Raw genomic sequence first — 113953 nt, 5'->3', positions numbered from 1 at the left:
CGGTGGCTGACCTCGCCGGACCCACTGTTTGGCTGGCGTCGCAGGCCTCCAACTTCGTCAACGGCCAGACGATCTTCGTCGACGGCGGAATGACGGTGGTGGTCTGATGGGCATCACGCTTCCAGCATCCGGACCCGCTGTGGTGGCCCACGGCAAGGGCGACCTGCGTATCGAAGACCTTCCGCTGACCCGCCCCGCACCCGACGAAGCGATTGTTGAGATCGCCTACGGGGGAATCTGCGGATCGGACCTGCACTACTGGCTTCATGGCGCAGCCGGTGAGTCCATCCTCAAGGAACCAATGGTCCTTGGCCACGAAATCGTCGGGGTCGTCCTCCAACAGGCGGCGGACGGCAGTGGTCCGGAAGCCGGCACGCCGGTGGCTGTCCACCCTGCCACTCCCGCCCCGGGTGACGTCCGGTATCCGGAGGACAGGCCGAACCTTTCTCCTGGCTGCACCTACCTGGGCAGTGCTGCGCGGTACCCGCACACTGACGGCGCCTTCAGCCGCTACTCGAACCTTCCGTCCAGGATGCTGCGGGCCTTGCCGGAAAACCTGGATCTCCGGACGGCCGCTCTCGTGGAACCGGTGAGCGTCGCCTGGCACGCCGTAGCGCGCGCCGGGGATGTTGCCGGGAAGGCTGCCCTGGTGATCGGCAGCGGGCCGATCGGCGCCTTGGCTGTTGCGGTGCTGAAGCGCAACGGCGCGTCGCGGATCGTCGCCGTCGACATGCATGACAAGCCTCTGGAGATAGCACGCGCGGTAGGCGCGGATGCGGTTCTGAAGGGCGACGACGCCGAGGCCATTGCCGCCGTCGACGCCGACATCGTCATCGAGTCCTCGGGCAGCCACTTCGGGCTGGCGTCGGCCATCAAGGGGGCCACCAGGGGAGGCAAGGTGGTGATGGTGGGCTTGCTGCCCTCAGGTCCCCAGCCGGTCTTCATTTCGTTGGCCATTACCCGGGAACTGGAACTGCTCGGTTCCTTCCGCTTCAACGACGAGATCGACGAGGTCATTACGGCGTTGGCCGACGGCTCGCTGGCCGTGGACCCCGTGGTTACGCACGAATTCGACCTCAACCACGGCCTCGAAGCGTTTGAGGTGGCAAAGAACTCGGAAGAGTCCGGGAAGGTACTGCTGAACTTCCGGGATTAGGTCCTGGCTACGGGAACGAACACGCGGGGCTGGCTTTCCCAGATGGGGGCCAGCTCCGCAATGGTGTGCCGCATGATCTGATCCGAGGCCTCCCGGGCCCGGGGGCCGTCTCCTGCATGGATCGCCTCGGCAACATCGATGTGCCATTGCAGGGCCTGTTGCTGCGGGTGCTCAGGCATCAGGCCGTGAACGGTGCGGCCGGTCAACGTTTCAGTAACCTGGCCGATCAAGTTGGCGAACATCTCGTTGCCTGAGCCGGACAGCACCAAGGCGTGGAACCGGATGTCCAGTTCCAGGAAGCGGGCGGTGTCCCCGGCGTCGCCCGCTTCCCGCATGGCAAGGGAGATGTCCATGAGCTCTTGCCGCAGGGCGTCCGGTGCGTTGCCGGCGGCCAGTTCGGCAGCTACGGGCTCGACGGCGGAGCGCAGCTCAGCCAGCGACCGCAACTGGGCGCCGCGGGCTTCGCCGGCCAGCCGCCAGCGGATCACCAGTGGATCGAAGGGGTTCCAGCGGTGGGCAGGCAGGACCCTGATGCCCACCCGCTTGATGGTTTCCACCAGTCCCAGCGATTGGAGTACCCGGACTGCTTCGCGCACGACGGAACGGGAGACATTCAGCTCTTCTTCCAAGTGCTCGGCCAGCATGACGTGGCCTGTGGGGAGGGTGCCACCCACGATCCGGGTTCCCAGATGCTCGACGGCGCGGTGGTGGAGGCTGGTTGACATAGTGGTAAGCATAGTGGCGCACACTCCGCCCGGAAGGCAGGCCGCCTGCTTCGGCCCTTTTCGGCACGTACGGCACGTTCGTGCCGCCCGCACCGGAAAGCCGCGTCATCTTAGACTGTTTTATGACGCGGCGCTGTCCCACAACGTGAGCCAGGCTACCGGCCCGCGAATTTAATACGTATGGTTTATTACAGCCCCTGTTAACGAAATCGCTTCCTGCTGCCTGCAGGACTATGCACGATCGAATTGGAGTTTTGATGTCAGCACACATCGGTGTCACCGGCCTCGCGGTGATGGGCGCCAACCTTGCCCGCAACCTTGCCCGCAACGGCTTCACCGTGGCACTCCACAACCGTTCCGTGGAGAAGACCGACGCGCTCCTTGAAAAGCACGGGTCAGAGGGCGATTTCATCCGCACGGAAACGCTGCAGGAGCTTGTCGACTCGCTGGAGAAGCCGCGCCGTGTCCTGATCATGGTCAAGGCCGGTGCCCCCGTGGACAACGTCATCGAACAGCTTGAGCCGCTGCTCGAAGCCGGCGACATCATCATCGACGCCGGTAACTCGCACTACGAGGACACCCGCCGCCGGGAAGCCGCGCTGGCCAAGAAGGACCTCCACTTTGTGGGCGTCGGTGTCTCCGGCGGCGAAGAAGGCGCGCTCAACGGCCCGTCCATCATGCCCGGCGGTTCCCGCGAGTCCTACGACGCGCTCGGCCCGCTGCTGGAAAAGATCTCCGCCAAGGTCGACGGCGAACCGTGCTGCGCCTGGATCGGCACCGACGGTGCAGGCCACTTCGTCAAGATGGTCCACAACGGCATCGAATACGCCGACATGCAGGTCATCGGCGAAGCCTTCGATCTCCTGCGCTCTGGTGCAGGCATCGAACCGGCCGAACAGGCCAAGATCTTCGCTGAATGGAACAAGGGCGATTTGTCCTCCTTCCTGATTGAAATCTCCGCCGAGGTCCTTGGCCACGTGGACGCCAAGACCGGCAAGCCTTTCGTGGATGTTGTGGTTGACGCCGCAGGCCAGAAGGGCACCGGCCGCTGGACTGTTATCTCCGCACTCGAGCTGGGCTCGCCGGTGTCCGGCATCGCCGAGTCCGTCTTCGCCCGCGCACTGTCCTCGCAGGCTGAACAGCGCAAGCTGGGCCAGGAGCTGCTGGAAGGGGCGGAAGCCGCCGTCGAAATCCCCGAGACGTTCGTCGAGGATGTCCGCCAGGCGCTGTACGCTTCCAAGCTGGTTTCCTACGCCCAGGGCCTGGACATGCTGACCTCTGCCGCCAAGGAATACGGTTGGGACCTGAAGCTGGACGAGATCGCCTCGTTGTGGCGCGCAGGCTGCATCATCCGCGCTGAACTGCTCAAGGACATCACCAACGCCTACGCCGCCGAGGAAAAGCCCGCCAACCTGCTCTTCGCGCCGGCTTTCACCAAGGCCATCGCTGAGGCACTGCCGGCATGGCGCCGCGTTGTGGCCACCGCCGTTCAGCTGGGTATCCCGGTACCGGTCTTCTCCTCCTCCCTGGCCTACTACGACGGCCTGCGCCGCAAGCGCGTCGCCGCTGCCCTGATCCAGGGCCAGCGCGACCTCTTCGGTGCCCACACCTACGGCCGCGTCGACGCCGAGGGCACGTTCCACACGCTGTGGGGCGAGGACAAGTCCGAAATCTCGGCAGTGGACACCCACTAACCACGTTCAACGCAAAGGCCGGTTCCTCCCGCACACACCGGGAGGAACCGGCCTTTGCCGTCCCAGGGCGCATCGATCTCCCGGGCCGTGAAGGCACAAACGCCCCGGGATCCCTGCCGTGGGGCGAGGGATCCCGGGGCGCCGGGATTCTTCCGGACCGTGCTTGCTAGATCCGGTATTCGATGTAGTACTCGGCGGGGTCCACCGCCGGCTTGGTCTCCGACCTTGCATCCCTGTGCCGCCACGTGGCGGGGATGCCGGTGATGATGGACTCCGGGGGAGCGTTCTTCACCACCACGGCGTTGGCGCCGATGGCGCTGTCCGCACCGATCGTGATGGGACCCAGCACCTTTGCCCCCGCGCCGATGGTGACCCGGTCACCGATGGTCGGGTGCCGCTTGACCTTGGCCAGTGAACGGCCGCCCAACGTTACCCCATGGTAGATCATGACGTCGTCACCGATCTCAGAGGTCTCTCCGATCACCACCCCCATGCCGTGGTCAATGAAGAAACGGCGCCCGATCGTGGCACCGGGATGGATCTCGATACCGGTCATGAACCGGGCCAGCTGTGATATCAGCCGGGCAGGAAAACGGAGGGCCGGATTCTGCCACAGCTTGTGCGTCAGCCGGTGGGCCCAAATGGCGTGCAGGCCGGAGTAGGCGAAAAAGTTCTCAAAAGAACCTCGAGCCGCCGGGTCGTGGGACCGGGCGGCGTCGAGGTCTTCCTTAAGCCTTGCGAAGAAACTCACAAAGACCTTTCTACAGGAACGGGGTGGGTGCGGGCGAAGGATCAGCCGCGGATATCGTCAAACAGCACGGTGGAGATGTAACGTTCGCCGAAGTCGCAGACCACAGCCACAATCAGCTTGCCGGCGTTTTCGGGGCGCTTGGCCAGTTCCAGTGCGCCCCACACGATCGCGCCGGAGGAGATGCCGCCCAGGATGCCTTCGCGGGCACCGAGTTCGCGGGCAACACGGACGGAATCTTCGAGCGTGGCGTCGAGCACCTCGTCGTAGACGTTGGTGTCCAGGATTTCGGGAACGAAGTTCGCTCCAAGGCCCTGGATCTTGTGCGGGCCCGGGGCGCCGCCGTTCAGGATGGGGGAGTCCTTGGGTTCGACGGCCACGATCTGGACGCCGGGCTTGCGTTCCTTCAGGACCTGTCCGACGCCGGTGATGGTGCCGCCGGTGCCGACGCCCGCAACGAAGATGTCCACTTCGCCGTCGGTATCTGCCCAGACTTCCTCGGCCGTGGTGTCACGGTGCACCTGGGGGTTGGCCTCGTTGGCGAACTGGCGTGCCCAAATGGAGTTCTCGGTGTTGGCTACGATTTCCTGGGCCTTCTCCACCGCACCGCGCATGCCTTCGGAACCCGGGGTGAGGACGATTTCGGCGCCGTAGGCGCGGAGCATGACGCGACGTTCCGTGGACATGGTCTCCGGCATGGTGAGGATGACCTTGTAGCCGCGGGCTGCGCCCACCAAAGCAAGGGCGATGCCCGTGTTTCCGGAGGTTCCTTCGACGATGGTGCCGCCGGGCTTCAGGGCACCGGACTTCTCGGCGGCGTCGATGATGGCCACGCCGATGCGGTCCTTGACGCTGTTGGCCGGGTTGTAGAACTCCAGCTTGACCGCAACAGTGGCGTCAAGTCCTTCGGTAAGGCGGTTCAACCGGACAAGCGGGGTGCGTCCGACCAACTGGGTGACGTCGTCGTAGATCCTTGCCATGAAAATGTATGCCTATCTCTGAAGAGGGATTGCTGAGGTCAGCCTAACCAGCGGGGCGGAAACCCCGCTAAGCAATTAGCCATGCGGAGTAATATTTCCTGGCCTTGGCCAGCTTCGGGTTAATAATCACCTGGCAGTAGCCCTGGTTCGGGAATTTTGCGTAGTAGTTCTGGTGGATATCTTCTGCATCGTAGAAATGACCCAGCCTGGTCACTTCCGTAACAATCGGATTCGACCACAATGCCTGGGCGCGCTCAATGGCTTCCTCGAAAAGGATCTTCTCCTCTGTGGTGGTGTAGAACATCGAGGAGCGGTACTGCGTGCCCACGTCGTAGCCCTGGCGGTTCAACGTGGTGGGGTCGTGCAGGGCGAAGAACATGTCGAGGATGACCTCTTCCGGAACCGAGGCTTCGTCAAAGGTCACCGCCACCACCTCGGCATGCCCGGTGGTTCCGGAGCACACCTCGTAGTAGTCGGGATCGGGCAGATGGCCGCCTGTATAGCCGGAGACAACCGAGCTGACACCGCGGGTCTTTTGGTAAACGGCATCAAGGCACCAGAAGCAGCCGCCGCCAAGTACGAAAGTTTTCATGATCTCTTCAATGGCTCGCAGGGCGTGATGATTCCCGCAACACCTTACGGGACGGTGACGGAATCGAGCAGCCTTCCTGAACTTTGGCCCGTGGCCGGACCCTGACCGATCCGGCTGCGTAGGTAAGAATAAGAGCATGGAAGCAGTAGACACCGCCCTTTCCAACGGGGACACCGGCGATGAAGCCGGCACGATCGACGCGAACGGGGAACCGACCCTGGGCCAGGTCCTGCTGGCAGTGGAGGAACTCTGGCCCGAATCCCTCGCGGAGGACTGGGACGAGGTGGGGCTGGTTGTTGGCCGCCCCGATGTTCCGGTCACCAAAGTCCTCTTCGCTGTTGACCCCACCCTGGATGTCATTGATGAAGCGATCGAATGGGGCGCCGAACTCCTCATAACCCATCACCCGCTGTTGCTCAAAGGGGTGAACTCCGTGGCTGCCACCTCGGCCAAGGGCCTGGCCGTGCACCGCCTCATTGAAGCCGGAACGGGACTGCTCACCGTGCACACCAACGGGGACTCGGCGGTAGGGGGAGTCTCCGACGTCCTTGCCGATGCCATGGGGCTGGACAACGTTACGCCATTGGCCACCGCGGCCAACGGCTTGCCGGAGGAAGGGATCGGCCGGGTAGGCGACCTCCCCGAGCTCATGACACTCGGCGACTTCGCCGCCAGGGTTTTCGGGATGCTGCCGGCGGTGGCCGGCGGTGTGCGCGTGGCAGGGGACAAAGACGGCTTGGTGCGCAGGGTTGCCGTCTGCGGCGGGGCAGGTGACAGCCTGTTCGACGCCGTCCGCGCCAACCACGCCGACGTCTACGTGACCGCGGACATGCGCCACCACCCTGCCTCTGAAGCCCGCGAAGGTGCGGTGAACGGCAGGCCTTACCTCATTGACGTGTCGCACTTCGCCAGCGAATGGCTGTGGCTTCCCGTCGCGGCCGAAGCGCTTGGCAACGTGCTCATGGACCAGGGCTTCGACGTCGAGATCCGCGTCAGCAGCACCAACAGCGATCCCTGGGACTTCATCCTGACTCCCGGCGGGGACTAGAGTCTAGGAACATACGGGCAAACCGTAGGGAAAGCACAGACCAGCGGAGGTAAGCGTGGCGAAAGCAGCACCGGCAGAACAACTGAAATTGCTTGATCTGCAGGGACTAGACGCCAAGCTGAAGTCGTTGGCCGGGCGCCGGAAGGTCCTGGAGACGGATTCCCGGATCGTGGACCTGACTGATGCCCTCACCGTGGCCAACGGCGAACTCGGTGCGGCCAAGCTGGCCGTGCACGACGCCGAAGCGGAGCTGCGCCGCGCGGAAGCTGACGTGGAGCAGGTGGTTTCACGGATTGACAGGGACGAGGCCCGGCTCAACAGCGGAACAGGACTTTCCAAGGACTTGGTTGCGCTGCAGAACGATATCGCCTCCCTCAACAAGCGCCGCTCGGACCTGGAAGACATCGAGCTGGAGATCCTTGAACGCCTGGACGGACTGCGGGAACGGCAGGCAGCGCAACAGGCGATCGTGGACGACATCCAAGGATCTTTTGGTGCCATCAGGGCCGAGCTTGATGAGGCCATCGCGGAGGTTGCCGCGGAAGAGGCGGTTGTCCGCGGACAACGGGCAGCTTTTGCGGAGACCCTGGACCCCGCCATGCTCGCGATCTACGAAAAGACCATTGCCAAGCGCGGCGTAGGTGCGGCCCGGCTCTTCCACGGCAAGTCCGAGGGGTCCGGCATGACACTCAGCCCCGGCGACCTCGCAGAAGTGAAAGCAGCCGCCGAGGACGAGATCGTCTTCTGCCCGGATTCGGGATGCATCCTGGTCCGGTCCGCCGAGTGGAACTAGTCGACTAGCCCCTCAGAATGATGTTGAGCGCGTGCGGTTTGCGTGCAGTGCCCTCAACAAGTTCGGCGGTCCACGCCTCCTGGGTGGCTTTGAGGAGCTGAACAGGTGTGGCCGGTGTTTTTCCGCGACGTGTCAGCAGGTGCCTGGCCAGTTCGCCGCGCGTGTGCTTGGCGAAGTGGCTTACCACGGTCCTCTTGCCGTTGGCCTCCGTGAACACGTTGACAGAGACGGTCTGCGCCGGCGGGGGAGCCCAGGCTGCCGCGTAGGTGCTGGAGCGGCAGTCCACCAGCAGTTCCCCCTCGGTGCGGCCGGCGAGGGCGGCCGTCAGTTGGGGTTTCCAGTAGGAGGCGAGGCGTCCGACGTCGGGCAGTGCGGTTCCCATGGACAGCCGGTAGGCGGGCACATGGTCGCCAAAGCCAATGGCGCCCCACAGGGCGGAGACCACCAGGATGGACTCCGTTGCCTTCCGTCGCTGGGTCGGTGTCATGGTGCCAAAGCCCAATGCGTCATACAGCACGCCCGAATAGACCTGGTGGGCAGGCGCCGCCGGTTCGGCGTGCAGCCGGGTATTGCGTTCGACGTCGTCCCGCAAGGAGGCGCCGACGCCCAGCAAGGCGAGGGCGTCCTCGTGGGCGCTGACCGTTCCCAATGCGTCCAGCACCTTGGCCCGGTAAGGGTTCAGTTCCGGGAAGCTCAACGCCTCCCAATCAATGGCAGGGCCTTTGGCAGCGGGGGTCTTGCCTTCGGAAGGCGGCAGGAGAATCAGCACCCGTCGATATTACCGGTGACTGGGCGGGCGCCTGACGCCGGTAGACTGAAGGGCGGATGGGTTGGCCAGGCGGTCGCGCGCCACGCAAGTGGCTCGAGGAACGTCCGGGCTCCGCAGAGCAGGGTGGTGGGTAACGCCCACTCGGGGTAACCCGCAGGCCAGTGCCACAGAGAACAGACCGCCCGCGTTCTGGTGCCCGCACCAAGCGCAGGTAAGGGTGAAACGGTGGTGTAAGAGACCACCAGCTCCCCGGGTGACCGGGGAGGCTAGGTAAACCCCACCCGGAGCAAGGCCAGACAGGACACGTTCGAGGGCTGCTCGCCCGAGTGTCCGGGTAGGCTGCTGGAGGGCGTCGGCAACGGCGTTCGTAGATGGATGGCCGCCACTCCTCTGCCGGCAACGGCAGGGGATGACAGAACCCGGCGTATCGGCCAACCCATCCACTCTCTCCCTGCACTTCCTGCAGCGGTGGCTGCACCTTTTCGGTTGTGCCTGCCCTGCTTTCCGATTGTGACGCCGCTGTGAGTGATTTCACGCCCCTCGGCGAGGAAGTGGCGCCTGTGGCGCCCTAGAATGGTTAGCGAACGTAGAGGTTCTGCCGCTGGTCTGCGTTCGCAGCCGGCGGATTTTCTTTGCTCTCGTTCAAGGCGCTGCGGGTGGACCGAAGCCTGCGGCGCATGTGCCGCAGGACTACTCCGGGCGGCCGACGCCATCTGCATACGAGGACGTATGTGGTTGACCCAAGGAAGGTAGTTCTGTGAGCCAGACGTCAGATTCTTGTCTTGATAAGTGGATGGGCCGGGAGGCCCTCGCCGAAGCCATGATTCCGGTGATCGGCCGGCTGTACCGGGAAAACAACGTGGTCACCAGCATCCACGGCCGTAGCCTGATCAACAAGTCCACCATGAACATCCTGAAGGCCCACCGCTTCGCGCGTCGGATGAGCAACACTGAGCTGCAGTTGGAAGAGACTGCACCGCTGCTGAATGCACTGGCTGAGCTGGAGCTCGGCGCGGCAGCAATCGACATCGCACGCCTCACCGAGAAATACCGTGCCGAAGGTGAAGGTGCGTCCCTGGACGCTTTCCTCCGTACCGAACTGGCGGACATCGTCGGCAAGCGCGGCGCTGACAACCGCACCAGCACGGACGTCGTACTCTACGGTTTCGGGCGCATCGGCCGCCTCCTGGCACGCATCCTGATCGAGAAGGCCGGGGGTGGCCACGGCTTGCGCCTGCGCGCCATCGTGGTCCGCAAGGGCGCGGACAACGACCTCGTCAAGCGTGCCAGCCTGTTGCGCCGCGACTCGGTCCACGGTTCCTTCGAGGGCACGATCCGCGTGGACGAGGAAGCCAACACGATCACCGCCAACGGTGTCCAGATCCAGGTCATCTACTCGGACAACCCCGCCACGGTGGACTACACGGCCTACGGCATCAAGGATGCCCTGGTAGTGGACAACACCGGCCGCTGGCGCGACGCCGAGGGACTGTCCCAGCACCTGCAGAGCAAGGGTGTGGCCCGCGTGCTCCTGACTGCTCCGGGCAAGGGCAACCTGAAGAACATCGTGCACGGCATCAACCAGGGCGACATCACTGACGAAGACAAGATCGTCACCGCCGCTTCCTGCACCACCAACGCCATCACTCCGGTCCTGAAGGCCATCAACGACAAATTCGGCATCGTCCACGGCCACGTTGAGACGGTGCACTCCTTCACCAACGACCAGAACCTGATCGACAACTTCCACAAGGGCGACCGCCGCGGACGTTCCGCCGCGCTCAACATGGTCATCACGGAAACGGGTGCTGCCAAGGCCGTCGCCAAGGCCCTCCCGGAGCTGCAGGGCAAGCTGACGGGCAACGCCATCCGCGTTCCTACCCCGGACGTGTCCATGGCTATCCTGAACCTCAACCTCTCCACGAGCACCACGCGCGACGAGGTCAACGACTACCTCCGCGAGATGTCGCTGCACTCCCAGCTGCGGAAGCAGATCGACTACATCGACTCCCCGGACGTCGTTTCCACGGACTTCGTTGGTTCCCGCCGTGCGGGCATCGTTGACGGGCTTGCCACCATCTCCACCGACAAGAACCTCGTTCTTTACGTCTGGTACGACAACGAATTCGGGTACTCCTGCCAGGTGGTACGCGTGATGGAAGAGATTGCAGGGGTCAACCCGCCGTCGTTCCCTGCGCGTGACGTGGTCGCTCCCATTGCGGTGCTTGAGGCAGCCAACGCCTAAGCATCGGTACTTAGACAGGGGTTTCCCGGCCGGATCACTGGAATCGGCCGGGAAACCTGCCCACAATGGGTGCATGGAAAACGAATCGACGCTGGAACACGAAACCACGCTGGAACACGCGCTGGATGTCGCGAAGGCAAACCACAAGCAGGCACAGAAACTTCTGGACCAGGCAGTCAAGGCCAACGCCGCCGGGGACGTCTCCGATGAACGCGTTGCACAATTGCGGACTCTCCTGGAAGTTGCCGCCGAAGACCTGCGGCGCGTCATGCGCGAACAGTAGCCACGGCGACAACCACCCCATGGCTTGCTCCACCGTGTGACTTCTCCTGCACACTGTGGATACAGGCTCCGATGTCGGTGCTTTGTCCTAGTCTCAAAGGGCAATACGTCACCAACCGGATGGAGCCTCCTTGAGCCGCACTTGGCCTGCCTACACGCGGGCTCGCCGCCGGAACCGCCTGGCCTGGGCCATTCTCGCAGCGGCGTCCGCGGCTCTCGCGGCAGGCCTCGGCTGGTTCTTCACAGCAGGGCAGTTCGAAGCCGCGGGCCCCTGGAACACCGGACCCAGTGCCGCCCCGGTCTTCAATCCGGACTGGATGAAACCCCTCCCCGGAGCGGCACGCGTACCGGCCCGTAGCGCGGTTGCAGCGCTTGAACAGCTGGAGGTCAAAGGCCGCGGGACAGCCAACGACTACGATCGGGCAGCCTTTGGGCAGGCATGGCTGGACGTTGACCGGAACGGGTGCGATACCCGCAACGACGTCCTCCGCAGGGATTTGAGCGCCGTGGAGTTCAGCGCTGGATCACCATGCAAGGTGACGGCAGGGCGCCTTCAAGAGCCCTACACCGGGGTAGAGATGGCGTTTCGGCGCGGACCTAAAACCAGTGCCGCCCTGCAGATCGACCATGTGGTGGCATTGGCTGACGCGTGGCAGAAAGGCGCCAAGCAGCTCTCCGCAGGACAACGGCAACTGCTGGCCAACGATCCCCTGAACCTCATCGCCGCCGACGGCCCGCAAAACGTCAAGAAGGGGGCCGGCGACGCCGCAACCTGGCTTCCGCCCAACAAGAACTTCCGGTGCCACTACGTAGCGCGCCAGATCTCGGTCAAAGCAGCTTATCGGCTGTGGGTCACCCAGGCGGAGAAAGACGCCATGAAGCGGGTGCTCGGTTCCTGTCCGGATCAGCAAACTGTGAGTCAGCCCAGATGACGGCTTCGCTGCCGGCCGTCCGGGCGGCCTAAAGGGCCAGCCGACCGTGGCCGAGCTGCCAATTTCCGCCGTCGTCGATTCTTTCCAGGACCACACGCTGCAGGGAAGTCTTCCGCGGCAGGGCCTCCAGGCCCTCAAGGCCACGTTGCCGGAACGTGAAATACACGGCGTCGGCGGGGGCATCGGTGCAGTGGCTCACCGTGAAACGCCGGGCAAACGAGGCAATGTTGCCCGCGGAAAGGTGCTCCGCGAGATAGGGGTCCAGCATCCATGAATCGCAGGTGGCCTCAGTCACCGGTTTGTCCGGGAAGTGCTGGGCGAAGAAGGTACGGGCTTCAGCAAAGGCCTGATCGACTACCCCGGGGGAGAGGCTCCCGTCTTCGGGAATGTGCACGCCCAGTTCCCAGCCGGAAGCCGCAGTGGATGGCGATGGGGATTCGCTGCCATTGCTGCGGACAAGGTGGAACTGCAACCGTCCCAGGCGGAACATATTGCCTGCCATATGCAGCGTCATCCAGCCCCAGGTGTCCAGCCCGAACCGGCCGTGGACGCGCCGGTTGACGCGCAGTTGCAAACCGAGGTCCGCCAAGGACGCCCAGGACGTCGCTGCGTTGATGCCCAGGCCGAGGTGGTATTCGTGAACGGTCGGTGCGAAGCGGAGGAAAGCCTCGATCCACTCTGCTTCGGTCTGGCCCGCGGTTGGAATGCCCTCCGAAGGGAATGTCCCAAGCCTATGTTCCATGGCGGTGATGGCGTCGCTGACTCCCGGTGAAGGTTTTGACGCGAGCAACCCGGCACACTCAAGCGCATCCTCACCCCTGATGTCCAGGTGTTCGAGGAGTCCTGTGAGGTGTGCGGCGTCCACGGTCAGTGTCCGAACGGATCCGGATCCACGCCGGGCATCCAGGTCAGGCCCGGGACACCCCAGCCGTTCTTCTTGGCCTGCTTCATGGCTTTCCTGGCATAGCGGTCCACCAGCCTGTTGACGTACAGTTTGCCATCCAAGTGATCGTACTCATGCTGAATTACCCGGGCGAACCAGCCCGTCGCCACGAAATCAAGCGGCTTGCCGTGGCCGTCGAAGCCTTGGACCCGTGCCCAGTCGGCCCGCTGCAAGGGATAGTGCTCGCCGGGAAACGACAGGCAGCCTTCCACATGTTCGTCGGGATCGGGGAGGGCGCCGGACACTTTTGAAAGTGTCAGGACCGGGTTGACCACCACGCCTTCATCCGGGGCGTCGTCATCGTTGGCGTACTTGAAGACAAAGATCCGCTTCCCGACGCCCACCTGCGGCGCTGCCAGGCCAACCCCATTGGCGGCCTCGTTGGTCTCGAACATGTCGGCGATCAAGGTGCGGAGCTCGTCGTCGAAGGTTTCCACTTCGCTGGCCCGGCGATGCAGGACAGGTTCGCCCCAGATGGTGATCGGCAGGACCGTCATGTCAGTTCTTCCTTGTCAGTCGCTGGACGCCTTCGACCGGACCGCTGGAGCCGGCCGGTCCCAAACAAAATGAAGGCCGCACCGGATAACCGGTGCGGCCTTCATGGAAACCGGCTTTCCAGCCAATCTCGGTGGGGTGAGCGACGGGGGTTGAACCCGCGACCTCCTGGACCACAACCAGGCGCTCTGCCAACTGAGCTACGCCCACCATGTGCCTCGTGGATTTGACCGTTTGACCGGCTTTCCGTGAAGGCAACGACAAATAGCTTACCTGCTGTTTTCGGGTTCAAAGTCCACTTTTGCCGGTTTCGCCGAAAAAACCTTTAAAAATGGCGCAGATCACACTCCGATGGAGCCGGTGAGGGTCTCGGCGGAAGCGGTTGTCTCCTTGGAAATGCGTTGCGCGGTGGCCGTGTCCGGGCCCGGTGCCGGAACGAAGACAGCCTGGCGGTAGTACCGGAGTTCATCAATGGAGTCCTTGATGTCTCCCAGGGCCCGGTGTCCGCCGTGCTTGGCAGGTGCTTGGAAGTAGGCGCGGGGGAACCAGCGGCGGGAGAGTTCCTTGATGGTGCTGACGTCGATCACGCGGTAGTGCAGGTGCTCAATGACGTTGGGCATGTCCCGTGCGAGGAACATGCGGTCCGTGCCGACGGAGTTTCCGCCCAGCGGCGCCTTGCGGGGATCCGGAACCCATTTTTCGATGTACTCAAGCACCAGGGCTTCGGCTTCGGCCATCGTCTTGCCGTGCGGCAGTTCGTCCAGGAGCTTGGAACGGGTGTGCATGTCGCGGACGAAGTCGTTCATCTGCTCCAAAGCAGCGTCGTCGGGTTTGATGACCACGTCCACGCCGTCACCGAGGATGTTGAGCTCGGAATCCGTGACGAGGGCGGCGACCTCGATGAGGGCGTCGTTCACGAGGTCCAGGCCGGTCATTTCGCAGTCGATCCAGACGATGCGTTCATTAGTAATAGGCACGCGCCTAGCCTATCGTTCAGGCTGATCCAAGTGCTCCGATGGTACGATTTTTTGGACATGGCGGTGACTTTTTCCCGCTGTAACCTGCCCTTGAGACTCGAAACTTCGTCCCGAAACATGCCGGGCAAACGATTGGATGCAAACCACATGACGGTGCCCGTACCCGCCGCCTCGAAGGCAGGGAAAATTGCGCCGACGCAAGATGCGGCCACCGGGGAAGTGGACAACGCCAAGTCCCCGCTGATCGCCGGTTTCATCGGTTCCATGTTCCTGGTTGTTGGTTCGCTCGGGGTTGGCTGGCTTGCTCCGGTTTCCGAACTCCGCCGCCTGCCCCTTTTCATTTGGATGCGGACCGAGGGCGTCGGCGTCGGACTGTCGATCGTGCTCCTCGCCGTGGGCGGCATGCTTCTGGTGAGGGCATGGCTCCGGTTGGGCCAGAGGGTCCGTGTGTGGGGCTTGGAAGCCCGGAAAGCCACCCTTCAGGCCGTGGTTGCCTGGGGACTGCCAATGATGTTCACTGTCCCGTTGTTCAGCAGGGACGTGTACGCCTACATCGGCCAAGGCCGGCTGATGGTCGAGGGGATGAACCCCTACGAGAACGGGATCTCCGCCCTTCCCAACTACTTCCAGTTGGGCGCAGACAAGATGTGGACCGAGGCACCCGTTCCATACGGTCAGCTCTTCCTGTGGATCGAACAGTTCGTGGTGTGGGTGACCAACGTCCAGCCGGAAGCGTGCATCATGCTGTTCCGCCTGGTGGCAGTGGTTGGAGTAATCCTCTGCATTATCTACGTACCAAAGCTGGCGGAACTTCACGGCGTCAACCCCCACCGTGCGCTGTGGTTGACGGCCGCCAACCCGCTGTTCCTCACCAACTTCATTGCCAGCGTCCACAACGATTCGCTGATGATCGGTCTGGCCCTGGCCGGCCTTTACTACTGCGCCACGCACCGGGTAGTGCTCGGCATCGTGCTGGTGGCGCTTTCCATCTCGGTCAAGCCCATCACTGTGGTATTTCTTCCCTTCATTGGCCTCCTGTGGGCCGGTAAGGGCGCTTCCTGGCCGCGGAAGTTCCTTTTCTGGTTCCTGACTGCTGCGCTGACGTTCGGGCTGCTCTATGCCATGAGCTTGGTCAATGGCTTCGGCTTCGGGTGGATCAAGGGCCTCTCGGCACCCGGCAGTGTGTGGATTTGGTATGCACCCGTTGGCCTCATCGGACTGGTGGTTGCTTCCATTTCGAACGTGTTCGGGCTCGACGGCTGGGGCATGGCCAAGTGGGTGTACGACGCCGGCAAGGTACTCATGCTGGCCGCGGTGGCATGGCTCGTCTTCCGGGGTGAGCACGACCGCCTCATGCGCCGGTTGACCCTTGCTTTCGCAGCGATCGTCCTGTTGGCCCCCATGATCCAGTCCTGGTACGTGGTGTGGCTGATACCGCTTTTCGCGGTGACCGGAATCCGCAACGACTGGCAGGTCAAGGCGCTCTACTTTGTGGTCTCCTTCTTCATGGTCTATGCCATCTCCGATCAACTCGACGTCTTCCCGTACCTGCAGAGTGAAGATCTTGGGCTTGCCCTCACCTTGGCCAGGAACGCCGCGGCCATCATCGCTTTGCTCTTCGCCGTGTACCTGATTTTCGTAGACCCCAAGACGAAGACCCTCTTCCGGAAACGCGACGAGCCCGGGACCCGCCCCATTATCTAAGACGAGCCAGGGACCCGCCCCATCATTTAGGGGGCGACCGCGTCTCCCGGGGTCATGGCGTGGACAGCAAGCGCAAAGCCTCCCGCGCGGACAGGGGACTGAGCCGGGATGCATTCTCCTCGGCGAAAGCTTTGACCCAGCCCGGATCGGTCTTGCTGTATTCGCGCAGCGCCCAGCCGATGGCTTTGCGGATGAAGAACTCCTTGTCGTCCATGTTGGGACGGATAACCGCGGCCAGCAGGGAGGTGTCCGTGGCTGCCTTGGATCCCAGCTGGGCGGTGATGGAGGCCCTTCGGATCCACATGTCGCTGTCTTTGGACCACTGGAGAAGGAGCGGCGTCATGGTCTCCGGATGCTTGCGGAGCAAGGTCCCGAGGCGGTGGGCCACACCATCGACCAAGTCCCACCAGGCTCCTGTCCGGATGATTTCTTCGTAGACAGGCAGCATGCCGGGATCGTCCCTGACTATGCGGATGCCGGTCAGATCGATGGCCGCATAACGTTCCTCGCGCACTTCCGCATTCCGCCACAAGTCCAGGACGGCCTCGCGAAGGTCCTCCGCCGAACGCGGCGGGAACTGCTTGATGGCTTCCTTGACGATTCGGCGGACCTCGGGGACGCGGACTCCCAAGGACGGCATGTCGGACTTCATATAGGCCTGTGCACCGCGCCCGCGTTCGGCGTCGGCCGAAGAACGAAGGGTGGAACGAATAGCCTTGGGGAGGTCGCTGTTGTCCATGCCTCAACTCTAGGGCGGGGACGGTCACCGTTCCGGGGAGGGCGGCCGCCATTGCGGTGCATCGCCCGTGCCCCGGAACTCGCAGCTCTCAGGCGGTGGCATCCACGAGCTCTCCTGTCCGCGGGTTCACTGACATGCCCTCGCCGGTCTCAACGTTCACCACAACGTCGTCATCTTCCGGCGGAGCCGCGGACTCGGGAGTTGATTCCCACTCCGCCTCGGAGGCCGGAGGTGCAGGAGCCTCAGCCGCGTCCTGAGGCTGGAGCGCAACTGACTCCGCCGGCGCTGAGGTGCCGTTCATGCGTGTGAAGTTGGCTGAGCCCCACATGAGATCGTGCCCCACCGCCTCGGCATCCACCTCGGCAACGTGGTACACCTTGCCCTCATGCTCCCACTGCCTGAGCCGCAGCCTTCCGAGCACGATCACCCGCTGGCCCTTCTTCACGCTGCAGCCCACATGCGCGGCCAGGTAGCGGAATGATTGCACGGTGTACCAGTTGGTATTGCCGTCCACCCATGTGTTGCTGGCCCTGTCGTACCGCCGCTCCGTTGTTCCCAGCCGGAAGGAAGCTGTGGAGGTTCCCCGGGCCGTGGTGGAGGTTCTGACCTCAGAGGCTACGAAGCCGCGGAGGGTGAGGATGTCGTTCATGGTGATCCTTTTGACGTAGGAAACTGCCTGTCCGGCTTTTTCAGCTTCAACCAGCCACGTGGAAGGGTCGATGCCCTTTTGGCGCTATGTGCATAACCGGAGCGGGGGCAGCATGTTGAGGAGCAGTGGACCGTTGGTGGCGGGTGTCTTGGCAGGGGCCGGGAGGAATGCACTGTAAACTCTTTGTGGCGCCAGCAGCTTCACCTGCGTGGCAGCCGGTATGCCCCAGTAGCTCAGGGGATAGAGCAGCGGCCTTCTAATCCGCCGGTCGGGGGTTCGATTCCCTCCTGGGGCGCCAGTTACCCCCGGAACTCCACAGGGGTTCCGGGGGATTGCTGTCAGTGCGCAATGAGTGGGGGAATTGATGACACGGAGCGGGACAACGCCGGGCAGGAATACTCTTGGGCCTCTGAAGACCCATAGACGCCGCAGCGTCATGGTGTTGGCGTGCGTCGCAGCGGCCATGGCACTTGCCTCCTGCACGCCGCCTGCACAGACCACTCAGACCGCATCGGAGCCCACCGGGTCCGAGCCGGCGGCCATAACCGGGACAGCATCCCCCGGGCCTACGCTCGCGCCGGAAGTTTCTGCGGCAACAAAGACTGTCGAAGCCACGCTCAAGAAAATAGTCGCCACGACGTCCAAACCGGAACGGGAAGCGGTTCGGAGCGCCCTGGTTGCTGCCGGCATACCGGCAAGCAACGTGGAGGTATCAGTGAGCCGGACGCCCACCGGGCTCGATGTCGACGCAATGGAAGCTGCCGCCTTGGCCGGAGGCAGCTGCGTCGTGGGGCAAATCCGCGACGGCGGGGTGGTGATGACGGTGCTTCCCGTCCTCGCCAGCGGGAAATGCTTTGTTGGTGACGTCCGGTAGGCGCCAGACCACCGCCGGAATGTGAGTTCCACGTCCAAATGTGAGTTCTGCCCGCCTAGCCACTAGATTTAACGGCATGGCGGAATTCATTTACACGATGACCAAGGCCCGAAAGGCCGTTGGCGACAAACTTATTCTGGACGATGTCAGCATGTCGTTCTTCCCCGGTGCCAAGATTGGCGTCGTGGGCCCTAACGGTGCTGGCAAGTCCACCATCCTGAAGATCATGGCCGGACTGGACACCCCCTCCAACGGCGAGGCCCGCCTGAGCCCCGGCTACACCGTGGGCATCCTCCTGCAGGAACCGCCGCTGAACGAGGAAAAGACGGTCCTTGGGAACGTCCAGGAAGGCGTTGGCGAGATCTACGGCAAGATCCAGCGCTTCAACCAGATCTCTGAAGAGATGGCCAACCCTGACGCTGATTACGACACCCTCCTTGAGGAAATGGGCAAGCTGCAGGAAGCCATTGACGCCGCTGACGCGTGGGACATCGATTCCCAGCTGGAGCAGGCAATGGACGCGCTCCGGTGCCCGCCGGCGGACGCGGATGTGACCGTGCTTTCCGGTGGTGAGCGTCGCCGCGTGGCGTTGTGCAAGCTCCTGCTGCAGAAGCCTGACCTCCTGCTCCTTGACGAGCCCACCAACCACCTCGACGCCGAAAGTGTCCTGTGGCTTGAGCAGCACCTGTCCTCGTACCCGGGCGCAGTCCTGGCAGTCACCCACGACCGCTACTTCCTGGACCACGTAGCCGAGTGGATCGCTGAAGTCGACCGCGGCCACTTGTACCCGTACGAAGGCAACTACTCCACCTACCTGGAGAAGAAGAAAGCCCGTTTGGAAGTCCAGGGCAAGAAGGACGCCAAGCTGGCCAAGCGCCTCACGGAAGAGCTTGAGTGGGTCCGGTCCAACGCCAAGGGCCGCCAGACCAAGTCCAAGGCCCGTCTGGCCCGCTATGAGGAAATGGCTGCGGAAGCCGAGCGCACCCGGAAGCTGGACTTCGAGGAAATCCAGATCCCGCCGGGACCCCGCCTGGGCAATTTGGTGATTGAGGCCAAGAACCTCAAGAAGGGCTTCGACGATCGCGTCCTCATCGAGGATCTGTCCTTCTCGCTGCCCCGCAACGGCATCGTGGGCGTCATCGGCCCGAATGGCGTGGGTAAGTCCACCCTGTTCAAGACCATCGTCGGAATGGAGTCCCTCGACGGCGGCGAGCTGAAGATCGGCGATTCGGTCAAGATCTCCTACGTGGACCAGTCCCGTGGCGGCATTGACCCCAACAAGACCCTGTGGGAGGTCGTTTCCGACGGCCTGGACCACATCCAGGTCGGCCAGGTCGAGATGCCTTCGCGTGCCTACGTTTCCGCTTTCGGATTCAAGGGCCCGGACCAGCAGAAGAAGGCCGGCGTCCTCTCCGGTGGTGAGCGCAACCGCCTTAACCTGGCACTGACGCTGAAGCAGGGCGGAAACCTCCTGCTCCTCGACGAGCCCACCAACGACCTCGACGTCGAAACCCTGAGCAGCCTTGAGAACGCACTTCTGGACTTCCCTGGCTGTGCTGTTGTGGTCTCGCACGACCGCTGGTTCCTGGACCGGGTGGCAACCCACATCCTGGCCTACGAAGGCGATGACGAGAACCCCTCCAAGTGGTACTGGTTCGAGGGTAACTTCGAGTCCTACGAGGAAAACAAGGTGGAACGGCTCGGTCCTGACGCGGCAAAACCGCACCGAGTCACGCACCGCCGCCTGACCCGCGATTAATCGCAATCGCGACTAACCGCAAAATCGACTAAGCGTAATATCGACGAATGGCCGCCCCGAAAGGGACGGCCATTCGTCGTTGGTCACGGAATCCGGACCATGCCCTCCTGCGCGACTGTGGCGACGTGCAGTCCTTCCCGGTTGAAGATCCGCCCCGTGGCCAAGCCCCGGGCCCCTTGTGCACTGGGTGATTCCTGCACATAGAGCATCCATTCATCCACCCGCACCGGTCGGTGCCACCACATCGCGTGATCCAGGCTGGCCACGCTCATGCCCGGAGTCATCCACGCGAGGCCGTGCTTGCGCAGGATGGGTTCCAGCAAGGTGTAGTCGCTGGCGTACGCCAGGGCAGCACGGTGCAGGTTGGGATCGTCAGGGAGGGGGCCTATTGTTTTCATCCACACGGCATTAGGCCGTGTTGATCAAGTGGTTTCGGTGGTCGATGGGCGAGTCTTGAGGGATGACGCGTCGCGAGGTCTCTGACGAGGTGTGGACCGTTCTGGAGCCGTTGATGCCGACGGTGACGGGGAGGTCGCGGCCGTGGACGGATCATCGTCTCGCGGTTGAGGGGATGGCGTGGAAGTACCGGACGGGTGCGCCGTGGCGTGATCTGCCGGAGCGGTTCGGGAAGTGGAACTCGGTCTATAAGCGGTTCACCCGGTGGGCGCACGACGGCACCTGGGACAGGCTGCTCGCCGAGGTGCAGCGGCAGTCCGACGCGGCGGGCCGGCTCGATTGGGTGGTGTCGATCGACTCCACGATCACCCGCGTGCATCAGCACGGTGCGACCCTCGCCCGGGACACAGGGGGCTCCACCGAATCACAAGAATCCGTGGTTCGAGCCGCCTGACCACGCGATTGGCCGGTCCCGTGGCGGGTTGACCTGCAAGATTCACCTGGTCGCCGATGGCAAGGGGCGGCCGCTGGGATGGGTGCTCACCGGCGGCAACATCAACGACACCACGATGCTGGCGACCACCCTCGAACACATCCGTGTCCCCCGCCCAGGCGTCGGAAGACCACGAACGCGACCAGATCGAGTCCTCGCCGACAAGGGCTACCCGTCGAAGACGAACCGTGCCTGGCTGCGTCAGCGAGGGATCGCCGCGACCATCCCGGAGCGTGACGACCAGATCGCTCACCGCCGCAAGAAGCCGGGACGCCCGATCGACTTCGGCGACGAGCAGAAGCTCCGCTACCGCGGCCGCAACGTCGTCGAACGCTCCTTCAACAAGCTCAAACAGTGGCGCGGCATCGCCATGCGATCAGACAAGACCGCCCGCAGCTACCGAGCCGCCATCAGCCTCGCCACCACCCTGATCTGGATCAAAAGCGACTTGATCAACACGGCCTAGTTGCCACGTGCCGGGTTGGCGCGGTGACGTAGAGTGCAGGGTCGACGTGCCGGACGTCGAACGGCCGCTCCGAGGACATGTGCCGTGCCAACGGGTGGTCGAAGGAGGACAGCAAATCCGCCGTGCTGGGCAATGACTCGGGATCCGGGATGCCTTCCGGCATGGCAGTCTGGTGATCCAACCCTTCGTCCGCAACTTGGAACGAGGCAATCATGGACAGGATCGGCACACCGTCCTGGTAAGCATGGACCCGCCGCGCGGAGAAGGAACGCCCGTCGCGCAACCGCTCGACTCCAAAGGTGATGGGCTTGTTGGCGTCCCCGGGACGGAGGAAGTAGCCGTGCATCGAATGGGCAACGCGGTCCGCGTCAACCGTGCGCATGCCGGCCATCATGGACTGTGCCAGGACCTGTCCGCCGAAGACGCGGTGCCTGGGCTGCCTTTGGGACGGGCCCAGGAAGATGTCCTCGTTGGTCCGTGCTCCGTCGAAGTCGCCCAGGTCCAGCAGGCCGATCAGCACTTCCATGGGGTCTTCTGCGGGTGCCTCCGCGTCCGGGTTGGCCTTCGTGTCAGTCATGGTTCGACTCTAGACGGCGCCCCAACCCCTCTCAACCGAAGACATGCCGGTAGAGTCGATGCTGTGACAGACGTCTTGACCCAGTCCTTCCGTTTCGCCGACCCCCACGATCTCAGCGACCTGCGGACCTACGTGACACGCGCCAAAACCATCGATGACGGCGCCATCCGCCTGCAGGCTGCCGGCAAGGTTCTGGCCGCCTATGTGTGCGTCCTCAGGCCGCGGATCCTGGGTGAATCCACCCCCACCATCCTCGGGTTGCGGACAATGGCCCTCGCCGAGGAAGCCCAGGCGGACGCCACCGTGACGCTTGCCTCCGTCCTGGATCGGCTGGCCCGCTCGCGTGCCGGGGACGTTGAGCTTCCCATCCCGCCGTCCACAGTGTCGGAGTCGTGGGCCGGCGTCGGGGCTCCGCGCTCCGGTTGGGAAGCCTTGGGCGCGATGGCCGACGTCGAACTTAAGGCCGCAGCCGAAGCCGGTATCGCCGAGGTGGCAGAGGCCGTACCCGCAGTGGCAGGCGCTGCCGTGGTCAACAGTGCCCGCGCCGCCGTCTGGAGCCGGCCCCTGCCGGGGCTTGAAGAGCTCCCGGCAGGGGTGGCCTTTGCCGCTTTTGCTTTGGGCTTCCTTGCTGGCGGAGAGCAGCAGGTATTCCGCAACGGCCGCTGGTTCCGGCTGAGCGGATCGCGCGGACACGTTCTGGTGAGGACGGCCGCCGGCCTCGGCTTCCGGAACTAGCAGCGACGAACCCAAGAACCGAAGAACGGAAGAACCGAAGAACTACTGTGCGGACGGACTGTTGACCATGGTCAACGCTGCTCGCTCCATGTAGTCCCACAGGGTTCCCTCGTGCAGGGGTGACAGGCCCAGCGAGTCCACGGCCGTACGCATGTGGAACAGCCAGCGGTCTTTCGCTTCCGGCGTTACACGGAAGGGCATGTGCCGCATCCTCAGCCTTGGATGGCCGCGTTCCTCGCTATAGGTGGTGGGGCCGCCCCAGTACTGCTCAAGGAACATGAGGAAGCGCCGCTTGGCGGGCCCGAGGTCCTCTTCGGGGTACATCGGCCGCAGCAGGGGATCCCCGGCCACACCGTCATAGAAGACGTCGATCAGCTTCACGAAGGTGTCGTGCCCGCCGACTGCCGCGTAGAAGCTGTCCGTGTAGGCAGGCTGGCTGAAGGGGTCGTTTTGCATCAGCTGGCGTCGCGGCCCGGCCTGCGGTGCGCCCGGTTGCCCGGAATTGGCATCATTCACTTGACTTCTCCTCAGGCTTTGCGGCCGTGCCTGCGGGGGCTCCGGCGCTCACTTTGGTTTCTCCGTCGTTGTCCGGCGAAGGCGTGTCGATGGGTACGTAGTCTCCTTGGGAGCGGTTGCCTACCCGGAGGATCTCGCCGTTGCGGAGGTACCAGATGGCTCCGTCCTCCGCCCGGACGCGGGTGATCCGCAGGCCGACGGATTCCACCGTGCCAATGACTTCGCTGGTGACGATCACGTCGCCAATGCCGTATTGGTCTTCGATGGTGATGAAGATGCCGGCGAGGAAGTCCCGGATGAGCTGTTGGGCACCAAAGCCGATGGCCACACCCAGGATGCCCACACTGGTCAGCAGGGGTGCGACGTCGACGTTCATGTACTTCAGGACGTAGATGATGACGATCACCACCACGATCACGCTCACCAGGCTGGTCAGCAGCGAGCCGATGGTTTGGGCCCGCTGCGAGCGGCGCTCATGGTCCAGTGCCCGGATGGCAGGTTGCACCCATTTGAAGTGCGGTTTCTTGAAGAGCGAACTGCCGGAGGCGACCCTTCGGGTGATGCGAAGGATGATGAAGCGTGCCACGGTCCATACCAGCAGGCCCACGCCTACGGTGATGAGGATTGAGACAACGTCGATTTTTTCCGGTTCGATCGTGAGGGTTTCCATCCAAGAGATGAAGGTCAAGGTGTATTGGCTCCTTGTCGTCGGCCCGTGTTCTCCTTGGGGTGAACACTCTGTCCACCATTAACCCTAGCGCCGTTGCGTGATCGCGCCGTAGCGTGGCCGCATGCGAATCCTCGTCCTGGGTGGTACGGCTTTCCTGTCCGCTGAAATCACGCGGCAAGCCCTCGCCGCCGGACATGAGGTCACCTGCGTGGCGCGCGGTACTTCCGCGGCAGTGCCCGACGGCGCCACCTGGGTCCGTGCGGATCGCGCCACTGGCGTGGCGGCCTTCACGGACCTCGACGGTCACTGGGATGAGGTCGTGGAGGTGGCCCGGGATCCCGTCTTCGCGAAGGCAGCCCTTGACGCCCTGGCCGGCCGGGCGGGGCATTGGACGTTCGTTTCGAGCTGCTCCGTCTATGCCGATCCGTCCGTTCCCGGCGCAGCAGAGGACGCCGGGTTGCTCCAACCCTTGCCGGAAGGAGAACACGGAACGCCGGAGACGTACGGCGAGTCAAAGTCAGCCATCGAGGAGATGACGCGCCGGGCAGCAGGGGAGAAGGCCCACATTCTCAGGCCCGGCCTGATCGGAGGTCCAGGGGATGCTTCGGACAGGTACGGTTATTGGCCCGCCCGGTTTGCCGCGAAGGCGGACCCCGTCCTGGTCCCGGACATACCGGACTCACCGACCCAGATCGTCGACGTCAGGGACGTTGCAGCCTGGGTTCTTTACGGTGCGGCCCGGGGACTGTCGGGAACCTTCAACGTTGTGGGGGAAGTGGTTCCCTTTGCGGGGTATATTGCTGCGTCACGGAGTGCGTCCGGGGCTACGGAAGAAGTTGTCCCCGTCAGCGAAGACTGGCTGGTGCAGCAGGGGATCGACTACTGGGCCGGCCCGGACTCGCTTCCCTTGTGGTTGCCGCCAGGGCACGAAGGGTTCCAAGCCCGGAGCAACGCAGCCGCCGTCGCGGCAGGCTTTGCGCTGCGGCCTTGGCAGGAAACGCTCAAGGACACCCTTGAGGACGAACGCAGCAGGGGCCTGGAGCGTGAACGCAGGGCGGGCCTGAGCCGCCTGACGGAACGAAGGCTGCTCTCCCGCTGGAAGGGCGGCCGTCCTGCCGGTGCGCGAAGCGGCGGGCCACCCGGCTAGGCAGCCGTCGTCGTCGTGGTTGGTTCGTGAAGCACGGGGAAATTGACGCTGCGCGCGATGAAGCAGACTTGGTTGGCTTCGTGGTGAAGCTGCGACATGAGGCTTTCATCAACGGCATCGGCGATGGTGACGCGGGGCTTGAGGGTTACCGACTCGAATTGCCCGCTGCCGTCCCGGTTGAGCTTCATGAGCCCCTCGGCATTGTCCTCGTATCCGGTGACCACCACACCGTGCTTGACCGCGACGTGCAGGAAGGACAACATGTGGCACTGGGCCAAGGCGGCCAGCAGCAGTTGCTCAGGGTTGTAGCGTGTCCGGTCACCGTGGAACGTGGGATCGGCTGAACCTTTCAATGTCGGTAGTCCGGGAATAACGACGTCGTGGTCCCGGGAGTAAGCCCGGTAGCCCGCCGTGCCGTCACCGCGGTTTCCGGTCCAGCGGACGGTCAACGCGTAATGGTGTTCATTCAGGCCCATGCGGACAGTCTAGCCAGCGCAGACTGTCCGCATGGGAGGAGGCGAACGGCTAGTCGACGTCGGCGGCCCGCGCGCGCAGGGCGCGTGCCACGGCGTCGCGGTTCTCCAGCATCATGCGCCTGAGTGCCGCGCTGTCTTCCGGCAATGCCGCCAGGAACTCGTCCGTCCGGTCGATGGTGGCCTGGGTGGTCAGCTGGGCGGGGTAGAGGCCCACCACGATTTGCTGGGCCAGCGCATGGGTCCGTTCCTTCACTATTCCAGGTACTGCCTGGAAGTACTTCTCCGCGAACGGTTCCAGCAACGCGGTGTCCGGAACACGGGTGAAGCCGGCAACGGCTGAGGACTGGAGTGCATTGGAGAGCTCGCCCTTGACCACGATCGACTCCCATGCAGCGTCCTTGGCCTCTGCCGTAGGGATCGCAGCCTTGGCGAGGGCTGCTGCGTTCTGGCCGTTGGAGGTGTTGTCCCGTTCGAGTTCTTCCTCGATCCGGTCCTGCCCGTGGCGGCCGCCGACTACCAGTGCTGTCAGCAGTTCCCACCGCATGTCCTGGTCCACAGTCAGGCCTTCCAGGGTTGACGTGCCGTCGAGGAGCGCCTGGATCCGGTCCAGTTGGGAGTCGCTGCGTGAGATCTGGGCGTAGGACTTCACGAACTGCAACTGGGCATCGGATCCGGCTTCCACGCTGGAAGCGAGCTCCCACAATCGGTCGGCGGCCCTGACTGCCGTTTCCTCCTTGTGCTCTGCGGCCACGTAGTACGTGAGGGTCGTGGCCAATTGGCGGAGCTGGACGAGGATCACCGACGAGTCCGTCTCGTGGGCGATGTTGGCCAGGATAAGGTCCACGTAGCCGCGGGCGGGAGTCTCGCCGTCGCGGGCCGCATCCCACGCCGAACCCCACACCAAGGTGCGGGGAAGGCTTGAGGTGAAGTCCTTCAGGTGGGCCTTCGCGGTGGCGAGCGACGCCGGGTCAAGCCTTACCTTGGCGTAGGCGAGATCGTCATCGTTGAGGAGGACAAGGTCGGGCCGCGTCTTGCCCACCAGGGCGGGGACGTCCGTGCGGGGGCCGTCGACGTCGAGCTCTTCGCGGTGGACGCGCTCAAGCTTGCCGTCGACGACGTCGTAGAAGCCCACCGCCAGGCGGTGCGGGCGGATGGTGGGCTGTTCGGCGATGGCGGTCTGAAAAATGGCAAATCCGGTGATGACGCCGATTTCGTCAACGGTGACCTCGGGGGCGAGCGTGTTCACGCCCGCAGTCTCAAGCCACAACCCGCCCCACTGGTCCAGGTCACGGCCGCTGGCGGCTTCGAGCTCCTGCATGAGGTCCGAAAGCTCCGTGTTGCCCCAGGCATGCTTGGCAAAGTAGGTCCGGACCCCGGCCATGAACTGTTCCGGGCCCACCCAGGCCACCAGTTGGCGCAGCACTGAAGCGCCTTTGGCGTAGGTGATGCCGTCGAAGTTGACCTCCACGTCCTGGAGGCTGTTGATGTCCGCGAAGATGGGGTGCGTTGTGGGCAGTTGGTCCTGGCGGTAAGCCCAGGACTTCTCCACGGAGGCGAACGTGGTCCACGCGTGGTCGAACTCAGTGTTCTCCACCGCCGCGAGGTGGGACATGTATTCGGCAAAGGACTCGTTCAGCCAGAGGTCGTTCCACCAGCGCATGGTGACGAGGTCCCCGAACCACATGTGGGCCAGTTCGTGCAGGACGGTGATAGCACGGCGTTCCACTTGGGCGCCGGTAACCTTGCCGCGGAAAACGTAGCCTTCGAGGATGGTGACGGCACCGGCGTTTTCCATGGCACCGGCGTTGAACTCCGGCACGAAGAGCTGATCGTACTTTTCGAACGGGTACGGGCAGCCGAACTGCGCCTCGAAGAATTCGAAGCCCTGCCGGGTCAGCTCGAAGATGTTGTCGGCGTCGAGGTACTGCATGAGGGACTTCCGGGCGAATACTCCCAGCGGGACCACCCGGCCGTCCGAACTTGTCACTTCCGAGCGTACGGATTGGTACGGGCCGGCGATCAGTGCGGTGACGTACGACGAGAGCCGGGGGGTGGGGGCGAACTTCCACACTGAGCGTGCGCCGCCGTCGTCCCCGGCCTCAATGGGTTCCGGGGCAGGCGTGGGGGAGTTGGAGACCACGTCCCAGTGTGACGGAGCCGTCACGGTGAAAGTGAAGCTTGCCTTCAGGTCGGGCTGTTCAAAGACGGCGAACATGCGCCGGGAGTCGGGTACTTCAAACTGCGTATAGAGGTATACCTCGCCGTCCACGGGGTCCACGAAGCGGTGCAGGCCCTCGCCGGTGTTCATGTAGGGAGCATCGGCAACAATGACGAGTTCGTTGTCTTCGGCGAGGTCGGGGAGCTGGATCCGGACGCCGTCGGAGACGACCGCCGGGTCAAGTTCCGTGCCGTTCAGGGTGACGCTGTGGACGGTGTCGGTAATGGCATCGATGAAGGTCGAGGCTCCGGCGCGGGCCGAGAAACGGACTGTGGTGGTGGAGCCGAAGACGGTCGGCCCCTTGGTCAGGTCCAAGGTGACGTTGTACGACTCGACGTTGAGGAGTTCAGCGCGGCTCGCGGCTTCCCCGCGCGTGAGATTAAGGCCTGGCAAATGTGCCTCCGGAAGTTGGACTGGGCGGCCGGTCGGTTCTCCCGCCGCTGGTGTGAAGTCATTCTTTCACTCTCTGCCGCGATCGCAAGGGATGCCCATGCGGTGTCGTGGAGTGCACTCCCTGCATGTCGTTGCTCCGGAGTAGTTTGGAACCATGGGAACGTTCCGCGACTCTCTTGACACCCGCGCCTTGCGGTTTGCGCTGTTTTTTCCGCTACTGCTGGCCATCGGCTTCGTTGTTTGCGCCCAGATGTTGAGGAACAGCCTCCCGGACCCGGTGGCTGTCATGTGGAATGCCGACGGCGGAAGCGCTTTTGCGCCCTTCGGCGCCTATGTTGCCGGCGGCGCAGCCATGATCACCTTGTTTGGCTGGCTCGCCTTCATGCAGGCGGTTCCGCTCTCCCGGCCCGTTGTCATGCGCCGGGTCATGATGGGGCTGGGCCTCATGGTCAGTCTCTTCGTCACCACGGTCCTCGCTGCCGGGCTGGTCGGCCAGTCGGGGATCGGGGAGGCCCGGCTGTCGCATGTGGACCCGATCGTCCTGGCTATGGGAAGCGGCGCGGCCCTGGCCCTGGGTGTCGTCATGATGTTCGCCTTCAAGCCCGATGCCCGCTGGACCCCTGAGGACGACCAGGCCCTGGAAACCGAACGGATGCTGCTTGCCGATCCGGACCTGACCCGGGACACCCTCCGGATCTGGGTCCACGCCCGCAGTTCAGTGTTCATCATGATCATCGTTTCTGCCCTGTTCCCGGCAGCCCTGATTGCCGTGGCGCTGCCTTGGCTCGGAGCCCTGGTGGCCGCCGTGGCGCTACTGGGTGCGGGCTTCCTTTTCGCCCGTGTCCGTGCGGACAGGGGAGGACTTCGGGTGCTGGCCGGCGGACTCGTCCCGGTGCTGAGGGTTCCCGCCGTCGATATTGCCGCAGCGGCACCCGCCGACGTCAAAGCTGCCGACTACGGCGGCTGGGGCCTTCGGCACCACGACGACGCGACCGCGATGCTGGTGAGCAGCGGGCCCGCCGTCGTCGTCAGGAAACTCAACGGAGGCCGGGTGGCCCTGAGCGCCGGAACGGCGGCAACAGCTGATACGTTGGCCGGAATCCTCAACCGGGCCGCTGCCCGGGCCCATGACGACGGGCAGCCCCAATGAAGCCGGTCACGGTAATCTAGGTAAGCATCCCTCCCCGCCGCGCCTGGCCCGGGCTGTGCACCTGCCCAGCGGCTTACCGGCGCTCCACAAAGAACGGACTACAGTGACTACTCCCCGCGTCCATATCGCTACGGACCACGCAGGCATGGAACTCAGCGCACACCTGGTCAGCTACCTCACGGCCAAGGGCTATGAGGTTGTGGACCACGGGCCCAAGGAATATGACGCCCTGGACGACTACCCGTCGTTCTGCATCAATGCCGGGGAAGCCGTCGTTGCCGACCAGGCAGCCGGAGTCCATGCGCTGGGCATCGTGCTGGGCGGATCGGGCAACGGCGAACAGATTGCCGCCAACAAGGTCAAGGGAGTCCGCGCGGCCTTGGCATGGAACCTCGCCACCGCCAAGCTTGCTCGTGAGCACAACGACGCGAACGTCGTGGCTGTCGGCGGCCGGCAGCACAGCGTCGACGAAGCCACCGAAATCATCGAAGCGTTCCTGCAGGAACCGTTCAGCAATGACGAGCGCCATGTCCGCCGCATTGGGAAGATCGCCGTGTACGAGACCACGGGCGAGATCGTCGAGTAGTGCCTGAAGGTCATTCCATCCACCGGCTGGCCCGCCAGTTCCAGGATGTCTTCGTCGGCCGGCGCCTTCATGTCAGCAGTCCGCAGGGACGCTTCACCGAAGGCGCCGCGCTGTTGGACGGACACGTGCCGGTGGAGGCGCTCGCCCACGGAAAGCAGCTGTTCCTGGCCTTCGACCACGGGCTCTACCTCCACGTCCACCTGGGCTTATACGGTGCGTGGAGCTTCGGCGGAGACAGTTCCTTTACGGGCGCTTCGAGCATCGGAGCACCGCGCAGGATCGGTGAGCGTGAATCCGGGCCTGCCGGTGAGGACGCGGAATACTCCGGGCCGCCGGAACCGGTAGGGGCCGTGCGCGTCCGCCTCGTGTCTGACCATGGCTGGGCCGATCTCCGAGGGGCGACCACCTGCGCGGTCGTGACGTCCGATGAGGCGGCCAAGGTACTTGACCGCCTGGGGCCGGATCCCCTCCGTAACCTGCCGGGGGACCGCGATGAGTTCATCCGCCGGCTGCGCAAGCGGAAGACCGCCGTCGCGCTCCTGATGATGGACCAGTCCGTCCTCGCGGGAGTCGGAAACATCTACCGGGCGGAAGTCCTCTTCCGGCAGGCCGTGGATCCCTGGACGCCCGGAGCGGCCGTGGATGCCGAAACTGCCGGCCGCCTCTGGGACGATGCTGTGACCACCATGTCCGACGGCGTCCGCGACGGCAGGATTGTGACGACGCCCCCGGACCTATGGACCGAAGGGGCACCCCTGGTGCCCGACGCCGACGCCCACTTTGTCTATAAGCGGCACGGATTGCCCTGCCGGGCGTGCGGGACAATCGTGGGCATGGCGGAAATAGGAGCCCGCAAACTCTATTGGTGCCCGGGCTGCCAGGTCTGAGCTTCGCCGCCGGGCCTGAGCCTCCGGGAACGATGGTCCGGCACAACGCAAGAAGGCCTCCGATCCTGGGATCGGAGGCCTTCTTCCATGGAGGGGACGACGGGAATCGAACCCGCGTAATCAGTTTGGAAGACTGAGGCTTTACCATTAAGCTACGTCCCCAGAAGGATTCCCTGTTCAGGGCTTCTTTCCGGTTGGCTGTTCAAGCCGGATATAACTAAACCTAATTCGGGCGGCGCTGTCAAATGTGCATTCGCGGCGCTCTTGCCCGTAGACTGTCCTGTGCATTCGGGGTGTAGCTCAGCTTGGCTAGAGCGCCTGCTTTGGGAGCAGGAAGTCGCAGGTTCAAATCCTGTCACCCCGACTCTGTGTTTCGCATTCGTTTCCTCGAGTGCGGCAGAACCCCATACCCACCAATTCAGGAGTACTTAGACTGTGAAGAGCGCTGTCGAGAACCTCACCGCAACGCGGGTCAAGCTCAATGTTGAGGTTCCCTTTGAGGAACTGAAGCCGAGCATCGATGCCGCGTACAAGACCGTTGCTTCGCAGATCCAGGTGCCCGGATTCCGCAAGGGCAAGGTTCCTTCCAAGCTCATCGACCAGCGCGTCGGCCGCGGCTACGTTCTGGAGACGGCTATCAACGACGGCCTCAATGGCTGGTACCAGGCCGCTGTCCAGGAAACCGGAGTGCGCCCGCTGAGCCGTCCCGAGGTCGAAATCACCGAGGTTCCGGATCCGTCCGCTACCGACGGCGAACTCAAGTTCCAGGTCGAGGTTGACGTCCGTCCCGAGATCGAACTGCCCGACTACGCCGGCATCAAGGTAGAGGTTGCTGCAGCCGAGTCCTCCGACGCTGACGTTGACAAGGCCCTGGATGAACTCCGTGGCCGCTTCGGCACCCTCAAGTCCGTTGAGCGCCCGGCGCAGAACGATGACTTCCTCACCATCGACATCACCGCCTCGATTGACGGCGAAGAGATCGATTCCGCTTCGGGCCTGTCCTACCAGGTTGGTTCCGCCACCATGCTCGAAGGCCTGGACGAGGCTGTTTCCGGTCTCTCCGCCGACGAGGAAGCGATCTTCGACACCACCCTCGTTGGTGGCGAGCACGCCGGCGAAGCCGCCCAGGTCAAGGTAGTAGTCAAGGCCGTCAAGGAGCGCGAGCTTCCCGAGGCAAACGATGACTTCGCACAGCTGGCATCCGAATTCGACACCCTGGCTGAACTCCGCGAGGACCTCGCCAAGCAGGCCGCTGAGTCCAAGGTTGTTGGCCAGGGCGTAGAAGCCCGCGACAAGGTCCTGGACAAGCTCGTCGAGCTGGTTGAGGTTCCCGTCCCGGCATCCGTCGTCGAAGAGCAGGTCGAGGCCCACTTCACCCAGGAAAACTCCCACGGCGAAGGCGACCACGACACCGAGGAGCACCGCGCTGAGGTGAAGGCAAACACTGAGCGCGCCTTCCAGAACGAGGTCATCCTCGACGCCATTGCGGACAAGGAAGAAGTCAACGTCAGCCAGAACGAGCTGATCGACTACATCGTCACCACCGCCAGCCAGTACGGCATGGACCCCAACCAGTTCGCCCAGATCATCGATCAGAGCGGCCAGGTCCCCATGATGGTTTCCGAGGTTCGCCGCCGCAAGGCACTGGCAGTAGTGCTGGGCCAGGCCGAGGTTGTGGACTCCGAAGGCAACAAGGTTGACCTGACCGACTTCGTGCGCCCTGCCGGTGAAGTTGCCGCTGAAGAAACTGCAGAGGCCGAGGCTGAAGCAGAGACCGTCTCCAGCGACGACCCCGCAGCAGTGAAGTTCTGATACGGCTTCAACCGGCCCCGGATCCTTGGATCCGGGGCCGGTTCGCTTTAAGGGCAGAACACAAGGCCGGGCCCTCCCGTGCGCCGTCAGCGAACAGTGCGATTCCGGCGAACAAAACGCCGGCCAAAGCGGTTAGTGTCCAATGTAGTGAAGTTCAGTGAGGTCACTGGCACCAGCGAGAGGTAAGTACTTATGTCACAGCAATCAGAGGCTCCCCGGATGGCAACTGTCGATCCCGCGGCCCAGGACAACTACATCTACAACCGTCTGCTGAAAGAGCGCATCATCTGGCTCGGCTCCGAGGTCCGCGATGAGAACGCCAACGCCATCTGCTCACAGCTTCTCCTCCTCTCGGCAGAAGACCCGGAGAAGGACATCTACCTTTACATCAACTCCCCGGGTGGCTCGGTGACCGCCGGCATGGCCATCTACGACACCATGCAGTTCATCCCGAACGACGTCGTCACGGTCGCAACCGGCCTTGCCGCGTCCATGGGCCAGTTCCTGCTTTCCTCGGGCACCAAGGGCAAGCGCTACGCCACCCCCAACGCCCGCATCCTCATGCACCAGCCTTCCGGCGGAATCGGAGGCACGGCGTCGGACATCAAGATCCAGGCTGAGCTGATCCTCCACATGAAGAAGGTCATGGCCGAACTGACGGCTGAGCAGACGGGACAGACTGTCGAAACCATCCTCAAGGACAACGACCGCGACAAGTGGTTCACGGCCACCGAGGCGCTGGAATACGGCTTCTTCGACAAGATCTCGGCGCACGCCGGTTCCGTGGCCGGAGGCGGCGGAACGGCAAACCAGTCGGATTCCAACAACAACTAGCCGGCATTAGAACCACTGAAACCAGGAGCAATTGACATGAACTACAACTTCGGATGGTCTGCCGGCAATCTTCCTACCAGCCGCTACGTCCTGCCCCAGTTCGAAGAGCGCACGCCCTACGGCTTCAAGCGCCAAGACCCGTACACTAAGCTCTTCGAGGACCGGATCATCTTCCTCGGCGTGCAGGTTGATGACGCATCGGCCGATGACATCATGGCCCAGTTGCTGGTCCTTGAGTCCACCGACCCGGACCGCGACATCACGCTGTACATCAACTCGCCCGGCGGTTCGTTCACGGCCATGACGGCTATCTACGACACCATGCAGTACATCCGGCCGGAGATCCAGACGGTCTGCCTTGGCCAGGCTGCCAGTGCCGCAGCTGTGTTGCTGGCGGCCGGCACGCCGGGCAAGAGGCTGGCCCTTCCGAACGCCCGCGTGCTGATCCACCAGCCGGCGCTCTCCGGTGGCCAAGGCGGCCAGGCATCCGACCTGGAAATCCAGGCAGCGGAGGTCATGCGTATGCGTACCTGGTTGGAAGACACCCTGGCCCAGCACTCCGGTCGGACCTCCGAGCAGGTCAACAACGACATCGAGCGGGACAAGATCCTTACCGCCGAGGAAGCCCGGGCCTACGGCCTGATTGACCAGGTCCTGGATTCCCGGAAGATCAAGCCCCAGGCTATCGCCCGGTAGCACACGGAAATCGACGCCGGTGCGGTTCGCGAAATATGGACCGCACCGGCGTTCTGTTTCCACGCAAGCGGCACATTGTGACCTAGAGTGGAAGAAGTCACGGTGGTGCCAACCGCGGCAAGGCCGCACACTTGAGTACGGCGCGGAGCCGCATCACCCGTATGCAACGAAGGGATTCCCACATGGCTCGGATTGGCGAGAGCACGGATCTGCTGAAGTGTTCTTTCTGCGGAAAGAGCCAAAAGCAGGTTCGGAAGCTGATTGCCGGGCCCGGCGTGTACATCTGCGACGAGTGCATCGAGCTCTGCAACGAGATCATCGAAGAAGAGCTGGCTGAAGTTTCGGACTTGGGCAGCTTTGAACTCCCCAAGCCCCGGGAGATCTTCGATTTCCTCCAGGAGTACGTCATTGGCCAGGAACCGGCCAAGCGTTCCCTTGCCGTGGCTGTCTACAACCATTACAAGCGGATCCAGGCAGGCCACGCCCCCAAGAGTGGCAGCCTTGGCGACGGCGCCCACCACGAGGACGTGGAGATCGCCAAGTCCAACATCCTGCTCATCGGCCCCACGGGCTGCGGCAAGACGTACCTGGCCCAGACCCTGGCCCGCCGCCTTAATGTCCCCTTTGCCGTTGCCGACGCCACGGCCCTGACCGAGGCCGGGTATGTTGGCGAGGACGTTGAGAACATCCTGCTCAAGCTCATCCAGGCTGCGGATTACGACGTCAAAAAGGCTGAGCAGGGAATCATCTACATCGACGAGATCGATAAAATCTCCCGCAAGAGCGAGAACCCTTCGATTACCCGCGATGTGTCCGGCGAGGGCGTGCAGCAGGCACTGCTGAAGATCCTTGAAGGCACCGTGGCCTCGGTTCCGCCCCAGGGCGGTCGCAAACATCCGCACCAGGAATTCATCCAGATCGACACCACGAACGTCCTTTTCATCGTGGCCGGTGCTTTTGCCGGGCTGGAGGACATCATCGGTTCGCGGTCCGGACGCAAGGGCATAGGCTTCGGAGCCCAGCTCAACGAGGTCCGGGACAACGTGGACTCCTACGGGGAGGTCATGCCTGAGGACCTGCTGAAGTTCGGCCTCATCCCTGAGTTCATTGGTCGCCTTCCCGTCATCACCACGGTGTCCAACCTGGACAGGCCGGCATTGATCCAGATCCTGTCCACGCCCAAGAACGCCCTGGTCAAGCAGTACCAAAAGATGTTCCAGCTCGACGGTGTGGAGCTGCAGTTCGACGACGACGCCTTGGATGCGATTGCGGACCAGGCGTTGGAGCGCGGGACGGGAGCCCGCGGACTGCGGGCCATCATGGAAGAAGTCCTGCTTCCCGTCATGTTCGATCTCCCCAGCCGCGACGACATCGCCACGGTGGTCATCACCGCCGATGTCGTGGCCAAGAAGGCGCAGCCGACCATGATCGCCCACGACGTCGTGGCCAAGCGCCGGAATAAGTCGGCGTAAGCGCCGGTTGCAGCCCACAGGAGGTTGATCCTCCGCATCTCACGTTTCCGCGTGCCGTTTTCACCCTTCCGAGGAGTTTCCTGTGCCTGAAAAGACATCGACAGATCAAGCAGTCAACAAAGCCGACTTCTGGTTCGACCCCGCATGCCCTTTCGCTTGGATCACCTCCCGCTGGATCGGCGAGGTTGAACAGGTCCGCGGCATCGAGACCGAATGGCACGTCATGAGCCTCTCCGTGCTGAACGAAGGCCGCGATCTGCCGGAAGACTACCGGGCGCTGATGGATCAGAGCTGGGGTCCTGTGCGGGTGATCATCGCTGCGCAGGAACTCCATGGCAGTGAATACGTCAAGCCCCTCTACGACGCCATGGGCGAAGAAATCCACCATGAGGGCAACAAGGACCGCCCGTCCGTGATCCGTAAAGCCCTGGCAGAAGTGGGCCTACCGGCGGAACTGGCCCGCTTTGCCGATTCCGACGAATACGATGCCCAACTGCGGGCCAGCCACGAGGCCGGGATATCACTGGTGGGCCAGGACGTGGGAACGCCTGTGGTTGCCTTCAATGGGACGGCATTCTTCGGCCCGGTACTGACCCGGATTCCCCGCGGCGAAGATGCGGGCAAGCTCTGGGACGCCACGGTGGCCTTGGCTGGTTTCCCACATTTCTTCGAGCTCAAGCGGAGCCGCACTGAAAGTCCTGAATTCAACTAGCTCACGGTTGACCAGCCACCCCCGGCTACTTCAGGAACCGTGAGGTCCTCCTGTCGGCAAGGATCTTGCCGTTGGTCTGGCAGGTAGCGCAATACTGCAGGGAGGTGTCCGCGAAGGACACCTCCCTTACTGCGTCCCCGCACACGGGGCAGGGCTGGCCGGTCCTGGCATGAACCCGGAAGTTGCTTCGCTTGGTGTCCTTCAATTCGCTCGACGGCTTGCCGGAGGCAGCGGTCACCGCACTCACCAGGACCTCCTGCATGGCGTCGTAGAGCCTGGAAATGTGCTCCTCGTCCAAGGACTTGGCGATGGCGAAAGGTGAGATCTTCGCGGCGTGCAGGATCTCGTCGCTGTAAGCATTGCCTATTCCCGCAATGACACTTTGGCTGCGCAGCAGGCCCTTGATTTGCTGGGAACTGGACCGGACGATCGCCGCCAGGGCGTCGACGTCGAAATCCGGGCTGAGCGGTTCCGGCCCCAGGCTGGCGATGCCTGGAACGTCCTGCGGATCACGGACCACGTATATTGCGAGGCTCTTCTTGGTTCCGGCCTCCGTCAGGTCCAACCCGATGTGGGTGTCATCTGCTGGCCGGTGGAACAGCAAGCGCGCAGCGATGTTGCTCTTGCCCATGCGCAGGGCTGCAGATGACGGGTGCTCGGTGTAGCGGACCCATCCGGCCTTGGCCAAATGAAACACGAAGAACATGCCGCCGGCGTCGAGGCACACGAATTTGCCGAACCGTTGGACGCCTTCGATCGTGCGGCCCTCAAGGGCGTAATACGGAGGATCCGCAGTCTTGAGCGCGGCAATGGAGTTGATGCGCACGCCCGTCAGTTCGGCTCCGCGAAGTTGGGTGTCCAGGTAGGTGCACAGGCCGTGCACTTCGGGCAGTTCCGGCATGGCATAACTCTGCCACAAACACTGTGGAAATGATCCCGGCAGCGAGTCTGGAACGATCCCGGAAACTACAATCCTGTAGTTCCCGCGAAGGCCTTGCGCAAGCCCAAACGCGGGACAACAATAGTTCTTACCAACTTCGAAAGAAGCTGGACACGGAAACCGAAGATTCAGTGATTGCGACCAACGCAGCCTTTGGCAAAGTTGGAAACAAGCTACCAGTGACGTGGTAGGACGACCTGAAATTCCAAGGATTCCGCCAGACTGTCAAGCCGTCACCGGACAGCCGAAAAGTCGAAGCCCCACCAACGGCAAAACGCTGATGGGGCTTCCCCTTTGCCCGAAAACTGCTGGGCTGCAACCGGCTACGACGCCGCTGCCTGTTTACGTGGCCGGCGCTTCTTCCGGCTGGGCCAGGACAACGTCGCTGACAGCCAGGTCGCCTTCACCCGACTGGAGGCTGATCTCCTGGGCGTTGGCGGCGGCCTTCAAGTCGCCCAAACCGGCCTTCAGCTGTGCAATAAGCATCTCGTTGGCCGTGATCGAGGCTGAAAGCACCTCGGTGCGCTGCTTGACCTTGGCCTCGGACTTGGCCTTGCGGATGCCGCTGAGCGCCAAGCCGACCGTGCCCAGCATGGTGGTGTCGCCGTCGGCGATTTCCAAGGCTGCCGGCCAGGCTGCGCGGTGAACCGAACCGGTCCGCCACCAGCTCCACACCTCTTCGGTGGCGAAGGGCAGGAAGGGGGCGAAGAGGCGCAGGAGGGAATCGAGCGTGGTTGCCAGGGCCGCCAAAACGGAGGCCTGCTCTGCGTCGCCGGCCGCTCCGTACGCGCGGTCCTTGATGAGCTCGACGTAGTCGTCCGTGAACTGCCAGAAGAACGATTCGGTGATCTGGAGGGCGCGGGCGTAGTCGTAGTTGTCGAACGCCTTGGTGGACTGGGCCACCACGTCGGCGAGCTGCGCCAGGAGCGCCCGGTCCAAGGGGTTGGTCAGGACCGAGAGATCGGAGGAGACCACGGAGTTCTCGGTCGCTCCCAAATTGAGGACGAATTTGGAGGCGTTGAGCAGCTTGATGGCCAGGCGGCGCCCGATCTTCATCTGGGCGATCTCGTAGGCGGTGTCCGCGCCGAGCTTTGCGGAAGCGGCCCAGTAGCGCACGGCATCGGAGCCGTATTCGTTGAGCACATCGGTGGGTACCACCACGTTGCCCTTGGACTTGGACATCTTCTTCCGGTCCGGGTCGAGGATCCATCCGGAAATGGCGGCGTGCTTCCACGGTGCGCTCTTCTGCAGGGCATCGGCCCGGACAGCGGAGGAGAAGAGCCAGGTGCGGATGATGTCGTGGCCCTGGGGGCGGAGGTCGAACGGGTAGACCTTGGAGAAAAGGTCCTCGTCCCGGCTCCAGCCGCCAACGATCTGCGGGGTGAGCGAAGAAGTGGCCCAAGTATCCAGGACGTCCGCGTCACCGGTGAAGCCGCCCGGCTGGTCGCGCTGCGACTCGTCGTAACCCGGGGCGGCGTCGGCGGCAGGATCCACGGGAAGGATGTCGTCGGAGGGCAGGACCGGGTTGTCATAGTCCGGGTTGCCCTGGGCATCCAGCGGGTACCACACAGGGATGGGCACGCCGAAGAACCGCTGGCGCGAGACCAGCCAGTCGCCGTTCAAGCCGGCAATCCAGTTCTCGTACCGGGAACGCATGAAGGACGGGTGGAAGTTGATTTCCTGGCCGCGGGCGATCAGGCGTTCACGGCGGTCCTCGTCGCGGCCGCCGTTGCGGATGTACCACTGGCGTGAGGTGACGACCTCAAGGGGTTTGTCGCCCTTTTCGAAGAAGTTCACGGGGTGGGTGATCTTCTTGGGCTCGCCGTCCAGGAGGTCCGCGGCCTTCAGGAGTTCCACGACGGCTTCCTTCGCGGAGAACGCCGTCTTGCCGGCAATGGCGGCGTAGGCTTCCTTGCCTGCCTCGGTGGTGATCCACTCGGGGGTTTCGGCAATGATGCGGCCATCGCGGCCCATGATGGCCCGGGTGGGCAGCTGCAGCTCGCGCCACCACGTGACATCGGTGAGGTCGCCGAAGGTGCAGACCATGGCGATGCCCGAGCCCTTGTCAGCCTTGGCGAGGGGGTGGGCCTTGACTTCGAGCTCGACGTCGAACAGCGGAGACGTGACCGTCTTGCCGAAGTAGGGCTGGTAGCGCTCGTCGTCGGGGTTCGCCACCAACGCGGCGCAGGCGGCCAGGAGTTCGGGACGGGTGGTCTCGATGAAGATCTTTTCCCCGTCCTCGGTGAAGAAGGGGTAACGGTAATAGGCGCCCGGGACTTCCCGGTCCTCGAGCTCGGCCTGGGCCACAGCCGTGCGGAAGGTGACATCCCACAGCGTAGGGGCTTCTGCCATGTAGGCGTCACCGGCGGCGAGGTTCGCGAGGAAGGCACGCTGGGATACGGCGCGGGAGGTGTCGTCGATGGTCCGGTAGGTCAGGTTCCAGTCAACGGACAGGCCAAGGGTCTGGAAAAGGTTCTCGAAGACTTTCTCGTCCTCGACGGCGAGTTCCTCGCACAGTTCGATGAAGTTCTGGCGGGAAACGACGTCGAAATCGCGCTGGTTCTTGGCCGGCTGGGCAGGTGGCCGGTAATCGGCGTTGTAGGGGATGGCGGGATCGCAACGCACACCGTAGTAGTTCTGGACGCGGCGCTCCGTAGGCAGGCCGTTGTCATCCCAGCCCATGGGGTAGAAGACGTTCTTGCCCGTCATGCGCATGTAGCGGGCCTGGACGTCCGTCTGGGTGAAGGAGAACATGTGTCCCACGTGCAGCGAGCCGGATGCGGTGGGCGGGGGAGTGTCGATCGAGTAGACCTGCTCCCGGGTGGTGTCCGGGTTGAACTTGTAGGTTCCTTCCGCGAGCCAGCGCTGCGTCAAGGCAGCCTCCAGGCCTTCAAGGGCCGGCTTGTCGGGAACGTTGATCGGGGCGGTGGCGGGCGTGTCTGTACCCTGCGTTGATTCAGCCATGGCTCAATTGTTTCATGGTCCGCCGTTACAGTTTGCCTTCGGCTGCGGCGGGATCGCTCTGTAGGGTGGTCCCATGACTTCGGCAGCACAGACGCAGAACAAAACCGCAGTAGTAACGGGCGCCAGCACGGGCATCGGGGAGGCCACGGTGCGGACCCTCGCCGCCGATGGCTGGAAGGTCTTCGCCGTGGCCCGCCGCGCCGAACGCCTCGAGGCGCTGGCCGCCGAAACAGGGGCAGTGCCGTTCGCTGCCGATGTCACCAGTGACGACGACGTCGCGGCCCTCCTTGCCGCCGTGGCTGACACCGGGGGAGCAGGCACGCTCATCAACATCGCCGGGGGCGCCCGCGGGGCCGACACCATTGCCAACGCCAGCACAGAGGACTGGGAATGGATGTACCAGGTCAACGTGCTGGGAACCATGAAGATCACCAGGGCCTTCCTGCCCATGCTTCGGGCGACGGGCGAGGGCACTGTCCTCAACCTGACGTCCACCGCGGGGCTTTCGGCCTACGAAGGCGGCGCAGGCTACAACGCAGCCAAGTTCGCCCAACACGCCATGACCAATGCTTTGCGGCTTGAAGAAGTGGCGAACAACGTCCGGGTCATCGAGGTAGCGCCCGGCCTGGTCCAGACCGAGGAATTCGCCTTGAACCGCCTGGGGGACAAGGACGCGGCGGCCAAGGTCTACGCCGGAGTGGAGAAGCCGTTGACGGCGGCGGACGTAGCGGACGTCGTGAAGTACGCGGTATCCCTGCCCCACCACATCAACCTTGACCACATCACCGTCCGTCCGGTGGCCCAGGCCGCCAACCACAAGCTCATCCGCAAAGAAAACTAGCTGAGCCGGGCAGTGCTACCCGGCAGGGACCTGCAGCGTAGCCACAAGGGCAGCGTGATCCGTCCCCGCAACCCTGTGCACTGCGTAGCCGGTGCTGCTGATCTGTGGAGTAGTGACCACGTGGTCCAGGACAATGCCGGGCAGGGCCGGACCTTCCATGGGCCACGTGGGGGAAAGACGACCCCACGACGCCACACCCGCATCCACCAAGGTTGACCCGTCACGTCCGGAAGCCAGGAAGTCGCGGAATTCCCGGTGATCGTACGTGGCGTTGAAGTCACCCATGAAAACCTGCCGGCCCGCAGCTCCGGCTTGCCGGGCGGCCGCCTCGAGGTTGCTTCGCCACTGTGCCAGCCGCTCGTCCACAGGCGGCAGGGTATGGACACTCGTGAGGGTGAAAGCTGCCCTGAGTCCGCCCAGGCGCGCGTCTACCCTCACCACTGGCATGTGGAAGGGTGAGTCCGGCAAGCGGCCGGCGTACTCAAGGGGAAACACCGAGTACACGGCGTTCCCAGCGGCGTCGTCGGTTGGATCGCTGACCAAGTGCGGCAAAGTCCTGGGCAGCCCGGCCTGCTCAAGCCGGTCCTGCAAGGCTTGCGAGAACTCCTGCACTGCCAGCACCTGGACGGATTTCTCCCGGACCAGGCGAACCACCTCATCCGCATCAGCCTGGCCGAACTCCGAGTTGAGCGTCATGACCGTCACCGGAACCGCCTGCCGTCCCTCCGGAAGGGCTTCCGGACGGCCGTAGTCCAACGGAAACAGCCAGAACAATTGAACCGCCAGCACAACCGCCGTCGTGAGCACCGCCCAAGCCCGCCGGCCGGCCACAGCAAGCATCAGCGCCAGCCCCGCCGGCACCACAAGCCACGGCGTGAACGCCACCAACTGAACAACCAGTAACGGCCACTCTGCCGGGACAGCACGGAAAACCGACAGAACCACCACTGGCAACACCACCAGCAGCGCCAATACCGTCCAAACACGCGGCGCCCCCGGCCGCCGGGAACGGACAACCGGCAGGGCAGCAGCTTCAGTCATGCGGTCGAGTCTATGCAGCGGCTCCGGCAAACACGGTCCTCCCAAGGGATGAACCTTCAAGTGGAGCATGGGGCTTCGCTGCCGCTAGACTGATGGAAGCAGCTTTGACCCGGCCATCACCGGTGAGCTTCCGGAAGAACGGCACTGCAAGCCCACAGCCAACAGTGCCCAGTAGAACCGGACGGGTAAGCCCGTCACAGCAGTAATGAGCGGCCGGGAATTCATTTCCGGTAAGTGAGGTGGTACCGCGGTACCTGCGCTGTCGAAAAAGCAGCATGGGAGCCGTCCTCGCATCCTGACAGTCAACCAGCTATCACCAGGATATGAGATGACCCACTACCCCAAGGCCTCAGCATCGCCTTCCGGCACGCACGGCGTGTCCGCCTCCGTGAAATTTCCGGAAATCGAAGAGCGCATCCTCAAATACTGGGACCAGGACGGCACCTTCCAGGCAAGCATCGACCAACGCGAAGCCGACCTTCCCGGGGGGACAGCCGGCAGCAACGAGTTCGTCTTCTACGACGGCCCGCCCTTCGCCAACGGCCTGCCCCACTACGGCCACCTCCTCACCGGCTACGCCAAGGACCTCGTAGGCCGCTACCAGACCCAGCGCGGAAAGCGCGTCGAACGCCGCTTCGGCTGGGACACCCACGGACTCCCCGCCGAGCTCGAAGCCATGAAGCAACTGGGCATGACGGACAAGACCCAGATCGAAGCCATGGGCATCGACAAATTCAACGACGCCTGCCGGGCATCCGTGATGAAGTACGCCAACGAATGGAAGGCCTACGTCACCCGCCAGGCCCGCTGGGTGGACTTCGACAACGATTACAAGACGCTGAACGTCGAATACATGGAGTCCGTGCTCTGGGCCTTCAAGCAACTCCACGAAAAAGGCCTGACCTACAACGGCTATCGCGTCCTCCCGTACTGCTGGAAAGACGAAACCCCGCTCTCCAACCATGAGCTGCGCATGGACGACGACGTCTACAAGAACCGCCAGGACCAGACCGTCACGGTCACGTTCCCCATCAAGGCGGGGGAGTCCGAGATCTCGCAGGCGCTCGCAGGTGTGCAGGCGCTCGCCTGGACGACCACGCCCTGGACGCTTCCCACCAACCTGGCGCTCGCCGTCGGACCCGACATCTCCTACGCAGTCCTGCCTGCCGGCCCGAACGGCATCAAGGCCGCTGCTGCCGAAGCGCCGGTCACGGGTAGCTTCCTGCTGGCAGCTGACCTTGTGGCGTCCTACGCCAAGGATTTGGGGTACGACGACGCTGCTGCCGCCGCTGCCGCCGTCACCGCTACGTACACAGGCTCCCAGTTGGCGGGCCTCGAGTACGAGCCGTTGTGGAACGACTTCGCCGACGCCGAAAAGTACGGTACGCAGAATGCCTGGCGCATCCTGGTGGCTGAGTACGTCACCACGACGGACGGTACAGGCATCGTCCACCAGGCTCCGGCCTACGGCGAGGATGACCAGAAGGTGTGTGAAGAGGCCGGCATCCCGGTTGTCCTCTCCGTTGACGAGGGCGCCAAGTTCCTGCCTTTGTTCGCCCACGGTGAGCTCGCGGGCATCGTTGGCCTGCAGGTCTTCGATGCCAACAAGCCCATCACCCAGGTCCTGCGCGCCGATGGCCGCCTGGTCCGCCAAGCCAGTTACGAGCACAGCTACCCGCACTGCTGGCGCTGCCGGAACCCGCTGATCTACCGCGCCGTATCTTCCTGGTACGTGGAAGTCACCAAGTTCAAGGACCGCATGTCCGAACTGAACCAGGACATCAACTGGATCCCGGGCAACGTCAAGGACGGCCAGTTCGGCAAGTGGCTTGAGAACGCCCGCGACTGGTCCATCAGCCGCAACCGTTACTGGGGTTCGCCCATCCCCGTGTGGCAGTCGGACGACCCCGAGTACCCCCGCACGGACGTGTACGGCTCGCTGGCTGAACTGGAGGCCGACTTCGGGCGCCTTCCCGTCAACAACGAAGGCCAGGTGGACCTGCACCGGCCGTTCATCGATGAACTGACCCGCCCCAACCCGGACGATCCCACAGGCAAGTCCACCATGCGCCGTGTGGAAGACGTGCTGGACGTGTGGTTCGATTCCGGCTCCATGCCCTACGGCCAGGTGCACTACCCGTTCCAGAACGAGGAGTGGTTCAACACCCACAACCCCGCGGACTTCATCGTGGAGTACATCGGCCAGACCCGTGGCTGGTTCTACATGCTCCACATCCTGTCCACGGCGTTGTTCGACCGCCCGGCCTTCCGCAACGTCATCAGCCACGGCATCGTGTTGGGCTCGGACGGGCAGAAGATGTCCAAGAGCCTGCGCAACTACCCTGACGTTTCCGAGGTCCTGGACCGCGACGGCTCCGATGCCATGCGTTGGTTCCTCATGTCCAGCCCCATCCTTCGCGGCGGAAACCTGATCGTCACCGAGCAGGGCATCCGCGACGGCGTCCGCCAGGTCATCCTGCCGCTGTGGAATGTGTACAGCTTCTTCACGCTGTACACGAACGCTGCCAATGGCGGTTCGGGCTACGATGCCAAGCTGCGTTACGACGGATACTCCGACACCCTTGACCAGTACCTCCTGGCCAACACCGGCGACCTCGTCCGCAACGTCACCGAAAGCCTGGACACCTACGACATCTCCGGTGCTTGCGATGAGCTGCGCAGCTACCTGGACATGCTCACCAACTGGTACGTCCGGCGCAGCCGCCAGCGTTTCTTCGACGAGAACGTTGACGCGTTCGATGCCCTCTACACGGCCCTGGAAGCGGTGTGCCGGGTGGCAGCCTCGCTGCTCCCGCTCGTCACTGAGGAGATCTGGCGCGGCCTGACCGGCGGCCGTTCCGTGCACCTGGCCGACTGGCCTGATGCTGCACTGTTCCCGGCAAACCCGGAGCTCGTGGAGGCCATGGACCGCGTGCAGCAAATCTGCTCCACCGGGTCCAGCCTGCGCAAGGCAGCGAACCTGCGCGTCCGCTTGCCGCTGCAGGAACTGACGGTCGTGGCACCCGGTGCTGACGCGCTGGAAGGCTTCGCCGCCGTCGTCGCCGATGAACTCAACCTTCGCTCCGTGCGCTTGCTGGACACCGCTGCGGCTTCGCCCGAAGAGTTCGGCATCCAGCAGAAGCTGGTGGTCAACGCCCGTGCGGCCGGTCCGCGCCTGGGCAAGAACGTCCAGCAGGCCATCAAGGGCTCCAAGTCGGGCGATTGGTCGGTCAACGACGCCGGCGTGGTGGTGGCAGGTGGACTCGAGCTGGAGCCCCAGGAGTACACGCTCGAAACCGTCGTGGCTGAAACGCCCGACGGCGGAGCTGCCGCGGCTGCCGTTCTACCGAGCGGCGGTTTCGTGGTGCTCAACACCGAGGTCACACCCGAGCTTGCCGCCGAAGGCCTGGCACGTGACATGGTCCGTGCAATCCAGCAGGCGCGCAAGGACGCCGGATTGAACGTGAGCGACCGCATCAAGACCACGGTGGAGGCGCAGCAGGATGTGGTTGAGGCGCTGCAGGCCAATGCCGGGCTCGTCAAGACTGAGACCCTGACCCTGGAGCTTGAGGTGCTGGTGTCCGGCGCCGACGAGCCGCGGGTCACAGTAACCAAGGCAGGGGCCTGATCCATGACTGACGAATTCTCGGTCGAAAGCGTCTATGCGGAACTGCTCGGCCGCGCACCGGAGAACAAGATGGAACCCCGCCTTGCTCCGCTGTTCCGTGCCATGGAGGTCCTGGGCGAGCCGAACAAGGCCTTTCCGATCATCCACATCACGGGAACCAACGGCAAGACCTCTACTGCCCGGATGATCGAGGCGGGACTGCGCGCGCACGGGCTCAGCACCGGCCGGTACACCAGCCCCCACCTTTCCAAGGTGACCGAACGCATCAGCATCAATGGCGAACCCGTCTCCGACGAGACCTTCGTCAGGATTTGGGACGAGATCCGGCCCTACCTGGAGATCGTGGACAACGAACTCGTCGCCGAGGGCCAGCCTCGCCTGACCTATTTCGAGTGTGTCACCATCCTTGGCTTCGCGATCTTTGCCGATGAGCCGGTGGATGTTGCGGTCTTCGAAGTGGGCCTTGGCGGCATCACCGATGCCACCAACGTCGGCGACGGCCAAGTATCCGTGATCACGCCCATATCCCTGGACCACACGGACCTCCTCGGCGATACCACGGAGGACATCGCCTACGAGAAAGCCGGAATCATCAAGCCCGGCGGCTTCCTGGTCAGTGCCGCGCAACCCGTGGATGCCGCCCAAGTGCTCCTGGACAAGGCCCGTGAAGTGGACGTTCCGTTCCGTTTCGAGGGCGTCGAATTCGGCGTGGAATCCCGCAGCGTTGCAGTTGGCGGGCAGGTGCTGACAATCCAGGGGCTGGCTGGACGGTATGAGGAGCTGCTGCTTCCCCTGCACGGTGCCCACCAAGCGGAGAATGCCGCGGTTGCAGTTGCCGCGCTGGAGGCCTTCTTCGGCGGGGGAGAGAAGGAGCTCAACGCCGATGTCCTCCGCGAAGCGTTCGGCAACGTCACCTCCCCGGGCCGCCTGGAGGTAGTGCGGACCGCGCCGACGATCGTGGTGGACGCTGCCCATAACCCCGATGGCATCAAGGTCTCTGCCGAGGCCATCCATGAGGCCTTCAGTTTCAGCAAGCTCGTGGTGGTGGTCGGCATCCTCCAGGAGAAGGACGCCGAGGAAATCCTCAAGACGCTCCAGGAACAATTGGGCGGCCTGGCCGAGGAGTTCTGCTTTACGCAGTCCAACTCTCCCCGGGCGATTCCCGCGGCGGAACTGGCGGAAATCGCCGTCGACCTCGGTTTTGGCGAGGAGAACGTCCACATTGCCGAGAAGCTCGACGACGCCCTCGAATGGGCGGTGGAGCGTTCGGAATCCAATGACGACTTAGCCGGGGGAGTCCTCGTGACAGGCTCCATCACCTTGGTAGCCGAGGCCCGTATCCTCCTCGGAAAGGCCGGTGCCTGACCATGGCCAAGCTGACCAAGGCACAACGCGAGTGGCGTCCCGGCATGCCCAAGAAGCGTCGTTCCACCAAAGTGATGTTCGGTTCAACCGTGCTGTTGCTGGAGGCCTTCGTCGCCTTCTTCGGCACGCTGGTGGTCTTCGGGCTGAAGCGGGGAGAGGTTCCTCCCGCGATCATCCTCAGCGTTGGCATTGCCCTGAGCGTCGTGTTGGTCCTCACCTGCGCCGTGCTCTCCAAGCCGTGGGGCATCGGGCTGGGCTGGGGACTGCAGATAGTCCTCATCCTCACGGGCTTGGCCGAACCGACGATGTTCATTGTGGGCATCCTGTTCGCCATCTGCTGGTGGTACGGCATCCGGACGGGTATCCGGATTGACCGGGAGGTTGCCCAGCGCGACCGTGTACAGGCCGAGTGGGATGCTGCGCACCGTGACGAGCCCGGCGCCCCAACCCCGTAAACTGGCAGGGAAACCCCACCAAGAAACCACATTGGAGCAACTGTGAGCATTGAACGGACCCTCGTCCTGGTCAAGCCCGACGGCGTCGCCCGCAACCTGAGCGGAACCATCCTCGCCCGGATCGAAGCCAAGGGATACACCTTGGCGGAGCTGAAGAAGGTCAACGCGACCCGGGAGCTCCTGGAGCAGCACTACGAGGAGCACGTCGGCAAGCCGTTCTACGAGCCGCTGGTTGAGTTCATGCTGAGCGGGCCGGTTGTGGCAGCTGTCTTTGAAGGCCACCGCGTCATTGAAGGCTTCCGTTCGCTGGCGGGAACCACGGACCCGACGACGGCGGCGCCCGGAACCATCCGCGGCGACTTCGGCCGTGACTGGGGACTGGCTGTCCAGCAGAACCTGGTCCACGGCTCCGACTCGGTGGAGTCTGCCGAGCGCGAGATCAAGATCTGGTTCGAGTAAGACCTGGCGCACCTACAGCGAAATGACAGTTAAGGCCAATGTTCATCACGAACATTGGCCTTAACTGTCATCCCGCGGTGTTTGAGAAAGTGCTTAGTAGCCGGACGTTCCGGCGAAAACATGGAGGAACGCGAAGAAGATCGTCGCGATGACTGCCACGTAAAGCAGTGCCACGATGATCCACCCCGAATCGCCCAGCACCTTGGTCAGCCTGGCAGGCGCCTTAATGACCCCGTGGCTGATGTTGCGGATAGTGACCCACACAAACATGGGAATCATGGCTGCCCAGACCACCATGCAGAACGGGCACAGGACGTTGATCGCGTACAAAGCCTGCGACCACAACCAGACCACGAACGCGAAACCGAGCGTCACTCCAGCCTGCAGGCCCAGCCAGTACCCCCGGGAAAACCTGGCACCGGCAAGGATTCCCATGGCCGTGGTGATGATCACGGCGAAGGCGACGATGCCAATGAACATGTTCGGGAATCCGAAAAGGGAACTTTGCCACGTCTTCATCACTGTTCCGCAGGAGACCCATGGATTTACGTCGCATGCAGTGACGTGGTTTGGGTCCTGGAGCACCTGGAGCTTTTCCAGCACCAATGCCCCCGAGGCCAGCCAACCGACAACGCCTGTCACCAGGAGCAGCCAGGCAAACGGCTTGTCCCGTACGGCTGCGGGCAGCGTATCCCTGTGCGGTGCGGGTCCGGCAGCAGGGGGCGGGGCGTGGTGGTCCAGGTTTCCCCTGGCAGTGCTTGGCATCGCGGATGCATCCTCTTCGAACGGGTGGCCCCGGTCTGGCCGGGATGGGTTCTTTGGAGGATTCTAACGCCGCATGCTGAACCCTGCGCCCAGCTTTCCCTTCCACAACCGGTAGGCGACACGGTTCCTACCCCGTGAATGTGCGGGGGTGTGAGAGAATGGACATGGCCGGAAGCCGATCCACATTCGTCATCCGGTCCGGTGACTTGTTCCCAAGACCGCCAGCATGAGCAGGGCCTGCACGGATCGACTGATCCGCTACAGGCCCGCCATGACAATGGACGGCACCTGGTTGTGGCAGCTGAACAACGGGTTTTAGAACCAAGGCACTGGCCTTCCAGGGCTGCCGCACCCCAAGGATGGTGCGAACCGGAAGGCATACTACTGACTTCTGTCAACGCCTGCGGGTTTTGACAATATTTGCCCCATTGGGTGCCGGATGTGGCGGCGCTTCCGGGGCAGGAGTGTTGCCACATATGGATAATGACCAGGTTGTAGCCGTAAATGATGGGGCGGAACCCGCGGAAGCAGCGGAGGCGCCCAAGAAAACCACCCGCGCCAGGACCGCCCGCGCGCCCCGCAAGACTGCCGCCAAGGCAGCTGCCGACAGTGCGGCAGAGCCGGTGACCGCCGAAGAAGCTGCCGATGCCGCTGCGGCTGTCCAGGCCCCCGATGCCGCTGCCGGCGCACCGGCTACTGAAGAACCAGCTGCGCAGGCTCCGGCACGTCGAAGCCGTGCCCGCAAGAAGGTTGAGCCTGCTGAGCCCCTTCCCGGCTTCGATGGGACCCCTGCGCCGGACGCGCAGGCAGAGACCACAGAACCGGCAGTGGCCACAGAACCGGCAGTGGCCACAGAACCGGCAGGATCTTCCGCTGAGGCCGCAGACGCAGCAGCAACCGCCGCTGAGCCCGCAGAAGCGCAAGCCGAGGCTGCACCGGAAAAGCCGGTCCGCCGTCGTCGTACTGCAAAAGCAAAGGTTGAAGCTCAGCAGGCCGAAAGCGCCGAAGCCGCTGCCGAAGCCACAGCCGGTGCCACGGATGCAGAGCCCGTCGCAGAAACCAGCCAGGAAGCTCCGGCCGCAACAGCGGAGGAGCATGCTGAAACGGACGCTGCCGGTTCGTCCTCCTTGTTCCTTGAGCCGGTCTCCATCACCTCGATGATCTTCCAGGCGCCCGACCTCAGTGCTGTTGTCCGCCCGGCCGAAGAGAAAGACGCCGAGGCCGACGATGAAACCGAGGCCAGCGGTGAAGCTGAGTCGGAAGATGCCGGCAGCCGCCGCCGTCGCCGCAGCCGGGGACGCCGCGGACGCCGCGGCAACGAACGCGATGACAACGATGCCGAGGGCAGCAGCGAAACCGAAGACGACGAAGCTCCCGCTGCGGAGGCGTTGGAAGAGGGCGTCACTTCGCGTCGTCGCCGTCGGCGCCGTCGGGGGGACCAGGACCTTGAACTGACCGGCGGATCGGATGACGATCCGCCCAACACGGTCACCCGGGTCCGGGCGCCCCGCCCCATCACCGAGACCGCTGCCTCCAACCGGGTGGCGAGCGTCAAGGGTTCAACCAGGCTCGAAGCCAAGAAGCAGCGACGCCGCGAATCGCGCGAAACCGGTCGCCGCCGCCAGGTCATCACCGAGGCCGAGTTCCTGGCGCGTCGTGAGTCCGTCGACCGCCAGATGATCGTCCGCCAGCGCGATGACAGAATCCAGATCGGCGTCCTGGAAGACGGCGTGCTGGCTGAACACTTTGTTTCCAAGACCCAGCAGGACTCCCTCATCGGAAACGTCTACCTGGGCAAAGTACAGAACGTCCTGCCGTCCATGGAGGCAGCGTTCGTCGACATTGGACGCGGCCGCAATGCGGTGCTCTATGCCGGCGAGGTGAACTGGGACGCGGTGAACCTTGAGGGCCAACCGCGCCGGATCGAGAACGCGCTCAAGTCCGGAGACTCCGTCCTGGTGCAGGTCACCAAGGACCCCGTGGGTCACAAGGGTGCGCGTCTGACCAGCCAGATCTCCCTGCCGGGCCGCTACCTCGTCTATGTCCCGGGCGGTTCCATGACCGGAATCTCCCGGAAACTGCCCGACGTCGAACGGAACCGCCTCAAGCGGATCCTGAAGGACCGTTTGCCGGAGAACGCCGGCGTGATTGTCCGCACGGCCGCCGAAGGCGCGTCGGAAGAGGAACTGACCCACGACATCAACCGCCTCCGGGCGCAGTGGGAAGGCATCGAGAGCCAAGCATCCTCAACCAAGGTCCTTGCCCCGGAACTGCTGTACGGCGAACCGGACCTCACCATCAAGGTGGTTCGGGACGTCTTCAACGAGGACTTCTCCAAGCTGATTGTTTCCGGCGACGAAGCCTGGGACACCATTGAGGCCTACGTTACGTACGTTGCGCCTGACCTGGTGGGTCGCTTGGAAAAGTGGACCAAGGACCAGGACATCTTTGCTGCCTGGCGCATTGACGAACAAATCCACAAGGCTCTGGAACGCAAGGTCTTCCTGCCGTCCGGCGGCTCTTTGGTGATCGACCGTACCGAGGCCATGACTGTCGTGGACGTCAACACCGGCAAGTTCACCGGCAGCGGCGGCAACTTGGAAGAGACCGTCACCAAGAACAATCTGGAAGCGGCCGAAGAGGTAGTTCGCCAGCTCCGCCTCCGTGACATCGGCGGCATCATCGTCATCGACTTCATCGATATGGTCCTGGAGTCCAACAGGGACTTGGTGCTGCGCCGGCTGGTGGAGTGCCTTGGCCGCGACCGCACCAAGCACCAGGTGGCGGAGGTGACGTCCCTGGGCCTCGTCCAGATGACGCGCAAGCGCATGGGCACAGGCTTGCTGGAGGTCTTCGGTGAGCAATGCGAGCACTGTGCCGGCCGCGGCGTGGTGACGCACGACGAGCCCGTGGAGCACCGCCGCGCGAATGTGGTGGCTGCCGAGCAGCACCGGTCCCACACCGAAGCACAGCAGCCGTCCCAGCGCAGTGAGCGTAAGCGTCGCCGCGGCAAGGGGGGCAACCAGGCACCGGAAGCTACGACGCCGGTCCAGCCGGCCGCTGCCCCGACGGCACCCGCTCCGGCTGAGTCCGTGGATCCCGCCCAGAAAGCCAAGGCAGAGGCTACCCGGGCCGCATTGGCGACGATCGCCGCTGCTGCGCACGCTGCACACCTGCACGATGACGAGGTGCACCGCGCCGAGGAAGCAGCCCGCGCCGCCGGTAAGGCGGAAGCAGGCCAGTCGGGTCCCGCCCAGGCGGATCCTGCCCGGAAGGCTCCTGCGCAGTCGGCTCCTGCCCAAGGGGATGCCGCCCAGGCCCCTGCGCAGGGCGGGCAGACGCAGGGCTCCACCCCGGCAGAAACTGCGGCCAGGGAGGGCCGTCCGGCTCCGGTACTGCGCTTCGGCGGAGAGGAAGTGGCTCTGCCTTTCGTGGAGCATCACGACGAACCTGCCAAGAAGCCTGCCATGAGCCTGGATCTGCTGGCTGAGGCCTTCTCGCACTTGGGCGGCACACCTGAGGTTGTCCCCGGGTCTGAGGTTGCCGGGTCTGAGAAGGACGCGCCCGGGAACGTTGAATCTGCTGACGCACCCGTGAGCGCCGACGCCTTGCCAGCCACGTCCGCTGGTACTGAACCCGTGGAGTCCCGGTCCGGCGCCCGGGGCCGGCGCGGCAGGCGGAACCGCAGTGCCAGCAGGGCCCAGGGTGCTGCCAACGAGACCAACGTTGAGCACCACGACGTTCGGGCCGCCACAGGTGGCGGGACCTCGCACGAAGCGAAGGCGCCGGCTGAGCCGGCAAAGAAGCCAACTCCAGCCTCGGAGCCGATCATCCTTGGGGTGGGTGTTCCGGCGTCGGAGCTGTAAACAGGTACTGAAGACACAGTTGGAACGAAGGCCGCGCAGCGCATGCTGTGCGGCCTTCGTCGTGCAACGGGTCATCATCGCCCGGGTCATATCCAGGCCGTTAGCCGCCGGGGTTCCCGGCGTGAGGGGCTTCCGGGCTAGGCTAGGACACTGACACGGGGTGCCGGGCATAGGGCCGGGCTGAGATCCAGACCCGTTGAACCTGTCCGGTTAGCACCGGCGAAGGGATGTCTCCATGACTTCAATGTCGTCTTCTGCTGTTTATCCGTTGCCAGCGGTCATCCGTACACATCCGAGGGTGTTGAGCATTGCTGGTTCGGACCCCTCCGGCGGGGCGGGGATCCAAGCGGACCTTAAAAGCATTGCTGCGCACGGCGGCTACGGTATGGCCGCCATCACCGCGCTGACGGCCCAGAACACGCGGGGCGTCAGCGGTGTGCATGTGCCGCCGGTGGAATTCCTCCGCCAGCAGTTGGAAACCGTCAGCAGCGACGTCGCTATCGACGCCGTGAAGATCGGGATGCTCGGTGATGCCGCCGTCATCAACGAGGTCCGGACCTGGCTTGTCAAGGTACGTCCCGCCGTCGTGGTCCTGGACCCGGTGATGGTGGCCACCAGCGGTGACCGGCTGCTGCGGGAATCAGCCGAGGCAGCGTTGCGTGACCTTCTGCCGATGGCGGACCTCATTACACCCAACCTTCCGGAACTGGCCATGCTGCTGGGGGAACCCGAAGCGGAGGACTGGCCTGCGGCGCTGGACCAGGGCAAACGGTTGGCCGGGGAGTGCGGCAATACGGTGCTGGTCAAGGGAGGCCACTTGCCGGGGGCGCAGTGTCCGGATGCGCTTATCAATACCAGCGGTTTGCTGCGTCAGGACGTGATCGAAGTCGGGGGACCGCGTGTTCAGACACGGAACAGCCACGGCACTGGCTGCTCGTTGTCCTCGGCCCTGGCCGCTGTCCAGGCAAGAACAGGAGATTGGGAGGCGTCCCTGCGGGAAGTCAAGCCCTGGTTGCGCGAGGCTCTGATGAGGGCTGACGATCTTGAAGTGGGCCAGGGGAGCGGTCCGATCCACCATTTCCACCATCTCCGGGAATCATCCCGGCCCGGGGCCTTCGCTGCCCTCCTGTGGAAGGAAGCCGCCGTGGAGCTGGAAGCCATCCACGGGCTTGCCTTCATACGGGACTTGGGGTCCGGGGAGTTGCCGGAGTCCGAGTTCAGCTACTACCTGGCCCAGGACGCCCTTTACCTCAACGGGTATTCCAGGGTGCTTGCCCGGGCAGGTGCCCTCGCCCCGACCGAAGAAGAGCAGCTGTTCTGGGCCCGGGGTTCCCAACAGTGCCTTGACGTGGAATCCGTATTGCACCGGAACTGGCTGAGCGGCCGTGAAGCGACGACGCAGAGCGGCCCGGTCACCAAGGCCTACGTGGACCATCTGATGGCGTCATCTGCTTCGGGAAGCTACGGCGTCCTGCTTGCTGCGGTCCTGCCCTGCTACTGGCTGTATGCGGAAGTGGGGCAGCAACTGCACGCCGACTTCGTCCAGGCCGGTTCCCCGGAGAACCATCCCTACGCGGATTGGCTGAGGACCTATGCGGACGAGGATTTTGCGGAGGCGACGCGGAAGGCGATTGCTCTCACGGATGCCGCAGCAGCTGCGGCATCCGGCCGTGAGCGGGCTGCCATGAAGGAAGCCTTCGTCCAGTCCTGCCGCTACGAGACCGCGTTCTTTGATGCCCCAAGACTGCATTCGTAACACGGACGCCGCGCGTCGGACGGGAAATCAACGGCAAGGCCACGTAGAGGCTGTAAGCTGTATGGGCACGGTGCCGGGAACGTCCGTTCCTACTGGTGACAAGCGTCACGTGGTGGCTTCCGGACCCGGCCTCATTTGCAGCTGAAGGTCAAACTAGCGTAATCTTGATCTTCGGTGCTTACGCCAACACTTGGGTTATGCCCCTTGGAATTGTTCATGGGATGACTCGCGGGCTTCGATCTGAAGTCCACGGCGTTGAGGCACAGCGTGAACCAGGCCTGATTCCGGTTCGGGGTTCCGCACGCAAATTTAGTAAGAAACGTCGAGAGAAGTGAGTACCCAAGTGGTGTACGCGATTGTCCGCGCAGGCGGCCGCCAAGAAAAGGTTTCCGTTGGAGACTACGTAACTCTGAACCGCGTCCCCGGTGGAGCCGGCAGCACGCTTGAGCTGCCCGCCTTGCTCCTGGTTGACGGCGACAAGGTCACCTCCGCTGCTGCGGACCTGGCCAAGGTGAAGGTCACGGCTGAGATCCTGGAAGACCTCCGCGGTCCCAAGATTGTCATCCAGAAGTTCAAGAACAAGACCGGCTACAAGAAGCGCCAGGGTCACCGTCAGGAACTGACCAAGATCAAGATCACGAGCATCGCGTAACGTCCGTTACGTAGTTCAGATTTCAGTTTCCCCAGAAATTTAGAGGCAGGCATTTCACATGGCACACAAAAAAGGCGCGAGCTCCACTCGCAACGGTCGTGACTCCAACGCACAGCGCCTCGGCGTCAAGCGTTTCGGTGGCCAGGTAGTTTCCGCAGGCGAAATCATCGTTCGCCAGCGTGGCACCCACTTCCACCCCGGTGCAGGCGTCGGTCGCGGTGGCGACGACACCCTGTTCGCCCTCGAAGCCGGTGCGGTTGAGTTCGGTACTCGCCGTGGCCGTCGCGTGGTGAACATCGTTGCTGCTGCTGCCGCAGAGTAACAACACTTTCTGAACCGGTGGAGCGGGCCAACAGGTCCGCTCCACTGTTCTTTTAACCGCATTACAATCGTTCAGGGCGCCAGGCGCACTGGGCAAGGCGTTCGCGCTGTTGACAGCAATAGAGGAGATTCACGTGGCGAGCTTTGTAGACCGGGTAGTCCTGCACGTATCAGGCGGTACCGGCGGCCATGGCTGTGTCTCCGTCAAGCGCGAGAAGTTCAAGCCGCTGGGCGGGCCCGACGGCGGCAACGGCGGCAACGGCGGCGACGTCATCCTCCGTGTCTCGAGCCAGACCACCACGCTCCTTGATTACCACCATGCCCCGCACCGCCACGCCACCAACGGCGGCCCTGGCATGGGTGATTGGCGTGACGGCAAGAACGGGGAAACACTGGTTCTTCCCGTTCCTGACGGCACGGTAGTCAAGACCAAGGACGGAAAGGTCCTGGCAGACCTGGTCGGAGAAGGAACTGAGTTCGTTGCAGCGGCCGGCGGCATCGGGGGACTGGGCAACGCAGCACTCTCCTCGCAAAAGCGCCGCGCTCCGGGGTTCGCCCTCCTGGGAATCGAGGGAGAATCCAGCGACATCGTCCTGGAGCTGAAGTCCATCGCCGACATCGCCCTGGTCGGTTTCCCTTCTGCCGGAAAATCAAGCCTGATTGCCGCGATGTCGGCAGCCCGGCCCAAGATTGCCGACTACCCCTTCACCACGTTGGTGCCTAACCTGGGCGTGGTCCAGGCCGGCGACGTGCGTTTCACCATCGCGGACGTGCCCGGGCTCATCGAAGGCGCCAGCGAGGGCCGCGGCCTTGGCCACAACTTCCTCCGCCACGTCGAACGTTGCGCGGCGCTGGTGCACGTGCTGGACTGCGGAACGCTCGAATCGGACCGGGACCCGCTGTCCGACCTCGCCATCATTGAAGCGGAACTTGAGAAGTACGCCGTTGACATGAGCTACGCGGGAGTGGACGGGGAAGTGGTTCCCCTGAACGAACGCCCCAAGCTGGTGGTGCTCAACAAGGTGGACCTGCCGGACGGCAAGGACATGGCCGAATTCGTCAGGCCGGACCTCGAAGCCCGCGGCTACCGCGTCTTCGAAGTATCGGCCACCAGCCGCGAAGGCCTGCGCCCGCTCAGCTTCGCCATGGCCGAGATCGTCAAGGCTGCCCGTGACGCCGTCAAGGCTGCACCGCCCAAGGTTGCCCCGCAGGTCCTGCGGCCGCGCGCCGTCAACGAGGCCGGTTTCCGGATCCGCCGCGAGGAGAAGAACCTCGAGCCGCTCTTCCGCGTTTTGGGTGAAAAGCCCGTGCGCTGGGTCAAGCAGACCGATTTCACCAACGAGGAAGCTATCGGCTACCTCGCCGACCGCCTTGCCAAGCTGGGCGTGGAAACCGAACTTTTCAAGGTCGGGGCCAAGCCCGGAGACACCGTGGTGATCGGCGAAGACGACGGCGTCGTCTTCGACTGGGAACCCACCATGATGGCCGGTGCCGAACTCCTTGCCACTCCGCGTGGCACGGACATCCGCATCGCAGACATCGGCGATCGTCCCACCCGTGCCCAGAAGCGTGAGGAGCAGCTTGAGCGCCGCGAGGCCAAGGCTGCCGCGCGCGCCGAACTGGAAGCCGAGCGCAAGGCGGGCATCTGGACGGAATCCGCCAGCCGCCGTCGTGCCCAAACCGTCAAGGAAAGCAACCTGGACAACGGTGATGACGACTAGCACTTTCGAAGCACCGGAAGCAGGCCTATACCAGCGCCGCGAGCTTGCCGAAGCCAAGCGCATCGTCGTCAAGGTGGGTTCCTCGTCCCTGACCAGCATCAAGGGCGGTATTTCCGAGAAGTCGCTGACGGCTTTGGTGAATGCCCTGGCAGGGAAGCGCAATGCCGGCGCGGAGATCATCCTGGTTTCCTCCGGTGCCATCGCGGCGGGGCTGGCGCCCCTGGGCCTGGCCAAGCGTCCCAAGGACCTGGCCACCCAGCAGGCTGCCGCCAGTGTTGGGCAGGGGCTGTTGATGGCGCGGTACACGCAGGCGTTCAACGCCCACGGAGTCACCGTCAGCCAAGTCCTGCTCACCGCAGACGACCTGATGCGCCGGACCCAGCACACCAATGCTTTCCGTGCCCTGAACAGGCTGCTGAACCTCGGAGTCGTTCCGGTGGTCAATGAGAACGACACCGTCGCAACGCACGAAATCCGCTTTGGCGACAACGACCGCCTTGCGGCCTTGGTGGCCCACTTGGTGCGCGCCGATGCCTTGGTGCTCCTGTCCGACGTCGACGCCGTCTATGACGGGCCGCCCGCCCACGGTGCGAAGCGCATTTCCCTGGTGCGCGGAGCGCAGGACCTGGAAGGCATCACCATCGGCAAGGCCGGCAAAGCCGGAGTGGGTACCGGCGGGATGATGACCAAGGTTGAGGCTGCCTCCATCGCCGCAAGCTCCGGAATCCACGCCTTGGTGACGTCCACCGCCAACGCCGCAGCCGCCCTCGCGGGCGAGGACGTTGGAACCTGGTTCGCGGTGAACGGCAACCGCAAGCCGGTCCGGCTTTTGTGGCTGGCCCACCTTGCCACTGTCCGGGGACGCCTGGTGCTCGACGACGGCGCAGTGAAGGCCGTGCGCGACAGGCACAGGTCACTCCTGCCCGCGGGCATTTCGAACATCACAGGCGAATTCGAAGCCGGCGACCCCGTGGAGATGGTGGGCCTGGACGGAACAGTCGTCGCCCGTGGCCTGGTCAACTATTCCTCCGAGGAGCTTCCCCGCATGCTCGGGCGCACCACGCAGGAACTGGGTCAAGCCTTGGGCCGCGGCTATGACCGTGAAGTTGTTCATGTTGATGACTTGGTGCTCGTGCGCGCGCCCCGCTCATCTAAACTTGGAGCATGACTGAAGCGCTGACCCCTGATGCCCTTGTGACTTCCGACGTTTCCGGTGCTTCCGGCCAGACGCCGGCAAGCCCCGTGGCAGGCGCTGTCCCGGTTACGCCCGAAGATGTCCAAAGCGCGGTCTACGCGATCGCCGACCGGTCCCGCAAGGCTGCCCGCCGCATGAGCCAAGCCAACCGGGCCTGGAAGGACCGCGCGCTCCGTGCCATCGGAGCAGCCTTGCTGGAGCAGCAGAAGCAGGTCCTGGAGGCCAACGCCAAAGACGTCGCCGCAGGCAAGGCCAACGGCACCTCCGCTGCCCTCCTTGACCGGCTTACCCTGACGCCTGCACGCATTGAGGGACTCGTTGCGGCTTTGGAGAACCTCGCAGGCCTCCCTGATCCCGTGGGCAACGTGGTCCGCGGCCAGACCCTGCCCAACGGTTTGCGCCTGCGCCAGGTGAACGTACCCATGGGGGTTGTGGCCGCAATCTACGAGGCCCGCCCGAACGTCACCGTGGACATTGCCGGATTGGCCCTCAAGAGCGGCAACGCCGTGATCCTCCGCGGTGGCTCGGCCGCTGCCCATACCAACGAGGCGCTTGTGCGCATCTTGCGTGAAGCCCTGGATTCCGTAGGGCTTCCGGCGGATGCTGTCCAAACCGTGGACCAGTTCGGCCGCGAAGGCGCCAACGTCCTGATGCGTGCCCGTGGCAAGGTGGATGTACTCATCCCGCGTGGTGGGCGTGACCTCATCCAGACCGTGGTGACCAACTCTTCCGTGCCTGTCATTGAGACGGGTGAAGGGAACGTCCACATTTTCATCGATGAATCCGCCTCGGAAAAGATGGCGGTGGAGATCCTGCTGAACGCCAAGACCCAGCGGCCCAGCGTCTGCAACACGGTGGAAACGCTGTTGGTTCACTCGGGCGCCAGTGTGCTCCCTGCCGTGGCGAAGGCGCTGCGGTCAGCCGGCGTCAGGCTTCATGTTGACGAACGCATTGCTGCTGCCTTGGGCCCCGACGTCGAAACGGTGCCCGCGGACGACGAGGACTGGGCTACCGAATACATGGATCTGGACCTGGCCGTTGCCATGGTGGACTCCCTGGACGAAGCGGTCAAGCACATCCGTACCTGGACCACGGGGCACACGGAGGCCATCCTCACCAATAACCTCGCCAATGCCGAGAAGTTCATTGCGGAAGTGGATTCTGCTGCAGTGATCGTCAACGCGTCCACGCGGTTCACCGACGGCGGGGAACTCGGCCTTGGTGCCGAGGTAGGCATTTCCACCCAGAAGCTGCATGCCCGCGGACCCATGGGCCTGACGGAACTGACCACCACCAAGTGGATCGTCCAAGGCGAGGGCCAGGTCCGCAGCTAGCAACGCTGTAACATAGAACAGAAGTCCGGAACGGCGGGAACGCCCGCCGTCGTCATTTCTTGAGAACCAACTAGGGGAGAAGATGCTGTTTCAGCAGATCGCCACGTCCATTGCCGCCCAAACTGAAGGCGGCCACGAGCCCGCTCCGCTCTGGGCCGAGCCGTGGGTCTTCGGGATCGTGATGTTCGCCATCCTGCTTGTCCTCATGTTTGTGACTCTTTCCTACACCAACCTCGGTAACCGCCACGAGGCCGTCGAGGAGCACGCGGACCCGCACCGCCAGCACCCCAACAAGCACACCCACCACGCAGGCCACTAACATCATCGCTGCAACACCGCGCGGGGATTCGGAGCGCAGGCTCCGCTTGGGCGTGATGGGTGGAACGTTTGATCCCATCCATCACGGTCACCTTGTGGCTGCCAGTGAGGTTGCGGCCAAGTTCGCTTTGGACGAAGTCGTGTTCGTGCCTACGGGACAACCGTGGCAGAAGTCGAACAAAGAGGTCAGCAAGCCTGAGCACAGGTACTTGATGACGGTGATCGCCACGGCATCCAATCCCCGCTTCACGGTGAGCCGGGTGGACGTTGACCGGCCCGGTCCGACGTACACCATTGACACCCTCCGTGACCTCCGCGAGCAGCGCCCCGATGCCGACCTGTTCTTCATCACCGGCGCGGACGCACTGGCGCAAATCCTGTCCTGGAAAGATGTGGACGAACTGTGGTCCCTGGCGCACTTCGTGGGCGTCACCAGGCCGGGGCACGAGTTGCACAACCTTGGACGGGATGAGGATGTCAGCCTCCTTGAGGTACCTGCCATGGCCATCTCGTCCACCGATTGCCGAAACCGCGTGAACGAGGGCAACCCGGTCTGGTACCTGGTACCTGACGGGGTTGTACAGTACATCGCCAAGTACGGGTTGTACGCACCGCACCCGGACGCAGCAGAGTTGGCACCAGCACTGACCGGATCAGACGACCAAGCACGTACTGAATGAGTTTTTAATGAGCAGCCAGGAACAGCGACCCATCCGCAGCAGGCGCGAACTTCGACGTGCCCGGGAAGAGCAGGCGCAAGCTTCGGTGCCTGCTGAAGCCCAGCCTGCCCAAGCTAAGCTTGCTCAAGCCCAACCCGCTCAAGCCCAGCCCGCTAAAGCCCAGCCTGCCGTGGCCAGTCCTGCCCGGGCCCAGACGGCTGAAGCGAAGCCCGCCCAGCAGCAACAGGCCAACCGCCCAGCAGGTGTTGCACGGAATCGTCGGGCCGCCGATGCCCCGGTTGATGCCGTCTCGTCGGCCGCGGCCGAACGTTCCTCGCAGATCCGCGCCCGCGACCGTGCAGCGTTGCGCGCCATCAAGGAACTGGCTGACAAGGAAGAGCAGCTTTCCGGCGGTGGTCCGCCCACGCGTAGGCAGCTTCGCCTGCAACAGTTGCAGGCCGAGATGGCGACGTCGGCCAACCCCATTGTTCCGCCAGCGGGTTCTACGTCCGCAGGCGTAGCCAAGGAAGACGTGAAGGGCATATCGGCCCCTGGCGCCCCGGCCAAGCCGGGCGCTGCGACGTCGGGAACTGCGACGCCGGCCCAGGAAAAGCCAGGGGTTGGAAAACCAGCGCCTGAAACGCCCGGATCCGCGCCGGCCGAGGCGGATATGTCGGTCGAACAGGCCCTCGCCGTCCGCGAGTTGATTGCCGCGCAGGTGCAGAACCAGACGTCCAAACTGGAGCACATCGCCGAGCAGGACCCCCTTGCCGTGGATCCTGAGGTTCTGGCGCAGCAGATCGCTCTGGCGGAGCGGGCTGCCGTCCTCAATAAGCGTGCCGCCGCCAAGCAGAAGCTGGCTGAACAGGCACGGCAGGAGAAATCCGGGGACCAGGGCAAACCTGCCACAGCTAAGCAATCTGCGGCAAAGTCTCCCACCCTCGATTCCGGGCCGTCGACGGCGAACAACCTGGCCATGGTCACCCCTTTGGAATTCGTGAAGGTTCCGGGAGTGGAACGTCCGGTGATGAAGCGGCCGAGCACCACTTTCGTGCCGCTCGTTACCTCTCCCAACCCGACGACCGAAACCAAGCAGGGGCCCGCCCGGAATCCCCGGGGCCGTGCAGGTGTACTGGCCCGCGCGGAGGCTGTGGCGCGGAACGCCCGCAAGCGCACTTCCGTCGTCGAATCCGGGCAGGACGCCGAGCGGGCGCCGGTGTCCGCGAGCACAGCCTATGGGCTCGACCCCCTCGATGCCGGCACCGCAGGTTTGGCCCGTGCGCAGCGCAACAGGTTGTTGCAGTACGGCGTCCTGGCGGCTGGGCTTATCGCCCTGATCGTCGGCATCATCATGATCACCAGCGGCTAGACCCGCTGACAACGGCGTTTGCCACAAATAGCGGCCGTTCGGCCACAACAAGGAGTACCTTTGTCTGCACACGAACAATCCATTACCCTCGCCCGCCACGCTGCGCGCGCCGCGGCCGAGAAGCTGGCCGAGGACATCGTTGCCCTGGACGTCAGTGAGCGCCTGGCGCTGACCGATATCTTCCTGATCGCTTCCGCGCCCACGGAACGCCAGGTCAATGCAATCGTTGACGGGATCGAAGAGGAACTGCTGAAGCAGGATCTCCGCCCGGTGCGCCGCGAGGGCCGTTCCGAAGGCCGTTGGGTGCTGCTCGACTACGCGGACATCGTCATCCACGTCCAGCATGCCGAAGACCGCGTGTTCTATGCTTTGGAGCGTCTCTGGAAGGACTGCCCTGTGGTTGACCTTGAACTCGGCGACGACGCATCGGCTAAGGCTGCATCGGGTGACGAGTCCGAGCTCAGCTAACGCTTTCACCTCGGAATATGCCCGATTTGGAATTACCGAAAACGCTGTTCTAAGATATTTGAGTTGCTTCGGCCGGAAGAGCTGAAAGGCCTGAAAGCGAACAACGCGAATATGGGGCTGTGGCGCAGCTGGTAGCGCACCTGCATGGCATGCAGGGGGTCAGGGGTTCGAGTCCCCTCAGCTCCACAAACAAATCCTCCCTACCGCGGACTGAGTCCGGGGCAGGGAGGATTTTTCTGTATCAGGATCAATCTGCCTGTGTGATCCACATCAACTTCCCTGATTTCGCATCTGGGAAACTTGTATGTAGTATTGACGAGTTGCTTCGGCAGGAAGGGAACTTCCAAGAGGCAATCAGTCCGGGGCTGTGGCGCAGCTGGTAGCGCACCTGCATGGCATGCAGGGGGTCAGGGGTTCGAGTCCCCTCAGCTCCACTTCGGACAAAGGCTCCGCTCATTTGAGCGGAGCCTTTTTCGTTCGTGCCGGATACACAGGACGGTTCGTCACTCCGAGGGGCGGGCGAAGTCGGCTGCGCTGAGGAACTCGATGCCTTGGAACGGCTGGTCGCCTACCACCCGGGCGTTGTGGCCTGGGGGAATGGTGTAGGAATCACCGGCGGAGATACTGATTTTCCCGCCGTCGGTAGTTTCGACGTCCAGCGCCCCGGAGACGCAATACCCAACGTGGCTCATTTGGCAGGTGTCCGTCCCCACCACGGGTTTGATGCATTCGGCCCAGGTCCACCCCGGCTCGAACGTGTATCTTCCGACTGTGTAGTCGCCAACAGTAACGACGTCCACCGTAGTCTTGTCAGGCCGGCGTGATTCGTCGGGCGAGTTGTGGGATTTCACTTGGAGTTGCGTGACAACATTGACACTCATGGCTTGCTCGCAGGGGAGGGGAGCCGTTTTGGTGATGGACCCGGTGCCGGGCTCTCGGGCTGGCCGGGACCAGTGCCCAAGGATGGGCGATAGTCGGTTGCAGAACCAACCATCCTCCCGCCCGGCGTCGAAGTCGAGGGGCATGGCACAGGAATTTCCTGTTCAACAACTGCAGGACCAATCATGAAGGAAAGTGGGTAAGGACGTGGCCGTGGCCGACCTCGAGGCACTGTTCAGCAGCCTTGGCAGGTTTCCGGATGTGGAAGCGCCCAACCTCTTGGCGTATGACGCTACTGACAGGCTGTTGTTGGATCACGCTGCTGAGTTCGTGGGCGAGGGGATTGACGTTGCCGTCATTGGCGACCGCTACGGGGCCCTGGCCCTGGGTGCAGTGGAGACTCTTGATGCAGTGGCGACTCTCGGCACAGTGGCGGGACCCGGCGTCGGGCACGTCAGTGTCCATCAGGATCTGTACACGGGCAGGGTGGCCCTGGAACGCAACGCCGCTGCGGCCGGCCTGGAAGGCCGCTACGAGACCTTCGAGCTCGTTCCCGAACTGTTCGCCGGGGTCGGCCTGGTACTTCTGCAGTTGCCGAAGTCGCTGGCTGAGCTGGAGGAAATCGTCGACGCCGTTGCGCGCCATGCAGCCAAAGATGCGGTCTTGCTTGCAGGCGGAAGGGTCAAACACATGTCCCTGTCGATGAACGCTGTGCTGGAGAAGTACTTCTCCAGTGTCCAGCCCCAATTGGCGCGCCGGAAGTCGCGGGTGCTCTTGGCTACGGACCCCAAACCCCCGGCAGGACCTGCGCCGTATCCCGTGACGCAGCACCTCCCCGAACTTGGCATAGACGTTTGCGCCCATGGTGCTGCGTTCTCCGGAGCGCGGCTGGACATCGGAACGCGGTACCTCCTGACGTTCCTGGACAAAATGCCGGAAGCGGCGAGAGTGGTGGACCTGGGCTGCGGAACCGGGATCCTTGCCACGATGTACGCCCGGAAGCACCCGGTGGCCCGCGTGCGGGCTACGGACCAGTCGGCCGCAGCAGTGGCCTCGGCGCGGGGAACCGTTGAGGCGAACGCCGTCGGCGGCCAGGTTACGGTCATCCATGACGATGCCATGTCCACCTTCGAACCGGCCAGTGCCGACCTCATCCTCCTTAATCCGCCTTTCCACCTTGGAACGAGCGTCCACGCCGGTGCAGCGTTGAAGATGTTCGAGGCCGCCGCACGGGTTCTCGCCCGCGGTGGAGAGCTCTGGACCGTCTATAACTCCCATCTGCAGTACCGCGCTGCCTTGGAGCGGTTGATCGGGGACACGGTGGTGGTGGGCCGCAATCCCAAGTTCACGGTGACCCGCAGCGTGAGGGGGTAGTACGCCGCGCCCGGCGGTGTCATGAAACACAGGAGTGCGGGGGACGTCACATAGAATTCAATGTCGTCGTACCCGTTTTCCATTCAGTTAAAGGCGTGCATATCCCTCTGAAGGGGGCTGACGTACGATTCTGACAAACGTCAACATCAATGAGTTGTTTCTCTAGACAAGGGGAATCCGTGACTGAGACCCGGACGCCGGCACCGAGGCGCGGAACGAACCTACCCCGCATGGGTGACTTCAACCTGACGGTCATCCTTGAAGCAATCCGACGCTCCCCGGGCGGGCTTAGCCGTGTGGAACTGGCCAAGGTCGTGGGCCTTTCCCCGCAGACGATCTCCAACATTTCGCGGCGCCTGCTGGACCAGGAACTCATTGTCGAAGCCGGCAAGGAAGGCTCCGGTCCGGGCAAGCCCAGGACCATCCTGCGGCTGAATCCTTCCGGCATGTATGCCGTGGGAGTCCACTTGGATCCCGCAGTCATCACGTTCGTTGTGCTGGATCTCTTGGGTGATGTTGTCCGGCATTCCCGGATGGCCACCCCCGGCGGCGACCCGGCCCTGGTGATCACCGGGATCGCGGAGCAGATCAGGGGCCTCATCGACGAGTCCGGGGTGGATGAGTCCAAGATCGCCGGCCTGGGCGTAGCCGTTCCTGGCCCGATCGATCTCAATGAAGGCTCGGTGGTGGAGCCGCCGTTGTTGACCCGTTGGAACAGGGTAAGCATCCGCGAAGCCCTCGCTGAAGCCACAGGCCTGGAAACCCTCGTGGACAAGGATGTCACCAGTGCCGCGGTGGCGGAGACCTGGGCGGGCGGGGTCAGTGGCGCCGGCAGTTTCGTGTTCATGTACATGGGAACCGGCATCGGTTGCGGGCTGGTGCTCAACGACGAAGTTGTCCGCGGCACGTCCGGAAACGCCGGCGAAATAGGCCACATCATCGTGGATCCCGATGGTCCTGAGTGTGACTGCGGACTCCGTGGCTGCGTGAAGTCCTCCTGCATCCCGCAGGTGCTGGTGGCGGAGGCTGAAGCGCAGGGTGTGCTGGATGGGCACGCTGAGGGCGCGGACGCTCCGGCCGTGCAGGAACGCTATGCAATGTTGTGCGACAAAGCCGATGCCGGCGATGAGCGGGCTGTGGCCATCCTGGAGAAGTCGGCGGTGCTGGTGGCCAGGGCCGTTTCCGTGGTGACCAATACCCTCGATGTCGAGCGCGTGGTTTTCGGCGGACCTTTCTGGGGGAGGATGTCCAAGTACTTTCTGGACCGTGTCCCTGCCCTTATTACCGAGAACAGCGCTGCCCGGATGATCCATGGCATTGACGTGGTGGGCTCGGGCGTGGGTGAGGACGTGGGCGCCATTGGAGCGGCGTGCCTGGTCCTCGAGCACACGCTGGCCCCGAGGGCGCAGAGGCTGTTGCTGGAAGGCTGATGCCCACCGCAGCGTCAGGAAACTAGTCGATGTCCTCGACGATTTCGCCGTAGGGGATGGACTCGTCCAGATGGGCTTGGTGCCCGGTTGGGCCGTGATTGTACGTGATGCGGACCCCATGCCTTTGGTCGGCGGCTGACTGCAGCAACACGGGACGCACGGCATCAATGACGTGCTGGTTCTGGCTGTCGAGGTACCTCTGGTAAGCGGCTGGTAGCTGATGCATGGCAAAAGGATAGACCTCCGGCGTCCGCATGGGGAGGGGTCCCCATTGCAAGCATTCAAGGCGGCGGCTTGGATAGAGTGGCCAAATATCGGGACCCGTGGCGTTACGCCGGGACCCGGTACGGACATTGAATGCCAATGAGGGGACCACACGTGCTTCAGAACACAGCCACGGCCGGAATCGAAGCACCGGAAATGGCCCGGGCACAGCAACTCGCGGGCAGCATAAGCCGCAGCTTCGACGCCAAGGTGGTGGGCCAGGAACGGCTCCGTGAGACCCTCCTGATCGGACTCATGACGGGCGGCCATGTACTCCTGGAAAGTGTCCCGGGGCTGGCCAAGACCACCGCAGCGCAGGCCTTGGCGGACGCCGTCAGCGCCGATTTCCGAAGGATCCAGTGCACCCCCGACCTCCTGCCGAGCGACATCGCCGGGACCCAGATCTTTGATGCCGCCAAGGGAACCTTCATCACGCAGCTCGGTCCGGTGCACGCCAATATTGTGTTGCTCGACGAGATCAACCGCTCAAGCGCCAAAACCCAGAGTGCCATGTTGGAGGCCATGCAGGAACGGCAGACATCCATCGGCGGCCAGTCCTACCCCCTTCCGCAGCCCTTCCTGGTAGTGGCCACCCAGAACCCGATTGAACAGGAGGGGACCTACAGGCTGCCCGAAGCCCAGATGGACCGCTTCATGCTCAAGGATGTCCTGGACTATCCCTCTCCGGCTGAAGAAGCCGAAATTATCCGGCGGATAGACGCCGGCGTGTTCGACCCCGCAGGCAAACCTCCGGCCGCTGCGTCCCTTGACTCGGTGGTTCAGCTCCAGACGCTGGTGGGACGCGTCTACATCGACCCCGCGATCGTCCGCTACATCGTCGGGTTGGCGTACGTCACACGCAACGCTTCCCAATATCTTGAACCCAGGCTGGCCCGGCTGGTTGAGTTCGGCGCGAGCCCCCGGGCAAGCATTGCGTTCAGTCAGGCCGCAAGGGCGCTGGCCCTCCTCAACGGACGTGACCACGTCCTACCCGAGGACGTCAAGCAATTGGCGCACCGGATCCTTCGCCACCGCATTGTGTTGGGCTTCGACGCGGTTGTGGAGGCAGTCTCCGTTGAGACGGTCATCGACGCCGTCCTCGCTGCTGTGCAGACCCCTTAGCGGGCAACAAGGTGCCGAGCCTGCTTCAACGCGTGAAGTCGAAGATGTTCATCTTCGCCCACCGCAAGACCATGACCCTCCTGGACGGAGAATACGGCTCCGTGTTCAAGGGCCGAAGCCTCGACTTCGATGACCTGCGATCCTACGTCCCGGGAGACGAAATCCGGGATATCGACTGGAAGGCAACTGCCCGGCACGGATCACCGCTGGTTAAGCGGTACACGGCCGTGCGCCGGCATTCAGTCCTGCTGCTGGTGGACACAGGCCGGGCCATGGCAGCCGAGGCCGCCTCGGGCGAAACCAAACGGGACATCGCGGTGGATGCGGCCGGCGTGCTGGGATACCTCGCGGTGCGCCACGGTGACGACGTCGGCCTGCTGCACGGCTCAGCGGAAGGCACGCACTACGTGCCGCCCAAGAGGGGCGAAGACCAGCTGGAACGCCTCCTCCGCCGGGTGTACGATGCCGTGACCCCGGACGCCCCTGCGAGCGCCATGGCAAAACACCTCGACTACGCACTGAGGTACTTGAAAGGGCGCCTGCTCATTGTGGGGGTGGCTGATGAGTTCATGCCCGATGCCCGTGCCCAGGACCTCCTCCGACGGCTGGCGGGCCGGCATGAGGTTCTGTGGTTCACCGTCAAGGACGCTGTGCTTGCCGTCGAGGGGCCCGCCGCCACGAGCAGGGACGTGGAGGAGGGGTCCACCATCCCCGCCGGCCTCGCCGCAAAACCGGAGGTCAGGGCCGCCTACGCCGCTGCCATGCTCCGGCGGGAGGAGGAGCGCCGGGAGGTCTTCCGACGTCTTGGAATTGCCGAGGAGCAAGCGGGCAGCAGCGGGGAAGTCCTTGCTGCTGTCTTCTCGCTGTTGGAACGCCACAAGGCCGGAAGGGGGAGACATGCGGGATGACTCCGGTTTCTACGGGCCGCTCCTCTACCAGGACGTCTGGTTGTGGCTGGGTGTGGTGCTGCTGGTGGTGGTGGCCGCGTGGTACGCCTGGCTGTTCCTGCCCTCCCGACGCAGGACCGCAACCGCAGCGGCGCTTCCCGATGTGGAGGGGCTGCGTGCATCGTGCCTTGCGGCCATAGACGCCGTGGCAGCCGACGTCGACGCCGGAACCCTCGGTGAGCGCGACGCCCACCAGAGGCTGAGCTTCCTTGTGCGCGACTTCGCATCAGCGGTCACGAAGGAACCGGCCACGCACATGACGCTTGCCGAACTGGAAGGCGGCGGCCTCGCGCCCTTCACCAGGGCGGTTGCAGGCATCTACCCGGCAGAGTTCGCGCCAACAACCAGTGCGTCCATCCGTGAATCCGCGGACGCAGCGCGCCGGGCGGTGCTGGAATGGAACTGACATTCTGGTGGATGGTGCCGCTCGCCGCAGTTGCCGCGGCCATTGCCTGGCTGCTGCACCGGCGCCGGCGCCCCGGAAAGGACCGGCCCGTTGCGCACGCGGACCGGCTCACCGCCCTGCCCGAATACCAGCGGGCGCTGCGCCACCACCGACGCGCACTCACCAGTGCGCTGGTACTCAGCGCCATAGTCCTTGCCGGCGCAGTGACCGCCGCCGCCAGACCGACACACCGCACCACCGACCAACCCGAAGTACGGAACCGCGACATTGTGCTGTGCCTCGATGTCTCCGGATCCATGACCAGCACGGACGCAGCCTTGGTTGGGGTCTTCCAGCGGCTCGCGGAAGAGTTCGACGGCGAGCGCATCGGGATGGTCATTTTCGACAGCAGCAGCGTCCAGCTCTTTCCATTGACCGACGACTACGACTACGCCGTTGAACAACTGGGCGAAGCCCGCAAAGCCTTGGACAGCGGAGCCGGAGCCTTCTTTGACGGCACGTGGAACAGGGGCGGCTCATCATTGATCGGTGACGGGCTGGCCTCGTGCGTCCAAAGCTTCCCCGACGCTGAAGCCGACCCCGGCGCAAGCTCCCGTACAGGCGAAGCACAGCGTTCCCGGTCAGTGGTCCTGGCGACCGATAACTTCCTCTCCGGGAACCCCATCTTCACCCTCGAGGAGGCAGGCGCCCTCGCGCAGCAGAAAAACATCAAAGTCCACGCCATCAACCCCGGTGATTTCGATTACGGTGATGACGCCGAGCAACCCGGTGCCCGGCTCAGGGCAACAGCCCAGTCCACCGGCGGCGGCTACTACACGCTGGACAGCCCGGAGGCCGTGCCCGGCATCGTCACCAAGGTCCAGGAAACCGAAGCCACGAGCTACCGCGCGGCGCCCGTATCCATCATTACGGACAACCCCGCCTGGCCCCTCGGTATCGCAGCGCTCGCCGGCATGGGACTGCTGGTACTGGGATGGAGGCACGGGCTATGACCTTTGCCCCATCGTTCCGTGGCCCTACCTCGCAGCCGCGGTGCTCCTCGTCCTTGCATTCGGTACCTGGCTAACTCTGTACGGCAAGCAACCCAAGCAAGAGGTACGCTCCACCATCACCCGCACCGCCGCCGTCGTACTCCTGCTCCTGGCTGCTCTCCGCCCGGGGTGGGCCGGGGCAGGAGGCACCACGGCGGCCGCCGACCTGGACGTGTTCATCCTGGTGGACACAAGCACCAGCATGAGCGCCGAGGACTACCACGGCAGCGAAACCCGGCTGGCCGGTGCCAAACAGGACGTGGCAAGCATCGCCAAGGAACTGGCCGGAGCCAGGTTCTGCCTCATCACCTTCGACAACCAGGCAACCGTCCGAATGCCACTCAGCCGGGATACCACCGCACTCCAAACCGCCATGGCCACCCTGCAACCCCAAGCGCCCCGATTTGCTGCGGGCAGCAGCATCACCAGCGCTGGCAGGCTGCTCAAGGACAGGCTGGCCGCCGCACAGATGCAACAACCGGGAAGGCCCGCCCTGGTCTTCTACGCCGGCGACGGCGAAAACACGTCCGCCACGCCCCCCGAACGGCTGCCCGTTGACGCTACCGGCATCAACGGGGGAGCGGTACTCGGTTACGGCACCGCCCAGGGCAGGCGCATGAAAGACGTCGACGGCGTCTCCCGGCTCGACGAAGGCGCCCTCAGGAACATCGCCGCGCAGCTCAACCTGCCCTATGCGCACCGCAGCGGGGACGAAGGTACCGCTGAATTGCTCACCAAAGCAGAGCCGGGAGCGCTCGCAGGTACAACGGAAGACGGTCCGGGCAGGGCGGAGTTGTACTGGCTGATGGCCTTCGGGGCATTCCTGCTCCTTCTTCACGAACTCATGCGGCACGCCGTCTCCCTGCGGAGCCTACGCCCGGGGAGGACACAATGACCCGTGACGCCGGCACCCGTGAAGGGAGCCGCCACAATGCCCGACGGCGGAAGAGGCGGCTCGCGCTGTGGTCCGCGGTCCCTGCCCTGGCGGCGCTCGCCGTGGCCGCCAAGCTTCTGAGCGTGGGTGTGCTGGGCGCAAGCGCATCCGAAGCATTTGCCGCCCGACAGGAGGAGAGCCTGGGCAGGGCTTCCGGGTGGTTGCTTTACGCCAACGTGCTCGAACCGCATAAGGCGTATGTCGCATCCGGTGACGCCCATGCCTTGGCTGGTGACTTCGCTGCGGCGAGGAAGGACTTTGCGTCCGCGCTGTCCGCGAATCCCGGAATTGATGAGTGCAAGGTCCGGGTGAACCTTGCCTTGAGTATTGAGAAGTTGGGAGATGCGGCAGCCGAAGCGCAGACGCCGGATGCCGGGACGCTTTTCGCTGAAGCGCTGGCGGTAGTGCAGGAGTCTCCGCCGGCGTGCCGCCACGAGGGACCGGCCAACGCCGACGGTGAGGGCGATGCCTTGGATTCGGCCGAAGCGCGACTGGTGCGCAAGAAAGCGGGCAGCGGCGCATCGGAGGCGGCTGCGTCTCCTCCACCGGGGCAGTCGCCGTCTCCTCCGCAACAGGAACAGCTTCGGAAGCTGCAGGAGTCCGCTGAGCAGGCACAGCGTGAACGACAGGAGGGCCAGGACCGGGACAGGTACCTCAACGGTCCCGACAATCCGGGAGTGGACAGGCCTTGGTGACCCTCTCGGCGAATAAAGTTCACGAAGTATCAAGGGTAAGGCGTAAAAGTGCGTCTTAATTCGGAGCCCGAGTTGAAGAGCCCCGGGCTGGCGTCCTAGAGTCGTCATCAAGTTACCGCGGTAACGTGTCAGCGATCCTCCGTTGGATCCGCGCCGCAAGGGTGGTGAGGAGGGTGTGGGTGCCCCCATGTGGGCCTGACATTTGCACACGGAAAGCTTCACTCCAGGCGTAACAGTCGCGGCTGCGGCCAGCTTGGCCCTTTTCGTGTATCCCCAACTCAATTCACCGAACATCTACCGACGGCCCCTGGGCCCGGGGGTCGACGTTCGTGGACGAACAGCCGAGGACGCAAATGTCGCCACCAACCCTTACCGACACTCATTCAAACCTTTCCGCCGCAACCGCTCCCGTCGCACTGTCCTACGAGCTGTTCCCGCCGCGTTCCCCGAAAGCCGCCGAAACCCTGTGGACCACCATCCGCGAACTGGAAGCCACCGATCCCGACTACGTTTCGGTGACCTATGGTGCCAGCGGTTCCAACCGGGACACCGCCGTTGACCTGATCAACCGGCTGCTGCTTGAAACCACGCTACGGCCCTTGGCGCACTTGACCTGCGTGGGCAATACCCCGGCCGAGCTGGCCGACATCATTGCCGAACTTCTTGACCACGGCGTTCGTGGAATCCTCGCGCTGCGGGGGGACCTGCCCCAGGACGGCACGCTTCCACCCAGCGGTTCGCTGAGGTACGCGCAAGATCTCATTGAGCTCGTCCGCCACGTAGAACAACGCCGCACCGCGTTGCTCTGTGCGGGAAAGATCGCCGTGGGGGTTGCTGCCTACCCCGCCAAACATCCCGAGTCGCCCAGCGTTGAACATGATGTTGAAGTACTCCTGGCCAAGCAGCGTTCCGGCGCGGACTTTGCCATCACGCAAGTGTTTTTCCAAGCACACGAGTACTCGAACCTGGTGAGCAGGGCACGGCGGGCCGGGGTAACCATTCCCATCATTCCCGGGGTTATGCCCTTCACGAGCCTCAGGCGCCTGAAGCGCCTTGGTGAGCTGGCCGGCGTCGACCCTTCAGCGCACCTGATGGAGCGCCTGGCCGCGGCGGACACCGAAGCTGAGCAGCGCCGGATTGGTGTGGCCGCCACGGTGGACCTTGCCAATGCGGCACTGGACTCTGGTGCGCCCGGCATTCACCTGTACACCTTCAACGAGCACGCCCACGCGCTGGACGTCCTGGACAAGCTCGCCTTGCCACGCCCAGCGAGGCCGACGTTCCGTGCGCAGCCCGTGTCACCTACCCCTGAGCCGGTCCGCCACGAGGAATTCGCTATCTGACACACCCTTCGCGGTGAGCAGTCTTATTCCCAAAGAATCTCGTCATCCACCACGCCGTCCTCATCCGCGGCCACTACCAGCACTTCATCCGTGAAGTGCGAGCCCAGCGTGAAATCAAGCACGAAATAGCGCTCGGGTTGACCCGGATAGATGGCCACGTGGCCCAGTTTCAGGGCTTTGAGGAAAACGTCGTTGGTGAGCTGGGACTTGTCGCGCACGCCGAAGACGGACTCCAACTGCTCTTCCTTGAGCTGGGAGCAGTGGAAGTGGAGGAACTGCTGGGGGTTGGTTCCGTCCTGGTCGAGTTCCTCGGCGATCATTTCCCGGACCTGGTCCACCAGTTCCGGCAGGAACCTCAGGCGGTAGTCCATTTTGCGCAGCGCGGCCTCGTCGAAATGGTCGTGCGCCGTGACATTCAAGTCCAGCCGAAGCGGAGCGCCACTCAGGTCATGTTTGGCCTCAAAGCAGTGGTCCCGCCCGTGGTTGAGCTCTATCTCCCCAAAATATTTGCTCGCTACCTTGCCCATGTGATCAATCTAACCCCGATCAAGCAGAGGGTTCCAGCAACTTGTGGGTATTTCACCGTCGACGCGGGGAAGCCTTGGCCGGTACGGATTTCAACGGCGCCAACCCGCTCCTGCCGGTGGTCCCGCGAAGAGTATCGGCGAGGAGCTGGGTGAAGAGTTGCACTTGCGCCGTCCGCTTCTCATTGATCAGCAAAGCGAAAACGTTACGGGCCAGCCGGATGTCCGGGACGTCGAGGACCACGACGCCGGACGGCCGGTTGCGCAGCGCCAGTTCCGGAACCAGCGACGCACCAAGACCGGCAGCGGTCATTTCGAGGCTGGCATGGAAGTCGTCACTGTAGGCCACCACGCGCGGGTGCAGGTTGCAGCTTGCGAACAGGCGCTCAATCACCAACGCGTCACTTGTTCCGGGGTGGTGCACGATCCACGGCATATCGGAAAGGTGCGCGGCTTCGATGTCGGCGTCCTCGCGGATTTTCCACGAGGCCGGAAGGACTACGCGGAAGTCGTCGTCGCCGATCCACTGGCGTTCCAGCGAATGCGGCCAGGCCAGGCCGGACTGGCCCACCTGATAGACCAAAGCCACGTCCAGCTCGCCACCGCTCCTGAGACCCTGAATGGTTTGGGCGGGTTCGGCTACTGAGACTTTGAGTTCGATGCCCAGGCCGTTCCAACGTTCGTTGCGGAGGATGTCGGGTAGGACGTAGGTGGCCAGGCTGGGAAAAATGCCGAGCCGCAGTTCCTGGGCGGGGGAGTCGTTGGTCCGGGATGCGGCAGCCATCAAGGCCTCGACGTCGGTCAGGACCTTGGAAGCATGGCGGGTCATGGTCAGTGCAGCTTCCGTTGGCACTACGCTGCGGGCTGACCGCTGAAAGAGCTCAACTCCCGTATCCCGTTCCAGCGCCGCCATCTGCTGGGACACGGCGGAGGCTGTGTAACCGAGCTGTGCTGCTGCTGCCGCGAACGAACCCAGCCGGGTGACCTCCAAAAGCGTTCGGAGATGGAGAAGGTTGACCATCAGCTGTCCTTTTGCTCGTTCTGCCCCGGCTTTGCTGGGGAGTGCACGCCTGTGGGCACCTCGGACACCGTACTCCCGATGTCTACCGACAGCAAAGCTTGCTGTTGCCCGGACCACAGTTTTCAAAGTGTCACGACACGCCGTGTGGCGGCGACACGCTGGAGATTAAATGTGGCTAAGTACTCCACAGCTTGTGGATTTCATCTCTCACTTCGGCGGAATCCCGGACATTTTGAGGGCCTCTGCCTGTGGACTACCGGTGGATTGAATGACATACTTGTAATACATCATCTTGGGGTCCCGGTGGGGCGCATGCACTACATGTAGTATCGATTTACGGATTGAGCAGGAAGCCAGCCCAAGCAACAGACTTTAACTAAGGGGACAGTGATCATGACCGTTACGGTTTACACGAAGCCGGCCTGTGTTCAGTGCAACGCGACGTACCGTGCGCTCGACAAGAAGGGTATCGCCTACCAAAGCGTCGATATCTCACAGGATGCAGAGGCCTTGGAACGCCTGAAGGCACTGGGTTACATGCAGGCTCCGGTCGTGGTCACCGAACAGGACCACTGGTCCGGATTCCGCCCGGACAAGATCGAGGAACTGGCCCAGTCCGTTTCCTCTTCCGTGGCCTAAGGTCTCTGGCCCACGCCACTGCAACACACTAAGAATTCCTATGTAGTCGAGGTGACTCCCATGGCACCGCTGGCAGCGGCAACCGTACGCAAAGCGACGGAAGCTGTCACCACGAGGAGTCACCTCATCTACTTCTCCTCCACTTCGGAAAACACCAAACGCTTTGTTCAAAAGCTGGGCAGGGATGCGGCGCGCATTCCCCTCTACGCCCAGGACGCCCCGCTCGAAGCCCTTGAACCTTTCGTCCTGCTACTGCCCACGTATGGCGGTACCAACGGCGAGGGGTCTGTGCCCAAGCAGGTCATCAGGTTTTTGAACAACCCGCGGAACAGGGAACTGATCCGCGGTGTTATCGGTGCGGGGAACACCAACTTCGCGGACAACTATTGCGCAGCCGGGGACATCGTCGCCGCCAAATGCAAGGTGCCGCATCTTTACAGGTTTGAACTCATGGGGACGCCGGAAGACGTCATCCGTGTCAACGACGGATTGGAAAAGTTTTGGACACGACTGTCGCAGAAACAGATGTAGCCGGGAGCGCCGTGGAATCGGCCAAGAAGCCACTGCCCGAGGCTTATAAGGGCTTGGGCTACCACGAGCTCAACGCCATGTTGAACCTGTACGGCCCGAACGGAGAGATCCAGTTCGAAGCCGACCGCGAAGCCGCGCACCAGTACTTCCTGCAGCACGTGAACAACAACACCGTGTTCTTCCACGACCTGGAAGAGAAGCTCGATTACCTGGTGAAGAACCAGTACTACGAGCGTGAAACCCTCGACCAGTACACGATGAACTTCATCCGTGACCTCTTCAACCGCGCCTACAAGAAGAAGTTCCGCTTCGAGACCTTCCTTGGCGCCTTCAAGTTCTACACGTCCTACACGTTGAAGACTTTCGACGGCAAGCGCTTCCTTGAGCGCTATGAAGACCGCGTCTGCATGGTTGCCCTGCACCTCGGCCGGGGCAACGAAGAGCTCGCCACGCGCCTGGTGGACGAGATCATCGACGGCCGCTTCCAGCCGGCCACCCCCACATTCCTCAACGCCGGCAAGGCCCAGCGCGGCGAGCTCGTCTCCTGCTTCCTCCTGCGCATCGAGGACAACATGGAGTCGATTGCCCGTGGCATCAACTCCGCATTGCAGCTTTCCAAGCGTGGCGGCGGTGTTGCGCTGTCCCTGACCAACATCCGTGAACACGGTGCCCCGATCAAGCAGATCGAGAACCAGTCCTCCGGCGTCATCCCCGTGATGAAGCTTCTCGAAGACAGCTTCTCCTACGCCAACCAGCTCGGTGCCCGCCAGGGTGCCGGTGCTGTGTACCTGCACGCGCACCACCCGGATATCTACCGCTTCCTGGACACCAAGCGCGAGAACGCGGATGAGAAGATCCGTATCAAGACCCTGTCCCTGGGTGTCGTGATTCCGGACATCACGTTCGAGCTCGCCAAGAAGAACGAGGACATGTACCTCTTCTCCCCGTACGACGTCGAGCGCGTTTACGGCGTGCCCTTCTCCGACATCTCCGTCACGGAGAAGTACTACGAGATGGTGGACGATTCCCGGATCAAGAAGTCCAAGATCAACGCCCGCGAGTTCTTCCAGACCCTCGCGGAGATCCAGTTCGAGTCCGGTTACCCGTACATCATGTTCGAAGACACCGTGAACCGGGCCAACCCGATCGACGGCAGGATCACCATGAGCAACCTCTGCTCCGAGATCCTGCAGGTTTCCACCCCGTCCATCTACGGCGAGGACCTCAGCTACGAGACCGTTGGCAAGGACATCTCCTGCAACCTCGGTTCCATGAACATCGCCAAGACCATGGATTCCCCGGACTTCGGCCTCTCCATCGAGACCTCCATCCGTGCACTGAGCGCCGTGTCCGACATGTCCTACATCAACTCCGTGCCGTCCATCGCCCAGGGCAATGCGCAGAGCCACGCGATCGGTCTTGGCCAGATGAACCTGCACGGTTACCTTGCCCGCGAGCGGGTCCACTACGGCTCCGAAGAGGGCCTGGACTTCACCAACATCTACTTCTACACGGTGCTGTTCCACGCCCTCCGTGCTTCCAACAAGCTGGCCATCGAGACCGGCCAGACTTTCGGCGGTTTCGAGAAGTCCAAGTACGCTTCCGGTGAGTTCTTCGACAAGTACACCGAGCAGGAATGGGTTCCGGCTACCGAGCGCGTCCGCGAACTTTTCGCCGGCCACCACATCCCCACCCAGGATGACTGGCGCGAGCTCAAGGCCTCGGTCATGGAGCACGGCATCTACAACCAGAACCTCCAGGCAGTTCCGCCTACCGGTTCCATCAGCTACATCAACAACTCCACGTCCTCCATCCACCCGGTAGCCGCCAAGATCGAAATCCGCAAGGAAGGCAAGATCGGCCGCGTTTACTACCCGGCTCCGTACCTGACCAACGACAACCTGGAGTACTACCAGGATGCGTACGAGATCGGCTACGAGAAGATCATCGACACCTACGCCGCTGCCACGCAGCACGTGGACCAGGGCCTGTCCCTGACGCTGTTCTTCAAGGACACCGCCACCACGCGTGACATCAACAAGGCGCAGATCTACGCATGGCGCAAGGGCATCAAGACGCTCTACTACATCCGTCTCCGCCAGATGGCCCTTGAGGGCACTGAGGTGGAAGGCTGTGTTTCATGTGCGCTATGACGGTGGTGCTCTGAGTTGAAGGGAACTACGACGGCGACAGGCGGCTTGGTCTATGGCATCAGGCTTCGCCGCGAGGTTGAGTACCGCTATGTCGGAATCACGACCAAGACCGCCAGCCGTCGGTTCCACCAACATCTCAGGGTTGCAGCTCAAGGCCGCAAAACTCCGTTCTACGACTGGGTCAGAAAACAGAATCCCGCAGACCTGATAGCCGATGAACTCGATTGGCTCGAAGGATTGGATCAGCTTGGACAGGCCGAAGTTGACTGGATCGCATACTTGAGAAGCCAAGGTGATCGTCTGCTGAATCTCTCAGATGGTGGGCTGGGCCCGACCGGAGTGGTCTGGACGGACGAAATGCGTGATGCTGCTCGTCTACGATCTAAAGGGCGCAAAGGTCTGAGTCGATTCGGTGAGGATAATCCATTCTTTGGCATGTCGCATTCACCGGAGCAGCGTCAGAAGTGGGCAGAGCAGCGCAAGGGCACGTTTGTGGGACCAGACAATCCTAATTTTGGGAGGTTCGGTCCGGATCATCCAGGTTTCGGGCACACCATGTCGGCAGAGGCACGTAAGGCGCTTTCCGAAGCCTTCACGGGTGAAGGCAACCCAAACTACGGAAAGACAGCCAGCGCCGAAACGCGAGCCAAGATGTCAGCGGCACGGAGAGGTGTACCAAAGCCATCCAGCCGCCGAAGCGCCCACACCCGCCATCACACTAACAAGGGCATCGTGAAGCCCACCTGTCAGCATTGCATCGACGATGCAGCACAAGCCAAGCTCATGCGAGAAAGTGAAAACGACAAATGACTGAGAAAGTGAAGCTCCTGAGCCACGTCGAGGCCATCAACTGGAACAAGATCCAGGACGAGAAAGACGTGGAAGTCTGGAACCGCCTGGTCAACAACTTCTGGCTGCCGGAGAAGGTGCCGCTGTCCAACGACGTCCAGTCGTGGCACACGCTGACACCGGAAGAACAGCAGCTGACCATGCGCGTCTTCACGGGCCTGACCCTGCTGGACACCATCCAGGGCACCGTGGGCGCTGTGTCCTTGATTCCGGACGCCCTGACCCCGCACGAAGAAGCTGTGTACACCAACATCGCTTTCATGGAGTCGGTGCACGCGAAGTCGTACTCGTCCATCTTCTCCACGCTGTGCTCCACCAAGGAGATTGACGACGCTTTCCGCTGGTCGCTCGAGAACGAGAACCTGCAGAAGAAGGCACAGATCGTCATGGACTACTACCAGGGCGACGATCCCCTCAAGCGCAAGGTCGCCTCCACCCTGCTGGAGAGCTTCCTGTTCTACTCGGGCTTCTACCTGCCCATGTACTGGTCCTCGCGCGCCAAGCTCACCAACACTGCCGACCTCATCCGCCTCATCATCCGCGACGAGGCAGTCCACGGTTACTACATCGGCTACAAGTTCCAGAAGGGCTTGGAGAAGGTTTCCGAGGCCCGCAAGCAGGAAATCAAGGACTACACGTTCGAGCTCCTCTTCGAGCTGTACGAAAACGAAGTCCAGTACACCCATGACCTCTACGACGGCGTCGGCCTGGCTGAGGACGTCAAGAAGTTCCTGCACTACAACGCCAACAAGGCGCTCATGAACCTGGGCTACGAGGCCATGTTCCCGGCATCCGTCACCGACGTAAACCCGGCCATCCTCTCCGCCTTGTCACCCAACGCCGACGAGAACCACGACTTCTTCTCCGGCTCGGGCTCCTCCTACGTGATCGGCAAGGCCGTGAACACGGAGGATGAGGACTGGGAGTTCTAGCCTCCTGTCGATTTCTGGTAGTTTCAAAGCCCCTTGCGCTGACCGGCGTGAGGGGCTTTGACGTTAGGAAGGCGGTCCACATGACCAAGTACCTGATCTCGTTCCCAAGCGAAGCCATGATGATTCCGGAAGGGGAGTTTCAGGACGTCGCTGATGCTGCCCACGCCGTCATCGAGGAAGCCAAAGCAGCAGGGGTTTACATTTTCGGTGGCGGCATCGATGAAGACATTGAACCCGTGCGGGTCTCGGGCGATGGCATGGTGGAGCCCGGTACGTATCCTGGGCACACGGTTCCCAACGGTGGGTACACCGTCCTGGAATTGCCGTCCCGCGAAGATGCGATCGAGTGGGCAGCGAAAATTGCCGTGGCATGCCGCTGTCCGCAAGAGCTCAGGGAATTCCAGTACGATCCCGCGAGCTGACGCCCTCGTGTCCCGGTGGCGGCGGAGCGGTGGAATGGTAGGTGTGGCCGGTCGGGGTGGTGATGTGAAAGCTGTGTCTGAACCCCCTGACAGGCGCGGTGGCCCAGCCGGGGTGTTGTTTGGTGTGGTTGCAGTTCTCGCAGAGCCCTGCGGCGTTGGCAAGGGTAGTTTTGCCGCCTAAGGCCCACGGGATGATGTGGTCGTAGTGGCGGATAGGCGCGTCGCAGTAGGGGGTGGCGCAGAGGTGGTCCCGGGTGTCGATAAAGCGTCGCATGCCTGCGGGAAAGAATCTGGCCCGTGAGTCCATGGCGAGGAGTTCGCCGGTCGCGGGTGCGGTGTAGAGACGCCGGAGCCAGATGTTGAATTCGGGATCCGGGTTGCTTGTCCCTCCGCCGGAGGTTTGGTCGGTGGGTCTTCTTTCGGTGGTGAGCAGGTTCCTGGCCCATTCGGCGGGGACAGTGCCGTAGCCGGTGAGGCGTGCAGGTGTGGAGTCGCCTTGGAACAGGGTGCGGTCCGTCATGATCAGATGCAGGTCGATGCCCGTGTATCCGTGCCGTGTGCCAGTGAGTTGTTCGGTGAGGGTGTCAGCCATGACTTGCCCTTTGGTGCGGGTGTCTCCGTTGCTGCGGGCAGTGGCGGCGGCTTGGGTCAGGGCCTTGTAGGCGGCAACTCCTTGGGCGACTGGCAGCAACGCGGTGAGGTAGGTCATGGTGTCCGGCGCTGGCCGGAGGCTGACATGGCGTTCGGTGGCGGCGTGGGCTGCGCGTTGGGTGATGGAGCGGGGGTCGCGGCGGTAGGCAGCTGCCCTGGCGGTGCTGATGATGGTTTTGTCCCCGGCGCCGTCGAACGTGCCGGTGTCCGCGGCGAGTTCTCCGTCCACGGCGCAGCGGTCCTCGGCGGAGAGACAGGCAGTTTCCTTGACGAGGAGCGTAGCGCGCCATTCGTTGAGTTTCCCGGTATGGAGGGCGGCCAGCGTGCGTGGCATTTCAGTGACGAGGGCTTTGGCCAGGCCGAGGAGCCGGGAGCCTTTGTTGGGTGATTCACGGCGGGCGAGGGCCACCTGGGCAGCGGTGCTGCGGCCTTGTTCGTTGGCCGGGACTCCGGCGTCGGCTTGTTCCTGCCGCTGGGCAAGATCGAAAGCCACCGCGATTCTGGCCTGCAACGCCGAGATCGCCGACTTCATATCCTCCAAAACACGAAGCTGATCTATCAGGTCTTTGCTGATGACGCCGGTGCTGAGAGAGTCCTGAAAATCGGACAGCACAAGGGCCGGTGGTGTGGTTACCAACTCCCGGCCGTCGCTCATATCTTTACGATGACACGAGGCACTGACATTTTTGGATTGATGGCTGAGAGGCGGAGGGGCGGGTAGAGTCCCACCATGACAGCGCGTTGGGCGGGGCCGCTCATTGTGGGATTTGCGGTATCAATCGGAACTGGGCTGGGTGCCTGTTCGGCCCCGGCCGCGGAGCCCTCTCTGGTATCAGCTTCATTGCAGCCCAAGCTGCGTTTGGTGACGGTAGATGCACCCCAGGACAGCGCCATGGACGCGGCCTTCACGGGCACATTGAGCGTGGATGCGAATGACTGCGTCTACGCACATCCCGGCGATGGGTCCGAGGTCTACACGCTTGTATGGCCCCAAGGCTATTCCGCTAAGGGAGACGGCAAGGCCTTCGAAGTCGTCGACGCGGACAAGCATCCTGTGGTCCGGTCCGGATCCGAGTTTGAGCTCGGTGGCGGCCTCGTGGATTCACCTCGTGACAACTGGACCCAGAAGGACTGTGCCAAGGGAACCCTGTGGCTGGTCGCACCACCGGACTTCAGCCAGGTCAGCCGGCCTCCGGGCGGCTGAACGTCTGAGCCTGGCCGCCGCCCCTAGCCACCCAGCCGCTCGGCCTCGCCGGCCAACTCAGCCTCCAAGGTTTCGATGCTCGGCAGGCTGGAGACGATCTCATCCGGCAAGGAATCGGCCAGCGAGGTGCGCCATTCAGCAATGCCAATGGGGGTGTTGAATCCCCGTAACGCGTACTCGGCCACCACGCTGTTCTTTTCCTTGCACAACAACAGGCCAATGGTGGGTTTGTCGTCCGGGTGTGCCATCAGGTCATCAACGGCAGCCATATACATGCCCAATTGCCCAAGGAAACCAGGCTCAAACTTCACGGCTTTGAGCTCAATGACCATGTAGCAACGCAGCTTGAGATGGTAGAAAAGCAAGTCGGCAAAGAACTCATCCCCGTTGATCTCCAACCTGACCTGTTCGCCCACAAACGCGAAACCCTGCCCGAGCTCCAGCAGGAACTTCTCAACGTGCTTCACCAATTGCAGCTCCAGCTCCCGCTCCGAATGCCTGTCCGTCATGGCCAGGAAGTCAAAGACGTACGGATCCTTTGTAGCCTGCTGTGCGAGGTCCGAATCAGCAGGAACCATGGTGGCAGCGAAGTTGGTGATGGCTTGGCCCGACCGCTCGTGCAAGCGCGTTTGGATCTGGTGGACCAGGACGTTGCGCGACCAACCGTGTTGGGCAGCTGCCGCCGCGTACCAAAGCCGCGTGGCGCCGTCGTCGAGCTTTTCCAGCAGGGCGATCTGGTGGTACCAGGGCAATGTTGCAAGCGGCGCTTGCAACATCGGGAAGTCCGGCCAGGCCTGGGCGAAGCTCTTCATGTATCGGAGGTTCCTGGGGGAGAAGCCTTTGGCCTCGGGAAAGCGAGTGCGGATATCCGCCGACAACCTCGTAACGACCTTGGCGCCCCAACCTTGCTCCGTTTCCCGCTCGGCAAGGTGCCGCCCGATACTCCAGTAGGAGCGCAGTAGTTCACTGTTAGCCGCCGCTGCCGCGCGCGTCCGCCCAACGTGCACCTCCTTGGCAACGGTCTGCAGCAGAGCCGGGTACCAGCTGGGCATGGATGAGGCCGGGGGTACTCCCGGGAAGGATGCTTCGGTTTCGGCAAGCTCCTGCGAGGGCATGATTCTCCTGTCGGTGGCTGGTGGAACCACGCTAGGCGGAGGCACTGACAGAATAGGCGTGTGAGTGATGCCGGTGAATTTATCGACTACACCCTGCAGCGCGAGTCCTCGTGGGAAAAGGCCTTCGCGATCCGTGAGCGGGTAGGTCCGGGCCTAAACGTCTACGGTGCCTCCGTGGGTGCTGTCCGCGGAACCGTGCGGGACGCACTCAAACGCTACAAAAGCCTGGACCACGACCAGATCACGGCGCTGAGCTCGGAACTCTGGGCTGAGCCCGTCTTTGAGCGGAGGCTTGCGGCGGTGGTTCTGCTGCAGTCGAAGGCGCCGCTGCTGGACAACACGGACCTGACCCGCCTGGAAGGCTTCTTCCGGAACGCCGGCAGCCAGGAATTGACGGATCCGTTGGCCCATCACGTCGTGTGGCCCCTGGTTCAGCGCCTTGATGGACAGAACCGCCTCCGTGCCGAGCGGGTCCTCGCGCGATGGGCTGCCGATCCGGACCCGGCACTGAGGAGGGCGGCCGCCGTGGTGGCGGACTGCCGCACTTCCCGATAAGCGACCCGCCCCCTTGATAAGCGATGAGGACACGCCTAGCGTTTCCAACAACGCATGCCAAAGGCAATTTTTTTGTGAATTGAAGGGGCAGGTTGTTCGATGAAGTCACTCTGGTTGGACCGTGTTTCCGCATTCCGTTCTGATGATCTTCCCGAGGACAAGCACTTCGACACGATAGTGGCGGGAGCGGGCCTGACCGGTCTGGTGGCCGCGCTCTTGCTCTCTAGGGCCGGGCAGAAGGTGGTGGTCTTCGAAGCCCGGACGTTGGGTGCCGTCACCACCGGCAATACGACCGGAAAGCTGAGCCTCCTCCAAGGCGGTGCCCTGTCTGCCCTGAGAAACCAGTACTCACTGAAGGTGGTCCAGGCCTACGTCGAAGCAAACCGGACCGGCCAGGCATGGCTGACACAGTACATGGAGCAGCAGAGCATCCCCTTCCAGACCCGGACGGCGGTGACTTTCGCAACCAGTGACGACGGCGGCCAGCGGCTCCGGAAGGAGGCTGCGGTTTCGCGGGATGCGGGTTTGGATGTCCACTTCAGCAAGGATGCCGGCCTGCCGTTCCCCGTGGTGGAGGCACTGGAACTCGAAGACCAGGCCCAGATCAATCCCATGGACGTCCTCGAGGCGCTGGCCAAGGACATCCGCGAGCACGGGGGCCTGATTGTCGAAGGTGTCCAGGTCCAGAACGTTGGTTCCGGCCAGCCCATGGACGTGACCACCCGCAAAGGCACTTTCACAGCGGACACGGTGGTGGTGGCCACGGGAACTCCGGTCCTGGACCGCGGCCTGTACTTCGCCAAACTTGAGCCCAACCGCTCCTACGCGGCGGCCCTGCGCTTGCCGGGAGACGCGACGATTCCCACCGGGATGTACCTCTCCATGGATCCGCCCACCCGCTCCCAGCGAACCTACCCAACACCCGAGGGCGATGAGTTGCTGCTGGTTGGCGGGTACGGACATCCGGCAGGCCGGGCGAAGTCTCCCCAAGCACACCTGGATGCGTTGCTGGGCTGGGCCAGGGAAAACTACCCGGGAGCCGAGGTAACACACACCTGGTCTGCGCAGGACTACCAGGCCACCAACCTGATGCCCTTCTTCGGCAAGCTGCCCAGGGGCCATGGCCGGATCTTCTTCGGCACGGGCTACAACAAGTGGGGCATGAGCAACGGGGTGGCCGCAGCGTTGTCCATCACCCAGGACATCCTGGGCGGCCAGTCGGATTGGGCCACTGTCATCCACCACCGCGTGACGTCCCCGCAGGGTGCGGCCCAGGCGGTCCGGCTCAATGCCGGGATAGCCAAACGCATGGTGGAGGACAAGGCAAAGGTGCGGAGCAACCCGGAGATCACGGACGAAACCCGGCCGCCGGAGGGGAGCGGCGTCGTCGGCCTGTACAAAGGTGAGCCTGCAGCGGTCTCCACAGTAGACGGCAAGGTGTGCAGGGTTTCTGCCAGTTGCGCCCACTTGGGCGGCCTGCTGACGTGGAACGACGCCGAAAAGTCCTGGGACTGCCCCCTGCACGGCTCAAGGTTCACGCCGGACGGGACCTACCTTGAAGGTCCGGCCACCCACAACCTGCAGAAAACAGTGGGCAAGGAGCAGAGCTAACCCAACCGTTCGACGCGCCGCCGGGCCTGGTCCGCGGCGCGTCGCTGTTGGGTAGCGGCCCGTACCGCGCGCTTCTTGTCGGACTCGGCCGCTTCGGCGTCCCTCGTGATCCCAATGAGTTCGGCCTCCAGGGAAGCAAGGCGCTTCTTGCACTCCTCGATGTCCGCTTGCAAGGCCTTGCGCCTGCGCTCGATCTCCTTGACCGCGTTCCACGCTTGTGTCGCCGCCTCGTCAGCTTCCTTGGCTTCGGACTCTGCGGCGTCGAATTCCGCCTGGGCTTCCTCGAGGGCGGCCTTCTTCTTGGCAGCACGACGCTCAGCCAAGGAGGTGGCTTCGTCCCCGGGTTTCTTCTCTTTCGTTTTGGGCTCGCGCTGGGTCCCGGGTTTGGACTGGCTCTCGGGTTGGGACTGGCCCTCTGGTTGGGACTGAGGCTTGGGTGGGGACGTCGGCTCGGGTTTGAATTCCCCGCCTGCCACGGCACCGTCAAGGTCAACTTCCTCGAATCCACTGCCGCTTAGCCCCCGGACCAGCCGCCCTGTGGCCACGGCGGCGGCAGCACCGGCGTCGGCCATCGCCGCCCGGAACGTCCGTTCGACGTCGGCCGCTGCCGCCGCACTCAGCGGGAAACCCAGTTCCGCTGCCAGGTCCTTGGCATCGCGCACGGCGCCCGTCAGCTCGCCCTGACGCTGCAGGCCCAGTTGCCGGAAAGCGTCCGCGTCGCCGTCCTCCTGCGCGGTCCGCAGGGAAGCGCCAAAGCGTACGACGCCGTCAATCACCTCGGGCTTGTGAACGGCCAGGGCGTTGATCGCCCACGCGCCGGCGGCCGGTTTGCCCAGCTTTCCGATGTCCTTGGCAAGCTCCTTGTCGCCCGCGTCCTGGGCTTCGCGGACCAGCTCCGTTCGGCGGGCGGTGAAGTCGCGGGGCAACACGGCGTACAGCTCCTGGGCGGCATCACGAAGGTCCATGCCTTCATCCTAGGAGCCCCGAACTCCCGCACCGCGGTTATGACCCGAGTGCGGACTCCAAGCGGCAGATACAGGGCCAATCAGCGGATACAGTGGTCTGAGTTCACATGCGATATTGGCGAAAGGCTCGGCTTGTCTACTGCATTACCGGAACTGGCGCAGGGGAATTTCTACTACGAATCGCTGGGCAACGGCCTGTACCGTTCAACGATCCACGCGCAGGGCGCCTGGAACCCCCACGAACAGCACATGGCACCCGCGTCCGGCATCATGGCCGATGCCCTCCTGAGGCACGAACCGCGCGACGACGTCCGAATGGCCCGCATCAGCTACGAAATCCTGGGCCTGATCCCGGGAGGTACTTTCGAAGTCACTACCTCAACCCTGCGCCCGGGGCGGACCATCGAGTTGGTCCAGGCAGAGCTCACGGCTGCCGGCCGGGTGGCTATCAGGGCCACAGCATGGCGGATCATCACCAGCGACACCAGCGCCATAGCCGCCGTCGAAGACGAACCGATGCCTGCGCCGGATGAATGCAAGCCCTGGGATGGAGCCAGCGTCTGGCCCGGCGGGTACATCAGCTCCCTGGAAATGCGCATTGCTGAAGGACACCGGCCGGGTTCGGGCAGGGTCTGGATCCGGACAGCCCATCCGCTGACGGACAGGGAGGACAGCTCCGACGTTGCCCGCCTGATGGGCCTGGTGGACACAGCCAACGGCATCGCCGCACGCGTGCCTCCGGGCAAGGACAGCTACATTTTCCCCAACGTGGACCTTCAGATCCATATGTACCGGGAACCGGCCGGTGAATGGCTTGGCTTGGATAACAGGGTGTCCTTCGGTTCTGACGGAATCGGCCTGACTTCCTCGGTGCTGCACGACCACTCGGGCCCGTTTGGCAGGGCAGAGCAGATCCTGACGCTGAGGAAGAGCTGATGACTGAGCAGGACCCCTTAACGCCGCAGCTTCCTCGTCTTACTGTCTACCGGCAGCCGGAATCGCTGGGTGCGGCCGAGGACCTCGACTTCGCGCTTGAACTCCTGCAGCGCGCGCGGAGCGGCCGCCTGGGGCCGTCGCTGAGGCTCTACCGGCCACTTCCCACGGTGGCGTTCGGCCAGCGGGATGCGAACCTCCCGGGATTCGAAGCGGCAGCAGATGCCTGCCGGCGGTTGGGCTTCGAGCCTCTGGTCCGGAAGGCCGGCGGGCGGGCGGCCGCCTATCATCAAGGCACGCTCGTCATTGACCATATTGAGCCGCACCCGGACGCGATCGTTCACGCGAAGGCGCGGTTCTCGCAGTTCGGTGAGCTGTTGGCCGGCGCGTTGCGCAGTGTTGGCGTCCATGCCGCCGTCGGCGAAATCGCGGGCGAGTACTGTCCCGGTGAGTTCAGCGTCCATGGACAATCACCGGATTCGCCGGAGCACCGCATCAAGCTCATCGGCACGGCACAGCGCGTGGTCTCAGGCGGATGGTTGTTCAGTTCCGTGATCGTTGTGGAGGATTCCGCGCCCATCCGTGAGGTCCTTACGGCCAGCTATGCGGCCTTGGGCCTTGAGTGGGACCCGGCGACGGCGGGAGCTGCGAACGATCTCCTGCCCGGTCTTGACGTAAAGACAGTTGAAGACGCGGTGGTCGAGGCTTACCAAAGTTACGGGCACATCGTCGACGGCGACTTCCGCACACTGCTCGCCTGAACGACGGCACAGGCATAGATTGAAAACGTAACATCGCCAAGACTGAAACTCCGGTGGAACGATGGCACGGAAGAAGCACCCACTTCAGGACACCGACGCTGAACTGACGGTCGGCCGGCCCAAACGCTCGGCGGCAGGATTGCCCAGCCTCAGCGAAACGTTGCCCCATGCTCTGGCCGGGATGGGACCTGCCCGGGCCTGGAAGACCTTGACCGCGGTGAACCAGAAGGACGGCTTCGATTGCATGAGCTGCGCCTGGCCCGATCCGCCCGAACGGAAAGCCGCCGAGTTTTGCGAAAACGGAGCCAAAGCCATCGGCTGGGAGGCCGAACCCCTGAGGATTCCTTCTTCGTTCTGGGCAGAGAATTCCTTGGCTTCCTTGGAGTCACGGTCTGAGTATTGGCTGGGCCAGCAGGGCCGGCTGGTGGAGCCGGTTTTCAAGGCGGCCGGCTCGGACCATTATGTTCCGGTCTCCTGGGACGAAGCTTTCAACGTCATAGCCCAGGAGCTCAACGGCCTGGATCATCCGGACCAAGCCACCTTTTATACGAGTGGCAGGACCAGCAACGAAGCTGCGTTCTTGTACCAGCTCTTTGTCCGCGCTTTTGGGACGAATAACCTTCCGGACTGTTCCAATATGTGCCACGAATCCACCGGCGTGGCCATGGGGGAGACCATCGGCGTGGGAAAGTCAGCCATCACCTACACGGACTTCGCGAAATCGGACCTGATCATCATCATGGGCCAGAATCCGGGGACATGCCATCCGCGCATGTTGACCGCGCTGGAGGAGGCAAAGCATGCGGGTGCCTCGATTGTTGCGGTCAATCCTTTGCCCGAAGCAGGTTTGATCAACTTCCGGAACCCGCAGAAGCCCCGGGGGCTCATGGGCAGGGGGACGGATTTGGCCGACCAGTTCCTGCAAATACGGCTTGCCGGTGACATGGCGTTGTTGCAGGCCGTTTCCAAGCGCGTCCTGGATGCTGAACGAGCGGCACCCGGAACGGTGCTCGACCGCGCTTTCATTGACCGTCACTGCAGCGGTTTTGTGGGTTTCGCCGCCCAGTTGGCTGCATTGCGGGAAGAGGACGTCCTTGTTGCCACAGGGCTGACGAGCGCAGAGATTGACGAGTTGGCACAGAGATACATCCGGGCTGAGCGGGTGATCATCACGTGGGCCATGGGATTGACGCAGCACAAGAAGGCCGTTGCGACCATTAAGGAAATCATCAACCTCCTGCTGCTCCGCGGAAACATCGGTAAGCCCGGAGCCGGTCCTTCACCCATCCGCGGTCACAGCAACGTCCAGGGTGACAGGACCATGGGCATTTGGGAGAAAATGCCTGCCTGGTTCCTGGACGCGCTGGGGGAGGAATTCGGATTCGAACCGCCACGGAAACCCGGGGTGGATTCGGTGGACAGCATCAAAGGAATGCGGGATGGCAGCATCAGGGTGCTGGTGGCTTTGGGCGGGAACCTGGTCCATGCGATCTCGGACACTGAGGTTGCCGAGGACGCTGTGCGGAAGACGCGGCTGTCAGTGCAGATCTCCACCAAGCTGAACCGTTCCCACGCGGTGACGGGGGAGCGGGCCCTGATTCTCCCGGCCTTGGGGCGTACGGAGATCGATGTACAGGGCGGAGTGGAGCAGTTCGTCACGGTCGAGGACACGGTGTGCGCAGTCCATCGTTCCGCGGGCCGGCTGGCGCCGATCGGGGAACAGGTCCTGTCCGAAGTTGCGATCGTCACCAGGATGGCCGAGGCGGTTTTGGGCGACAAAGTGCCGGTGGATTGGGCCGGCATGCGGCGGGACTACGACTCCGTCAGGGAACACATTTCCCACGTTGTGCCCGGCTTCGAAAACTTCAACACGAGGATCCGCGCGGTGGACGGGTTTGTCCTTCCGCATGGGCCGCGGGACAGCCGGACCTTTCCCACCGCCACAGGCAAGGCGATGTTCACGGTGAACGCCTTGGAAACCATCACGGTGCCCCAGGGGCGGCTGATGCTGCAAACGGTCCGTGCCCATGACCAGTTCAACACCACCACCTACACCATGAATGACCGGTACCGGGGCATCAAGAAGGGGCGCATGGTGTTGATGGTCAATCCCGGTGATTTGGCGGAGTTGGGTTTCGCGGATGGCGCGTACGTTGACGTTCACAGCGAAGCCGACGACGGCGTTGACCGTGTGCTGCGCGGGTTGCGTTTGGTGGCGTACCCCAGTGCCAGGGGTTGCGCGACGGCCTACTACCCCGAGGCCAACGTGCTTGTGCCCTTGGAGTCGACGGCCGAGGGCAGCAACACCCCGGCTTCCAAGTCGGTGATTATCCGGCTGGAGCCGGCTGCCGCCCCGGTGTTTGGAGCGGCAGCCGGCCTCCGGCCGTGATGGGGGCTAGTGACCCCGTGCGATCCATTCGTCCAGGTGCGGGTTTTCGGCGCCGATGCTGGTGGACTCGCCGTGGCCGGTCAGAACCACGGTGTCCTCAGGAAGGGAGAGGAGCCGTGTCCGGATGGATTCAATGATGGTGGGGAAGTCGCTGTAGGACCGTCCGGTAGCGCCGGGACCACCTTGGAAGAGGGTGTCTCCGCTGAAAACGGTGTTGACGCTCGCTCCTGGTTCGGCCGGTTTTCCGTGGCCCGGGAGGAGGAACGACACCGATCCGGGGGAATGGCCCGGAGTGTGGAGCGCCTTCAGGGTGGCACCGGCAACAGTGAACTCCTCACCGTCCTCGATCGCCTTGTCAGGGTCCTGGTCGGGGAAAACCGCGTGCCACAGCATCCAGTCGTCCCGGTGCAGGTGGACAGGTGCCTTGACCAGATCGCGGAATTCTCCGGCGTAGCGGATGTGGTCGTCGTGGCCGTGGGTCAGGAGGATCGCGGTGACCTTCCGGCCATTGACGGCCTCTGCGATTTCGGCGGGGTTGTGGGCCGGATCGATGACGAGGCACTCGGTGTCGTTGCCAATGATCCAGACGTTGTTATCCACCTCCCAGGTTCCCCCGTCCAGGGAGAAAGTACCTGAGGTGACGACGCGGTCGATCCTGACGTTGCTTCCGGACGTCACAGTTCCACCACCGATCGCAGGACGGCGCCCTCGTGCATCTTGTCGAACGCCTCTTCCACCTGGTTGATGGTGATGCGTTCGGTGACGAAGGCGTCGAGGTCGAGCTTGCCTTGCTTGTAGAGGTCCACCAGCATGGGGAAGTCGCGGGAGGGCAGGCAGTCCCCGTACCAGGAGGACTTGAGGGATCCGCCCCTGCCGAAGACATCCAGCAATGGGAGTTCGAGCTTCATCTCCGGGGTGGGAACGCCTACCAGGACGACTGTTCCGGCGAGGTCGCGGGCGTAGAAGGCCTGCTTGTAGGTTTCGGGGCGTCCGACGGCGTCGATGACGACATCCGCGCCGAAGCCGCCGGTCAGGGCCCGGATTTCTTCCACGGGGTCCCCTGCCGATGAGTCCACGGTGTGGGTTGCGCCGAGGTCCTTGGCGCGTTCGAGCTTCTTGGGGTCGATGTCCACGGCGATGATTGTTGTGGCCCCGGCCAGCGCGGCTCCGGCGATGGCGGCAACACCAACACCACCGCAACCGATGACGGCCACCGAGTCGCCGCGCTTCACGCCGCCGGTGTTCAGTGCCGCGCCCAAGCCGGCCATGACGCCGCAGCCGAGCAGTCCGACGGCGGCGGGATCGGCGTCGGGGTCTACTTTGGTGCACTGGCCCGCGGCCACGAGGGTCTTTTCGATGAAGGCGCCGATGCCCAGGGCGGGAGAGAGTTCCGTGCCGTCCTCGAGGGTCATCTTCCGGGTGGCATTGTGCGTGTTGAAGCAGTACTGGGGCTCGCCGCGCTTGCAGGCCCGGCAGTTGCCGCAGACGGCCCGCCAGTTCAGGACGACGCGGTCACCGGGTGCGACGTCGGTGACGTCGGGGCCGACGGCGCTGACTACGCCGGTTGCTTCGTGGCCGAGCAGGAACGGGAAATCATCGCTGATGCCGCCGAGCTTGTAGTGCAGGTCTGTGTGGCAGACGCCGCTGGTCAGGATGTCCACCAGGGCTTCTCCGGGCCCGGGTTCGGGGACCAGGACGGTTTCGAGGGTTGCGGGCGCCCCTTTTGAGCGTACGACGACGCCTTTGACTGCGTGGACCATGAACATTCCCTTCGGACTGGCGGAGCGCGGGCCTGTCCCATGCGGCACGTTAATGCAGCAAGGCCCGCTACGGATTCCCATTCTGTCTATCACACGTGGCAGACAGGGAAGGGATTGTTCCGTGGCGGGCCTGTTGCGTGGTCCTACGCGGCCAACGACTGGCGGGCTTTAGGCCGCGAGGCGGTTTTCGACTTCGGCAGCTGAAGGGTTGGTGGCGGCAGTGCCGTCAGGGAAGAGAACGGTGGGGACAGTGCGGTTGCCTCCGTTGAGCTGCTCGACGAGTTCGGCGGTGCCTTCGACTTCCTCGATGTTGATCTCGGTGTAGCCGATGCCCTTTGCGTCAAGCTGCTTCTTCAGGCGGTTGCAGTATCCACACCAAGTGGTCGAGAACATGGTGATGGTGCCGGAGTCGGGGGTGAAATCCACAGAGCTCTCCTAAGTATTGTTCGTTTTCACGCTGGCTGGTTCGTTGGTATCAACGGTAACGTGACGGCGAATAATTCCCTGCTCCGTGCGAACGCCGGTTACGGACGGGGCAGCTCCGGCCGCGGTGCTGGTGTGCGGGGCGTGGACAAGGCAGACTGAGTGGCATGTGTGGACGCTATGTCATGGCCCGTGCCGTGGGTGACCTTCTGGCCGAGTTCGACGCCGAACTGGAGAAGGAAGTCGCCCTCGAAAAGTCATGGAATGTTGCTCCGACGGACACGGTCCCGATTGTTCTGGAACGCGTGGTGGAAGAGTCCGTCAAGCGTCAGCTGCATGTGGCGAAGTGGGGCTTGGTACCGTCGTGGGCGAAGGATGCCAAGGGCGGCGCCCGCCTGATCAACGCCCGCAGCGAGACGCTCCTTGAGAAACCGTCATTCCGCAAGGCTGCGGTTGCCAGGCGTTGTGCGGTGCCTGCCGATGGCTACTACGAATGGAAAAAGGGCGAGGCCAAGAACAAGCAGCCCTACTATGTCCACCCCGGAAACGGTGGGGGCGTGGTCTTCGCCGGCCTGTATGAGTGGTGGCGGGATCAGTCGCTGCCCGAAGACGATCCCGCACGGTGGCTGCTGTCGATGTCGATCATCACCGCAGACACCCCGACGGCGGAATCAGCGCGAACGCGGCGCAGTGCTTCCGTTTTCGATGAATTGACGGCACTTCATGACCGGGTCCCGTTGCCCATGAGCAAAGACACAATGGAAGCCTGGTTGGATCCCAAGGAAAAAGACGCCGAAGAACTCGTCCGGATGGTCCGCTCCCGCGCCCATGATGCCGCAGCGGACTGGACGCTGGATGCGGTGGGCGCCGCCGTCGGAAATGTCCGTAACAACTCACCGGAACTTATCGAACCGGTCCAGGCTCTTTTCTAAGTACTGCCCTCTTCTGAGTACTGCGCCCTCAGGATTCGTGGAACTCTTCCTTGACGGGTACGCCGGACTGGAAGTCACGCCCGTCGGCTTCACTGAAGGCAGTCATTACATGCCCTTTGGGAAGGCCTTGGATGGCGGAGGCCGGAAAGCTTCCGGTAATCACGTTTCCCGAATGTTCCACGCCTTTGATGTCGTAGTTTTCCTCCGCGCTCAGGGCGTGGTTGAAAGAGAAGAACGAGATCGCCTCACCATTCATGAATTCGATGCCCAGTCTTCGCTGATTGGAGTAGTCTTCGTTGGCGGCTACCAGTCCCACGACGTAGGCGCCGGAATCAGGGACGTTGCCGTCCAGTTCGAAACGCGCCACCAGGTTTTGGTCCGTGGCGGTGATGCTGACCTGCTTCAGGAGTGCGTCTTGGGTGCTCATGCCACCATGTTGCTCTGCGGACCGGCTTGCGTCCACCCCTTGCAGGTCATCCTTCCAGAAGGCGCCGGACGTTGTCCGCCACGGTTGAATGCTCCATTTCCTGTCCGTGCCGGGCAGTCAGCAGATGCAATGCCAAGCCGTCACTGTAATCGGCAACAGCTTCCGCCCGGGATCTGGCATCGTGCAGTCCCATCGCCTGGAGCAGGTGCTCCAGGCCGGAAACCATGCGTTCGTGACCGGCGGAGACCACCTCGGGACGGTCCAGGGCAAAAGCGAACCTTGCCCGGGTCAACTCGGCGTGTTCACCGGCAAGCGCAAGGACCGCGCCGGCGAGTTGGTCTGCCAACTCCGGCACCGTCGTCGGGAGCCCTTCCATTCCTTGACCCCGCAGGAGCCGGGCGTCGCGCGCTTCCACATGATCGACGGCGGCAGCCACCAAAGCGGCGCGGCTGCGGAAATAGTTGGACGTGGTTCCGACGGCGAGGCCCGCTTGGGCGTCAACCGCCCTGTGGGTGAGGCCTTTGAGGCCCTTGGCCGCGACGATTGCCACGGCGGCGTCGGCTATTTCGGTGCGTCGGTCCGGCATGGTCGAAGTCTAGCCTTGAACCATGGTTTTACTACAAATGTAGTAGTAGAGTGTGGCCATGGAAAAAGTGGACATCATTGGGGGTGGAATTGCCGGTTTGGCGCTCGCGGCCCGGCTTGATCCCGGACGGTTCGACGTCACCATCCACGAGCAACGGCCCGAACTGCCCGGCGTGGGAACAGCCTTGGCCATGTGGTCCGGCGCCCAAGCGGCTTTGGCGGAACTCGGGTTGCTGGAAACGCTGAAGGCGGCAGGAGCCCGGCTGGCTTCAGGCGCCCTCCGCGACCCCTCGGGCCATCCCATGCTCGCCATGCAAGGCAACGTGCTCATGGGCATCTCACGGCCCGGCCTGCTCCGCATGCTTGACTCCGCTGTTCCGCCGTCGGTCACCCGAATCACCGGAAAAGTGGCAGAGCTGCCGAACAATGGCGCGCTGCTGGTGGGCGCCGACGGAGTCCACAGCATCGTTCGCCGGACAGCTTGGGGAAGCCGCACCCAAGCACGTCCCACGCCATTCCTGGCCGTCAGGGGTGTCATCCCCTCCCAGCCGTCACCGTCCGACGTCGGAGAATACTGGGGGAGCGCCACGCTCTTCGGGCTCGCCCCCACGGGATCGGGGACCAACTGGTACGCCTCCTTCCGGTCCGGCCTCGGGCCTGACCAAGTTGACGTGGAAGAAGCCCTGGCATTGACCAGGCACATCTTCCAACACCATTCGCCGGCGGTGCAGCACGTCCTTGGGGAGGCAACCCCGAAACATCCCTCGCCCAAAGAATCTGGACAACCCCGCCGATGGCCCGCTACGCCAAGGAAGGCATCGTGCTGCTGGGGGATGCCGCCCACGCCATGACGCCGAACCTTGGCAGGGGAGCCTGCGAAGCCCTGGTCGACGCAGTCACCCTGGGAAGGCTCCTCAACGAACTGCCCCGCAAACAAGCGCTTGCGGCCTACAACAAGCAACGAGTACTGCCCACCCAGCAACTTCGGATCGCATCATCGCTGATGGGGAGGGTGGCGCTCGCAGAAACCATGCATCCGCTGCGGGACCTCTTGCTCAAAAGCGCAGGACGACGAGTCGCCACAAGGCGGAAGAAGGTGCCAACCCCTGAGTAGGTTTTGCCGTTCCGGCGTCGTAAACTAGCTATTATTCGAACATACTTTCGAATAACGGTTATCTGTCTTGCGGTGTAAGGAGCGTGCACATGGGACTGTTCAGCGAGTCCGTAAACGTCATCTGCACTGAGGATGGCCAACCACAGGACGTCAGATGGCAAGGCCGCGACTACCAGGTCTGTGCAGAACCCTCCCGCTGGTATGAAAGACGCCAATGGTGGCTCGAAGAGACACGGGCGCCACTAGGCACAGGAGCCGGGCTCGTGGACCACGAAATCTGGCGCGTCCAACTGGTGCCGGCCCCACACACGGGGACCCACCCCGGCAGGCAAACCGAAGACACCGGAAAAAACATCACCCTTGACCTCGTCCGCCACCTCGGAAGCGGCCGATGGCGGGTCATCCGCATCCACGACGCCGCACCAAGCAGTGCAGCGGAACCCGAGGAAGCGGCCTGACCCTTGAGCTTCACCCACCTCCACGTCTCAACAGCCTTCAGCGCCCACTACGGCGTCTCCTGGCCCGAGGAACTTGCCCAAGCAGCAGCTGCCTACGGCGCCACCGCCCTCGCCTGCACTGACCGCGACGGCCTCTACGGAACCATCAAACACCTCAAAGCATGCATGGATGCAGGCATCGACCCCATAGTCGGCGTCGACCTCGCCATCCTCGATGACGACGGCGACCACCGAACCCAAACAGCCGGCAGGGTGGTAGTACTTGCCCACGGCCACAACCAAGGCGCCGGCTACCGTGCCCTCTGCCGCCTCATCTCCGATGCCCATTCCCGGACCTCCGGAAAAGCCGGGGGAACAGTCCCCGTGGCAGTCACCAGGGCAGAACTCGCCTCAAGGACCCTGGACCCTCAGACACTCAAGCCTGTCCTCACAGTCCTGATAGGCCCCGACTCGGACGTTGGCAAAGCCATGGGCGGCAGGAAATACCTGCGCCCCCGGACACTCTTCAAACAATGGATAGATGCCATGCCCCAAGGCACCATCGTCGCCGAAACCGTCTCCCACCTCAGCCCCCCGGGAGAACCCCTCAGCACCTCCCGCGCCGTCCGCATGCTCAAACTCGCCCTCGAATACAACATCCCCGCCATCCTCACCAACGCCGTCCGCTACTGCGCACTGGACGGCGCAGCCACGGCAGATGTCCTGGACTCCGCCCGAACCCTGAAATCACTTCCCGAACTATTCGACGCACCCCGGCTTCAACCGGCACCCCAGCTTCAACCAACAGGGCAGGGATGGCTCAAACCCGCCGGGGACATGATGAAACTCGGCAAGGAAATCATGTCCTCCGCAGGGCAAGGAAGCGCAGAACTGGCCAAGCTCCTTGCCAACACCGAGGCGCTCGCAGACAAATGCAGGATAGATCCGGTGCAGGACATGGGCTGGAAGAAACCGGTGGTGCCCGAAGCCTCCATCATTGGCATAGACCAGGACCCCATGATCGAACTGGCCAGACGCTGTGAAGCAGGAATCGGCCGACGCTACCCGGGAATCACCGGCAAGGCCCATGAAAAGATGCGCTCGCGGTTGGAGCACGAGCTGAGGACCATCGCCACGTTGGGTTTTGCCTCCTACTTCCTCACTGTCGCCGAAGTTTCAAAGATGATCCTCGATATGGGAGTTCGCGTGGCAGCTCGCGGTTCAGGAGCATCAAGCCTGGTTAACTACCTCATTGACATCAGCCAGGTGGATCCGCTCCGTCACGACCTCATTTTCGAGCGCTTCCTCTCAGGCCACCGGTCCACCCTGCCGGACATTGACATAGACGTGGAAAGCGCTGAACGCCATAACGTCTACCGCAAGATCTTCGACCGTTTTGGTGCCGAACGGGTGACCCTGATGAGCATGCAGAACGGATACCGTGCCCGTGGAGCCGTCCGGGATGCCGGGATGGCCTTGGGAATGGATGAAGGCGAAGTCGGGGAAATCGCCAAACAGCTGTGGAGATTTTCGGCCCGAAAATTCAGGGAAGCATTGGTTGAAAAGCCGGAATTGCGCCAGTTTGCACAACGGATCGAGGCCGGCAGGGACCACGGCTCCTTGGACACGAACCAACAGCTGGACTTGCTGGTGGACCTCACCGAGCGTTTGGACCGCTTGCCCCGGCACATCTCCATGCATCCCTGCGGCGTGATCCTGGGAGACGCCGGACTCCTGGACAGGACACCCGTTCAGCCGAGCGGACTCGGTCTGCCGATGAGCCAGTTCGATAAACACGACATGGACCCCATGGGCATGCTGAAGCTGGATGTCCTGGGTGTCCGGATGCAAAGCGCCATGGCGTTTGCAGTGCGCGAAGTCATCAGGATCCATCCCGGAAAGGCGGAAGTCGTTGCCGCCGGCGGCCATCAAACCGGACCTGGGGGTGAAGGTCCGGACTACATTTCCAGCGACGGCAGAATCGACCTCAACGCCGTACCTTTCGATGATGAGGCAACCTTCGAATTGATCCGGAGCACCCATACTCTGGGCTGCTTCCAGATCGAGTCTCCGGGGCAACGCGAACTCATCGGAAAGATGGCACCCCGGGAATTCAACGACCTCATCATCGATATCTCATTGTTCAGGCCCGGGCCCATGAAATCGGATATGGTCCGGCCCTTCCTTGAACACCGGCACGGCTTTGCCCCCGAGTCCTACCCGCATCCTGATTTGAAGCCGGTTCTTGAGGAAACCCACGGCGTGACGGTCTTCCATGAGCAAATCCTGAAGACCTTCGACGTCATGACGGGATGCGGACTGGCCATGGCTGACGAGTTCCGCCGGGCGTTGGGGGATGAGGCCCGGGAACCCGGAGTTGAAGCCTATTTCCGGAAGGAAGCCATCAAAAAGTATTCCCCGGACGTAGTGGACAAAGTCTGGGGGACGCTGAAAGCCTTCGGAAGTTTTGGGTTCTGCAAGGCGCATGGAGCCGCTTTTGCGGTACCCACCTACCAATCAGCGTGGCTGAAAGCCCACCATCCGGAAGCCTTCCTTGCCGGCCTCTGGGAGCACGATCCCGGGATGTATCCGAAGCGGCTGTTGGTTTCTGAGGCCAGGAGACTCGGCATTCCCATCCTTCCCTTGGACATCAACAGGAGCCAGGCCGAGTACCGCGTTGAAAGAATCCAGGAAGGTCCCCATGCCGGCAAGCTGGGGATCCGCTTGAGCCTGACCGGGATCTACGGCTTGTCCGGTGCTGAGCTGAAGCGGATCGTGGCGGGCCAGCCCTTCGATTCGTTAGCGGATCTCCGGACGCGGGCCAGGATCAGCAAGCCCAACATCAAGAGGCTGGCCCAATTGGGTGCCTTCGACCATCTCCATAAAGATTCGGGGAGCCGGGCCAACCGGGCCGATCTGGTGCAGCATCTGCAGGCCCTGCAAAGTTCCCCCGCCAAAAAGCCCGAGGTCATCGACGGGCAGTTGGCTCTTCCCCTGGGTGATGTGGAGCTCCGGAACCTGCCGGCGGCATTGCCTGCACCAACAATGGTGGACAATGTCCGCGCTGAATTGGACCTGATGGCAGTGGACGTCAGCGAGCACTTGATGGAGAGCCACAGGCCATTGCTGGACAAACTGGGAGTAACCACGGCGGACAAGCTGCTGGGGCTGCGGAACGGTACGGAAGTCCTGGTAGCCGGGGTCCGGGTCGCAACCCAAACGCCACCCATGCGGGGAGGAAGGCGTGTGGTGTTCATCAGTATTGATGACGGCACTGGTTGCATTGACAGCGTCTTCTTCCATGAGGCCCAGGAAGAGTCAGGACCCCTCCTGTTCGGTACCAGGTTGTTGCTGATCCGCGGAACTACACGAAGGACGGGACCCAAGGGGATCAGCCTCAGTGCCACCAAAGCCTGGGACCTGAGCCGCCCCGAAACCCTGCCGTTCCACGAAAAGCCAGGTTCCGGCGTCGTTGATCCACGGGAAAGATTCCTTCCCGGGCCGCTTGACGGCATCAGTCGAAACCTTGCCATTACGGGTCTTGGAAGCTGAACGGCAGTTGGTTCCGGGACCGGCGTGCTGCTTTGGCCGCCCTCGACGGGAACCGATACGATTGACGATGGCTGGCTGTGGTCCCCGTACGCCACAAGCTATGAAGCCTTCACTATGAATAGGAGACACCCGTGTCAGATGCCCAGCAGATCACCCTCATCGTCGATGGCGAAGAGACCAAGGTGACGGAGGGGACTACAGGCGCGGAACTCTTCTTCGAGCGCCGCGATGTTGTTGTAGCCCGTGTTGACGGTGTGCTCAAGGACCTTGACCAGCCCCTCGCGGACGGCGCCAGCGTCGAGGGCGTCACCATCGAGTCCCCTGATGGCCTCAATGTCCTCCGCCACTCCACCGCCCACGTCATGGCCCAGGCTGTGCAGCAGCTGCGGCCCGATGCCAAGCTCGGCATCGGCCCCTACATCACCGACGGTTTCTACTTCGACTTCGACGTCGCTGAACCGTTCACTCCGGAAGACCTGCGCCAGCTGGAAAAGATGATGCAAAAGATCATCAACCAGAACCAGAAGTTCGTCCGCCGCGTGGTCACCGAAGAAGAAGCCCGCCAAGCCATGGCCAACGAGCCCTACAAGCTTGAACTGCTCGGAAAAAAGAACGACGCCGGCGACTCCGCCGAAGGCGTCAACGTCGAGGTCGGCGCAGGCGACATCACCATTTACGACAACGTGGACCGCAAAAGCGGCGATACTGTCTGGTGCGATCTCTGCCGTGGTCCGCACCTTCCCAACACCAAGCTGATCTCGAACGCTTTCGCGCTGACCCGTTCCTCTTCCGCTTACTGGCTGGGAAACCAGAACAACCAGCAGCTCCAGCGTATTTACGGAACGGCCTGGCCCACCAAGGATGCGCTGAAGGCATACCAGGAACGTATTGCCGAGGCCGAGCGCCGCGACCACCGCAAGCTTGGCGTGGAACTGGATCTTTTCTCCTTCCCGGACGAACTCGGCTCCGGCCTGCCCGTTTTCCACCCGAAGGGCGGAATCATCCGCAAGGCCATGGAGGATTATTCGCGCCAGCGGCACGTGGAGTCCGGCTATGAGTTCGTCTACACCCCGCACATCACCAAGGGACACCTCTACGAAGTATCCGGTCACCTGGACTGGTACAAGGACGGCATGTTCCCGGCCATGCAGGTGGATGCCGAACTCAATGAGGACGGAACAGTCCGCAAGCCGGCCCAGGACTACTACCTGAAGCCGATGAACTGCCCCATGCACAACCTGATTTTCCGTTCCCGCGGCCGGTCCTACCGGGAACTGCCGCTGCGGCTGTTCGAGTTCGGCTCCGTGTACCGGTACGAGAAATCCGGTGTCGTGCACGGCTTGACCCGCGTCCGTGGCATGACACAGGACGACGCCCACATCTACTGCACCCGCGAGCAGATGAAGGACGAACTCACCACCACCCTGAACTTCGTCCTGGGCCTCCTCAAGGACTACGGCCTTGACGACTTCTACCTGGAACTTTCCACCAAGAACGAGGAAAAGTTCGTTGGAGACGACGCCACCTGGGAAGAAGCAACCCGGACCCTTGCAGAGGTTGCCGAAGCCTCAGGGCTGGAACTGGTGCCGGATCCCGGGGGAGCAGCTTTCTACGGCCCCAAGATCTCCGTCCAGGCAAAGGACGCCCTGGGACGTACCTGGCAGATGTCCACCATCCAACTGGACTTCAACCTCCCCGAGCGGTTCGAACTCGAGTACCAGGCCGCCGACGGTACCCGCCAGCGTCCCGTGATGATCCACCGGGCACTGTTCGGCTCGGTTGAACGCTTCATGGGCGTGCTCACGGAACACTACGCCGGCGCTTTCCCGGCGTGGCTGGCTCCGGTCCAGGTAGTAGGTATTCCCGTGGCCGAAGCTTTCAACGACTACATGTTCGACGTCGTTGACCAGTTGAAGGCCGCCGGCATCCGGGCAGAGGTTGATATCTCGTCGGATCGCTTCCCGAAGAAAATCCGTACGGCCAGCAAGGACAAAATTCCCTTTGTCCTCATCGCAGGTGGCGAGGACGCCGAGGCTGGCGCCGTGTCCTTCCGCTTCCGCGACGGCAGCCAGGACAACGGCGTGCCGGTGGCTGAGGCCGTCCGCAGGATTGTCGACGCCGTGAAGAACCGCGAGAGCTAACGGAACGGATGTAGATACGGTGCAGGAGAACACAGGCGCGGAAGCCGGGTACCCCGGCGACTCAAACGTAACCGACGAGTTTGGGCTCGCCGGCGTCCCGGACGCTTTCCAGCGCCTGTGGACTCCGCACCGCATGGCCTACATCAAGGGTGGGCAGGACCAGTTCAAGAACAAGGACGACTGCCCCTTCTGTGTTGGTCCAACGCGTTCGGATGAGGAATCGCTCATCGTCTACAGGGGCAGGACGTGCTACGTCGTGCTCAACCTTTTTCCCTATAATCCGGGGCACTTGCTGGTCTGCCCCTATCGTCACGTGCCTGACTACACGGACATCACTGTTGAAGAAACAGCGGAGTTCGCAGAGCTTACCCAGACGGCAATGCGTGTACTGCGGAAGGTTTCCAACCCGAGCGGATTCAACCTGGGCATGAACCAGGGCGTGACCGGCGGGGCCGGCATTGCCGCGCACTTGCACCAGCACGTGGTTCCACGATGGGGCGGCGACGGGAACTTCTTCCCGATCATTGCCCAAACCAAGGCCATCACGCAGACTCTCGATGAGGTCCGCAAGCTCGTGGCCGAAGCCTGGCCAGGGTAGTCGAATGCTCAATAGGCATGCGCGCGGTTTCTTCACATCACTCTTCACCCCCTTCGCCCGTTGGCTCCTCAAGATGGGCGTATCGCCCGACGCCGTGACAATCATCGGCACCGCAGGCGTCATTTTCGGCGGCCTGGTCCTTTATCCCCTGGGGCATCTGTGGTGGGGGTCGCTGATGATCGCAATCTTTGCCTTCTCCGACGTCGTGGACGGGATCATGGCGCGGCTTCACGGCAGGAGCGGTGGATGGGGCAACTTCCTGGATTCCAGCCTCGACCGGCTGGCCGACGGCGCAATCTTCGCCGGCATCACTATCTGGTTCTTCACTGGTGGCGGCGATCCCGCCATCGGATTCGCCGCGGTCATCTGCCTTGTGCTGGGAATGGTGGTTTCCTACGTCAGGGCCAAGGCCGAGTCGCTAGGGTACAGCGCCAGCGTGGGCATCGCCGAGCGGGCTGAAAGGTTGGCTTCGGTCCTCCTGGTCACCGGTTTGACGGGGCTGGGTTTGCCGCAGGTGGTTCTCTTCGCCACCTTGGTCCTGCTTGCCATTGCGAGCGTCATCACCATCGTCCAGAGGATGGCCGCGGTTCACAGGCAAGCGCTGGCCGACACCAAGGGAACTGGCATCTGACCAGACCTTGCCTGCGGCTTTTGTGCAGCTGTCCTGTTGAAGCCCCCACTAAGGCGATCCTGCCGGGTAATACAAGTACTGCGCGCCTGCGTGGTGCGACTAGTATTACTAGTACTTGGTCACCTTGACCTGAAAACCCGGTGTGCGCTGATTGCGGTCCTCTGCTGTGTGCTGCCGGTCAGAAGGTCGTTTATCTACCCATAGGGGTTTTTGTGTCTACACCAGATGTAAGCAACGAAGCCGGTTCGTCCGCGAACAGCGTCACGGGCAGCAACCGCGTTAAGCGGGGTATGGCTGAGATGCTCAAGGGCGGCGTCATCATGGATGTCGTTAACGTCGAGCAGGCCCGTATTGCCGAGGACGCCGGCGCCGTCGCCGTGATGGCCCTTGAGCGTGTTCCTGCCGATATCCGCGCCCAGGGCGGCGTGTCCCGTATGTCCGATCCGGACATGATCGATCAAATCATTGCCGCGGTGTCCATCCCCGTGATGGCCAAGGCCCGCATCGGCCACTTCGTCGAAGCGCAGGTCCTGCAGTCCCTCGGTGTCGACTACATCGACGAGTCCGAGGTCCTGACCCCGGCCGATTACATCAACCACATCGATAAGTGGAACTTCACCGTCCCGTTCGTGTGCGGTGCCACCAACCTGGGTGAGGCGCTGCGCCGGATCAACGAGGGTGCGGCGATGATCCGTTCCAAGGGCGAGGCCGGCACCGGCGATGTTTCCAACGCCACCGGTCACATGCGCAAGATCCGTGCCGAGATCGCGAAGCTCTCTTCCCTGCCCGAGGATGAACTGTACGTTGCGGCGAAGGAACTGCAGGCCCCGTACGAGCTGGTCAAGGAAGTTGCTGCCACGGGCAAGCTCCCGGTGGTGCTGTTCACCGCCGGTGGCATCGCGACCCCGGCTGATGCTGCGATGATGATGCAGCTCGGCGCTGACGGCGTGTTCGTCGGTTCCGGTATCTTCAAGTCCGGCAACCCGGCCCAGCGCGCCGCCGCCGTCGTCAAGGCAACCACGTTCCACGATGACCCGGACGTGATCGCGAAGGTCTCCCGCGGCCTCGGCGAGGCGATGGTCGGCATCAACGTCGACGAAATCCCCGAACCCCACCGCCTGGCCGAACGCGGCTGGTAAAGCACCCCGACGACGCCGGCTGGCCACCTTAACGGTGACCAGCCGGCGTCGTTGTTTTATGCCTCCAGGCTCAAGCCTCGCCGAGGCCGCGGCGTTTTAGAAGTGGTTCAAGCCTGGCGTCGCGTCCGCGGAATTTCCGGAAGGACTCGAGGGGGTCGCGGCTGTTGCCGCGGGAGAGCAGTTCCTGACGGAAGTGGTCACCGTTTGCCCGGGTCAGCCCGCCGTTGTCCTTGAACCATTCGACGGTGTCCGCGTCCAGGACTTCACTCCAGATGTAGGAGTAGTACCCCGCTGCATATCCTGCGCCCGCGAAAATGTGCTGGAAGTAGCCGCTGCGGTAGCGGGGCGGGATCAGCGGATGGGCGATCCCGGAGTCCACGAGGGACCGGCTTTCGAAATCCATGATGTCTTCGGGGATTTCTTCTGCCCCCAAAGCGTGCCACGCCATGTCCAACAGCGCGGCGCCGAGGTATTCCGTGGTCGCAAAACCTTCACCCCAGAGGAGCGATGCCTCGAGTTTCTCCACTGTTTCCCCGGGCAGTGGCTGGTCCGTGACATGATGCCGGGCATAGTTTGCCAGCACTTCCGGCCACGTGAGCCACATCTCATTGACCTGGGAAGGGTACTCGACGAAGTCCCGCGGTACTGATGTCCCGGAGAACCGTGGGAAGGCCACGTCGGAGAACAAGCCGTGCAGCGCGTGCCCGAACTCGTGGAACACTGTGCGGACCTCGTCCAGGGTCAGCAGCGCAGGTTCGCCGGGCGCCGGTTTGCTGACGTTGAGGTTATTGATGACTACCGCCCGGGTTCCCAAAAGGTGGGACTGGTCCACGAGGGAGTTCATCCACGCTCCGCCACGCTTGGTCTCCCTGCTGAAATAGTCGCCCAGGAAGAGACCGAGGCTGCTGCCGTCCCCGTCCCGGACTTCCCACACCCGGACGTCGGGGTGGTAGCCCTGAAGGTCGGGCCGCTCGTGGAACGTAACCCCGTAGAGCTGCGTGGCGGCATGAAAAACCCCGTTCACAAGTACCGATTCCAGGGCGAAGTAGGGGCGCAGGGCTTGCTCGTCCACCTGGAACTTTTCCTTGCGTACCCGGGCCGAATAGTAGGCCCAATCCCAAGGTTCCAGGCTGTGCCCGGCTTCTTCGGCCAAGGCCCGGGCTTCGGCGTGTGCGTTCCGCATCGCCGCAGGGGCGAGCTTGGTGAGCATGCCTTGTACTGCTGCCAAGTCCGGGGCGGTCTGCCGGTCCACCATCAACTCCGCGAAATTCGGGAATCCCAGGAGGCTTGCTTTCTCTGCCCTGAGGCGGACGGTGCGCGCAATGAGGTCCCGCACATCCAGGGGCCCGGCTTCGATTCCACGGGAAACGGAAGCCTCGTAAAGTCGGCGCCGGACCTCACGATCCTCAAGCGAAGCCAGCACAGGTTGGTTGCTGGGCTGGATGAGGCCGAGCAGGTACTTGCCGTCCGCTCCTGCCTCCCTCGCGGCCTCGGCGGCAGTTGCGATGTCTTCGGTGGAAAGGCCCGCCAAACCGGCAGGGTCCTCGACCAGGACGGCGGCCGCTTTCATTCCTTCTTTGACGCGCTGCCCATAGTCAGTGCCCAGCCTGGAGAGTTCGGCGTTGATGGCACGGAGCCGGTCCTGGCTGGATTGGTCCAGCTGGATGCCGGACTGCCTGAACTCTTTCAGGTACTCCTCCACCAAGCGCGCGGAGGCGGCATCCAGCGAAGAAGTGTCGATAGCGAGGAACCGTTCGTAGAGGCCGCTGTTCAAGTAGATGGCATCCTGGTGTTCAGCCAGCTTGGGGGACACATCAGTCTCGATCTCCCGGATTTTCTCGGAGGCATCGGCCGAGACCAGCGTAAAGAAGGCCGCGGCAGCGCGTGCCAGGAGCTGTCCTGAGCGTTCCATGGCAGCGGCAGTGTTTTCGAAGGTCGGGGGTTCGGAGTTGCCCGTAATCGCCGTGATTTCCTGCAGCTGCGCAGCGAGCCCGGCGTCGATCGCTTCTGCATAGTGTTCGGGGGAGATGTCCGCGAAGGGTGGAAGCCCGAAGGGCAGCTCGCTGGGAGACAGCAGGGGATTGGTCATGAAGTGACTCTTTCACTTAACAAGCACGTCCTCAAGGGTGGCACGCACCCTTCTTCGCGGGGCGCGCCCATAGGATTGGCCCTATGGGGAACATCACCTTTTTCCGGGTCCGCTCACTGGCGAAGCCGGCGGCCGTGCTGGCGATTGCCGCCGCCTTGTCGCTGTCGCTGAACTCCTGCGGCGTGCTCGCCGAAGAGCCCGATCAATCAAGCAGTACTGCGGCAGCGCCGGAGACGGTCACGCCCACTCCGACGCCCACCCCGACCCCGACCCCCGGCAAAGGGCCGGCGTGCCCAACGCTTCGCTGCACGTCCGTCACGGTCACCGGAGACATGCTGGTTCACACCCAGCTCTGGCAACAGGCGCGCGCTGATGCGGCCGCGGCAGGACAGCCCGGCTACAACTTCGTCCCGCTCCTGGAGGGCCAGCGCCGCTACATCAGTGCCAGCGACCTTGCGATCTGCCATCAGGAAACTCCGGTGGCCACCTCTGAGGGTCCGTTCTCCGCTTACCCGTCGTTCAACGTGCCGCCGCAGATCATCGCGGCCTCGAAAGATGTGGGATACCAAGCCTGCACAACAGCAAGCAACCACACCATCGACCGCGGAACCGAAGGTCTCTTGCGGACCTTGGATGCCCTGGATGCGGCCGGCCTGAAGCACACAGGCTCCTACCGTACCGAGGCGGCCTCAAAAGAAATCCTGCTGCTCAAGACCCCTGCGGCCACCGTGGCCGTCATCGAAGGCACCTATGGCCACAACGGCCAGATCCCGGAGTATCCGTGGTTGGTCGACGAGCTTGACCCGGCCGTGATGATTGCCAAGGCAAAACAGGCGCGCGCCTCGGGAGCGGATATTGTGCTGGGCGTCATGCACGCAGGAGACGAATACGCCAGTGAGCCGAACGCGCAGCAGCAGGAGACCGCCCATGCGCTGGTGGACAGCGGGCAGTTCACCATGATCTACGGCCACCACACCCATTCCGTGCTCCCGATCGAGAATTACAAGGGCACCTGGATTGTCTATGGCCTGGGCAACGGCGTCACCGAGTTGTCACCGTGGTACGTGGTCAACAATGAAGGACTGCTGGTACGCGCCCAGTTCAGCCAGAACGAGGCCGGTCAGTGGACCGCATCCGATCTTGCCTGGGCGCCCTCGGTGATCGTCCGCGACCCCTACCGCTGGTGCTCCGTGGCCAGTGACGCGCCCCAAGGTGTCTGTGCGTCGCCGGCTGCCGACGCCGAAACCCGCCTACGTACCCGGACGGTAGTCGAGTCCATGGGTGCAGCGGCCGCGGGAGCCCGCGAGCTGCTGGTCACCCAGGAGAAGTAGCGCCTTACCGCGGGCGGCGGGCAGCGTGTTCGCGGGCGAGGCGGGCGTATCCGTCGTCGGGCTTTCCCGGAACAAACTCACCGAACTTGCGTTCCGCGGCGGTCTTGATCAGGAAGTCGGCGATGGCAGGGTTCTTGGGCAGCAGCGAGCCGTGGAGGTAGCTGGCCACCACGTTCCGGTAGCGCGCCCCCTCGTGGCCGTCCTTGCTGTTGTTGCCGGCGCCTTTGGTCACCGTGCCAAGAGGTTCGACGCCGGGTCCCAGGGTGGTCTGCCCGCTGTGGTTCTCGTACCCAAGGATTTCGCCGAATTCGGGGGACTTCAGGGTCACGTTGCCGATCAGGCGTTCATCGGTGCCCTGGGTCTCGACGTCAAGGATGCCGATTCCCGGAATGACGGGACCGGCGCTGGTCTTGAAGAATTTGCCGAACAACTGGTACAGGCCGCAGATAACCAGCATGGGCGCGCCGTCCTCGGCCAGGGCGCGCAATTGTGCGGCCCGGGCCTGAAGATCCTCCTGGATGACTACCTGGCCGCTGTCCTGGCCGCCTCCGCCCACAATAAGGTCCACGTCGTCGGGGAACTCGTCGCCGACGTTGTATTCAAGGAGTTCCGGGGTATAGCCGTGCCACTTGATCCTTTGTTGGAGAACCAGTGCGTTGCCCCAGTCCCCGTAGATGTTCATGTCCTTCGGATAGAGCTGGAGGACCCGAAGGGTTCCTTTTGATTCCGATGTCATGAGACCACCTCAACAATGGTGATTTTGGCCAGTTCACGGCGGATGGCGAGCATGGCCGTGTAGGTGCAGAAGATCCTCTTGGGTTTGCCGCGGGATCCGTCAATGAACTTGCGCAGCGCAGCCGTGATGTCAGTTTCGACGGCGCCGAAGGGCACCTCGTCGTACTGGAGGCGAAGCGCCATGTCGTAGGCGCGGACGCCCGTGAGGACTTCCACGCCGTCTTCGCGCAGCGATTCGAATTCAACGTCCCACAGCCACGACATATCCCTGCCGTCCGCGTAGTTGTCGTTGATGGCGATCATGGTTGCGTACCCGCCCGCCGGGAATGACTTAAGGCCCAGCCGGAATCCGCTGGGGTTCTTCACCAGCACCAGTTCCAGCGGCTGGCCGTCAACCGTGAGGCTCTCACCGCGGCCGAAGGCCGGCGCTACTTCACCCAGGGCCTTGACCAGCTTGGGGGTGTCCACAGCGCCGGTTCCCAGGATTGCGCGGGCCAGCGACAACGCTGCAGCAGCATTGAAGATGTTATAGACGCCACGGAGCTTCATGGGGGTGGTCACCGTTTCGCCGTCGAACTCAAAGTCGGCGTCGCGGGCACCTACGCGGCGCAGTACGACGTCGGCGTCCGGTGCCGCAGGCAGCTCGCCTGCGGGGGTGGTGCCGGGGGAAGCGGTTCCGGTAGCCGTGCGCATTTCGTCGTCGTTGGGGAAAGTACTCCGCAGCGACTCATCGAGGCCGAAGTAGCGGACCGCGGCATGGTGGACGGACCCGAGTCCCTGCACGCTGCCGGCAATCCGGGCTACCCGCGGATCTTCCCGGTTCAACACCACGGTGTCCGTGGTCTTCATGGCGATGTGTTCCAGGAGGCGGGCGGTCTTGTCGATTTCGCCGAACCTGTCCAGTTGGTCACGCAGCACATTCAGCAGCAGGCTGAAGCGCGGCGAGACCTTGTTGACGAAGTGCACGGCGTGCGCCTCATCCAGTTCCAGCACCGCCACGTCGGCGTCGAGTTTTCCGCGCCAGTCCACATCCCCCAATAGGGACGCAGCCACGCCGCGGGTGAAGTTGCTGCCGCTGCGGTTGGTGAACACCTTCAGGCCTTGGCTTTCGAGCAGTTCCACCACCATTTTGGTTGTGGTTGTCTTGCCGTTCGTCCCACTGACAACGGCCACCCCATGGGGCAGGGAAGCCAGGGTCCGTTCCATGAAGCCGGGGTCGATTTTTTCCACTACGAGGCCGGGAAATGCCGAGCCTCCGCCGCGGAGCCGGGACAGGCCGCGGACCAGCTTGCCGAGGGGGACGCTGAAGGAAAACATGCTCTGTAATATATCCCAGTTGCGGCATGGAGCCTTGTCCCGTTGCCGCCCGTGGGGTCTGCGGACACTATGATGGTCCAATGACCAAAACCCTTTCCGACGCTTCGTCGCGCGTTGGTGCCGGACTCCGGATCGGCGTGCTGGCGCTCCAAGGCGACTTCCGCGAGCACATCCACGCGGTGGAAGCTGCAGGCGCCACCGGTGTCGGGATCCGCAGGGCCGGGGAACTCGATGACATTGACGGCCTGATCATCCCTGGCGGCGAGTCAACGGCAATCGACAAGCTCGCCAGGATATTCGACGTAGCTGATCCCTTGCGCCAACGGATCGCCGACGGACTTCCCGTCTACGGTTCGTGTGCAGGCATGATCCTGCTCGCCAACGACATCGCGGACCCCGCCACAGACTTGGTCGGAAACCCCCAGCAGACCTTCGGTGGGCTTGACATCACGGTCCGCCGCAACGCCTTTGGGCGCCAACGGGAATCATTTGAGACGGACCTGGACTTCAAGGGCCTTGATTTCAGTGCCGGCGAGTCCGGCGTGGACCCGGTGCACGCGGTATTCATCCGCGGACCGTGGGTGGAACGGGTTGGTCCGGACGTTGAGATCCTGGCGCAGGTGGATCCCGACCACGCCAGCCACACGGCCACCCTGCACGGGATGGCTAGAATTGTTGCAGTGCGCTCCGGCCGTTTGCTGGCCACTTCCTTCCATCCGGAGGTAACAGGGGAGAAGCGCGTGCATGAACTCTTTATTCGAATGATCAGAGGAGAAGCGTAAAGCATGTCAGGCCACTCCAAATGGGCGACCACCAAGCACAAGAAAGCCGTCATTGACGCCCGCCGTGCAAAGTCGTTCGCCAAACTGATCAAGAACATCGAAGTTGCCGCCCGCATGGGTGGTCCGGACCTCGCCGGCAACCCTGGCCTGGAACTGGCAGTCACCAAGGCCAAGAAGACCTCGGTGCCCAACGACAACATCGACCGCGCCATCAAGCGCGGCGCCGGCCTCACCGGTGAAGTGGTGGACTACACCGAGATCATGTACGAAGCCCGCGGTCCGCAGGGTTCGGCGTTGCTCATCGAATGTTTGACGGACAACAAGAACCGTGCAGCCTCCGAGGTCCGGTTGGCGATTTCGCGCAACGGCGGCACCATTGCCGATCCCGGATCCGTGAGCTACCTGTTCACCCGCAAGGGTGTCGTCGTCCTGCCCAAGAATGGATTGTCCGAGGACGACATCCTTATGGCCGTCCTCGACGCCGGCGCCGAAGAGGTCAAGGACAGCGGCGACAACTGGGAAATCCACTCCGAGCCTTCGGACCTTCAGGCCATCCGCGATGCCCTGAAGGAGGCCGGAATCGAGTACGAGTCGGATGAGGCAGAGTTTGTGCCGTCCATGCAGGTGGACCTCGATGTCGATGGTGCCAAGAAGTTCATGAAGCTGGTGGACGCGTTGGAAGACCTGGACGATGTCCAGAACGTCTACAGCAACGCCGACTTCAGCGACGAGGTCCAAGCAGCCCTCGACGCCGACTAACAGCCGTTCACGCCGGCAGCCTCACATCCGCTGAGGCGTTACATTCACTGAGAAAGGCCCGGATTTGACTCTTCGCGTATTGGGAGTCGATCCGGGCCTTACCCGTTGCGGGATCGGCGTCGTGGATATCGAACGGAACCGCCGCGCAACCATGGTGGCTGTCGGCGTCGTCGGTACCTCGGCGGAACTCACCCTGGACAGGCGCCTGCTGGTCATCGCCCAGGCAATCGATGAGTGGCTGGACCTTCATCAACCCGATGTGGTGGCCGTGGAGCGCGTCTTCTCCCAAATGAACGTCAGTACCGTCATGGGCGTGGCGCAGGCGTCGGGAGTGGTGATTGCGGCTGCCGCCCGGCGGGACATACCGGTGGCACTGCACACGCCATCCGAAGTCAAGGCGGCGGTCACGGGCAGCGGAAGTGCCAACAAGGACGCCGTCACCAAGCTGGTCACCAAGATCCTTCGCCTGGACGCCCCGCCCAAGCCGGCCGATGCCGCCGACGCCCTCGCCTTGGCGCTCACCCACGCCTGGCGGGCGGGAAACGGGACGGGAGCTCCCGGTGCAAAGGGCAGCTCTGCCCTGACGCCAGCCCAGAAAGCATGGGCAGAAGCTGAAGCGAAGGCGCGGCGCGCGCGCTGAATGCCGGCTGCGCTTGCTAGGGTATTCGTAGATATGTTCGGATAGTTACAGGAGCCCGGTCTTGATCAGTTTTCTTCGTGGCACGGTTGCCCACGTCGGGTTGTCGACGGCAGTGATCGACCTCAACGGTGCAGGCATGAGCGTCCACGCCACACCACAGACGCTGAGCCACCTGAAGCCCGGCGATGAAGCCAAGCTCTTTACGTCCATGATCGTCCGTGAGGATTCGCTGACGCTGTTTGGCTTTGCCGATGACGACGAACGTGAGGTCTTCGATGTCCTTCTCAGCGTCAGCGGAGTAGGGCCGCGGCTGGCGTTGGCCGTCCTTGCCGTCCATGAGCCGGAGGCCATCCGCGTGGCCGCGCACACCGGAGACGGCAAGGCGTTCACCAAGGTCCCGGGCATCGGGCCGAAGGTCGCTGGCCGGATCGTCCTGGAGTTGGCAGGCAAGCTGGTTCCCCATGGCACAGGCACCGCCAGCGCCCCTGCCGCACCGGTAACCGCTGAGTGGAAGCCACAGGTAGTTGCGGCCATGACCAGCCTGGGATGGTCGGAAAAAGACGCTACGGGCAGCATCGACAAAGCCATGGCCGACTCACCCGAGCTCGTGGACTCGGGCAACGTCGCCCAGATCCTTCGCGCGACCCTTCGCTGGCTGGGCCAGGACGGGGCCCGTGCGGGCAACCGCGTAGGCAGCCGTGGCTGAGCAATCCCTGGTCGCCGGGGGCGAGGAACCGGAAGAGCGTGTCATCGAGGCCGCCCTCCGGCCCAAAAACCTTCACGACTTCGTGGGCCAGCACAGGGTCCGGAAGCAGCTTTCGCTGGTCCTGGAAGCCTCACGCATGCGTGATCGGAGCGCCGACCACGTTCTTTTGTCAGGGCCTCCGGGACTCGGCAAGACCACCCTTGCCATGATCATCGCTGCCGAGATGAATGCTCCCCTGCGGATCAGCAGTGGCCCGGCCATCCAGCACGCCGGGGATTTGGCTGCCATCCTCTCCTCCTTGTCGGAGGGCGAAGTCCTGTTCCTGGACGAAATCCACCGCATGTCCCGGCCCGCCGAAGAAATGCTGTACATGGCCATGGAAGACTTCCGCGTGGACATCGTGGTGGGCAAGGGCGCCGGAGCCACCGCCATTCCACTGGAGCTCCCGCCGTTCACCTTGGTTGGTGCCACAACCCGTGCCGGGCTCCTTCCCGGGCCCCTGAGGGACCGCTTCGGCTTCACGGGCCACTTGGAGTTCTATTCGGTCGAAGAACTTGAACTCGTCCTCCGCCGTTCCGCAGGCCTGTTGGACCTGAAGGTCAATTCGGCCGGCTTTACGGAGATTGCGGGCCGTTCACGCGGCACGCCGCGTATCGCCAACCGCTTGCTTCGCCGTGTCCGCGACTGGGCCCTGGTACACGGCATCGAGCAGATCGACGCGCGGTCAGCCGCCGCAGCCCTGGATATGTACGAGGTAGACGCCCGCGGGCTCGACCGCCTGGACCGCGCTGTCCTGGAGGCCCTGATCACCAAGTTCAACGGTGGCCCGGTGGGTCTTTCCACGCTGGCCATCGCCGTCGGCGAAGAGCCGGAGACAGTGGAGACCGTGGCAGAGCCGTACCTGGTCCGTGAAGGCCTGATGGGACGCACGCCGCGGGGCCGGATCGCCATGGCGTCAGCCTGGACCCACCTGGGGTATGCCGTCCCTGCCGGGGTGTTTGGCCAGGAAGCCTTTCCCTTGTTCGAAGAGGATGAAAACCACGCTGAGAGCGTAGACAGCATCGGTTAACACGCTGCACCCGGAATTTCCCACTAGACTGGTATGACGCTCGGCACAGGACGCTGCCGTGAACGCAAACGTAAGTACAGAACGGAACTTCCCTGTGGATCCAATGACCATATTGCTCTTCGTCATGCTGGGACTCTTTGTCTTCATGATGTTCCGCCGCAACAAGAAGACCCAGCAGCAGCAGGCTGAAATGCAGTCGAAGTTTGCTCCGGGCGTTGACGTCATGACCAGCTTTGGCCTGTTCGGCCGCATTGTCTCCATCGACGAGGCCGAGAACAAGGTAGTTTTGGAGCTTTCCCCGGGCAACGAAGCCACGGTGCACCGCCAGGCAGTAACCAAGGTCATCGACCAGCCGGCAGAGGAAACCCCGGTTGTTCCGGATGATGCGTCCTCGCTCACCGTAACCGGCACGGAGGCCCCGGCTGCTCCGGAGACTCCCGAGGAAACCATTGCGCGCCTCAACAAAGAGGACAAGAAGGACAACTAGCACTGTCAGCCGCGGTACCACCGCGCAAGATAACTTCTACGGCAGCGGAGAGCCGCCGGCGGACGCCCACCGGCGTCGGCCGGCGGCTGTCCGGCGATAACAGGAAGATCGATAATGGCACGGACCGGCCCTAGGAATTCAGCGCGCAGAGTGCTGACTTGG

Annotated in this window: 109 protein-coding genes, 6 tRNA genes, 1 other RNA gene, 2 pseudogenes and 1 riboswitch (2 of these 119 only partly in view); of the genes and pseudogenes, 81 read left to right on the top strand and 37 right to left on the bottom strand. The window is 63.3% G+C overall.

Annotated features, from left to right (window positions below):
- Positions 1-107 carry the final stretch of an SDR family oxidoreductase gene (locus QN084_RS00830; RefSeq protein ID WP_021470732.1) on the top strand. 664 nt of this gene lie to the left of the window's left edge, so 107 of the gene's 771 nt are visible here — the last part of the coding sequence; its start codon lies beyond the left edge, outside the window; its stop codon occupies positions 105-107.
- On the top strand, positions 107-1156 hold the full coding sequence (locus QN084_RS00825) for an L-idonate 5-dehydrogenase (protein ID WP_069696366.1): 1050 nt from the start codon (positions 107-109) through the stop codon (positions 1154-1156). Before QN084_RS00830 ends, QN084_RS00825 begins: the two co-directional genes overlap by 1 nt.
- Here QN084_RS00825 and QN084_RS00820 read toward each other — a convergent pair.
- Complete coding sequence (locus tag QN084_RS00820) at positions 1153-1881, bottom strand: FadR/GntR family transcriptional regulator (RefSeq protein ID WP_031215998.1); 729 nt, start codon at positions 1879-1881, stop codon at positions 1153-1155. The two genes, QN084_RS00825 and QN084_RS00820, sit on opposite strands and share 4 nt — an antisense overlap.
- A gap of 257 nt (positions 1882-2138) precedes the next feature.
- Here QN084_RS00820 and gnd point away from each other — a divergent pair, with 257 nt between their 5' ends.
- Entirely contained in the window at positions 2139-3575 is a 1437-nt protein-coding gene (gene gnd, locus QN084_RS00815) for an NADP-dependent phosphogluconate dehydrogenase (protein ID WP_021470729.1), read from the top strand.
- A 166-nt stretch (positions 3576-3741) separates the two neighbouring features.
- Here gnd and epsC read toward each other — a convergent pair whose 3' ends face one another.
- From epsC to msrA, 3 genes are all read right to left on the bottom strand, one after another.
- Entirely contained in the window at positions 3742-4326 is a 585-nt protein-coding gene (gene epsC, locus QN084_RS00810; RefSeq protein WP_021470728.1) for a serine O-acetyltransferase EpsC, read from the bottom strand.
- Positions 4327-4367: 41 nt separating this feature from the next.
- Positions 4368-5303 (bottom strand): cysteine synthase A, encoded by a 936-nt coding sequence (gene cysK / locus QN084_RS00805; RefSeq protein ID WP_021470727.1) that lies wholly within the window; start codon positions 5301-5303, stop codon positions 4368-4370.
- Positions 5304-5370: 67 nt separating this feature from the next.
- The gene (msrA, locus tag QN084_RS00800; protein WP_021470726.1) at positions 5371-5895 is read right to left on the bottom strand and encodes a peptide-methionine (S)-S-oxide reductase MsrA; all 525 of its coding nucleotides are present in this window, start codon (positions 5893-5895) and stop codon (positions 5371-5373) included.
- 136 nt (positions 5896-6031) lie between these two features.
- Between msrA and QN084_RS00795 the strand changes: the two genes are divergently transcribed.
- A complete protein-coding gene (locus tag QN084_RS00795; RefSeq protein WP_069696367.1) occupies positions 6032-6943 on the top strand; it encodes a Nif3-like dinuclear metal center hexameric protein in 912 nt (303 codons plus the stop codon).
- 55 nt (positions 6944-6998) lie between these two features.
- Complete coding sequence (locus QN084_RS00790) at positions 6999-7736, top strand: zinc ribbon domain-containing protein (RefSeq protein ID WP_069696368.1); 738 nt, start codon at positions 6999-7001, stop codon at positions 7734-7736.
- 4 nt (positions 7737-7740) lie between these two features.
- On the opposite strand, the gene QN084_RS00785 is transcribed toward QN084_RS00790, so the two are convergent.
- Entirely contained in the window at positions 7741-8505 is a 765-nt protein-coding gene (locus QN084_RS00785) for a YaaA family protein (RefSeq protein ID WP_021470723.1), read from the bottom strand.
- Between the two features lie 57 nt (positions 8506-8562).
- Between QN084_RS00785 and rnpB the strand changes: the two genes are divergently transcribed.
- From rnpB to QN084_RS00765, 4 genes are all read left to right on the top strand, one after another.
- An RNA gene (gene rnpB / locus QN084_RS00780) (RNase P RNA component class A) lies at positions 8563-8948 on the top strand.
- A 350-nt stretch (positions 8949-9298) separates the two neighbouring features.
- Positions 9299-10750 carry a glyceraldehyde-3-phosphate dehydrogenase gene (locus QN084_RS00775; RefSeq protein ID WP_069696369.1) on the top strand — a complete coding sequence of 484 codons (1452 nt, stop codon included), beginning with the start codon at positions 9299-9301 and terminating at the stop codon, positions 10748-10750.
- A gap of 73 nt (positions 10751-10823) precedes the next feature.
- Positions 10824-11033 (top strand): hypothetical protein, encoded by a 210-nt coding sequence (locus tag QN084_RS00770; RefSeq protein ID WP_021470721.1) that lies wholly within the window; start codon positions 10824-10826, stop codon positions 11031-11033.
- A gap of 130 nt (positions 11034-11163) precedes the next feature.
- The gene (locus QN084_RS00765) at positions 11164-11964 is read left to right on the top strand and encodes an HNH endonuclease family protein (protein ID WP_021470720.1); all 801 of its coding nucleotides are present in this window, start codon (positions 11164-11166) and stop codon (positions 11962-11964) included.
- Between the two features lie 28 nt (positions 11965-11992).
- On the opposite strand, the gene QN084_RS00760 is transcribed toward QN084_RS00765, so the two are convergent.
- The 4 genes from QN084_RS00760 to orn all read right to left on the bottom strand — a co-directional run bounded on the left by QN084_RS00760 (position 11993) and on the right by orn (position 14337).
- The gene (locus QN084_RS00760) at positions 11993-12829 is read right to left on the bottom strand and encodes an acyltransferase domain-containing protein (RefSeq protein ID WP_069696370.1); all 837 of its coding nucleotides are present in this window, start codon (positions 12827-12829) and stop codon (positions 11993-11995) included.
- 2 nt (positions 12830-12831) lie between these two features.
- Positions 12832-13404, bottom strand: coding sequence for a peptide deformylase (gene def, locus QN084_RS00755; RefSeq protein WP_021470718.1), 573 nt, complete (start codon positions 13402-13404; stop codon positions 12832-12834).
- 132 nt (positions 13405-13536) lie between these two features.
- A tRNA-His gene (locus QN084_RS00750) sits at positions 13537-13612 on the bottom strand.
- A 131-nt stretch (positions 13613-13743) separates the two neighbouring features.
- The gene (gene orn, locus QN084_RS00745; protein WP_021470717.1) at positions 13744-14337 is read right to left on the bottom strand and encodes an oligoribonuclease; all 594 of its coding nucleotides are present in this window, start codon (positions 14335-14337) and stop codon (positions 13744-13746) included.
- A 189-nt stretch (positions 14338-14526) separates the two neighbouring features.
- Here orn and mptB point away from each other — a divergent pair, with 189 nt between their 5' ends.
- Positions 14527-16083, top strand: coding sequence for a polyprenol phosphomannose-dependent alpha 1,6 mannosyltransferase MptB (mptB, locus tag QN084_RS00740; protein WP_021470716.1), 1557 nt, complete (start codon positions 14527-14529; stop codon positions 16081-16083).
- Between the two features lie 52 nt (positions 16084-16135).
- Here the strand turns inward: mptB and QN084_RS00735 are convergent, their stop codons facing one another.
- The gene (locus QN084_RS00735; protein ID WP_021470715.1) at positions 16136-16822 is read right to left on the bottom strand and encodes a DNA alkylation repair protein; all 687 of its coding nucleotides are present in this window, start codon (positions 16820-16822) and stop codon (positions 16136-16138) included.
- A gap of 88 nt (positions 16823-16910) precedes the next feature.
- Entirely contained in the window at positions 16911-17471 is a 561-nt protein-coding gene (locus QN084_RS00730; RefSeq protein ID WP_021470714.1) for a single-stranded DNA-binding protein, read from the bottom strand.
- Between the two features lie 222 nt (positions 17472-17693).
- Here QN084_RS00730 and QN084_RS00725 point away from each other — a divergent pair.
- The 3 genes from QN084_RS00725 (at position 17694) to ettA (ending at position 20104) form a co-directional block, all read left to right on the top strand.
- Positions 17694-17769: transfer RNA gene (locus QN084_RS00725), tRNA-Arg, on the top strand.
- A gap of 138 nt (positions 17770-17907) precedes the next feature.
- Positions 17908-18345: a DUF6993 domain-containing protein gene (locus QN084_RS00720; RefSeq protein ID WP_021470713.1), complete on the top strand. Its 438-nt coding sequence runs from the start codon at positions 17908-17910 to the stop codon at positions 18343-18345.
- A gap of 76 nt (positions 18346-18421) precedes the next feature.
- Positions 18422-20104 (top strand): energy-dependent translational throttle protein EttA, encoded by a 1683-nt coding sequence (gene ettA / locus QN084_RS00715; protein ID WP_031215996.1) that lies wholly within the window; start codon positions 18422-18424, stop codon positions 20102-20104.
- 83 nt (positions 20105-20187) lie between these two features.
- Here the strand turns inward: ettA and QN084_RS00710 are convergent.
- Positions 20188-20514, bottom strand: a pseudogene (locus QN084_RS00710) (acyl-CoA thioesterase); the annotation flags it as partial.
- A gap of 50 nt (positions 20515-20564) precedes the next feature.
- Between QN084_RS00710 and QN084_RS00705 the strand changes: the two are divergent.
- Positions 20565-21459 (top strand): IS5 family transposase gene (locus tag QN084_RS00705; protein ID WP_206599970.1). Its coding sequence is split into 2 segments (ribosomal slippage): positions 20565-20909 and positions 20911-21459, totalling 894 coding nucleotides; the frame shifts between segments, so codons are not numbered across the junction.
- Here the strand turns inward: QN084_RS00705 and QN084_RS00700 are convergent.
- Positions 21458-22036: pseudogene (locus QN084_RS00700) on the bottom strand (acyl-CoA thioesterase); the annotation flags it as partial. The gene QN084_RS00705 and the pseudogene QN084_RS00700 sit on opposite strands and share 2 nt — an antisense overlap.
- A gap of 63 nt (positions 22037-22099) precedes the next feature.
- On the opposite strand from QN084_RS00700, the gene QN084_RS00695 reads away from it, so the two are divergent.
- On the top strand, positions 22100-22771 hold the full coding sequence (locus QN084_RS00695; protein ID WP_021470710.1) for a DUF8185 domain-containing protein: 672 nt from the start codon (positions 22100-22102) through the stop codon (positions 22769-22771).
- Positions 22772-22813: 42 nt separating this feature from the next.
- Here QN084_RS00695 and QN084_RS00690 read toward each other — a convergent pair whose 3' ends face one another.
- Positions 22814-23227: a globin gene (locus QN084_RS00690; protein WP_082038915.1), complete on the bottom strand. Its 414-nt coding sequence runs from the start codon at positions 23225-23227 to the stop codon at positions 22814-22816.
- 52 nt (positions 23228-23279) lie between these two features.
- Positions 23280-23957: a mechanosensitive ion channel family protein gene (locus QN084_RS00685; protein WP_079941275.1), complete on the bottom strand. Its 678-nt coding sequence runs from the start codon at positions 23955-23957 to the stop codon at positions 23280-23282.
- A gap of 121 nt (positions 23958-24078) precedes the next feature.
- Between QN084_RS00685 and QN084_RS00680 the strand changes: the two genes are divergently transcribed.
- Positions 24079-25104, top strand: a complete 1026-nt coding sequence (locus QN084_RS00680; RefSeq protein WP_062096997.1) for an NAD-dependent epimerase/dehydratase family protein — start codon at positions 24079-24081, stop codon at positions 25102-25104.
- Here QN084_RS00680 and QN084_RS00675 read toward each other — a convergent pair.
- Together QN084_RS00675 and pepN are read right to left on the bottom strand one after the other, a co-directional pair.
- Positions 25101-25580, bottom strand: coding sequence for an OsmC family protein (locus tag QN084_RS00675; RefSeq protein WP_069694598.1), 480 nt, complete (start codon positions 25578-25580; stop codon positions 25101-25103). The genes QN084_RS00680 and QN084_RS00675 overlap by 4 nt on opposite strands.
- A 49-nt stretch (positions 25581-25629) precedes the next feature.
- Positions 25630-28191, bottom strand: a complete 2562-nt coding sequence (pepN, locus tag QN084_RS00670; RefSeq protein WP_069694597.1) for an aminopeptidase N — start codon at positions 28189-28191, stop codon at positions 25630-25632.
- Positions 28192-28345: 154 nt separating this feature from the next.
- On the opposite strand from pepN, the gene QN084_RS00665 reads away from it, so the two are divergent.
- From QN084_RS00665 to QN084_RS00655, 3 genes are all read left to right on the top strand, one after another.
- Positions 28346-29341, top strand: coding sequence for a hypothetical protein (locus tag QN084_RS00665; RefSeq protein WP_062096996.1), 996 nt, complete (start codon positions 28346-28348; stop codon positions 29339-29341).
- A 145-nt stretch (positions 29342-29486) separates the two neighbouring features.
- Positions 29487-29927: a ribose-5-phosphate isomerase gene (locus tag QN084_RS00660; protein ID WP_021470703.1), complete on the top strand. Its 441-nt coding sequence runs from the start codon at positions 29487-29489 to the stop codon at positions 29925-29927.
- On the top strand, positions 29927-30814 hold the full coding sequence (locus QN084_RS00655; protein ID WP_021470702.1) for an Fpg/Nei family DNA glycosylase: 888 nt from the start codon (positions 29927-29929) through the stop codon (positions 30812-30814). The genes QN084_RS00660 and QN084_RS00655 overlap by 1 nt, the downstream gene beginning before the upstream one ends.
- A gap of 88 nt (positions 30815-30902) precedes the next feature.
- On the opposite strand, the gene QN084_RS00650 is transcribed toward QN084_RS00655, so the two are convergent.
- Positions 30903-30976: transfer RNA gene (locus QN084_RS00650), tRNA-Gly, on the bottom strand.
- A 127-nt stretch (positions 30977-31103) separates the two neighbouring features.
- Here QN084_RS00650 and QN084_RS00645 point away from each other — a divergent pair.
- The 6 genes from QN084_RS00645 to QN084_RS00620 all read left to right on the top strand — a co-directional run bounded on the left by QN084_RS00645 (position 31104) and on the right by QN084_RS00620 (position 36340).
- Positions 31104-31178, top strand: a tRNA-Pro gene (locus QN084_RS00645).
- A gap of 71 nt (positions 31179-31249) precedes the next feature.
- Positions 31250-32626, top strand: coding sequence for a trigger factor (gene tig, locus QN084_RS00640; RefSeq protein WP_021470701.1), 1377 nt, complete (start codon positions 31250-31252; stop codon positions 32624-32626).
- Between the two features lie 219 nt (positions 32627-32845).
- On the top strand, positions 32846-33460 hold the full coding sequence (locus QN084_RS00635) for an ATP-dependent Clp protease proteolytic subunit (protein ID WP_021470700.1): 615 nt from the start codon (positions 32846-32848) through the stop codon (positions 33458-33460).
- A gap of 36 nt (positions 33461-33496) precedes the next feature.
- The gene (locus tag QN084_RS00630) at positions 33497-34156 is read left to right on the top strand and encodes an ATP-dependent Clp protease proteolytic subunit (RefSeq protein ID WP_021470699.1); all 660 of its coding nucleotides are present in this window, start codon (positions 33497-33499) and stop codon (positions 34154-34156) included.
- Between the two features lie 182 nt (positions 34157-34338).
- Positions 34339-35628 carry an ATP-dependent Clp protease ATP-binding subunit ClpX gene (gene clpX / locus QN084_RS00625; protein WP_021470698.1) on the top strand — a complete coding sequence of 430 codons (1290 nt, stop codon included), beginning with the start codon at positions 34339-34341 and terminating at the stop codon, positions 35626-35628.
- An 82-nt stretch (positions 35629-35710) separates the two neighbouring features.
- Positions 35711-36340 carry a mycothiol-dependent nitroreductase Rv2466c family protein gene (locus tag QN084_RS00620; RefSeq protein ID WP_021470697.1) on the top strand — a complete coding sequence of 210 codons (630 nt, stop codon included), beginning with the start codon at positions 35711-35713 and terminating at the stop codon, positions 36338-36340.
- 25 nt (positions 36341-36365) lie between these two features.
- On the opposite strand, the gene QN084_RS00615 is transcribed toward QN084_RS00620, so the two are convergent.
- Both QN084_RS00615 and valS read right to left on the bottom strand, forming a co-directional pair.
- Complete coding sequence (locus QN084_RS00615; RefSeq protein ID WP_021470696.1) at positions 36366-37241, bottom strand: Fpg/Nei family DNA glycosylase; 876 nt, start codon at positions 37239-37241, stop codon at positions 36366-36368.
- A 381-nt stretch (positions 37242-37622) separates the two neighbouring features.
- Positions 37623-40244, bottom strand: coding sequence for a valine--tRNA ligase (valS, locus tag QN084_RS00610; RefSeq protein ID WP_021470695.1), 2622 nt, complete (start codon positions 40242-40244; stop codon positions 37623-37625).
- A 73-nt stretch (positions 40245-40317) separates the two neighbouring features.
- Between valS and QN084_RS00605 the strand changes: the two genes are divergently transcribed.
- Complete coding sequence (locus QN084_RS00605) at positions 40318-41085, top strand: SDR family oxidoreductase (RefSeq protein WP_021470694.1); 768 nt, start codon at positions 40318-40320, stop codon at positions 41083-41085.
- Positions 41086-41100: 15 nt separating this feature from the next.
- Here QN084_RS00605 and QN084_RS00600 read toward each other — a convergent pair whose 3' ends face one another.
- Positions 41101-42126 carry an endonuclease/exonuclease/phosphatase family protein gene (locus QN084_RS00600; RefSeq protein WP_069694596.1) on the bottom strand — a complete coding sequence of 342 codons (1026 nt, stop codon included), beginning with the start codon at positions 42124-42126 and terminating at the stop codon, positions 41101-41103.
- A gap of 328 nt (positions 42127-42454) precedes the next feature.
- On the opposite strand from QN084_RS00600, the gene ileS reads away from it, so the two are divergent.
- The 4 genes from ileS to ndk are packed head-to-tail and all read left to right on the top strand — an operon-like array spanning position 42455 to position 48033.
- Positions 42455-45754, top strand: a complete 3300-nt coding sequence (gene ileS / locus QN084_RS00595; RefSeq protein ID WP_069694595.1) for an isoleucine--tRNA ligase — start codon at positions 42455-42457, stop codon at positions 45752-45754.
- A gap of 3 nt (positions 45755-45757) precedes the next feature.
- Positions 45758-47119, top strand: coding sequence for a bifunctional folylpolyglutamate synthase/dihydrofolate synthase (locus QN084_RS00590; RefSeq protein ID WP_062096983.1), 1362 nt, complete (start codon positions 45758-45760; stop codon positions 47117-47119).
- A gap of 2 nt (positions 47120-47121) precedes the next feature.
- Positions 47122-47574, top strand: coding sequence for a DUF4233 domain-containing protein (locus QN084_RS00585; protein WP_069694594.1), 453 nt, complete (start codon positions 47122-47124; stop codon positions 47572-47574).
- A 42-nt stretch (positions 47575-47616) separates the two neighbouring features.
- Positions 47617-48033 carry a nucleoside-diphosphate kinase gene (gene ndk, locus QN084_RS00580; RefSeq protein ID WP_021470688.1) on the top strand — a complete coding sequence of 139 codons (417 nt, stop codon included), beginning with the start codon at positions 47617-47619 and terminating at the stop codon, positions 48031-48033.
- A gap of 93 nt (positions 48034-48126) precedes the next feature.
- Here ndk and QN084_RS00575 read toward each other — a convergent pair whose 3' ends face one another.
- Positions 48127-48798, bottom strand: a complete 672-nt coding sequence (locus tag QN084_RS00575) for a vitamin K epoxide reductase family protein (RefSeq protein ID WP_021470687.1) — start codon at positions 48796-48798, stop codon at positions 48127-48129.
- 476 nt (positions 48799-49274) lie between these two features.
- Here QN084_RS00575 and QN084_RS00570 point away from each other — a divergent pair, with 476 nt between their 5' ends.
- From QN084_RS00570 to QN084_RS00510, 13 genes are all read left to right on the top strand, one after another.
- Positions 49275-52664: an Rne/Rng family ribonuclease gene (locus QN084_RS00570; RefSeq protein ID WP_069694593.1), complete on the top strand. Its 3390-nt coding sequence runs from the start codon at positions 49275-49277 to the stop codon at positions 52662-52664.
- Between the two features lie 146 nt (positions 52665-52810).
- A riboswitch (TPP riboswitch) is annotated at positions 52811-52909 on the top strand.
- A complete protein-coding gene (gene thiD, locus QN084_RS00565; RefSeq protein ID WP_069694592.1) occupies positions 52900-54420 on the top strand; it encodes a bifunctional hydroxymethylpyrimidine kinase/phosphomethylpyrimidine kinase in 1521 nt (506 codons plus the stop codon). It overlaps the preceding riboswitch by 10 nt.
- Positions 54421-54763: 343 nt before the next feature.
- Positions 54764-55072: a 50S ribosomal protein L21 gene (gene rplU / locus QN084_RS00560; RefSeq protein ID WP_021470684.1), complete on the top strand. Its 309-nt coding sequence runs from the start codon at positions 54764-54766 to the stop codon at positions 55070-55072.
- A 58-nt stretch (positions 55073-55130) separates the two neighbouring features.
- Positions 55131-55394 (top strand): 50S ribosomal protein L27, encoded by a 264-nt coding sequence (gene rpmA, locus QN084_RS00555; RefSeq protein ID WP_021470683.1) that lies wholly within the window; start codon positions 55131-55133, stop codon positions 55392-55394.
- A gap of 133 nt (positions 55395-55527) precedes the next feature.
- Positions 55528-57114: a GTPase ObgE gene (gene obgE / locus QN084_RS00550; RefSeq protein ID WP_021470682.1), complete on the top strand. Its 1587-nt coding sequence runs from the start codon at positions 55528-55530 to the stop codon at positions 57112-57114.
- The gene (gene proB, locus QN084_RS00545) at positions 57104-58282 is read left to right on the top strand and encodes a glutamate 5-kinase (RefSeq protein WP_069694591.1); all 1179 of its coding nucleotides are present in this window, start codon (positions 57104-57106) and stop codon (positions 58280-58282) included. The genes obgE and proB overlap by 11 nt, the downstream gene beginning before the upstream one ends.
- Positions 58279-59643 (top strand): glutamate-5-semialdehyde dehydrogenase, encoded by a 1365-nt coding sequence (locus tag QN084_RS00540; RefSeq protein ID WP_021470680.1) that lies wholly within the window; start codon positions 58279-58281, stop codon positions 59641-59643. The genes proB and QN084_RS00540 overlap by 4 nt, the downstream gene beginning before the upstream one ends.
- A gap of 82 nt (positions 59644-59725) precedes the next feature.
- Positions 59726-59962, top strand: coding sequence for a hypothetical protein (locus tag QN084_RS00535; protein ID WP_021470679.1), 237 nt, complete (start codon positions 59726-59728; stop codon positions 59960-59962).
- Between the two features lie 55 nt (positions 59963-60017).
- Positions 60018-60641 (top strand): nicotinate-nucleotide adenylyltransferase, encoded by a 624-nt coding sequence (gene nadD, locus QN084_RS00530; protein WP_021470678.1) that lies wholly within the window; start codon positions 60018-60020, stop codon positions 60639-60641.
- 7 nt (positions 60642-60648) lie between these two features.
- Positions 60649-61989: a hypothetical protein gene (locus tag QN084_RS00525; protein WP_069694590.1), complete on the top strand. Its 1341-nt coding sequence runs from the start codon at positions 60649-60651 to the stop codon at positions 61987-61989.
- A 60-nt stretch (positions 61990-62049) separates the two neighbouring features.
- Positions 62050-62457, top strand: coding sequence for a ribosome silencing factor (gene rsfS / locus QN084_RS00520; protein ID WP_062096976.1), 408 nt, complete (start codon positions 62050-62052; stop codon positions 62455-62457).
- Between the two features lie 113 nt (positions 62458-62570).
- A tRNA-Ala gene (locus tag QN084_RS00515) sits at positions 62571-62643 on the top strand.
- 175 nt (positions 62644-62818) lie between these two features.
- Positions 62819-62891 (top strand) — tRNA-Ala (locus tag QN084_RS00510).
- Positions 62892-62960: 69 nt separating this feature from the next.
- Here QN084_RS00510 and QN084_RS00505 read toward each other — a convergent pair.
- On the bottom strand, positions 62961-63338 hold the full coding sequence (locus QN084_RS00505; RefSeq protein ID WP_031215993.1) for a cupin domain-containing protein: 378 nt from the start codon (positions 63336-63338) through the stop codon (positions 62961-62963).
- Positions 63339-63531: 193 nt separating this feature from the next.
- Here QN084_RS00505 and QN084_RS00500 point away from each other — a divergent pair, with 193 nt between their 5' ends.
- Together QN084_RS00500 and QN084_RS00495 are read left to right on the top strand one after the other, a co-directional pair.
- The gene (locus QN084_RS00500) at positions 63532-64710 is read left to right on the top strand and encodes a class I SAM-dependent methyltransferase (protein WP_021470674.1); all 1179 of its coding nucleotides are present in this window, start codon (positions 63532-63534) and stop codon (positions 64708-64710) included.
- A gap of 179 nt (positions 64711-64889) precedes the next feature.
- Positions 64890-66140 (top strand): ROK family transcriptional regulator, encoded by a 1251-nt coding sequence (locus QN084_RS00495; protein ID WP_259362283.1) that lies wholly within the window; start codon positions 64890-64892, stop codon positions 66138-66140.
- A 22-nt stretch (positions 66141-66162) separates the two neighbouring features.
- Here the strand turns inward: QN084_RS00495 and QN084_RS00490 are convergent, their stop codons facing one another.
- Complete coding sequence (locus tag QN084_RS00490; RefSeq protein WP_370583580.1) at positions 66163-66366, bottom strand: hypothetical protein; 204 nt, start codon at positions 66364-66366, stop codon at positions 66163-66165.
- A 152-nt stretch (positions 66367-66518) separates the two neighbouring features.
- Here QN084_RS00490 and QN084_RS00485 point away from each other — a divergent pair, with 152 nt between their 5' ends.
- The 7 genes from QN084_RS00485 to QN084_RS00455 all read left to right on the top strand — a co-directional run bounded on the left by QN084_RS00485 (position 66519) and on the right by QN084_RS00455 (position 72882).
- On the top strand, positions 66519-67526 hold the full coding sequence (locus QN084_RS00485; RefSeq protein WP_069694588.1) for an AAA family ATPase: 1008 nt from the start codon (positions 66519-66521) through the stop codon (positions 67524-67526).
- A gap of 11 nt (positions 67527-67537) precedes the next feature.
- The gene (locus QN084_RS00480) at positions 67538-68434 is read left to right on the top strand and encodes a DUF58 domain-containing protein (protein ID WP_031215990.1); all 897 of its coding nucleotides are present in this window, start codon (positions 67538-67540) and stop codon (positions 68432-68434) included.
- The gene (locus QN084_RS00475; RefSeq protein WP_069694587.1) at positions 68424-68879 is read left to right on the top strand and encodes a hypothetical protein; all 456 of its coding nucleotides are present in this window, start codon (positions 68424-68426) and stop codon (positions 68877-68879) included. The genes QN084_RS00480 and QN084_RS00475 overlap by 11 nt, the downstream gene beginning before the upstream one ends.
- Positions 68870-69871, top strand: a complete 1002-nt coding sequence (locus tag QN084_RS00470; RefSeq protein ID WP_069694586.1) for a vWA domain-containing protein — start codon at positions 68870-68872, stop codon at positions 69869-69871. Before QN084_RS00475 ends, QN084_RS00470 begins: the two co-directional genes overlap by 10 nt.
- A gap of 40 nt (positions 69872-69911) precedes the next feature.
- Complete coding sequence (locus tag QN084_RS00465) at positions 69912-70805, top strand: vWA domain-containing protein (protein WP_264398633.1); 894 nt, start codon at positions 69912-69914, stop codon at positions 70803-70805.
- On the top strand, positions 70802-71539 hold the full coding sequence (locus tag QN084_RS00460) for a hypothetical protein (RefSeq protein ID WP_069694585.1): 738 nt from the start codon (positions 70802-70804) through the stop codon (positions 71537-71539). Before QN084_RS00465 ends, QN084_RS00460 begins: the two co-directional genes overlap by 4 nt.
- 353 nt (positions 71540-71892) lie before the next feature.
- Positions 71893-72882: a methylenetetrahydrofolate reductase gene (locus tag QN084_RS00455; protein ID WP_069694584.1), complete on the top strand. Its 990-nt coding sequence runs from the start codon at positions 71893-71895 to the stop codon at positions 72880-72882.
- 23 nt (positions 72883-72905) lie between these two features.
- Here the strand turns inward: QN084_RS00455 and QN084_RS00450 are convergent, their stop codons facing one another.
- Both QN084_RS00450 and QN084_RS00445 read right to left on the bottom strand, forming a co-directional pair.
- Complete coding sequence (locus QN084_RS00450) at positions 72906-73409, bottom strand: DUF2004 domain-containing protein (protein ID WP_021470664.1); 504 nt, start codon at positions 73407-73409, stop codon at positions 72906-72908.
- Positions 73410-73461: 52 nt separating this feature from the next.
- Positions 73462-74427, bottom strand: coding sequence for a LysR family transcriptional regulator (locus QN084_RS00445; RefSeq protein ID WP_021470663.1), 966 nt, complete (start codon positions 74425-74427; stop codon positions 73462-73464).
- A 393-nt stretch (positions 74428-74820) separates the two neighbouring features.
- Between QN084_RS00445 and nrdH the strand changes: the two genes are divergently transcribed.
- From nrdH to QN084_RS00415, 6 genes are all read left to right on the top strand, one after another.
- Positions 74821-75066: a glutaredoxin-like protein NrdH gene (gene nrdH, locus QN084_RS00440; protein WP_031215987.1), complete on the top strand. Its 246-nt coding sequence runs from the start codon at positions 74821-74823 to the stop codon at positions 75064-75066.
- A 60-nt stretch (positions 75067-75126) separates the two neighbouring features.
- On the top strand, positions 75127-75597 hold the full coding sequence (gene nrdI / locus QN084_RS00435) for a class Ib ribonucleoside-diphosphate reductase assembly flavoprotein NrdI (protein WP_069694583.1): 471 nt from the start codon (positions 75127-75129) through the stop codon (positions 75595-75597).
- Positions 75598-75629: 32 nt separating this feature from the next.
- Positions 75630-77750, top strand: a complete 2121-nt coding sequence (gene nrdE / locus QN084_RS00430; protein ID WP_031215986.1) for a class 1b ribonucleoside-diphosphate reductase subunit alpha — start codon at positions 75630-75632, stop codon at positions 77748-77750.
- Between the two features lie 15 nt (positions 77751-77765).
- The gene (locus tag QN084_RS00425; protein ID WP_083262073.1) at positions 77766-78560 is read left to right on the top strand and encodes an NUMOD3 domain-containing DNA-binding protein; all 795 of its coding nucleotides are present in this window, start codon (positions 77766-77768) and stop codon (positions 78558-78560) included.
- A complete protein-coding gene (gene nrdF, locus QN084_RS00420; RefSeq protein ID WP_062096967.1) occupies positions 78557-79531 on the top strand; it encodes a class 1b ribonucleoside-diphosphate reductase subunit beta in 975 nt (324 codons plus the stop codon). Before QN084_RS00425 ends, nrdF begins: the two co-directional genes overlap by 4 nt.
- 80 nt (positions 79532-79611) lie before the next feature.
- The gene (locus QN084_RS00415) at positions 79612-79953 is read left to right on the top strand and encodes a YciI family protein (RefSeq protein WP_069694582.1); all 342 of its coding nucleotides are present in this window, start codon (positions 79612-79614) and stop codon (positions 79951-79953) included.
- Here the strand turns inward: QN084_RS00415 and QN084_RS00410 are convergent.
- Positions 79922-81259, bottom strand: coding sequence for an HNH endonuclease (locus QN084_RS00410; protein ID WP_175430140.1), 1338 nt, complete (start codon positions 81257-81259; stop codon positions 79922-79924). The genes QN084_RS00415 and QN084_RS00410 overlap by 32 nt on opposite strands.
- A 75-nt stretch (positions 81260-81334) precedes the next feature.
- Here QN084_RS00410 and QN084_RS00405 point away from each other — a divergent pair, with 75 nt between their 5' ends.
- Complete coding sequence (locus QN084_RS00405) at positions 81335-81808, top strand: hypothetical protein (RefSeq protein ID WP_139126724.1); 474 nt, start codon at positions 81335-81337, stop codon at positions 81806-81808.
- A 23-nt stretch (positions 81809-81831) separates the two neighbouring features.
- Here QN084_RS00405 and QN084_RS00400 read toward each other — a convergent pair whose 3' ends face one another.
- Positions 81832-82923, bottom strand: coding sequence for a PDDEXK nuclease domain-containing protein (locus QN084_RS00400; protein WP_021470655.1), 1092 nt, complete (start codon positions 82921-82923; stop codon positions 81832-81834).
- Between the two features lie 60 nt (positions 82924-82983).
- On the opposite strand from QN084_RS00400, the gene QN084_RS00395 reads away from it, so the two are divergent.
- Both QN084_RS00395 and QN084_RS00390 read left to right on the top strand, forming a co-directional pair.
- Entirely contained in the window at positions 82984-83478 is a 495-nt protein-coding gene (locus QN084_RS00395) for a DNA alkylation repair protein (RefSeq protein ID WP_069694580.1), read from the top strand.
- A gap of 99 nt (positions 83479-83577) precedes the next feature.
- Positions 83578-85089, top strand: coding sequence for an FAD-dependent oxidoreductase (locus tag QN084_RS00390; RefSeq protein ID WP_069694579.1), 1512 nt, complete (start codon positions 83578-83580; stop codon positions 85087-85089).
- Here the strand turns inward: QN084_RS00390 and QN084_RS00385 are convergent.
- Entirely contained in the window at positions 85086-86054 is a 969-nt protein-coding gene (locus tag QN084_RS00385; protein WP_069694578.1) for a hypothetical protein, read from the bottom strand. The genes QN084_RS00390 and QN084_RS00385 overlap by 4 nt on opposite strands.
- Positions 86055-86186: 132 nt before the next feature.
- Between QN084_RS00385 and QN084_RS00380 the strand changes: the two genes are divergently transcribed.
- The 3 genes from QN084_RS00380 (at position 86187) to QN084_RS00370 (ending at position 90137) form a co-directional block, all read left to right on the top strand.
- Complete coding sequence (locus QN084_RS00380; RefSeq protein WP_069694577.1) at positions 86187-86990, top strand: thioesterase family protein; 804 nt, start codon at positions 86187-86189, stop codon at positions 86988-86990.
- Positions 86990-87748, top strand: a complete 759-nt coding sequence (locus QN084_RS00375; RefSeq protein ID WP_069694576.1) for a lipoate--protein ligase family protein — start codon at positions 86990-86992, stop codon at positions 87746-87748. Before QN084_RS00380 ends, QN084_RS00375 begins: the two co-directional genes overlap by 1 nt.
- Positions 87749-87809: 61 nt before the next feature.
- Positions 87810-90137 carry an FdhF/YdeP family oxidoreductase gene (locus tag QN084_RS00370; protein ID WP_069694575.1) on the top strand — a complete coding sequence of 776 codons (2328 nt, stop codon included), beginning with the start codon at positions 87810-87812 and terminating at the stop codon, positions 90135-90137.
- 6 nt (positions 90138-90143) lie between these two features.
- On the opposite strand, the gene QN084_RS00365 is transcribed toward QN084_RS00370, so the two are convergent.
- The 3 genes from QN084_RS00365 to QN084_RS00355 form a co-directional block, all read right to left on the bottom strand.
- Positions 90144-90815 (bottom strand): MBL fold metallo-hydrolase, encoded by a 672-nt coding sequence (locus tag QN084_RS00365; RefSeq protein WP_069694574.1) that lies wholly within the window; start codon positions 90813-90815, stop codon positions 90144-90146.
- Positions 90812-91897 carry an S-(hydroxymethyl)mycothiol dehydrogenase gene (locus tag QN084_RS00360; protein WP_031215982.1) on the bottom strand — a complete coding sequence of 362 codons (1086 nt, stop codon included), beginning with the start codon at positions 91895-91897 and terminating at the stop codon, positions 90812-90814. Before QN084_RS00360 ends, QN084_RS00365 begins: the two co-directional genes overlap by 4 nt.
- A gap of 168 nt (positions 91898-92065) precedes the next feature.
- Positions 92066-92323 (bottom strand): mycoredoxin, encoded by a 258-nt coding sequence (locus QN084_RS00355; protein ID WP_021470646.1) that lies wholly within the window; start codon positions 92321-92323, stop codon positions 92066-92068.
- 182 nt (positions 92324-92505) lie between these two features.
- Here QN084_RS00355 and QN084_RS00350 point away from each other — a divergent pair, with 182 nt between their 5' ends.
- Positions 92506-93252: an SOS response-associated peptidase gene (locus QN084_RS00350; protein ID WP_062096947.1), complete on the top strand. Its 747-nt coding sequence runs from the start codon at positions 92506-92508 to the stop codon at positions 93250-93252.
- 28 nt (positions 93253-93280) lie between these two features.
- Here QN084_RS00350 and QN084_RS00345 read toward each other — a convergent pair whose 3' ends face one another.
- Positions 93281-93679: a hypothetical protein gene (locus tag QN084_RS00345; RefSeq protein ID WP_062099212.1), complete on the bottom strand. Its 399-nt coding sequence runs from the start codon at positions 93677-93679 to the stop codon at positions 93281-93283.
- 46 nt (positions 93680-93725) lie between these two features.
- A complete protein-coding gene (locus QN084_RS00340) occupies positions 93726-94265 on the bottom strand; it encodes a TetR/AcrR family transcriptional regulator (protein ID WP_069694573.1) in 540 nt (179 codons plus the stop codon).
- A gap of 58 nt (positions 94266-94323) precedes the next feature.
- Between QN084_RS00340 and QN084_RS00335 the strand changes: the two genes are divergently transcribed.
- From QN084_RS00335 to pdxS, 8 genes are all read left to right on the top strand, one after another.
- The gene (locus tag QN084_RS00335) at positions 94324-95115 is read left to right on the top strand and encodes an NAD(P)-binding protein (RefSeq protein ID WP_310649507.1); all 792 of its coding nucleotides are present in this window, start codon (positions 94324-94326) and stop codon (positions 95113-95115) included.
- Entirely contained in the window at positions 95085-95378 is a 294-nt protein-coding gene (locus QN084_RS23965; protein ID WP_310649506.1) for an FAD-dependent monooxygenase, read from the top strand. Before QN084_RS00335 ends, QN084_RS23965 begins: the two co-directional genes overlap by 31 nt.
- A gap of 89 nt (positions 95379-95467) precedes the next feature.
- Positions 95468-95836 (top strand): DUF6504 family protein, encoded by a 369-nt coding sequence (locus QN084_RS00330; RefSeq protein WP_069694572.1) that lies wholly within the window; start codon positions 95468-95470, stop codon positions 95834-95836.
- Between the two features lie 3 nt (positions 95837-95839).
- The gene (locus QN084_RS00325; RefSeq protein WP_069694571.1) at positions 95840-99367 is read left to right on the top strand and encodes a DNA polymerase III subunit alpha; all 3528 of its coding nucleotides are present in this window, start codon (positions 95840-95842) and stop codon (positions 99365-99367) included.
- Positions 99368-99498: 131 nt separating this feature from the next.
- Positions 99499-101508, top strand: coding sequence for a threonine--tRNA ligase (thrS, locus tag QN084_RS00320; RefSeq protein WP_021470639.1), 2010 nt, complete (start codon positions 99499-99501; stop codon positions 101506-101508).
- 19 nt (positions 101509-101527) lie between these two features.
- Positions 101528-102106: an HIT family protein gene (locus QN084_RS00315; RefSeq protein ID WP_062096942.1), complete on the top strand. Its 579-nt coding sequence runs from the start codon at positions 101528-101530 to the stop codon at positions 102104-102106.
- A 4-nt stretch (positions 102107-102110) separates the two neighbouring features.
- On the top strand, positions 102111-102737 hold the full coding sequence (gene pgsA / locus QN084_RS00310) for a phosphatidylinositol phosphate synthase (RefSeq protein ID WP_069694570.1): 627 nt from the start codon (positions 102111-102113) through the stop codon (positions 102735-102737).
- Between the two features lie 212 nt (positions 102738-102949).
- Positions 102950-103876: a pyridoxal 5'-phosphate synthase lyase subunit PdxS gene (gene pdxS / locus QN084_RS00305; protein WP_031215979.1), complete on the top strand. Its 927-nt coding sequence runs from the start codon at positions 102950-102952 to the stop codon at positions 103874-103876.
- Between the two features lie 70 nt (positions 103877-103946).
- Here pdxS and QN084_RS00300 read toward each other — a convergent pair whose 3' ends face one another.
- A complete protein-coding gene (locus QN084_RS00300) occupies positions 103947-105965 on the bottom strand; it encodes a M3 family metallopeptidase (protein ID WP_069694569.1) in 2019 nt (672 codons plus the stop codon).
- An 83-nt stretch (positions 105966-106048) separates the two neighbouring features.
- On the opposite strand from QN084_RS00300, the gene QN084_RS00295 reads away from it, so the two are divergent.
- Entirely contained in the window at positions 106049-107296 is a 1248-nt protein-coding gene (locus QN084_RS00295; protein WP_069694568.1) for a CapA family protein, read from the top strand.
- Positions 107297-107300: 4 nt separating this feature from the next.
- Here the strand turns inward: QN084_RS00295 and QN084_RS00290 are convergent, their stop codons facing one another.
- Complete coding sequence (locus QN084_RS00290) at positions 107301-108032, bottom strand: type 1 glutamine amidotransferase (RefSeq protein ID WP_021470633.1); 732 nt, start codon at positions 108030-108032, stop codon at positions 107301-107303.
- Positions 108029-109348, bottom strand: coding sequence for a Mur ligase family protein (locus QN084_RS00285; protein ID WP_069694567.1), 1320 nt, complete (start codon positions 109346-109348; stop codon positions 108029-108031). The genes QN084_RS00290 and QN084_RS00285 overlap by 4 nt, the downstream gene beginning before the upstream one ends.
- 80 nt (positions 109349-109428) lie before the next feature.
- Here QN084_RS00285 and pdxT point away from each other — a divergent pair, with 80 nt between their 5' ends.
- The 7 genes from pdxT to secD all read left to right on the top strand — a co-directional run.
- On the top strand, positions 109429-110130 hold the full coding sequence (pdxT, locus tag QN084_RS00280; protein WP_069694566.1) for a pyridoxal 5'-phosphate synthase glutaminase subunit PdxT: 702 nt from the start codon (positions 109429-109431) through the stop codon (positions 110128-110130).
- Positions 110131-110133: 3 nt separating this feature from the next.
- Complete coding sequence (locus tag QN084_RS00275) at positions 110134-110889, top strand: YebC/PmpR family DNA-binding transcriptional regulator (protein WP_021470630.1); 756 nt, start codon at positions 110134-110136, stop codon at positions 110887-110889.
- Positions 110890-110953: 64 nt separating this feature from the next.
- The gene (gene ruvC / locus QN084_RS00270) at positions 110954-111529 is read left to right on the top strand and encodes a crossover junction endodeoxyribonuclease RuvC (RefSeq protein ID WP_031215978.1); all 576 of its coding nucleotides are present in this window, start codon (positions 110954-110956) and stop codon (positions 111527-111529) included.
- A gap of 61 nt (positions 111530-111590) precedes the next feature.
- On the top strand, positions 111591-112235 hold the full coding sequence (gene ruvA / locus QN084_RS00265; RefSeq protein ID WP_069694565.1) for a Holliday junction branch migration protein RuvA: 645 nt from the start codon (positions 111591-111593) through the stop codon (positions 112233-112235).
- A complete protein-coding gene (ruvB, locus tag QN084_RS00260; protein WP_021470627.1) occupies positions 112228-113304 on the top strand; it encodes a Holliday junction branch migration DNA helicase RuvB in 1077 nt (358 codons plus the stop codon). Before ruvA ends, ruvB begins: the two co-directional genes overlap by 8 nt.
- Positions 113305-113407: 103 nt before the next feature.
- Entirely contained in the window at positions 113408-113791 is a 384-nt protein-coding gene (gene yajC / locus QN084_RS00255) for a preprotein translocase subunit YajC (protein ID WP_021470626.1), read from the top strand.
- Positions 113792-113905: 114 nt separating this feature from the next.
- Positions 113906-113953, top strand: partial view of a protein translocase subunit SecD gene (gene secD, locus QN084_RS00250; protein WP_069694564.1) — the beginning only. Its footprint extends 1722 nt past the window's final position; the window shows 48 of its 1770 coding nt (coding positions 1-48); it begins with the start codon at positions 113906-113908; the stop codon falls past the right edge of the window.

Origin of the sequence: Paenarthrobacter sp. R1 (assembly GCF_030264015.1) — a bacterium.
Taxonomy (GTDB): Bacteria; Actinomycetota; Actinomycetes; order Actinomycetales; family Micrococcaceae; genus Arthrobacter; species Arthrobacter ureafaciens.
This window is presented reverse-complemented; position numbering and strand designations above follow the sequence as displayed.

Bases quoted from the DNA above. Each gene is read 5' to 3' on its own strand.
- QN084_RS00825 (WP_069696366.1), top strand. From the start codon at position 107: ATGGGCATCACGCTTCCAGCATCCGGACCCGCTGTGGTGGCCCACGGC.
- QN084_RS00820 (WP_031215998.1), bottom strand. From the start codon at position 1,881: ATGTCAACCAGCCTCCACCACCGCGCCGTCGAGCATCTGGGAACCCGG.
- gnd (WP_021470729.1), top strand. From the start codon at position 2,139: ATGTCAGCACACATCGGTGTCACCGGCCTCGCGGTGATGGGCGCCAAC.
- cysK (WP_021470727.1), bottom strand. From the start codon at position 5,303: ATGGCAAGGATCTACGACGACGTCACCCAGTTGGTCGGACGCACCCCG.
- msrA (WP_021470726.1), bottom strand. From the start codon at position 5,895: ATGAAAACTTTCGTACTTGGCGGCGGCTGCTTCTGGTGCCTTGATGCC.
- QN084_RS00795 (WP_069696367.1), top strand. From the start codon at position 6,032: ATGGAAGCAGTAGACACCGCCCTTTCCAACGGGGACACCGGCGATGAA.
- QN084_RS00775 (WP_069696369.1), top strand. From the start codon at position 9,299: ATGGGCCGGGAGGCCCTCGCCGAAGCCATGATTCCGGTGATCGGCCGG.
- QN084_RS00770 (WP_021470721.1), top strand. From the start codon at position 10,824: ATGGAAAACGAATCGACGCTGGAACACGAAACCACGCTGGAACACGCG.
- def (WP_021470718.1), bottom strand. From the start codon at position 13,404: ATGACGGTCCTGCCGATCACCATCTGGGGCGAACCTGTCCTGCATCGC.
- orn (WP_021470717.1), bottom strand. From the start codon at position 14,337: ATGACCGGCCTGGACCTCGTGAACGACGCCCTCATCGAGGTCGCCGCC.
- mptB (WP_021470716.1), top strand. From the start codon at position 14,527: ATGACGGTGCCCGTACCCGCCGCCTCGAAGGCAGGGAAAATTGCGCCG.
- QN084_RS00735 (WP_021470715.1), bottom strand. From the start codon at position 16,822: ATGGACAACAGCGACCTCCCCAAGGCTATTCGTTCCACCCTTCGTTCT.
- QN084_RS00730 (WP_021470714.1), bottom strand. From the start codon at position 17,471: ATGAACGACATCCTCACCCTCCGCGGCTTCGTAGCCTCTGAGGTCAGA.
- QN084_RS00720 (WP_021470713.1), top strand. From the start codon at position 17,908: ATGGTGTTGGCGTGCGTCGCAGCGGCCATGGCACTTGCCTCCTGCACG.
- ettA (WP_031215996.1), top strand. From the start codon at position 18,422: ATGGCGGAATTCATTTACACGATGACCAAGGCCCGAAAGGCCGTTGGC.
- QN084_RS00690 (WP_082038915.1), bottom strand. From the start codon at position 23,227: ATGCAAAACGACCCCTTCAGCCAGCCTGCCTACACGGACAGCTTCTAC.
- QN084_RS00685 (WP_079941275.1), bottom strand. From the start codon at position 23,957: ATGGAAACCCTCACGATCGAACCGGAAAAAATCGACGTTGTCTCAATC.
- QN084_RS00680 (WP_062096997.1), top strand. From the start codon at position 24,079: ATGCGAATCCTCGTCCTGGGTGGTACGGCTTTCCTGTCCGCTGAAATC.
- QN084_RS00675 (WP_069694598.1), bottom strand. From the start codon at position 25,580: ATGGGCCTGAATGAACACCATTACGCGTTGACCGTCCGCTGGACCGGA.
- QN084_RS00665 (WP_062096996.1), top strand. From the start codon at position 28,346: ATGGGAACGTTCCGCGACTCTCTTGACACCCGCGCCTTGCGGTTTGCG.
- QN084_RS00660 (WP_021470703.1), top strand. From the start codon at position 29,487: ATGGAACTCAGCGCACACCTGGTCAGCTACCTCACGGCCAAGGGCTAT.
- QN084_RS00635 (WP_021470700.1), top strand. From the start codon at position 32,846: ATGGCAACTGTCGATCCCGCGGCCCAGGACAACTACATCTACAACCGT.
- QN084_RS00630 (WP_021470699.1), top strand. From the start codon at position 33,497: ATGAACTACAACTTCGGATGGTCTGCCGGCAATCTTCCTACCAGCCGC.
- clpX (WP_021470698.1), top strand. From the start codon at position 34,339: ATGGCTCGGATTGGCGAGAGCACGGATCTGCTGAAGTGTTCTTTCTGC.
- QN084_RS00615 (WP_021470696.1), bottom strand. From the start codon at position 37,241: ATGCCGGAACTGCCCGAAGTGCACGGCCTGTGCACCTACCTGGACACC.
- valS (WP_021470695.1), bottom strand. From the start codon at position 40,244: ATGGCTGAATCAACGCAGGGTACAGACACGCCCGCCACCGCCCCGATC.
- QN084_RS00605 (WP_021470694.1), top strand. From the start codon at position 40,318: ATGACTTCGGCAGCACAGACGCAGAACAAAACCGCAGTAGTAACGGGC.
- QN084_RS00600 (WP_069694596.1), bottom strand. From the start codon at position 42,126: ATGACTGAAGCTGCTGCCCTGCCGGTTGTCCGTTCCCGGCGGCCGGGG.
- ileS (WP_069694595.1), top strand. From the start codon at position 42,455: ATGACCCACTACCCCAAGGCCTCAGCATCGCCTTCCGGCACGCACGGC.
- QN084_RS00590 (WP_062096983.1), top strand. From the start codon at position 45,758: ATGACTGACGAATTCTCGGTCGAAAGCGTCTATGCGGAACTGCTCGGC.
- QN084_RS00585 (WP_069694594.1), top strand. From the start codon at position 47,122: ATGGCCAAGCTGACCAAGGCACAACGCGAGTGGCGTCCCGGCATGCCC.
- QN084_RS00575 (WP_021470687.1), bottom strand. From the start codon at position 48,798: ATGCCAAGCACTGCCAGGGGAAACCTGGACCACCACGCCCCGCCCCCT.
- QN084_RS00570 (WP_069694593.1), top strand. From the start codon at position 49,275: ATGGATAATGACCAGGTTGTAGCCGTAAATGATGGGGCGGAACCCGCG.
- thiD (WP_069694592.1), top strand. From the start codon at position 52,900: ATGACTTCAATGTCGTCTTCTGCTGTTTATCCGTTGCCAGCGGTCATC.
- rpmA (WP_021470683.1), top strand. From the start codon at position 55,131: ATGGCACACAAAAAAGGCGCGAGCTCCACTCGCAACGGTCGTGACTCC.
- proB (WP_069694591.1), top strand. From the start codon at position 57,104: ATGACGACTAGCACTTTCGAAGCACCGGAAGCAGGCCTATACCAGCGC.
- QN084_RS00540 (WP_021470680.1), top strand. From the start codon at position 58,279: ATGACTGAAGCGCTGACCCCTGATGCCCTTGTGACTTCCGACGTTTCC.
- QN084_RS00535 (WP_021470679.1), top strand. From the start codon at position 59,726: ATGCTGTTTCAGCAGATCGCCACGTCCATTGCCGCCCAAACTGAAGGC.
- nadD (WP_021470678.1), top strand. From the start codon at position 60,018: ATGGGTGGAACGTTTGATCCCATCCATCACGGTCACCTTGTGGCTGCC.
- QN084_RS00525 (WP_069694590.1), top strand. From the start codon at position 60,649: ATGAGCAGCCAGGAACAGCGACCCATCCGCAGCAGGCGCGAACTTCGA.
- QN084_RS00505 (WP_031215993.1), bottom strand. From the start codon at position 63,338: ATGAGTGTCAATGTTGTCACGCAACTCCAAGTGAAATCCCACAACTCG.
- QN084_RS00490 (WP_370583580.1), bottom strand. From the start codon at position 66,366: ATGCATCAGCTACCAGCCGCTTACCAGAGGTACCTCGACAGCCAGAAC.
- QN084_RS00475 (WP_069694587.1), top strand. From the start codon at position 68,424: ATGCGGGATGACTCCGGTTTCTACGGGCCGCTCCTCTACCAGGACGTC.
- QN084_RS00470 (WP_069694586.1), top strand. From the start codon at position 68,870: ATGGAACTGACATTCTGGTGGATGGTGCCGCTCGCCGCAGTTGCCGCG.
- QN084_RS00460 (WP_069694585.1), top strand. From the start codon at position 70,802: ATGACCCGTGACGCCGGCACCCGTGAAGGGAGCCGCCACAATGCCCGA.
- QN084_RS00455 (WP_069694584.1), top strand. From the start codon at position 71,893: ATGTCGCCACCAACCCTTACCGACACTCATTCAAACCTTTCCGCCGCA.
- QN084_RS00450 (WP_021470664.1), bottom strand. From the start codon at position 73,409: ATGGGCAAGGTAGCGAGCAAATATTTTGGGGAGATAGAGCTCAACCAC.
- QN084_RS00445 (WP_021470663.1), bottom strand. From the start codon at position 74,427: ATGGTCAACCTTCTCCATCTCCGAACGCTTTTGGAGGTCACCCGGCTG.
- nrdH (WP_031215987.1), top strand. From the start codon at position 74,821: ATGACCGTTACGGTTTACACGAAGCCGGCCTGTGTTCAGTGCAACGCG.
- nrdI (WP_069694583.1), top strand. From the start codon at position 75,127: ATGGCACCGCTGGCAGCGGCAACCGTACGCAAAGCGACGGAAGCTGTC.
- nrdF (WP_062096967.1), top strand. From the start codon at position 78,557: ATGACTGAGAAAGTGAAGCTCCTGAGCCACGTCGAGGCCATCAACTGG.
- QN084_RS00415 (WP_069694582.1), top strand. From the start codon at position 79,612: ATGACCAAGTACCTGATCTCGTTCCCAAGCGAAGCCATGATGATTCCG.
- QN084_RS00410 (WP_175430140.1), bottom strand. From the start codon at position 81,259: ATGAGCGACGGCCGGGAGTTGGTAACCACACCACCGGCCCTTGTGCTG.
- QN084_RS00405 (WP_139126724.1), top strand. From the start codon at position 81,335: ATGACAGCGCGTTGGGCGGGGCCGCTCATTGTGGGATTTGCGGTATCA.
- QN084_RS00400 (WP_021470655.1), bottom strand. From the start codon at position 82,923: ATGCCCTCGCAGGAGCTTGCCGAAACCGAAGCATCCTTCCCGGGAGTA.
- QN084_RS00390 (WP_069694579.1), top strand. From the start codon at position 83,578: ATGAAGTCACTCTGGTTGGACCGTGTTTCCGCATTCCGTTCTGATGAT.
- QN084_RS00385 (WP_069694578.1), bottom strand. From the start codon at position 86,054: ATGGACCTTCGTGATGCCGCCCAGGAGCTGTACGCCGTGTTGCCCCGC.
- QN084_RS00375 (WP_069694576.1), top strand. From the start codon at position 86,990: ATGACTGAGCAGGACCCCTTAACGCCGCAGCTTCCTCGTCTTACTGTC.
- QN084_RS00370 (WP_069694575.1), top strand. From the start codon at position 87,810: ATGGCACGGAAGAAGCACCCACTTCAGGACACCGACGCTGAACTGACG.
- QN084_RS00360 (WP_031215982.1), bottom strand. From the start codon at position 91,897: ATGGTCCACGCAGTCAAAGGCGTCGTCGTACGCTCAAAAGGGGCGCCC.
- QN084_RS00350 (WP_062096947.1), top strand. From the start codon at position 92,506: ATGGCCCGTGCCGTGGGTGACCTTCTGGCCGAGTTCGACGCCGAACTG.
- QN084_RS00345 (WP_062099212.1), bottom strand. From the start codon at position 93,679: ATGAGCACCCAAGACGCACTCCTGAAGCAGGTCAGCATCACCGCCACG.
- QN084_RS00340 (WP_069694573.1), bottom strand. From the start codon at position 94,265: ATGCCGGACCGACGCACCGAAATAGCCGACGCCGCCGTGGCAATCGTC.
- QN084_RS00335 (WP_310649507.1), top strand. From the start codon at position 94,324: ATGGAAAAAGTGGACATCATTGGGGGTGGAATTGCCGGTTTGGCGCTC.
- QN084_RS00330 (WP_069694572.1), top strand. From the start codon at position 95,468: ATGGGACTGTTCAGCGAGTCCGTAAACGTCATCTGCACTGAGGATGGC.
- pgsA (WP_069694570.1), top strand. From the start codon at position 102,111: ATGCTCAATAGGCATGCGCGCGGTTTCTTCACATCACTCTTCACCCCC.
- QN084_RS00300 (WP_069694569.1), bottom strand. From the start codon at position 105,965: ATGACCAATCCCCTGCTGTCTCCCAGCGAGCTGCCCTTCGGGCTTCCA.
- QN084_RS00295 (WP_069694568.1), top strand. From the start codon at position 106,049: ATGGGGAACATCACCTTTTTCCGGGTCCGCTCACTGGCGAAGCCGGCG.
- QN084_RS00290 (WP_021470633.1), bottom strand. From the start codon at position 108,032: ATGACATCGGAATCAAAAGGAACCCTTCGGGTCCTCCAGCTCTATCCG.
- QN084_RS00285 (WP_069694567.1), bottom strand. From the start codon at position 109,348: ATGTTTTCCTTCAGCGTCCCCCTCGGCAAGCTGGTCCGCGGCCTGTCC.
- pdxT (WP_069694566.1), top strand. From the start codon at position 109,429: ATGACCAAAACCCTTTCCGACGCTTCGTCGCGCGTTGGTGCCGGACTC.
- QN084_RS00275 (WP_021470630.1), top strand. From the start codon at position 110,134: ATGTCAGGCCACTCCAAATGGGCGACCACCAAGCACAAGAAAGCCGTC.
- yajC (WP_021470626.1), top strand. From the start codon at position 113,408: ATGACCATATTGCTCTTCGTCATGCTGGGACTCTTTGTCTTCATGATG.